The organism is Caulobacter sp. X (genome assembly GCF_002742635.1).
Classification (GTDB): Bacteria; Pseudomonadota; Alphaproteobacteria; order Caulobacterales; family Caulobacteraceae; genus Caulobacter.
This window is the reverse complement of record NZ_PEGF01000002.1, coordinates 1784715-1894272: the sequence shown is the minus strand read 5'-3', so window position 1 is coordinate 1894272 and position 109558 is coordinate 1784715. Positions and strand designations below refer to the sequence as shown.

Genomic DNA, 109558 nt, shown 5'->3' with positions numbered 1-109558 from the left:
AACCTCCATACTGGAGGCCTGATTCCTCAACTCTTGACGGCTAACAACTTTAGCCAGCGGAAGACGAATACCGTTTTCAATAACGATCCGGATCACGCCGAGCGCCGCCCGGCGCAGAGCATAGGGGTCTTTCGAGCCCGTCGGCCTTTCGCCGATAACGAAGAAACCAATTAGCGTATCCAGCTTATCCGCCAGCGCCACGGCGATGCTTACCGGCGCCGTCGGCACGGCGTCCGAAGGCCCCTGCGGCTTGTAGTGATCGCGCACCGCGTCGGCGATCTCGCCGTCAAGGCCGAAGGTCCGGGCGTAGTACCCGCCCATGATCCCCTGCAGCTCCGGGAACTCGCCGACCATCTGCGAGGCGAGGTCGGCCTTGGCCAGGCGCGCGGCTTCCTTGGTCTTCTCGACATCCGCGCCGACCAGCGGGGCGATCTCGCCGGCCAGGGCGACGATGCGCTCGACGCGCTGGGCCATGGTGCCGAGCTTGGCGTGGAAGGTCACGCCGTCCAGCTTCTTCAGCCACGGTTCGAACCCGACCTTGACGTCCTCGTCCCAGAAGAAGCGGGCGTCGGACAGGCGCGAGGACAGCACCTTGGCGTTGCCGGCCGCGATCACCGCGCCGCCGTCGGCCGCCTGGATGTTGGCGATGGTAATGAAGTGCGGGGCCAGGCCCGCTTCACCGGCCTTGCGGACGGCGAAGTACTTCTGGTGCGTGCGCATCGAGGTGCGGATGACCTCGGGCGGCAGGCTGAGGAACACCGGATCCATGTCGCCCAGCACCGGCGTCGGCCATTCGGCCAGGCCCGCCACTTCGTCGAGCAGGCCCTGGTCCTCGACCAGCTCCAGGTGACGCGCGAAGCACAGGGTCTTGCAGCCTTCCAGGATGCGGGCTTTCCGCTCCTCGACGTCCAGCACGACGAAGTGCTTTTCCAGGCCCGCGACATATTCGTCGAAGTCCTTGGCGACGAACGGCTTGGCCTCGCCCATGAAGCGGTGGCCCTCGGTGACGTCGCCGCTTTCGATGCCCTCGATCGAGAACGGCACGACCTCGCGGTCCAGCACGCACAGGATGCGCTTCAGCGGCCGCACCCAGCGCAGCTTCTTGTAGCCCCAGATCATCGACTTGGGCCACGGGAAGCCCCGGACGATGGCCTCGACCATCTCGGCGACGATTTCGGCGGTCGGGCGGCCCTTCTTCTCGATGAAGGCCATGTAGACGCCGTCGCGTTCGACCAGCTGGTCTTGTGTCAGGCCAGTCTTGCGCAGGAAGCCTTCCATGGCTTGCGGCGGGGCGCCGACGCGAGGCCCCTTGAGCTCTTCCTTGCGGTCGGCCTGGGCCAGCGGCAGGCCTTCGGCCACCAGGGTCAGGCGGCGCGGGCCGGCGAAGGTCGTCAGGGCTTCGGGCAGGAAGCCGGCGGCGGCCAGGTGCTCGCGCGCCATGCGCTCCAGGTCCTTGGCGGCCTGGGCCTGCATGCGGGCGGGGATCTCTTCCGAGAACAGTTCGAGGAGAAGTTGGGGCATCGTGACTTACGCGGCTTCCTGCTGATCGACCCAGGCGCTGGCGCACAGCTTGCAGAGGTCGCGGATGCGGCCGATGTAGCTGGCGCGCTCGGCGACGGCGATCGCGCCGCGGGCGTTCATCAGGTTGAAGAGGTGGCTGGCCTTGAGGACCATGTCGTAGGCGGGCAGCACGAGCGCCTTGTTCTGGTACGAACGGGCCAGCATCAGCGGAACCTGCTCCTCCATCTGCTCGAACTGCTGCTTGAGCACGGCGACGTCGTATCCGTGGAAGTTGGCTTCCGACTGCTGGCGCTCGTTCTCCAGGAACACGTCGCCATAGGTCGTCGCGCCCAGCGGCGAGTCGGGATCGTTGAACGGCAGATCGTAGACGTTGTCGACGCCGAACACGTACATGGCCAGGCGTTCCAGGCCGTAGGTCAGCTCGCCGGCGACCGGCGAGACGTCGAGGCCCCCGACCTGCTGGAAGTAGGTGTACTGCGACACTTCCATGCCGTCGCACCAGACTTCCCAGCCCAAGCCCCAGGCGCCGACGGTCGGGTTTTCCCAATCGTCTTCGACGAAACGGATGTCGTGGGTGCGCAGGTCGAGGCCGATCGCCTCCAGCGAGCCGAGATACAGGTCCTGCATGTTCTCGGGGTTCGGCTTCAGTATGACCTGATACTGATAGTAGTGCTGCAGGCGGTTGGGGTTCTCGCCATAGCGGCCGTCGCCCGGACGACGCGAGGGCTGCACATAGGCCGCGTTCCAGGGCTTGGGGCCAAGGGCGCGCAGCACCGTGGCCGGGTGCAGGGTCCCCGCCCCCACCTCGACGTCGTGCGGTTGCAGGATCACGCAACCCTGCCGGCTCCAATAGTCATGGAGCGTCAGGATCAGGCTTTGGAAGGACTTGGGTTTTTCGCGCGACATCAATCGAAGCAGGCCTAGAAAAAAGTCGGCGGACCATAGGGCCCGCCGACCGGTGCTTCAAGCGATGTCCGGGGCGCGTCAGGCGAAAGTGTGAGCGGTTTCGCCGCCGACGCGCCGCCAGCAAGAAAGCTTGGAAGGCCTTAGTTGCCCTTGGGCGCGCTGCGCTTGCCGGCGTTGGACATCGGCTTGCCGTACTTGGCGCGATTTTCGGGGGTGTCGGCGACCGGGCCGTTGGAGACGACGTTCGGATCCCCCGCCTTCAGCGAGGCCTGAGCATCAGGCGATTGCGACGAGACCGGGACGACCCCCGAGGCGCTGACGCCCGCCGCCGGAGCGGCCATGGCCGAGGGCGAAGCGGCCGGATCGGCGGCCACGTCGGTGGCGGTCGCGGGGGCCGGCGGGGTCGGGTTGGCGGCTGGAACCTGGGCGCCGGCCTGCTCGGCCGGAGCCGGCGGCGAGACCTGCTCGTTGGCCGCGACGTTCATCGTCGCGCCGGAGTCGGTGGCGGCCGGGGCCGAGGCTGCTTGCAGGCCCGGCACGTCCTTGGGCAGTAGGACCTTGTCGACAACGTGCAGCACGCCATTGGTGGCCATCACGTCGGCCTGGACGATGTTGGCGTTGTCGACCATCGGCGTCGCGCCGCTGCCGTCCAGCATCAGGGCCGAGCCCTCGACGCTTTTAACCTCGCCCTTGGCGCCCTTGATCTTGCTGGAGTCCACCTTGGCGTTGATCAGGTGGTAGGTCAGCACCTTCTGCAGCATCGGGCCATTGTCCGGCGCCATCAGCTTGTCCAGCTCGCCGGCCGGCAGGGCCGCGAAGGCCGCGTCGGTCGGGGCGAACAGGGTCAGGTTCTGGTTGGTCTTCAGGACGCTGGTCAGGTTCACCGACGAGACGGCCTTCAGGAAGGTGTTGAACTGGCCCGAGGCCTGGGCCGTCTGGATCAGGTCGCCCTTCGCCACCACGGGCGAGGCGGCCGCCGGCGCCTGCGGCGCGGGCGCCGCGGTGTCGGCGGTTTGGGCATGAGCCGCGCCGGCCATCAGGGCGATCGCGGCGGCGGCGGTCAGAAGGCGCTTGGTGGTCATGGTCGAGTTCCTTTCGGTTCGAGCGGTGTACGCCCAAGCCTCGGACTCGGTTCCCCGATCACGCCCTCGTGAATACCTTGGCCGTCAGCGGAAGAAGAACACCATGGCCGCGCCACAGACGATCAGGCCAAACCCCACCAACGTGGTCCACTTAATCGCCTCGCCCAGATAGAAATAGGAAAACAGCGTGAAGACGATCAGGGTGATCGCTTCCTGCCCCGTCTTAAGCTGAGCCGTGGAATACATGCCGCTGCCGATCCGGTTGGCCGGAACCGCCAACATGTATTCAGGCAAGGCGATCAGCCAGCTCGACAAGATCGCGACGGGCAAAGCCAGGCTCTTGTGCTTGAGATGACCATACCAGGCGAAGGTCATGAAGATGTTGGACGCCACCAGCATCAGCCAGGGCGCGACCTTCAGGACGAGAGGCGGCATGCGGGGGGTCTCCGAAGCGGGCGCATGGGAAGCGCGGCACCCTAGGACAAGTGCCGCCGCCGGCGCCAGAGCCGTCCCGTCAGACAAAAACGCCGTTTTGTGACGCAGGCGGATCGCGCAGCGCTCAAAAATTAGGCGCCTCGGGCAATTCCTTTCCGAAACCTTTTCCCCGCGCGCCTTCACGGAACCGTCGCCGATAGCGTGGCCTGGCCGGGGAAAACGACGCGGCGCGTGAGTGCGCGGCGTCGGCGGTGATCACACCGGGGGCGATCTCGCTTCCCACAACCAAGCAAACAAGCCCGCGTCGCGGCGGGCCGGAGCAAGGCGGATGAAACTGATCATAGCGGTCGTCAAACCCTTCAAGCTGGACGAGGTGCGCGAAGCGCTCGTCGCCGCCGGCGTCGAAGGTCTGACGGTGTCGGAAGTGAAGGGCTACGGCCGCCAGAAGGGCCAGACAGAAATCTACCGGGGCGCCGAGTACCAGGTGAATTTCGTGCCGAAGGTGAAGCTCGAAGCGGTCGTCGACGACGCCTCCGCCGCCAAGGCGGTCGAGGCGGTCAAGGCCGCCGCCGCCACCGGCAAGATCGGCGACGGCAAGATCTTCGTCCTCAATGTCGAGGAAGCCGTCCGCATCCGCACCGGCGAAACCGGCTCGGCCGCGCTGTAATCGGGAACAAGGGGATACCGAGATGAAACTCACCTTCAAACCGCTGGCGGGGCTTATGCTCGCCGCGACCATCGCGGGGGCTCCGCTGGGGGCGACCGCCTTCGCCCAGGAGGCCGCGCCCGCGCCGGCCGCCGCGACCGCCGCGCCGGCCGAAGCCGCCCCGGCTCCGGCGCCCGCCGCCGCTCCCGCGGCCGCCGAGGCTCCCGCCATCGTCGACAAGAACGACAAGGGCGACAACGCGTGGATGCTGACCTCCTCGCTGCTCGTCCTCCTGATGATCCTGCCGGGCCTGGCCCTGTTCTACGGCGGCCTGGTGCGCGCCAAGAACATGCTGTCGGTCATGATGCAGGTCTCGACCGTCGCCCTGGTCGGCTTCGTGGCCTGGGTGTTCTGGGGCTACAGCTTCGCCTTCACCGACGGCGGCGGTCTCGACACCTTCGTCGGCGGCTTTGGCCGGCTGTTCCTGAAGGACGTCACCCCCGCCAGCAACGTCGCGACCTTCTCGACCGGCGTGGTGATCCCCGAATTCACCTTCATCGCCTTCCAGTCGACCTTCGCGGCCATCACCGCCGCCCTGGTGGTCGGCTCGCTGGTCGAGCGCATGAAGTTCGCCGCGATCGTCGCCTTCGCCGTGCTGTGGCCGCTGCTGTCGTACTACCCCATCGCCCACATGGTCTGGTGGTGGCCGGGTCCTGACGCGATCGCCACGGCTCCGACCGCGCCGATCAAGTCGGGCCTGCTCTGGGGCTTCGGCGCTCTGGACTTCGCCGGCGGCACCGTCGTCCACATCAACGCGGGCATCGCCGCCCTGGTCGGCGCCCTGATCCTCGGCAAGCGCCAAGGCTTCGGCAAGGAGCCGATGCCCCCGCACTCGCTGACCCTGACCCTGGTCGGCGCCGGCCTGCTGTGGGTGGGCTGGTTCGGTTTCAACGCCGGTTCGAACCTCGAGTCGAACGGCTACGCCTCGCTGGCCATGATCAACACCTTCGTCGCCACCGCGGCCGCCGGCCTGTCGTGGATCATCGTCGAATGGGCCACCCGCGGTAAGCCGTCGGCCCTGGGCCTGGCCTCGGGCATCGTCGCCGGCCTCGTCGCCGTCACCCCGGCCGCCGGCTTCGCCGGTCCGATGGGTTCGGTGATCCTGGGCCTGATCGTCTCGCCGATCTGCATCTTCTTCTGCTCGGTCGTGAAGAACGCGCTGAAGTACGACGACAGCCTGGACGCCTTCGGCATCCACGGCATCGGCGGCATGGTCGGCGCCCTGGCCACCGGCCTGCTGGTCAATCCGAAGTGGGGCGGCGCCGGCATCGTCGACTACACGACCTGCGCCAAGGACGGCGACATCTCGACCTGCGACGCCCTGGCCTCGTACGAGCCGATCGCCCAGCTGCTGATCCAGGCCAAGGCCGTCGGCGTCACGATCATCTGGTCGGCCGTGGCTTCGGCCATCGTCTTCTTCGTGATCAAGCTGATCATCGGCCTGAAGGCTTCGCCGGAAGCCGAGGAAGAAGGCCTGGATATCTCGGAACACGGCGAGCGCGCCTACCACAGCTAAGGCTGGCGTAGGTCCTCACCAAGGTCCGAAGGGCGCGGAGAGCGATCTCCGCGCCCTTTTCCTTTGCGACTCGCGGCGCGTTGGCCAAGCTGCGCCCTCGACCGGAGATCGCCACCCATGGACGCCCAACTCTTTCTGCTTTGCGTCCTGACCTTCGTGATCCACCTGATCGGCGCCCTGGCCTATGCGGTGCGGATCGCCGGCGTGCGCACGCGACGGATCGCCATGTCGTTCGCCCTGTTCAATGTGCTGGTGCTGCTGTCGCGGACCTCGAACGCCTTCCAGGGGCCCTTCCTGTCGAAGCGGATCGAGACCAACCTGACCGCGGGAACCGGCGGACATCTGCTGGCCGACTTCCAGTGGCTGATGGCCAGCGCCAGCCTGGCCGCCTTGGTCGGCGCCCTGGCCATTCCCACCGCCCAGCGGCTGTTCACCCGAGCGGTGGCGCACTTCCAAGTCCATCGCTCGGTCCCGAAACTGCTGATGCACGCCTTCGCCAAGGGCGGGCTGTCCTATGTGCGCCAGTCGGCAGCCCTGCCCTCGCCCAGCCACCTGAAGGGTCTCAAGCAGAAGATCGACGTCCCCGTTCGGGTGATCGTGATGAACGTGCTGGCCCAGGCGCTGCTGACCGTGGGCGTCTTCGCCTCGCTGTACGCGGGCTATCTCGCGCCCGACCTGCGCGTGACGGCCAGCCAGCTCTCGTCCGTGATCAACGGCGTGGCGACGATCCTGCTGTTCGTGTTGATCGATCCCTCCCTATCGATCATGACCGACGATGTGATGGAGGGCCGGGTCAGCGAACCCGCCTTCCGCCGCGCCGTCATCTGGTTCGCCGGCAGCCGGGTGGCGGGAACCGTGCTCGCGCAGGCGCTGCTGGTCCCGGCCGCGATGGCCATCGCTCAGCTGGCGCGGATGATCCCCTAGATCCGGCGGGCCGTAACGATCGGCACGACCGGGTCCAGCATCTGGCCTTCCATCACCGGGTTGGTCGCCTTGCCGGGCGTGGGCAGGTTCAGGATCTTGTGGACGATCTCCATGCCCTTGATCACCTGGCCGAAGGCGGCGAAGCCCAGGTTATCGCCCTCGCCGGCCGGATTGGCGTCGAGATACGGCGCCTCGCCGACGCAGATGAAGAAGTCCGAGTCTCCGCTCCCCGGTTCCTTCCGCGCCAGCGACACCGTGCCGTCCACGTGGCGAAGGCCCGTTTGGCTGGTCGGCTCATGCGCGATCGGCGGCAACAGCTTCTTGGGATCGCCCTGCAGACCGCCTTCAATCAGGCCATAGTCCACCGGGCTCTTGGCCTTGGCCGAGCGCCAGAAGCTGGCGCCGTCATAGCGCTTCTCGTCGACGTAGCGCAGGAAGTTCGCCGTGGTCAGCGGAGCCTGCTTGACCTTCAGCGCGATGACGATCGGTCCCAGGCTGGTCTCCAGGGACACCAGAACGTCGCCCGCCCCAGGCACGATCGGCGCGGGCGTCAAATTCAGGATCTGGGCCGAGGCCAGCCTCGGCGCGGCGGCCAGTCCGCCAAGAGCCGTCAGGATATCGCGGCGTTTCATGCGTCTCTCCCCTAGCTCAAGCGGCAGCGCCGCACCCACCAGTCCGGGCGGACCGCCTCGATGCGCTCGGCCAGGGTCTCGGCCTCGATGTCGCCGGCGCAGAGCGCGAAGCAGGTCGCGCCCGAGCCCGACATCCGGACCAGCAGACTTTCGGGCTGGTCGCGCAGCACGTCCAGCGCCTCGCCGATCAGCGGCTGCAAGGCGACCGCCGGCGCCTCCAGGTCGTTGCGGGTGGCGACGCCAAGCCAGGCGGCCGCCTCCTCGGCGGTCTCCAGCTCGGACGGAACGAATGGCCGCGCCGCGCCGTCCGGATGCACGGCGGCGTCATAGGCGCGGTAGACCGCGCCGGTCGGCGACGGGACGCCCGGATTGACCAGCACCGCGTGCAGCGCCGGCAAGGTCGGCGCGGGCGACAACACCTCCCCTCGCCCTTCGGCCATCAGGGCCGTCGCGCGGAAGCACGCCGCGCCATCGGCGCCGAGGCTCGCCGCCAGCGGCTCCAGATCATTGTCCGTGAATTGAGCCGCCAGCGCGTCGCGCAGCAGCTTCAGGGTCGCGCCCGCGTCGCTGGAGCCGCCGCCCAGGCCCGCCGCGATCGGCAGGCGCTTGTCGAGGATCAGGCGGTACGGCGGGACCGGGCCGCCCAGCTTGGCGTGGAACGCCCGCGCGGCCCTCAGAACCAGATTGTCGTCGCCGGCCGGAATGCTCGCGCCGAACGGTCCCGTCGTCTCGAACGCCGGCGCGTCGCTGGGCTGGATCATCAGCTGATCGCCGACGTCGGCGAAGACCATCAGACTGGAGATCGGATGATAGCCCTCGGCGTCCGGCCCGCCGACGTGGAGGAACAGATTGACCTTGGCGGGCGCGAAGGCGGAAAGCCGCATGGATCTTCAAAGCTCGGTTGCGAAAGCGGCCGTGCGATAGCTCAGTTGTGGGCGACCGTCGACTTGGCGATCGGCGTCGTCGCCGGCCCCAGGCCATTCTTCAGCTTGGCCTCGGCCTCGGCCTTCTGCTTGTCGTCGGGCTCCAGGCTCAGCACCCGCCGCCACTGGAAGGTAGCCTCGATCTTGCGCCCCACCTGCCAGTAGGCGTCGCCCAGGTGGCCGTTCACGTCGGGGTCGCCCGGCTCCATCTCGACGGCGGCTTCCAGCTTCTCGACGGCGGTCTTGTAGTCGCCCAGCCGGTAATAGGCCCAGCCCAGGGAGTCGAGCATGGCGCCCGACTGCGGCCGCGCGTCGACCGCCTTCTGGACCATGGCCAGCGCCTCCTTCAGGTGCTGGCCGCGATCGATCCAGCTGTAGCCCAGGAAGTTCAGCAGCTCGGGCTCGTCCGGATTGAGCTTCAGCGCCGCCTGCAGATCGCGCTCGGCCTCGGGCCAGCGGTCGCCCTGCTCCAGCGAGACCGCGCGCAGATACAGCAGACGCCAATCGGGCGAAGCGGCCTCGCGCGCGATGATCGGATCCAGCACCGCGACGGACTCGTTCCATTGGCTGTTGGACCGCAGGAGATCGGCCAGCGCCACCTGGGCGTCTCGGTCATTCGGCGCGGCCGCGGCCGCCGCGCGAGCCACCTCCAGCGCCTTGGCCTTGTCGCCCAGGTCGTTCAGGGACCAGGCGGTCTTGGTCTGGGCGGTGACATAGTGCGTCGAGGTCGCCGGCACGCGCGAGAACGCCTCGATCGCGCCCTTGGGATCCTCGTTCTGGTTCATCAGGTCGCCCAGCAGCACCCAGGCCTCGTCGCGACCAGGATCAAGCCGCAGCGCCAGGCGCAGATAGGCCTGGGCGAACTGAATCTGGCGCTCGCCGGCGAAGGTGGCCGCGCAGGCGATCAAGCCTTCCGCCGCGCCCTGGCGGATGGTGGGCGCGGGCGGCGGCGCGCCCTTGGCGGCGGCGCGGGCGCGGGCGCGCAACAGGCCGATATCGTTCGGCGCCGCGCGCAGGGCGCCATCGTACAGCGCCACGGCGTCGGCGTGACGCTTGCGACGCTCCAGGAACGCGCCGTAGTCCAGCGTGAAGATGCTGGCGGTCGCGGCGTTGGCGGTCAGCGCCTTGTAGTCGGTCTCGGCCTCGTCATAGCGCTTGGCGCGCTCAAGCAGCCGCGCCTGGCCCTGTTGGCCGAAGAACTGCACCAGCCTGTCGTTGCGCAGGACCGGCTGGACCACCGCCCCCTCCTTGTCGCCGGCCAGCGCCGCGGCCCACGGGCCCAGCAAGGCGGCCGCCTGCTGGTGCGGGAAGCCGGGCGGCGAGCTCTTCAGCAGCGTCTCGGCCGTCTTGCCGTCGCCCACCGCGATCGCCTCGACCACGCGGGTCAGCACGCTAAGCCGCTTGACCGCTTCGGGCGTGTCGGCGGCCGTCGGCGCCACCGCGGCGGCGCGCGTGATGTCGCCGGCCAGCAGCAGGGCCGTGAAAGCCCGCTCGCCGATCAGACCCGGGTCATCGTCCATCGAGGCGGCCGCGTCGAAATAGGTCGCCGCCTGCTTCGATTGGCCATCGCGCAAGGCCGCCTGGCCCGCCAGGAACTGACCGTAGGAACTGCGGGTGTCGAACAGCGGCGAGCCCAGCGCGATCGGCCCCCGCATCGTGATCTCACGGGGCACGCTGGAACAGGCGGCCAGGGCGGCGACGGAAACGCAGGCGAGGAGGACTTTGATACGCGTCATGGCCGCACCCTCGGAGGTTTCGAGGCGGTCCGCAACAAAAAGCCTCCCGGCCAGGACCGGGAGGCTTTCGAGCGCGTCAGGGACTGCTCCTACATGTTCGGATAGTTCGGTCCGCCGCCGCCTTCCGGCGTGGTCCAGACGATGTTCTGCGACGGATCCTTGATGTCGCAGGTTTTGCAGTGGACGCAGTTCTGGGCGTTGATCTGGAAGCGCGGATCGGACCCTTGCTCGTTGTAGAGCACCTCGTAGACGCCGGCCGGGCAGTACAGACGCGCCGGCTCGCCGTACTTGGGCAGGTTCACCGCGATCGGGATCGACGGGTCCTTCAGCTTCAGGTGCGCCGGCTGGTCTTCCTCGTGGTTGGTGGCCGACAGGAACACAGACGAGAGCTTGTCGAAGCTGATCACGCCATCGGGCTTGGGATAGACGATCGGCTTGTAGTCCTTGGCCAGGCCCGTCGAGGCCGCGTCGGTCTTATCGTGCTTCATCGTGCCGAAGAACGAGAAGCCGAACAGGTGGTTGGTCCACATGTCCAGCATGCCGAACGCGCCGCCCAAGGCGGTGCCGAACTTGCCCAGCAGCGGCTTGGCGTTGCGGACGACCTTCAGCTCCTTGGCGACCCACGAGTTTTCGTAGGACGTCTGGTAGGCGGTCAGCTCGTCGCTGGCGCGGCCAGCCTGGACCGCCTCGAACGCGGCCTCGGCGGCCAGCATGCCGGTCTTGACGGCGTTGTGGCTGCCCTTGATGCGTGGCACGTTGACGAAGCCGGCCGAGCAGCCGATCAGCGCGCCGCCCGGGAAGATCAGCTTCGGCACGGACTGGTAGCCGCCCTCGGTGATGGCCCGCGCGCCGTAGGCGATGCGCTTGCCGCCTTCCAGGTGCGGACGCACGGTCGGGTGCTGCTTGAAGCGCTGGAACTCGTCGAATGGCGACAGCCAGGGGTTCTTGTAGTTCAGGTGCACGACGTAGCCGATGGCCACGTAGTTGTCCCCGAAGTGGTACATGAAGCTGCCGCCGCCGGTCTTGTTGTCCAGCGGCCAGCCGGTGGTGTGCTCGGCCAAGCCCGGCTGGTGCTTCTCGGGCGGGACCTGCCACAGCTCCTTGATGCCGATGCCGTACTTCTGCGGCGACTTGCCGGCGTCGAGGTTGAACTTGGCGATCAGTTGCTTGGCCAGCGAGCCGCGCACGCCCTCGGCGATGAACACGTACTTGCCGTGCAGCTCCATGCCCGGCTGATAGTCCGGCTTGTGGTGGCCGTCCTTGGCGATCCCGACGACGCCGACCACCACGCCCTTGACCGAGCCGTCCGCGTTCCAGACCAGATCCGAAGCCGCGAAGCCCGGATAGATCTCGACGCCCAGCTCCTCGGCCTTGGTCGCCAGCCAGCGGGTGACGTTGGCCAGCGAGGCGATGTAGCAGCCGTGGTTGTGCATGAAGGGCGGCATCGCCCACATGGGCAGGGAAAGCTCGCCCTGCGGGCCCAGCAGCTTGAAGCGGTCCTTGGTGACCGGCGTCTCGAGCGGCGCGCCCTCTTCCTTCCAGTTCGGGAAGAGTTCGGCCAGGCCCTTGGGGTCGATCACGGCGCCCGACAGGATGTGCGCGCCGACTTCCGAGCCCTTTTCCAGCAGGGCGACCGAGATGTCGGTCCCGGCCTTGGCGGCCATCTGCTTCAGGCGGATCGCGGCCGAGAGCCCCGCGGGACCGCCGCCGACGATCACGACGTCGTACTCCATCGACTCGCGTTCGAGGTCTTCGCTCATGGGTTCTCCCGGCTGGGCCCTCCGGCCCGTCTTATGACTGTTTGAATCACAGCTTATCCGAACGTGACGCGGAGGCGGTCAAGCGTCCGCCGCAATTTTTCGCTGCGCCGCAGCGTAGACAAGGCCATCCCGACGCCCCCTGGTTCCGAATTCGGTGAGCGACTCCGCCAAAACCGCTGACTTTTTGGGTCTTCACCCTTTATGACGGTGACATGAGCCCCGCCGTCGATCAACGCGCCGTCGAGAGCCTGCTGGCCTTCTGGGCCGACGCGGGCGTCGAGGCCTCGTACGCCGACGCGCCGATCGATCGGCTGGCCGAGGGCGTGGCGATGCTGCGGGCCAAGAGCCAGCCGCCGCCTCCCCCGCCGCCGACGCGTCCAGGCCTGGCCGCCGTGCGGGGCCCCGACGTCGGAACGGCGATCGCCGCCGCCAAGGCCGCCGCGGCCGCCTGCCAGGATCTCGAAAGCCTGGCCGCCGCCATCGCCGCCTTCGACGGCTGCCCGCTGAAGACCCAGGGCGCCAAGCAGGCCGTGTTCTCGCGAGGCGTCGCCGATGCGCCGCTGATGATCATCGGCGAAGGCCCCGGCGCGGACGAAGACGCGCAAGGCCAGCCCTTCGTCGGCCGCGCCGGCAAGCTGCTGGACCGCATGCTGAAAGCCGCCGGCCTGGAAGGCCGCGTCTTCATCACCAACACCGTCTTCTGGCGGCCGCCCGGCAACCGCACGCCGACGCCGCAGGAGCAAGCCGTCTGCGCACCATTCGTCGAGCGTGCAATCGCTCTGGTGAAGCCCAAGATGCTGCTGCTGGCTGGCGGCGCCTCGGCCAAGGCCATGCTGAAACGCGACGAGGGCATCCTGTCGATGCGCGGTCGCTGGTTCGAGTGGCTGTCCGAGGACAAGGCCACCGAACTGCCCGCCATGCCGACGCTGCATCCGGCCTTCCTGTTGCGGACGCCGGCCCAGAAAAAGAAGGCGTGGCAAGATCTTCTGACATTAACCGAACGGCTTGATCGGCCCGAACGCCCCCACTAGAAGTTTCCCCCACCAGTTGAACGGGGACGCGCGGCTTCGGGGGCGCGGACAGCATTTGCCGCTTTGGACTCGCGCTCTGGCCGTCGTCTCGGCCGTCTTCCTATGCTTCACGGTCGCGCACGCCAGCGCGCTCGAACCCCTGTCGCAGGACGACGCGCGCGCCTATCGCGCCGCCTTCGCCGCCACGGATCGCGGTGACTTCGACGCCGCCGAGGCCGCCTTCGCCAATGTCCGGGACCGCAGTCTGGCCGGACGCTTGGCCTTCGCCAGGCTGATGCATCCGACGCTGTATTCGGCCCGCTATGACGAGCTGGCCGGCTGGCTGGATCGCTATGCCGACGAAGCGGGCGCCGAGCGCGTCTACGCCCTGGCGATCAAGCGCAAGCCGTCCGGCAAGCGCGTCGCGTCGCCGCTCATCCCGGCGCTGTTCGTCGCCGGCGATCGCGGTCCGCCGGCCGCCGACAAGGGACGCGCCGCGCGGGAGGCCTACTATTCCGGCGACATCCGCCGCGCCTATGCGCTGGCCGTCGCCAGCGGCGAGCGGTGGATCGCGGGGCTGTCGGCCTATCGCCTGGGCGAGGCCGCCCAGGCCCAGCGGTTCTTCGAGCAGGTCGCCGACGATCCCAATCAAGACGAATGGATGCGCGCCGCCGGCGCCTTCTGGGCCGCGCGCGCGGCCAGTCAGGCCGGCGGCGAGGATCGCGCCCGCCAATTCCTGGTCAAGGCCAGCGCCGCGCCGCACACCTTCTACGGCATGATCGCCGCGCGGCAGCTGGCGCTGACAGGCCTGGCGACGACCGACGACCTGGAAGACCCGATCGCGGCCCTGATCACCCGCGCCTCTTACGCCGGACCGGACAGCGCCTCGCTGGAGCGCCTGCTGCGCTCGGATCCGCGCGCCCATCGCGCCGCCGCCCTGGCCCAGATCGGCCGCTGGCGCGAGGCGGGCGAGGAGCTGCGCGCCGGCCTTTCCCTGGCCGACACAGAGACCCTGCGCGGCGACTGGACGACCCTGGCCCTCGCGCTCAACGCCAACGCGCCCCTGAACGCCGGCCGGCCGATGCGCCGGGTCGGCGGCGAGGACTATCCCCTGCCCGCCCTGGAGCCGATTGGCGGCTTCACGCTGGACAAGGCCCTGGTCTACGCCTTGGTGCGCCAGGAGAGCCGCTTCGACCCGCTGGCCGTCTCGAACGCCGGCGCCGTGGGGCTGATGCAGGTGATGCCCGTCGCCGCCGCTCGCGCCGCCGGCGACGACAAGCTGCTGGCCGACAACACGCCGCTGTTCGATCCGGCCTTCAACCTGCGGGTCGGCCAAGACTATTTCACCTGGCTGATGGATCGCGGCCTGCAGAGCCCCGACATCCTGCGCGCCGTCGCCGCCTATAACGGCGGGCCGGGCACGCTGAACCGCACGCTCCAGCAACTGGGCGGCGACTGCGACAGCCTGTTGCTGATCGAGAGCCTGCCGTTCCAGGAGACCCGCAACTATGTCGAGAAGGTGATGGCCAGCTACTGGACCTATCGCCGGCTGATGGGGGCCGAGAACCGCACCCTGGACGCCGTCGCCAGCGGCGCGCGGCTGGTCGATTTCCGCCTGGATCCCAAGGTGCAGCAGGCGACCTCGATCGGCGAGCTGGTCAGCGGTCTGCCGTAGGAACGGACCACTTCCGCCCTCCCCGGCGAAGGCCGGGGCCCAGATTCGTCCTGCGCAGTTGGCGTGAATGCGCCAGCCCACCTCGCTAAAGCCCGTACGCTCTGAATTCGATCTGGACCCCGGCCTTCGGCGGGGAGATCGGCGGAAAAGAGCTAGTAGGCCAGACGCCGCGCTTTAAGCACCTTGGCGAGCGCCCGCTCGTCACCGCCGCCGCTCGCCGGCCAGTCGAGACGCCGGACGAGCACCCCGTGCAATGGCCTGGCGAACAGCCCCCCCGGCGCGGCCAGAGCCGCCGCGGTCCCGCCGCCTCCCGCCAGGTGCTTCTCGACCGGCTCGCGCCAGCCCTCGCGCAAGGCCGGCGCCGCGCGCAGGGTCAGGACCCAGTCGCCGCGCGCCGCCGCCGCGCCCGCCGCGAAGCAGGCCGCCGCATCGCCCTCAAGGGAAACCAACCGAGCCCCACTGTCCTCGACCAAGGCCTCGACGCCTGGCGCGGACTGACCAACGACGATCACCTCCTTGACCAGGCCATCGACGGCGGCGGGCACCAGCATGGCCATCTGGGCGGCCAGACCCGGCAGGTCCTCGGAAGCGAGCAGCACGACGGAGATCATGCCCTTGCTTCGCCAGCGGGCCGCTCGGGGTCAAGCGACAAAGCCAAGCCTTGGCCGGATCGACATGTAAGACCCGCCTTCCTGGGCCCTGTGCCCAGGATCCATCGTTCCGTGGCCGTTGCATTCGAAAAGGGACCTTGGCCTCTCAGCTCCTGTTCTCCTCGATGTCAGAGCCCACCGCCACCATGGGTCCTGGGCACAAGGCCCAGGAAGTCAGGGTTCTTAGAAGGCGTGTTGAGCGCAAAGGCCTGTCGAGCGTCGCCCTCCTAGCCGAACAAGTCCATCTGCGCCCCGCCCAGCACCGGCCGCTGGAACTGGCCGCAGTCCAGCGGCGCCCAAGGCTGGTCCAGGCCGAACTTCTTGACCGCCAGGTGGAAGCGCTGGCGCAGGACCTCGGCGACCGGTCCCTCGCCGGTCATCCGCTCGCCCCAGCCCGAGCGATAGGTCTCGCCCCGCCGCACCTGGCGCACCAGCGACATCACCCGGCGCGCGCGGTCGGGATGGTCGGTCTCCAGCCACTCCTCGAACAGCTGGGCGATCTCGCGCGGCAGGCGCAGGGCGACATAGCCGGCGCCGCGCGCGCCAGCCTTGGCCGAGGCCTCCAGCACCGCCTCCACCTCGTGGTCGTTGAGGCCGGGGATCGCCGGGGCGAACATCACCGTCACCGGCACGCCCGCCTCGGTCAGCCGCCGCACCGCCTCGATCCGCTTGCCGGGCGTGGCCGCGCGCGGCTCCATGCTGCGGGCCAGCTTGCGGTCCAGGGTCGTGATCGAGATCGCCACCCGCGTCAGCTTCCGCTGGGCCAGCCGAGCATAGATGTCCAGATCGCGCAGGATCAGCGCCGACTTGGTGATGATCGTGAACGGGTGGCTGTAGCGCTCCAGCACGTCGATCACCTGCCGGGTCACCCGCAACTGTTTCTCGTCCGGCTGATAAGGGTCGGTGTCGCCGCCGATATGGATCGTCGCGGGCGTGTAGCTGGGCTTGGCCAGCTCCTTTTCCAGCAGCTCGCCCGCGTGCGGCTTGAAGAAGATCTTGCTCTCGAAGTCCAGGCCCGGTGAGAGGCCGAGATAGGCGTGGTTGGGCCGCGCATAGCAGTAGATGCAGCCGTGGCTGCAGCCGCGATAGGGATTGATCGAGCGGTCGAAGCCGACGTCCGGGCTCTGGTTGCGGGCGATGATCGTCCGCGACTTCATCGGCTGAAGCTCGGTCTTCAGCTGCTTGGGCTCTTCCTCCTCGCCCCAGCCGTCGTCGAAGGCCTCACGCTCCAAAGCCTCGAAACGTCCCGACCGGTTGGAGCGCGCGCCCCGCCCCCTGGGAACGGGGCCATTGGGAACCGCGCCCTTGATGTTCGCCGCCTGAGCCATGACGCGATCATGTCACGTCACGAGAACATTTCAAGAACATTTGAATGAGCACTCACGCGCCCGCCTCGGCCGCCAGGCGATCGAGATACTGGCGGATGCTGGCGGCTTCCGCGGCGGTGTTGGCCAGGGCGATGGCGCGGTCGAACGCCTGACGCGCCTCACGAGGGCGTCCGGCTTGCAGCAGGAAAGCCCCCCGCGCGCCGTGATAGTGGAAATAGCCGTCCAGCCGCGCGCCCAACGGTTCGACCATGGCCAGGGCGGCCTCGGGCCCGCGCACCTTGGCCGTCGCGACCGCGCGGTTCAGGGTCACCACCGGCGAGGGCTGCATGATCTCCAGGGTGGCGTAGAGCTGGTCGATGCCGCGCCAGTCGGTATCCTCGGGCCGCGCCGCCCGCGCATGCAGGGCGGCGATCGCGGCCTGCACCTGGTACGGCCCGGGATCGCGCTTGAGCATGGCCTTGTCGATCAGGGCGAGGCTCTCGCCGATCATCTTGCGATTCCAGAGGCTTCGATCCTGATCCTCAAGCAGGATGGCGGTTCCGTCGGCGGCGAAGCGCGCCTCGGCGCGGGCGTGCTGCAGCAGAAGCAAGGCGGTCAGGCCCATCATCTCCGGCTCGGCCGGGAACAGCCGCAGCAGCAGACGGGCCAGCCGGATCGCCTCGTCGCAGAGCCCGCTGCGCGCTTCCGCCGCCCGGCGGCCGGCCGAATAGCCCTCGTTGAACACGAGGTAGATCATGGCCGCCACGGCCGCGAAGCGCTGGGCGCGCTCCACCGGTCCCGGCGCCTCGAACGGCGCGTCGCCGGCGCCGATCCTGGCCTTGGCGCGGGTGATCCGCTGCTCCATGGCGCCCTCGCCCACCAGGAAAGCGCGGGCGATCTCGCGAACGGTGAGGCCCGAGACGATGCGCAGGGCGAGCGCGATCTGCTGGGTGGCCGGCAGGTCGGGATGGCAGCAGATGAACAGCAGGCGCAGGACGTCATCGCGATAGTGCGAGCCATCCAGCCGCTCGGCCGCGTCGGCCTCGGCGTCCTCGAGATCCGAGAGCAGCTCCTCGGGCGGCAGCGGGGCGTTGCGGCTGGTCTTGCGGACGGCGTCGATAGCGGCGTTGCGGCCGACCATGATCAGCCAGGCCGTCGGATCTCGCGGCGGGCCGTTCCTGGGCCAGGCCTTCAGCGCCCGCAGGCAGGCGTCCTGGAACGCCTCCTCGGCCGCGTCCATGTCGCGGAAGTAGCGCAGCAGCGCCGCCATGGCCTGGGGGCGAGCGGCGACGACCGCGCCCTCGATCCAGGCCAGGTCGGTCATGCGCCAGCCTCGCCGGGGTTGAACATCGCGATCGGCCGGATCTCGTAAGAGCCGCCGGGATTGGCCTTACCCAGGTCCTTGGCGACCTCCAGCGCATCGTCGAGGGAGTCGCAGTCGACGACGTAGAAGCCGAGCAACTGCTCCTTGGTCTCGGCGAACGGACCGTCCAGCACCAGCGGCGGATCGCGGTCCTTGCGCAGGGTCGTGGCGGCGGTCGTGGGCATCAGGCGGGCGACGGGGCCGAGCTTGCCCTCCCGCGCCAGGCGCTCCTGGACGACGCCCAGCTTCTCCATGACCGCGTCCTCCTCGTCCTTGGACCAGGCGCAGACGACGTCCTCATAGTTATAGCAGAGTATGGCGTAGAGCATCGCGCGGTCCTCGTTCCCGTCTACGACGAGCGACTATGCCCGCTTCCGACAATCGGCCCAGACTTTTCTAGCCAAACCCGCAGGCGACGACGCACGGGCTCGTCATAGAGCTTCAGCACCGCCCAGGCGCCGGCGATGATCACCGGGATGGCCACCAGCGCGAAACCAATCGGGTAGCCCTTGCCGCCGATCGCCCGGAAGCCGCGCAGCATCAGCTCCCAGCCCAGCCAGTGGAGCGCGTACAGCGGATAGGAGATCGCGCCCGACACCCGGCACAGCGCGCCCAGCCACCCCGTCGGATCTCGCGTTCCGGCCAGAACCATCAGCGGAAAGACCACGCTCACGCAGACGAAATCGTAGAGCCAATTCAACGGCGTCCACGGAAAACTCATCACGGCCGCCAGCACGAAGGCCAGGACCCAGATGGGCAGGCTCCAGGTCGTGAAGGCCTGTATCCGATAACAGCCCCAGCCCAGCAGGAAGGCGAAGATCGTGCGCAGGAAGCTGATCACGAAGGTGCCGCGATCCCAGCCCGTCAGCACCCCGCCCATGCCGTGCGCGACATAGGCCATGACTGGGATCAGCAGCACCACCATCAGCACATGCCCCAGGACGCCCAGCCGCCGGATCGGGAACCAGGCCGCGCCGACGATCAGCTCGAAGAACAGCGACCAAGCCGGCGGATTCAAAGGAAAAAGCGGTGAGAAGCCGTCGTCGCTGGTCCAGACGCGCGGGATCATCAGGAGGCCCAGGCCGAGCCAGCCCGGCACCCGCTCGCGATGCTGGATGATGACGGTGGCGCCCAGCAGCATGGTCAGGGCGATCAGCGGCCACAGCCGGATCAGCCGCTGGCGCATGAAGCCCAGCCAACCGATCTCACGGCGGCCATAGGCGTGGGCCAGGACGAAGCCCGACAGGCAGAAGAAGAAGTCGACCGCGAGATAGCCGTGGGGGACCAGGCCATGCCGGCCGGTCCAGCCGCCAACGTGGTAGAGCATGACGCCGACGGCCGCGACGCCGCGCAGGCCGTCCAGCGCCTCGAACCGTCGTCCCGCTTGGTAAGCTCGCAAACCGCCGCCCCCGCTCCCTGTCCTTGCTTAGCCGACGGGTCGGCGGACGCAAACCAGGGGTTCGGCGTCAGCGCGAGAAGACGCCGACCAACTCGATGTGCGGCGACCAGACGAACTGGTCGACCGGCAGCACCTTCTCCAGCCGGAAGCCGGCGTCGACCAGGGCGCGCGCGTCCTTGGCGAAGGTGGCCGGATTGCACGAGACGCTGATCACCTTGGCGACCTTGGACTTGGCGATCTCGACCGTCTGTTCGGCCGCGCCGGCGCGCGGCGGGTCGATGACCACGACGTCGGTCTTAGCGAGCTCGGTGCTCAGCACCGGCCGGCGGATCAGGTCGCGCGCCTCGGCCTGAATGGGCTTCAGGCCCGGCGTCGAGCCGATGGCGGCCTTGAGCGCTTCGATGGCCGGCGCGCTCATCTCGGCGGCGTGCACCGCGCCGATCTCGGCCAGACGGAAGGTGAAGGTGCCGACCCCGCAATAGAGATCCGCGAGGCGGCTCGCGCCCTGCGCCTGTGCGACGGCGAAGTCGACCATGGCGCGCTCGGCCGCCGGCACGGCCTGCAGGAAGGCGCCCGGCGGCAGGGCCACCACCGCCGGGCCCAGCTTCACCAGCGGCTGGCGCGCGCCATAAACCGTCTCGCCGGCCATGGTGACGCGCGCGAAGTCGCCCTCGCTGGCCGCCATGGCCGCGCGCATGCGGGCGTCGGCCGACAACCCGCCGCTCTTGCGCTCGACGCCCGTGACGTCGATGTCGAGGCCGGTGCCGGTCAGGGTCACGTGCAGGGTCGGCGCGGACTTGGGATGCTCCAGGAACGGCTCGGCCAGGCGCGCCAGGGCCGGCAGGGCGGCGACGAGGCGCGGATCAGTGACCGGGCACTCCTCGATCGGCACGAGGTTCCAGGAGCGACGCGCCTTGAAGCCCAGCAGCGCGCCGGCGCCCTTGGGCCCCTTGCGCGCATGCAGCGCCACGCGGCGACGCGAGGCCGGCGGGGCGGCGAAGGTCGGCAGGATCTCGGTCTCCAGCCCTTCCATCGACAGCTGGATCCGGATCTGCTCGGCCTTCCAGGCGCGGTAGGGTTCCGCCGCCCAGTGCTGCAGGGCGCAGCCGCCGCAGGTTCCGAAGTGTCGGCACGGCGGCGTCACGCGATCGGGACTGGGGATGAGGATATCGGCGATCTCGCCGCGCGCGCCCTCCATCCTGGCCAGCACCCGCTCGCCCGGCAGGGTCAGGGGCACGAAGGCCGCGCCCTTGCCCTCCGCATTGCGGGAGAGGCCGTCGCCCTGGGCGCCGACCGCGTCGATCGTCAGTTCTCGCATTTCGTATCCGTTTCGGCGCCGAGGACGGCGCGCAGAGGCCGTCCATACAGCGCGGGAAGGAAGCTGAACACCTCGGTCAGGCGTCGTTCATGTTGACTACGCCATAGCTTGTCCAACGAACGGATCGGGCTTTCGCCCCCAAATTGACAAGCTCTCTCATGACCATGACCGCCACCAAGAGCAGGACCACCAAGATGAAGACCGTTCTGGGCGTCAGCTTCGCCCTCGTCTGCGGCGTTCTTACGCCGACCCTGGCCTCGGCCCAGGCCTATGGCTCGGGCGGCGCCTATGACCAGCGGCCCTATTACGATGAGTGCCAGCGTTCGACGACGCAGCGCGGCACGGGCGGCGGCTTGGCCGGCGCCGGCATCGGCGCGGCCATCGGCAGCGGCATCGCCGCCAAGGGCGCGCGCACCGAAGGCGCTGTCCTGGGCGGCCTACTGGGCGCGGTGATCGGCACGAACGTCGGCAAGAACTCGGCCGCCTGTACGCCGGGCCGCGCTCCGCCACCGCCGCCTCCCCCGCCGCCGGTGGCCTATAACGAGCCGCCGCCGCCTCCGCCGTCCTCGTATGAAGACGCCCGCCGCGACGCCGAGCGCGACAGCTATTACGAGCGCAGCTACGAGCGCCACGAGGGTTATCGCGTCGCCGACCGCCCGAAGGCCGACATCAACGGCTGTACCTTGGCCGAAAGCCCGATCTACTTGCCCGACGGCCGCGTCCAGAAGCGCTTCGTGCGCGTCTGCCCCGACGCCAACGGCAAGTATCAGGTCGTCGACTAGACGACCCTCAATATTTTGGAAGACTGTCTTGTGGAAGACGATCGGCCGCTCCTTTGGGGGCGGCCGATTTGCTTTTAGCGCTTGAGGGCCCAGACCAGGCGCTCGACCTGGCCCTCGCCACCGGTGATCGGGCTTTCGGCGAGACCCTTCACGGACCAACCCGCGCTTTCCAGAAAGTCGACGATCTCGCGCTCGACACGGGCGATCACCTCGGGGTCCTTAACCAGCCCGCCCTTGCCGACATGGTCACGCCCGGCCTCGAACTGCGGCTTGATCAGCGCCACCAGGTCCGCGCCTGAGGCGGCCAGCCCCAGCGCCGCCGGCAGGGCCTTGGTCAGCGAGATGAAGCTGACGTCGCTGACGACCAGCATTGGCGCTTCCGGGATCGTGTCGGCGTCCAGCGCCCGCGCGTCGACGCCGGACAGGCCCAGAACCCGATCATCGGCCTTGAGCTTGGCGTGAAGCTGATCGCGCCCGACATCCACGGCGAACACCTTGGCCGCCCCGCGCGATAGCAGAACCTCGGTGAAGCCGCCGGTGGAGGCGCCGATGTCCGCCGCGATCCGGCCCTCGACCGCGATCGGCCAGAGGTCCAGCGCGTGGACCAGCTTCAGCGCGCCACGTCCCACCCAGGGATGAGCGGCCTCGGCGACGATCTCGGCGTCCTCGTCGACGCTTTCCGAGGGCTTGGCGACCGCCTTGCCCGCCACCGTCACGCGCCCGGCCTCGACGGCCGCGCGAGCCTTGGCGCGGCTGTCGAAGACGCCCCGCTCGACGAGCAGCTGATCGATGCGCTTGCGGGCCACGACGACTCCCCAAAACCCAAAGCGGCGATGTAGCACGGGCTTGCGGCCAAGGTCTCTTCCGGGTCAACTTAACGTCGATCACCGGCGCGTCAGACGCCGGCCAATGGGAGTGAACCATCCATGCGTTTCAGCCGTCGCGGTCTTCTGGCCGCCACCGCCGCCATCGCGGCCGCCCCTTCGGCCTTCGCCAAGCCAAAGTCGTCCGCCGCCCCCGCGCCGTGGACGCCCGACGCCACCGAACTGGCCGGCCGGGTCAGCCGCAAGGAGGTCAGCGCCGCCGAACTGGTCGAGGCGGCGATCCAGCGGATCGAGACGCTGCAGCCGCAGGTGCAGGCCCTGGTCGCCTCGGACTTCGAGCGCGCCCTGGACAAGGCCAAGACCGGTAAGCTCTCCGGCCCATTCGCGGGCGTGCCGTTCCTGGTCAAGGACCTGGACCCCTACAAGGGCCTGCCCACCCGCTACGGCACCCGCGTCAGCCTCGGCGCCAAGCCTGAGAAGGAGCAGACGGCCTATATCGACGCCTTCGACGCGGCGGGCCTGATCACCTTGGGCAAGTCGGCGACGCCGGAATACGGCTTCCTGCCGACGACCGAGCCGATGGGCTTCCTGCCCACGCGCAATCCCTGGAACACCCAGCACTCTTCGGGCGGATCGTCCGGCGGGGCGGCCGCGGCCGTGGCGTCCGGCATGGTGGCCATCGCCCACGCCAGCGACGGCGGCGGCTCGATCCGGATCCCCTCGGCCAATTGCGGCCTGTTTGGCCTCAAGCCCTCGCGCGGCCGGATGATCCCCAACCGTCCCAGCAGCTGGGGCATCGACCTGTCGGTCTCGCACGTCCTGGCCCACAGCGTCCGCGACTCGGCGGCGATGTTCGCCGCGACCGAGCGCACCGACGCCGGCGCGCCGTTCAAGCCGATCGGCATGATCGGCCAGCCGCTGAAGAAGAAGCTGAAAATCGGCCTGGTGATGAACGGCGGCACGGGCCTCGCCCCCGACCCAGAAGTGCGGACCGCGGTCGAGAACGCCGCCAAGCTGCTGAAGGACCTGGGCCACCGGGTCGAGCCGACCGCCCTGCCCGTCGATGGCGCGCAATTCGGCCAGGACTTCACCGTGCTGTGGGCCAGCGGCGCGGCCGAGCTGGTCGCGGGCGTCACCAAGGCCATGGGCCGCAAGCCTGACGCCACGGTGCTGGAGCCCTTCACCCTGGGCATGGCCGAACTGGTCGGCAAGCTGCCCAAGGACGCCCTGCCCGCCGCCATGAAGCGCCTGAACGCCATGATCGGCGCCTATGACGCCTGGCTGACCAAGTACGACGTCATCCTGTCGCCGGTGCTGGGCAAGCCGCCGGTCGAGCTGGGCTATGTCGCCGGCTGGGTTCCGTTCGAGGAGCTGCAGGCGCGGCTGATGGCCTATGTAGGCTACACCCCGGTCCAGAACGTCGCCGGCGCGCCCGCCATGAGCGTGCCGCTGCACTGGACGGCCGGCGGCCTGCCAGTCGGCGTCCAGTTCGCGGGCCGGGCTGGCGACGAAGCCACGCTGCTGGGCCTGGCCTATCAGCTGGAACAGGCCCAGCCGTGGGCGCACAGGCGTCCGCCGGTCAGCGCCTAGGCGTAAAGGAGCGCCGTTCCGGCTCGCGCCGGGACGGCCGCCCTAACAGGCGCCGCGGCCGTGCTCGCGGACGTGATCCAGCAAGTCGGCGACGAGGTCGAAGTCGATCGCCTCGGCCTTCTTCCAGCGTGCGCAGCCGCCGCCGCGATCGACGCCCGCCATGCGCTCCGGGAAGGCGTCCAGCGCCGCTCGCCCGACATAGAGCGCGATGTAATGCTTCTGGCTGTTGAAAGAGACCAGCGGCGCCTTGGGATCGCCATAGCCCGGCATACCGAACGCCATGAGCTCGCGCTCGGCGCCGAAGCGCTCGCGGCAGAGGCCCCGGAGGCGGTCCAACGCCGGGCGGCGATCCGGCGGGACCTCCGCCAGGAAGTCGTCGACGTTCGCCGCCTTGGACTGGACCATCGTCATCCCTCCGACGAGGGGCGGATCACCCCTCCACGAACACCTTCTTCAGCTCGTTCTTCATGATCTTGCCATTGGCGTTGCGCGGCAAGGTCTCGGGCCAGAACACCACCTTCACCGGCACCTTGAAGGCGGCCAGACGATCGGCGACGAAGGCGCGCAGCTCGGCCTCGGTCGCCTGGGCGCCCGGCTTCAGCGTGACGACCGCCGCCGGCTCCTCGCCCAGGGTCTTGTGCGGGATGCCGACCAGGGCCGCGTCCATGATCGCCGGGTGGTCGTAGAGGCAGTTCTCGACCTCGATGCAGTAGATGTTCTCACCGCCGCGGATCAGCATGTCCTTGGCGCGGTCGATGATGAAGCAGAAGCCCTCGGCGTCGAGGCGCGCGAGGTCCCCGGTCCGCACCCAGCCGTCGACGAAGGTCTGGGCGGTGGCTTCGGGCTTGTTCCAGTAGCCGCGCACGACCTGCGGGCCCTTGCACCACAGTTCGCCGACCTCGCCGATCGGCAGCTCGCGATACGGCGCCTCGACGGTCATGATCTTGAGGTCCGTGACCGGCACGGCGGGGCCGCAGCTGTCGGGGCGGTTCTCGTAGTCTTCCGCCGAGTTGCTGGTCGCCGTGGCCGAGGTTTCGGTCATGCCCCAGCCGTTGCCGGGCGAGGACTTCGGCCAGATTTCCTTGATCTTGCGGACCAGTTCCGGCGCGGACGGCGCGCCGCCATAGGCCACGGCCTCGATTGAGGAGAGGTCGTACTTGTCGCGGTTCGGGTGCTCGATGATCTGCCAGGCGATGGTCGGCACGCCGCCCATCTGGGTCAGCTTTTCGTCCTGGATCACCTGCATGGCGCGCTCGGGATCCCACTTGCGCATCATCGCCAGCTTGGCGCCGGCGAACAGCGACGGGTTCAGCACGGCGAAGCAGCCGGTGGCGTGGAAGAACGGCACCGACAGAAGCGCCCCCTTCTGCGGCGCGGCCGGATCGGGCTGGGGCGGTATTTCACCCCGGCGCAGGAAGGCGCGCGCGGACGCGGCGGCGGCGGCGAAGATGTTGCTGTTGATGTTGCGGTGGGTGGCGATCGCGCCCTTGGGCTTACCCGTCGTGCCCGAGGTGTAGAAGATCGTCGCGTCGTCGTCTGCCGCGATATCCACCGTCGGCAGCGGCTTGGGCTCCAGCGCCGCCCAATCGTTGGGCCCGCCGATAATGGCTTCCAGATGGACGACGTAGGGATGGCTGATCTCTTCGGGCGAGCGGCTGACATAGACGCGCCGCAGCTCGGGACAGTTGTGCAGGTGTTCGGTCAGGCGCTCGTAGCGTTCGACGTCGACGATCGCGACCTTGGCGCCGGAGTCGATCAGGCCGTATTCCAGCTCCGGGCCCGTCCACCAGGCGTTCAGAGGCGTGACGATCGCCCCCAGCACCAGGCCCGCATAGAAGGCCACCGGCCATTCGGGCACGTTGCGCATCACGATCGCGACCCGATCGCCCTTTTGCACGCCGAAGGCCTGCAACTCGGCGGCCATGTGGGTGACGGCGCGGTAGAAGGCCTCGAAGCTGACTCGCTCATCCTCGTGGACCATGAAGATCTTCTCGCCGTGGCTGCGCCCCATCAGCAGGGTCTCGCGCAGGGTCGGCGGGCAGTTCTTCCAGACCCGGGTCTTCACGCCGCGGATCTCGACCTCTTCCATCTCGCCCGGCGTGCCCGGCTGGGTGATCAGCGCATAGGCTTGCTGGACCGACATGGCGGGCCACGGAGTGGGCTTGGAAGCGGCGGCCTGGGTCATGATGCTTACTCTCTCCCGGTAGGTCGCGCCCTTGTCGATCGAGCGCGTTTCCCGCCCAGAGAGCACAGCCGGAAGCCGGATGCAAACGTACGTTTGACGCTAGGGGATCATTGATAAGTTAGATCCTCCCCCGCAGCGCGGGGGAGGTGGCCCAGAGGGCCGGAGGGGGCCAGCGCCGCCGACTTCCGGTACGCCCCCTCAGTCACTTCGTGACAGCTCCCCCGCAGCGCGGGGGAGCAACTTACCCCCTAGCCCACCGACTCCAGACGGCTGAGCGCGGCTTCCAGCTTGGCCTTGGCGGCTTGCGCCTCGGCGAGGCGCTCGCGGTTCTCCTCGACGACCTCTTCCTTGGCGCGGGCCAGGAAGTCGGGGTTGCCGAGCTTCTTCTGGGTCTTCTCGATCTCGCCGACGTGGCCGGCGATCTCCTTGGTCAGGCGGGCCTTCTCGGCGGCCAGGTCGATGAACTCGGCGATGGCCAGGGCGCCGGTGGCCTCGCCCATCACGATCGGGACCGAGCCGGCCGGGGCGGCTTCCGCCTCGCGGGCGCTGTCGAGGCGCGCGAGCGTCAGCAGCAGGTCGCGATGGCGCGCCAGGCGGGCCTTGGTCTCCGGACCCGCGCCGACAATGGTCAGCGCCGGCTTGGCGGACGGCGGCACGTTCATCTCGGCGCGGATCGAGCGGATTTCGCCCACGGTCTCGACCAGCCAGCCGATCTCGGCCTCGGCTTCCGCGTCGATCCAGTCGGCGGGCAGCTCGGGCCACTTCGCCGAGATCAGCATGGTGTCACGAGCCGGGCCGACAAACTCGGCGGTCTTCTGCCACAGCTCCTCGGTGATGAACGGCATCACCGGGTGCAAGAGCTTCAGGATCACGTCCAGCGCCCAGGCGGCGGTGGCGCGGGTCTCGGCCTTGGCCGCCGCGTCGTCGCCGTTCAGGATCGGCTTGGCCAGCTCCAGGTACCAGTCGCAGAAGACGTTCCAGACGAAGCGGTACAGAGCCCCGGCCGCCTCGTCGAATGACGGGGCCTCCAGGGCCTTGGTGACTTCGGCCACGGTCTTGACCGTCTCGCCGCGGATCCATTTGTTGATCGGCTGCTGGACGGTGGCCGGGTCGAAGCCCTCGACGCGGACGCACTCGTTCATCTGGGCGAAGCGCGAGGCGTTCCACAGCTTGGTGCCGAAGTTGCGATAGCCTTCGATGCGCTGCTTGGAGAGCTTGATGTCGCGCGCCTGGCCCGACATCGCCGTCAGGGTGAAGCGCACCGCGTCGCAGCCCAGTTCGTCGATCAGGATCAGCGGATCCATCACGTTGCCCTTGGACTTGCTCATCTTGGCTCCCTTCTCGTCACGGACGAGGGCGTTGATGAACACCTGCTTGAACGGGGCTTCGCCCATGAAGTGGATGCCCATCATCATCATCCGGGCGACCCAGAAGAAGATGATGTCGAAGCCCGTCACCAGGGTGCTGGTCGGGTAGAACTTGGCGAGGTCGGCGGTCTTCTCGGGCCAGCCCAGGGTCGAGAACGGCCACAGGGCCGAGCTGAACCACGTGTCGAGGACGTCTTCGTCCTGGGTCAGGACGACGTCATTGCCGTACTGGGCGCGGGCGGCGGCGTAGGCGGCTTCCTCGGTCTCCTCGACGAAGATCGAGCCTTCCGGACCGAACCACGCCGGGATGCGATGGCCCCACCAGAGCTGGCGCGAGACGCACCACGGCTCGATGTTGCGCAGCCATTCGAAGTAGGTCTTTTCCCAGTGCTTGGGCTCGAAGACCGTCTCGCCGCTCTCGACCGCCTTCAGCGCCGGCTGGGCCAGGGTCTTGGCGTCGACGTACCACTGGTCGGTCAGGAAGGGCTCGATGACCACGCCCGAACGGTCGCCGTGCGGGACCATGTGCTTGGTCTTCTCGATCTCCTTCAGCCAGCCCTCCTGCTCGGCGCGGGCGACGATGGCCTTGCGCGCGACGAAGCGGTCCATGCCGACGTACTCGGCCGGAACGTTCTCGTTCAGCTTGGCCTCGACCGTCAGGATGTTGATGGCTTCGAGGCCCGCGCGCTTGCCGACGCCAAAGTCGTTGAAGTCGTGGGCGGGCGTGATCTTCACCGCGCCCGAGCCCTTGGTCGGGTCGGCGTAGTCGTCGGCCACGATCGGGATGCGGCGGCCGACGATCGGCAGCGTCACGAACTTGCCGACCAGGCCCTTGTAGCGCTCGTCATCAGGGTGAACCGCGACGCCGGTGTCGCCCAGCATCGTCTCGGGACGCGTGGTCGCCACGACGATGTAGTCGCGGGTCTCGTATTCGGTCGGCTTGCCGTCCTCATCGAAGGCGATCGGGTGCTGGTAGGTGACGCCGTCGGCCAGCGGATAGGCGAAGTGCCAATAGGCGCCGTCGACCTCCTTCTGCTCGACCTCGAGGTCGGAGATGGCGGTCTGGAACTGCGGGTCCCAGTTGACCAGGCGCTTGTCGCGATAAAGCAGGTTCTGCTTGTAGAGCTGGACGAACACCTTGCGGACAGCGGCCGACAGGCCCTCATCCAGGGTGAAGCGCTCGCGCGACCAGTCACATGACGCGCCAAGCCGACGCAGCTGGTTGGTGATGGCCCCGCCGCTCTCGGCCTTCCATTCCCAGACCTTCTCGACGAAGGCGTCGCGGCCCATGTCGCGGCGGCCGATATTGCCGGCGGCGGCCAGCTGACGCTCGACAACCATTTGCGTGGCGATGCCCGCGTGGTCGGTGCCCGGCAGCCACAGGGCGGCCTTGCCGCGCATGCGGTGGAAGCGTGTCAGCACGTCCTGCAGCGTGTTGTTCAGCGCGTGGCCGATGTGCAAGGACCCCGTCACGTTCGGCGGCGGGATCACGATGACGAACGGCTCGGCGTTCGGATCCTCGCTGGGCTTGAAGGCCCCGGAGGCCTCCCAGGCGGCGTACAGGCGGGGTTCGACGGATTTGGGATCGAAGGTCTTTTCGAGCATGGCGGTGGGGATATGCCATCTGCGGCCCGCGCGGGGAACCGGCGGGGCCTGGATTTGTGGGGTATTTCGCAACGAAAAAGGCGGCCGCCGCGGCGACCGCCTTGATTTTCGGAGTTCGGAAGACGTCTAGGGGCGACCGCGAGCGATGCGCTGGACTTCTTCCTCGACCTTGGTCTCGACGATGCGCGGCAGGTTCTGGTCCAGCCACTCCTTGAGCAGCGGACGCAGCAACTCGCGTACGACGTCCTCCAGCGTGCGGCCGTCCTTGGGCATCAGCAGGGCCGAGCTCAGGCTGCCGAACGCCGAGGCGGCGGCCGAAGCGGCCGTCTCGCCAACGAGATTGTCAGCGGCCTCATCGCGGTTGAACGTCGGCGCCGCGGACGGGGTCGGTTCAGGCTCCGGCGGGGGCGGCGAATAGACGTCGATGTCGCCGACCGTCTCAAGCGGCGGCTCGGCGCCGAACTCGGCCTCGGGCTCGATCGGATCGGTCAGTTCAAGAACGTCTTCGCCATCGCTTCCGGCCGCGAAATCCATACCGACTTCCGGCTCGGACTCCAGCAGAGGCTCCGGCTCCGGTTCGGGCGCGGGGGCCTCCTCGGCCGCAGGCTCCGCCGGCGCGTCATCTTCGGAGATGATGCGCCGGATGGAGGCGAGGATTTCCTCCATCGTAGGTTCTTGAGAGCTCTGATCGGACATGTGCGGGGGCCGTCGTAAGAAATACGAATCTGTACGCGCGTTGCGGCGCGTTAAACCGCGATGGTGCAGACTTGAGCAGGTTAAGCAAGCTTAAGGATAAGCTGTGGGCTGAAACGACGCGGGCCGGCCGTGTCTATTTCGCCCCACTTTGAGCTTTTGCCGACGGCGCGCCCACCTTGTCGACGGCTTGCACCACCGGCTCCCACGGAACCCAGCCGACGCTGTGCGTCACGCGGTTGTACGAGGTCTTCGGATCATAGGCCGTCGTGCTCGCCGACAGCTTGTTGACGCCCAGCTGCCCCATGGCCTGCAGGACCACGGCGCTGGCGACATATTCGTCGCGACGCGCGCCGACCAGGGCCAGCTCGGCGTTCGACAGTTCGAGCTGGGCGTTCAGAACGTCCAGCGTCGTGCGCAGACCAACCTGCTGCTCCTGGCGCACGCCTTCGAAGGCGATCCGCGTGGCGCGGACCTGCTCTTCGTTCGAAATCAGGTTGGCGCGCGAGGCCAGGAGGTTGCTCCAGGCGTTGGAGACCTGCTGGATCGCGGTGCGCTTGGCGCTCTCGGTGGCGCTGCGGGCGGCGTTCTCGCGCTCGGTGGCGGCGCGCACCTGCGAGGTCGTCAGGCCGCCCGTGAAGATCGGGATCGACGCCGTGATCGCGCCCGAGACCGTGCGGTCATAGTCGTCGAACTGGCTGCCGACGCCCGAGCGCTTGTCGGCGGCGTAGCCCAGCGAGGCGCGGGCCGAGACGGTCGGACGATAGCCGGCCTTGGCGACGGCGACGCGCGCGGCGGCGGCCTCTTCGCTGTAGCGGGCCGAGGTCACGCCGGGATTGGCGGTCTGGGCGGCTTCGAAGGCCTGATCGACCGAGGCGGGCAACAGAGTCGCGAGGCTCGGCTCCGGCGCCAGTTCGCCCGGCGTCTGGCCGACCACGGCGGCGTAGGCCGCGCGGCTGACTTCCAGCTGGGCCTGGGCCGACGACAGGCCGGCCTTGGCGGCGGCCAGGCGGGCCTGCGACTGGGCGACGTCGGTGCGGGTGATCTCGCCCACGTCGAAGCGGGCGTTGGATTCATCGAGCTGGCGCTGCAGGACCGCGACGTTCTCCTTGGCGATGCGCAGGCGCTCCTGGTCGCGGCGGACGTCGACATAGGCCTGGACGACATTGACCAGCACGCTCTGCTCGACCGAGCGCAGGTTCTCCCGCGCGGCCAGCACGTCGGCCTCGGCGGCGCTGAGGTTGGCGCTGGCGCGACCGCCCGTATAAAGCGGCTGGCTGATCGACAGCGTCGCGCTGCTGCCCGAGGCCTTCACGTCCGCGCCCGTGTCCGGGCTGGTCTTCGAACCGGTCACGTCCAGCTCGCCGCCGACCGTTGGGCGGAAGCCGGTCTTGGCCTGAACCACGCCCTCGTCCGTGATGCGGGTGCTGGCCCGCTGCTGCTGCAGGGTCGGGTTGGTCTGGTAGGCCAGAGCGATGGCGTCGGCCAGGGTTTCGGCGTGAGCGGCGGAAAACACGCCCGCCATCAGGCCGGCGCTGCAAGCGGCGGCCAGCAATCCGGCCCGTCGACGGTTCGACATCTAGGTTCTATCCCCAATCACGCGAAGCTCGCGTACCACACTATGAGGCGTGTAAGTCGGACCGCCAGCCGTCGCTAGTTAAGCTTTTTTCACGCGGACGCTGCGACGCCCGCCCACGCGAAAGCTTAGAAGCTGAAGCCGACCTCGACCTCGAAGCCCGCCAGGATCGGCGGCGAGGCGTCAAAGGCCTGACGACGACCCACGCCGTCCTCGGCGCGCACGTAGATGACGGCGCGGCCGACCGGGCCGGTGCGCTCGATGACGCCGAGGCGGCCGCCGACGGCCAGGGCGTCCTGCCAGCTCTTCGGCGCGACGGCGACGGCGCCTTCGCAAATGATGACGTCGTAGTCGCCGCCCGGCACGGCCTTCAGGTCGTCGCCTTCCAGGCGCGTGACCGAGAGACCCATATTCTCCAGCACGGCGGCGGCGTAGGGCGCGGCGATCGCCAGGGCCTTCTCGCCTTCGCGCGGCTTCAGGTTCTGCAGCAGCTTGCCCACTTCGCGCGGACGCAGCAGCCAGCGGCCCGGCGCGTATTCGATGTCGGCGTCGGCATAGGCCAGATAGGCCTTCGCGGCGGGGACCACCGCCTCGCGCGGCGTCACCCGCAGGGCGTCCTGCAGCGGCAGGTCGGTGACGTCGGCGGTGCGAATCTGGCTCTCGACCATGTTCAGCCGCGCGGCGGCGAAGTCGGTGCTCATGGAATCCCTCGAAGGACTGGACTTTCGAGCAGGCTTATAGGTCCGCCGATCGCCTGAACGCAATGCGATCGCTTGGCGCGAATGGGTTTAAACGCCGTTGGCGGAGGCCTTAAAAGCGCCAACCAGACCCGCGAGGATCAAGGAAAGAGCAAAACAACGCCGTTTGGGGCGCTCGGTGTCCCTTGTCACGCGAGCGCGATTGATCGCCGCGGATTTATGGTAAAGATAGCTCTACCGTTGGTGCTCACCTTAGGGGGGAAGCCCGAACATTTCGGCTTCGTGAGGTTGTTGCCATGCTTAACGCGAATGTCGTGGTCGTCGGAGCGATCGCAGCGCTTGTGGTGATCTATTTCCTGCCGCGCATGAACACCGCGGCGCGAAAGGCCTATGGTCGCTGGCGGCGGCATAGGCGAGACCTGCGCCTGGAGCGTGAACGTCTTGAACGCGAGGAACGCTTGGCGCGCATGACGCGTCACACCTCGGCTCAGTAGGCGCGGCGCGGCAAGGCCATACAAAGGCGAACAGGCGGAACAAAAGGCGCGTTTCGGAACTCAGTTGGTGCGGTCCAGCACCGCTCCCAGTTCCTCGCCCCAAGGTCCGCCGCATGAAGATCGCCCAGATCACGCCCCTCTACGAGGCCGTTCCGCCGCGCCTGTACGGCGGCACCGAGCGCGTCGTCGCTCACCTGACCGACGCCCTGGTCGATCTTGGTCACGACGTCACCCTGTTCGCCAGCGCCGAAGCCCAGACCAAGGCCAAGCTGGTCGCGGTGCGCGATCAGGCGATCAGACTGGACCCCGCGCCGCTGAAGTCGGACTTGGCGGCGCACATGGCGCAGCTCGCCGAGGTTCGCGCGATGGCGAGCGAGTTCGACGTCATCCACTTCCACACCGACATGATCCACTTTCCGTTCTTCGCGGATCAGGCCCAGAACACCCTGACCACGCTGCACGGTCGCCTGGACCTGAAAGACCTGCCGGCCGTGTACAAGCGCTGGCCGCAGTTCCCGCTGGTCTCGATCAGCGACGACCAGCGCCGCCCCCTGTCGTTCGCCAACTGGGCCGGCACGGTGCACCACGGCATGAACGCCGACATCTATCGCTTCTCCGAAAAGAGCGACGGCTACCTGGCCTTCCTGGGCCGCATCTCGCCGGAGAAACGGCCCGACCGGGCGATCATGCTGGCCAAACGGCTGGGCAAGCGCCTGAAGATCGCCGCCAAGGTCGACGCCGCCGACCGCGCCTATTTCGAGGACAAGATCGCCCCGATGATCCTGGGCGAGCCGCTGATCGAGTTCGTCGGCGAGATCGGCGACAGCGAGAAGTCGGCCTTCCTGGGCGGCGCGGACGCCCTGCTCTTCCCGATCGACTGGCCCGAACCCTTCGGCCTGGTGATGATCGAGGCCATGGCCTGCGGCACGCCCGTGGTCGCCTACGCTTGCGGCTCGGTGCCCGAGGTGATCGATCACGGCGTCACGGGCTTCATCGTCGATGACGACGACCAGGCGCTCGAAGCGATCAAACAGGTCGAAAGCTTGGATCGAAAAGCGGTGCGGCAGCGTTTCGAACATCGGTTCTCGTCCGAGGCGATGGCTCGACGTTACGTGGCGCTCTACGAACAGCTGCGCGACGGCGCCGCTGTCTACCCGTCCTTGGTCGAGCTCGCCGCGAGCGCATGACATGAAGGAGGGGCCATGGAGAGTCTCGCACCGGCCATCGAGGCGCCGGTCGATTACGGTGTGACGGCGGAAGTCCGTGCGCCGCAGAATCTCTATGCCCTGAAGGACAAGGACACCTTCATCGTCGCCGACCAGTTCGGCGACATCGCCGGACAGGGCGACGGCCTTTTCCACAACGACACGCGGATCCTGTCCTTCTATCGCCTGACGCTGGGCGGCCACGCGCCGTCCCTGCTGTCGGCCGCGGTCGCTCACGACAACGTCTTCTTTACCTGCAACGCCACCAACCAGGCCCTGCCCTATCCCGGCGGTCCGATGGGGCCGCCCGGCGTGCTGCACATCGAGCGCAAGCGCTTCCTGTGGGGCGAGCGCCTCTACGAGCGCATTCGTTGCGTGAACTACAGCCGCGACCTCGTGCTGCTGCCGATGGCGATCGAGTTCGACGCCGATTTTCGCGACATGTTCGAGGTGCGCGGGACCAAGCGGGCGCGGCGCGGCGTCAAGGGCCCGCCGCATGTCGGCGGCCGCCGCGTCGCCTACAGCTATCTAGGCCTGGACGGCGTGGAGCGCTCGTCCTTCATCGCCTTCTCAGACGCCCCCTATCGCCTCAGCGCCCACAAGGCCGAGTTCATGTTCAGCCTGCAAGCCGAGGGCGTGACCGAGCTCTATGTCGAGATCGGCGCGGTCGATGGGCACGTCCCCAGCCGCGAGCGTTTCCGCGACGCCGCCGCCCGCGCGCGCTGGGACATGCGCGCGCGCCGTCGCCATGGCGCGCGGCTCAGAAGCTCGGGCCGGCTGTTCAACGAGTGGCTGGGCAAGTCGCGGTCGGACCTGGCGCTGCTGACCACGCGGATGGAGACCGGCCCCTACCCCTACGCCGGCATCCCCTGGTTCTCGACCGCCTTCGGCCGTGACGCGATCATCACCGCCTGGCAGATCCTGTGGTTCGAGCCCTCCCTGGCCAAGGGCGTGCTGCGCTATCTGGCGGCGCACCAGGCCCAGGAGCGTTCGGCCTTCCGCGACAGCGCGCCGGGCAAGATCATGCACGAGACCCGCAAGGGCGAGATGCCGGCGCTCGGCGAAGTGCCTTTCGGCCGCTACTACGGCAGCGTTGACACCACCCCGCTGTTCGTGGCCCTGGCCGACGCCTACCAGGCCCGCACCGGCGACGACCGGCTGATCGACGAACTGTGGCCCGCCTTGGAGCGCGCCATGCACTGGATCGAGCATGACGGCGACAGCGACGGCGACGGGCTGATCGACTATGCGCGCGGCCAAGACAGCGGCCTCTCCAACCAGGGCTGGAAGGACAGCGAGGACTCGGTGTTCCACGCCGACGGCCGCTATCCGTCCGGCCCGATCGCCCTGGTCGAGGTGCAGGGCTACGCCTTCGCGGCCTATCGCGGCATGGCGCGTCTGGCGGAACGCCGAAGCGAGATCGGCCAGGCGGCGCTCTGGCGCCAGAAGGCCGAACGGCTGCGTCAGAAGGTCGAAACCCTCTTCTGGATGGACGAGCGCGGCTATTACGGCATCGCCGTCGACGGTCAGGGCCAACTCTGCCGCGTCCTGTCGTCCAATCCCGGACACTTGCTGTTCTGCGGCCTGCCCACGCCGGAACGCGCGCGCAAGGTCTCGGACCAGCTGTTGTCGGCCGCGTTCAATTCCGGCTGGGGCCTGCGGACGCTGGCCGCCGGCGAGGCCCGGTTCAATCCGATCAGCTATCACAACGGCTCGGTCTGGCCGCACGACACCGCCCTCTGCGTGATGGGTCTGTCGCGCTACGGCGAACGCGATGGGGTGGTGAAGCTGACGGCGGATCTGTTCGAGACCGCCAGCCGGATGGGCATGCGCCTGCCCGAGCTGTTCTGCGGCTTCCCCCGCTCGCCGGGCGAGCCGCCGGTCGCCTATCCAGTCGCCTGTCTGCCCCAGGCCTGGGCCGCGGGCTCGGTGTTCATGATGCTGCAGGCGTGCCTGGGCGTCTCAATCGACGCCAATCGCGGCGAGATCGTCCTGGTCGATCCGCGCCTGCCGATCGGTATCGACCGTCTGCGGGTCGAGCACCTGCGCGTCGGGGCCGAAACCGTTGACCTGACGTTCCAGCGGCAAGGTGATCGCGTCACGGTCCACGCCGAGGGCGGCGTCCCGCTGACGATCCGGTCAAAACCGGTCTGGGAATAAGGGGAGTGGCTCCGCGACGGCGGTAGAATTGACCTGCTCAGCCAACTTAGCCTGCAAGGGCCAAAAGCGCACTTCCGCCAGGCGACACAGAATAGGTTTGCGCTGTCTTTTCCCCCAGGACAGCATAAGGTCGGCTGACTTCCATCAGCCCAAATCCCACAAGTCTGGATAGCGCTAAATGGAGCGTTGTTTTCGGCCAAGCGGCAAGGACTGCCGGCAACGGTGGAGGCGCAATTTCCCCTCCAGAAAGGATGAGGTGATCTGGCCCGGCGTCACGCGCAGCAGAACTGTCGTCAAATAGGTAGTCCAGGCGGCCATGCTGTTCGGCCAGAGCTAGGACTTGAACCTCTGCGTCATCTATCAATGCCAAAGTGCGCAACGCTCTCCTTGCATTGATGCTTGTCATTTCGTCCGACGCCAAGCCGTTGACCATCACGCACGCAATGCGCTCCAGTCGCTCTTTCCCCGTTGCCTCAGCAGCGTGCACGATTCCATCGACAATCAACGCGACTGCCTCTGGCCTATTGGGCGACTTGATTATCGCGACCACTTCATCAAGCGATCGTTCGGTGGCGGCGAGTCCATCGTGAAGGGCCCTGACCACGCTCTCCACACGATCGATCCGCTGGCCAGGCAGAGTCTCGATCAGAGCGTCGGCCAATGCTCCCATGCCTAGAGAACCAGCAAGAACCTTGAAGACCTTCGGCCCCCAATCGGCCGCTTGCGAGCCAAGCACCGTGACCAGTTCGGCCCTCTTCGCTGACACATCATTGCTCACAGCGAAGCTCCCTCATGCCACAACGCGAATCTAGCGAGTGCATAGTAGGATTTCGAGATTGAAGATGCGGCTTAGCCTTCAATAACCGGGCTAATTCTGAAGTGGCTCCGCGGGTAGGATTCGAACCTACGACCAGCCGGTTAACAGCCGGCTGCTCTACCACTGAGCTACCGCGGAACAGGTCGCTCTCAAGAGAGGCGGCTAGATAGCCGCCGCGCAGAGTCGATGCAAGCGCCGACGGCCGTCAGATTTGAGACAAATGCACGCGGACGCGCGACGAGAGTCGAGGTCGTTTCGAATGCGGGAAAACTTCCGGAAGGCGAAAAAGAAGAGTGGCTCCGCGGGTAGGATTCGAACCTACGACCAGCCGGTTAACAGCCGGCTGCTCTACCACTGAGCTACCGCGGAACAGGTCGCTCTCAGAAGAGGCCGCGTGATAGCCGCCTCCCCGCGGCGATGCAAGCGCCTTATTCCAAAAAAACAGCCCGGTACGAGACCGGGCTGTGGAAAGTCAGTGATGGTGGTGCGCCTTCCAAAGAAGACGCGCACAGGGTCGGGGAATTATGGTTAATCAGACCTTAATTCTTAACGCCGGGGCGAAAAGGTCGCAGGCGCCCTCGCCTCACCCGCGCTTGGGAATGTCGAGGCCGCGCTGCACGGCCGGACGCGCCAAACCCTGCTCCAGCCAGCGCGGCACGTGCTTGAGGGCCGCGTAGTCGACCAGATCGCCCGCGCCATAGAAGCCAACCAAATTGCGCACCCAGCCCAGCGTGGCGATATCGGCGATCGTGTAGTCGTCGCCCATGATCCACGAACGGTCGGCGAGTCGGCCTTCCAGCACGCCCAGCAGGCGCTTTGATTCGGCGGCGTAGCGGTCGCGCGGACGCTTGTCCTCGTAGTCCTTGCCCGCGAACTTATGGAAGAAGCCCAGCTGGCCGAACATCGGGCCGATGGCGGCCATCTGAAAGAAGACCCACTGCAGGGTTTCGTAGCGGGCGGCGGGATCCGTCGGCAGGAACTTGCCGCTCTTGTCGGCCAGATAGACGAGGATCGCGCCGGATTCGAACAGGGCCAGCGGCTTCCCGTCAGGACCGTTGGGATCCAGGATCGCCGGAATCTTGCCGTTCGGATTCAGCGACAGGTATTCGGGCTCCCAGGTTTCGTTCTTGCCGATGTCGATCAGGTGCGGCTCGTAGGCCAGCCCCGTCTCCTCCAGCATGATCGAGACCTTCACGCCGTTGGGCGTCGGCAGAGAATAGAGCTGGATCCGGTCGGGATGCTGGGCGGGCCAGCGACGGGTGATCGGGAAGGCGGACAGATCCGACATGCGGTGAACCTCGTGTTCGCTCCGGGTCGGAGCCGCCAGGATTTGGCGTCTCGCTCGACGCTTTTCCAGGGCCGAACTCTACCCAAAATGTGAAGTTCGCGCTGGGAGTGCTTTCCTCGCACAATGAACCCGGCTATCGGGAGCCCCCAGGGGGCTACAAGTAAATGGCGAATGCTGACGATCACTGGCCGGAGACGCTGAACCGTGTCGCCGCGATCCTGGATTTCCAACTGACCGGCGAGAAGATTGGGGCGAACACCACGAAGCCCAGCTTCAGGATGTGCGCCTTCGCGCCCTCCGACCTATCCGCGTTTCCCGCGCTGGTGGCGACGGCGGTGCATGCCGGCCTGGAAGTCGACCGGCTGATCTCCCTGCCCGGCCCCGGCGCGTTCGACGCCCAGGCGCGCAAGGTGCGCCAGGCGCTGGCCGAGGCGTTGAACACCGAAGCGCCCGGCGGCGCGCGCTCGCCGTTCGTCACCGGCTACAAGACCGCCTATCGCGTGGAGCTGGCGCGAGTGATCTGGAAGGCCATCGCCGACGCGCCGGTCCGGAGGCTGGAAGACCTGGCCCGCGCGCGTCTCGTCTAGCCCGGCGCCTACCAGGCGCCGGTATTGGGCATCGAAGCCCAGGGCTCGGCCGGCGGCAGGCTGCCGTCCTGCAGCAGCTCGACGGAGATCCCGTCCGGCGAGCGCACGAACGCCATGTGGCCGTCGCGCGGCGGACGGTTGATCGTCACGCCCATATCCATCAGGCGCTGGCAGGTCTCGTAGATGTCGTCGACGCGATAGGCCAGGTGACCGAAGTTGCGGCCGCCGAGATATTCCTCGTCGTCCCAGTTGTAGGTCAGCTCGACCAGCGGCGCCTTGCGCTCCTTGGCCATCTCGACGTCTTCGGGCGCGGCCAGGAAGACGAGCGTGAAGCGGCCCTTGTCGTTCTCCATCCGGGACACTTCCTGGAGGCCCAGGCCCTCGCAGTAGAACCGCAGCGAGGCGTCCAGATCGCGGACGCGGACCATGGTGTGCAGATAGCGCAAGGGAAGCTCCTCTCGAAAGCGTCGTCGATATAGTGGTCGTTGGCGAAGCGGCGAAGCCCTAAACCGGCTCGCGCTCTCGCGTCTGCCGACGCCACAGCGCCGCGTATTCGCCGCCGGCCTCCAGCAAAGCCTCGTGGCGGCCGCGCTCGACCACCTTGCCCCGCCGCAGCACCACGATCTCGTCGGCGTCGGCGATGGTCGAGAGGCGGTGGGCCACGACCAGCGTCGTACGACCGGCGCGCGCCTTGCGCAGCGTCGCCTGGATCGCGGCCTCGGTGCGGCTGTCGAGCGCGCTGGTCGCCTCGTCCAGGATCAGCACGCGCGGACTGGCCAGCAGCGCGCGGGCGATGCCGACGCGCTGACGCTCGCCGCCCGAGAGCTTCAAGCCCCGCTCCCCGACCTTGGTGGCCATGCCGTCTGGCAGGTTGCGGATGAACTCGCCAAGCTCCGCGGCCTCGGCCGCCGCCCAGACCTCGGCCTCGGTCGCCTCTGGCCGCGCGAAGGCGATGTTGGCGGCTAGGGTGTCGTTGAACAGCGCCACGTCCTGGGGCACCAGCGCCACCGCGCGCCGCAGCGAGGCCTGGGTCAGGGCGCGAAGATCGTGACCGTCCAGCGTGATCCGGCCCGACTGCGGATCGATCATCCGCAAGGCCAGCCGCACCAGGGTGGTCTTGCCCGCGCCCGAGGGGCCGACGATGGCGACGGTCGTTCCCGGCGCGATCGCCAGGGTGACGTCGGCCAAGCCCTCGGACCGCGCGCCGTGACGGAAGGAGACCTTCTCGAAGGCCACCGCCCCGCCCCTGCGATCCACGCTGGGCGGCAGGTCGATGGCGTCCGGCGCGTCGGCCACGTCGGCGGTCTGCCGGCGCAGGTCCATCATCGATTCCATGTCGATCAGGGACTGGCGAATCTCGCGATAGGCGAAGCCCAGGATGTTCAGCGGGGCGTAGAGATTGATCAGGATCAGGATGGCGGCGGTCACGTCGCCCGGACCGATGCGGCCGGCCGCCGCCTCCGCCCCCGCCAGCACCGCCATGCCGCCAAGGCCCACGCTCATCACCGCCGCCTGCACCATGTTCAGCAGGTTCAGCGAGTTGGTCGCCTTGATCTGAGCCTCGCCATAGCGATCCAGCGCGCCGCCATAGCCGGCCACCGCGCGCGCCTCGGCGCCGAACGACTTGACGGTCTCGTAGTTCAGCAGAGCGTCGACGGCCCGCCCGGCGGCCTCGGCGTCGGCTTCGTTCAGGGCGCGGCGATGGCCGATGCGCCAGTCGGAGATCGCGAAGGTCAGGTAGCCGTAGACCGCGACGGTGCCGAGGGCGATGGCCGCGAACCGCCAGTCATAGGCCTTGGCCAGCACGACGGCGGCCATGATCAGTTCGACGCCCGTGGGCGCCAGGTTGAAGGCCAGGCTCCGCAGCAGAAAGTCCATCGACCGCGCGCCGCGATCGATTACCCGCGACAGCGAGCCGGTCCGCTTGGACTGGTGGAAGTCGATCGACAGCGACAGGGCGTGCGCGAAGGTCTCGACCGCTGCCCGGTTCTGGGCGGCCTGGGCGACGGGCGTGAAGATCGTGTCCCGGGCCTGCGGCGCGGCGGCCGAGACGAACCGCACGAACGCCCAGCCCAGGGCGAGGCCCGCGAAAGCCCAGGTCACGGCGACCGCCGCGCTTTGGCCGGCCGACAGCTGGTTGACCGCCTTGCCCAGCATCAGGGGGGCCAGCACGCCGAGGGCCTTGCCCGCCAGCGTCAGGACCAGAGCGACCGTGACCCGCCAACGCAACCCCGGCGCGCCGGAGCGCATGACCAGGCGCACGAGGTCGCCCATCGCGCTCCAGAACCGCACGGGCTGCTCGGCCTTGGCGATGGCGCCGGGAACCGCTTCGCGTCCAGCGGAGGGCGGACCGCCCATGCCCCTCATCGCGGACCGCCGATCAGCAGGGTGGTCTGGACGCCGCCGCCCGGCGTCATCCAGTCGACCCGCCAGCCCTGCGGCGTACGTTCCGCCCGCACCGGCCCGGTGACCAGCGGTTGCGGCGGCGAGGTGACGACCGACACGGCGGTTTCCCCGCCCTCGCCCGCGACCTGGATGTCGTGGCCGCCCGGCGCCAGGGCGGCGGTCAGCGAGATGAAGAACCGCCCCTCGTCGTCGGTCCGCCCGCCGCCGCGCGTGACGCGATCGACGCGGACGTTCAGGCCGGCGTCCGGCGCGGCGACACCGGACACCACCGCCCCGCCCTCGCGATCGACGTCGATCGTCAGGATGCGCGGCGAAGACGACCCGGAGGCCAGGCGCTTGGCTCCGGCGCCCGCGCGCAACAGCGCCACGTCGCCGCCCTCCGCCACCATCACATAACCCTCGGCCTGCACGGTGCGGCCGGCGCGAGTCGTCGACAGGCCAAAAAGGCGCACGCCCTCCATATTGGGAACGGTGAGGCTCCAACGCCCTTCGCGGTCGGTCCGCCCAGACAAGGTCTCGCCGGCGGGAGAGCGCAGCCGCACGTCGGCTTCGGGCGCGCCATGACCCGACAGGATCAGGCCGCCGTTGGCGCGCTGGACGCTCTCGACGACGGGCGGGCCGACATAGCCGGCCTCGGCGCTGTCATCGGCCTTGGGCGCGTCGGCCGGCTTGGGCGCGCTCGGCGAACAGGCGGCCAGCGCCAACGCGGCCAAAGCGCCCGCGACGATCGGCGGCTTGCAAGCCTGGAAGCGAATCCTGATCATGCGCCCTCAAATAGGAACGGTTCGAAGGCGCGCGAGCCCGCGCGCCTTTCGTCTTGTGTGTGGAGTGGACGACGATGCCCAACGAGTCTAGCCGTCTGGGCTCGGTCTGCGTCTATTGCGGATCGTCCAACACCGTCGATCCCAGCTACCTGACCGACGCCCACGCGATCGGCGCGAGCTTCGCCAAGGCCGGCCTGAAGCTGGTCTATGGCGGCGGCGGCGTCGGGCTGATGGGCGCGGCCGCCCGCGGCGCGCACTCGGCCGGCGGCGCGGTGCTGGGCATCATCCCAAGCTTCCTGCGTGGCCGCGAGCAACCGTTCGACGACGTCGAGACCGTGGTCGTCGAGACCATGCACGAGCGCAAGATGTTGATGTTCGAGCGCTCGGACGCCTTCGTCGTGTTGCCCGGCGGCATCGGCACGCTGGAAGAAATCGTCGAATTGCTATCTTGGCGCCGTTTAGATCTTCACCAGAAGCCGATCGTGTTCCATAACCCCGGCGGCTTCTGGGACCCCTTCTTCGCCCTGATCAGACACACCGTCGATCTGGGCCTCACCCCGCCCAGCCTGCTGAACGCCTGGCGCGCGGTCGAGAGGGCCGAGGACGTCACCCCCGCCCTGCTGACCTGGGATGGCGAAATCGACAGCGTCGGCGAGCCGGCCACGCTTCGGCGGTTGACTTAGTTTCCAAAAAAGACGCACTATGCCCATGGGCCTACGGTCAACATGGACCGCGTGTGCTCGTGCGCCGGAACTCCCATCCGGCGCGGGGATAGGAGACTAAAGGAATGCGTACCGCTGTTCACGCGGGCCTGATGGCCTGCGCTCTTGTCGCTGGCCTGTCGGCCAGCTCCGCCTTCGCCGCCGACAATGAAGGCGCCTGGCTGAAACTGAAGACGCCCGCCACCACCGCGCAATTCATCCAGGACGGTTCGGTCTGGCGCTGCACGGGCGAACTCTGCACCACGACCAAGGTCCGGGCCCTGCCCGTGGCGCGCGCCTGCCGCAAGCTGGCCGGCCAGCTGGGCGAACTGACCGCCTTCAACTATCGCGGCGAGCCGCTCGAGGACGCCGCCCTCGCCGATTGCAACACGGCGGCCAAGCCCAAGGGCTAAACCGAACACGACAAAGGCCTCCGCCGAAAACGACGGAGGCCTTCTTGTTTGAGGGCGTGGGACCCTGAAGCGACTGGAAAGCTTACTTTCGTTCCGACTTGGCGGACGACTTGGCGGGCTTCGGATTGGACCGACCTCCCACCAGCATCCCGCCCATCAAGGCGAACGAGAACATGGCGTGGTTCATCTTCGATACGGTCATGGCGGCGTCTCCCAGATTGACCTTTAGGACCAGGAGACGCGCGCGGCTTACAGGGGCGGTCCCCTCCTAGTCGTCAGCGCGTCGAGGCTCAGTTTGCGCGCCTTCCCCACGCCGGCAACGCGACAAAGCGCGCGGAACGCGACCTCCGCCGACCGATGAACCCAAGGGCGCGGCGGGAACGGTTTTGTCCGCATACGGCCCAAACCCTAGTGCAGCGTCACGGGCGCGCCATCGGCCGCGGCAGCGCGCTTGGCCTCCTCGACGTCGCCCAGAACCTCGGCGGCCGCGCGCAGGATGGCGGGACTGACCCGCTCCTCGTCGCAGCCGATCGTCTCGGCCGCCAGGTCCGGCAGGTCGGCGCAAAGGCGGATCTGACCCGCTATCCGTTGCAGGATGGCGCTTCCCTGCAGGTCGGGATCATTGGCGACCACGCCGACCACCAGGGCCAACGCCGCCTCGAACCGGGCCGCCGACAGCTTGGCCTCGCGCGCCTGGTCGATCAGCAGGCGGGCGTTGGCCTCGACCAGGGCGACCGCTTCAGCCGTCATGTGGATCTCTTCGCCGGTCATCCGCCTGCCTCCTTGCGCGTGCTTCAAGGGGTTGAACGGACGGCGGCGCGGAGTTGGGCGCGCCGGGCGCGACGGCCGAACAAAAAAGCCGCCTGCGTCGGCGTGACGCAGGCGGCCTCTCCATTCTGGCCTATTGATCCGTACGCCGAACGGCGTTCGTCAGGCCGCCGCGTCGAACGACAGCGACTCGTAGCGCTTCAGATGGTGGTCGACCGAGCCGAACAGCCCCTCGATCATCGTGGCGCGCTTGAAGTAGTGGCCGATGGCCAGTTCGTCGGTCATGCCCATGCCGCCGTGGATCTGGATGGCGTTCTGGCCCACGAACTTGCAGGCCCGGCCGATGCGGACCTTCATGGCCGACACGGCCTTGGCGCGCTCGGCGGCCTCTTCCTCGAGCTTGATGGTGGCCATGTAGGTCATCGACACCGACTGCTCGACCTCGATGAACATGTCGACCATCCGGTGCTGCAGCACCTGGAAGTTGGCGATGGCCGTGCCGAACTGCTTGCGCTGCTTGGCGTAGTCCAGCGTGCCCTCGTGCAGCTTGCGCAGCACGCCCACGGCCTCGGCGCCGACGGCGGCGGTGGCCTCGTCGATCACCTTGTCGACCAAGGCCAGGCCGTCCTCGGCGATCAGGGCGTCGGCCGGAACCGAGACGTTCTCGAAATAGACTTCCGAGGCGCGGTTGCCGTCGACGGTCGGATAGTCGCGGGTGACGACGCCCGGCAGGCTCTTGTCGATCAGGAACACGCCAACGCCGCCGGCGTCGCGCTGGGCGCCGCCGGTGCGGGCGGTGACGATCAGGTGGGTGGCGAACGGCGCGCCGATCACCACGGCCTTGTGGCCGTTCAGGACCCACCCCGAACCGTCCTTCTTGGCCGTCGTCTTCAGGTCGCGCCAGGTATAGCGGGCCTGAGGCTCGCCATAGGCGAAGGCGATGGTGGTGGTCCCGCCGATGATCCCTTCGATCACCGAGGCGGCGCTGGCGTAGCCCGAGTGCTTCAGGAAGCCGCCGCCGATCACCACGGTGCCCAGATAGGGCTCGATGACCAGAGCCTTACCGAACTCTTCCATGACAATCATATTGTCGACGGCGCCGCCGCCCAGGCCGCCCAGCTCTTCCGAGAACGGCGCGCCCAGGATGCCCAGCTCCTCGGCGAAGGCCTTCCAGTAGTCGGCGCGCCAGCCGCTGTCCGAGCTGACGATCTTGCGGCGGGTGTCGAAGTCGTACTTGTCCTGCAGGAAGCTCGCGACCGTGTCGCGGAGCATCGACTGTTCTTCGGTGAAGTTGAAATCCATCCCTGGGTTTCCGTTCTTCTGTCGCCCGGCTTCAGCTCGGGTCGTTGAAATCGTGAGAAGGCGAAGGCCCGGACCGCTCGACGGCCCGGGCGATGGTCGCGTGCGCTAGAGTCCCAGCACCATCTTGGCGATGATGTTGCGCTGGATCTCGTTGGAGCCGCCGTAGATCGACGTCTTGCGGACGTTGAAATAGGTCGGGGCGGCGCGGTGGGCGAAGTCGGGGCCGATCGGGTGGGCGTTGTCGCCGTCGGTCGGGAAGCCGCGGAAGTACGGCGCGCCGTAGTGGCCGGCGGCCTCCAGCACCAGCTCGGTGATCCGCTGCTGGATCTCGGTGCCCTTGATCTTCAGCAAGCTGGATTCCGGACCAGGCCCCTTGCCGGCGGCCTCGCCCGCCAGGGTGCGCAGTTCGGTGTATTCCAGCGCCGTCAGGTCGATCTCCAGTTCGGCGACCTTGCGCTTGAACATCGGATCCTTGATCAGGGCCGAGCCGTCATCGGAGAGCTCGGTCGAGGCGATCTGGCGGATGCGCTCGATGCCGCGCTTGGAGCGGGCGACGCCGGCGATGCCGGAGCGCTCGTGGGCCAGCAGGAACTTGGCGCAGGTCCAGCCCTTGTTCTCCTCGTAGATGCGGTTCTCGACCGGCACCTTGACGTTCTCGAACCAGACCTCGTTGACCTCGTGCTCGCCGCCCAGGGTGATGATCGGGCGCACGGTCACGCCCGGCGACTTCATGTCGATCAGCAGGAACGAAATGCCTTCCTGGATCTTGGCGTTGGGGTCGGTGCGGACCAGGCAGAAGATCCAGTCGCCGTGCTGGGCCAGGGTGGTCCAGGTCTTCTGGCCGTTGACCAGGTAGTACTCCTTGCCGTCGTCGCCGGTGAAGCGTTCGGCCTTGGTCTTCAGGCTGGCGAGGTCCGAACCGGCGCCCGGCTCGGAATAGCCCTGGCTCCACCAGATGTCGCCGGTCAGGGTCGGCGGCAGGAAGCGCTCTTTCTGCTCGGGCGTGCCGAAGGTGTAGATCACCGGGCCGACCATGTTGATGCCGAACGGCAGGATCGGCACGCAGTCGGCGCGGGCGGTCTCTTCCGACCAGATGTAGCGCTGCACCGAGGTCCAGCCCGGACCGCCGTACTGGGTCGGCCAGGCCGGGGCGACCCAGCCCTTCTTGGCGAGGATGCGATGCCAGGCCAGGAAGTCCTCCTTGGCCATTTCCTCGCCCTCCTCCTGCTTTTCGCGCAGGCCCGCCGGATAGTTCTCGGCGATGAAGGCGCGGACCTCGTCGCGGAAGGCGAGGTCCTCGGGCGAGAAGTCGAGATTCATGGCCAGCTCCCGTTCCAATCGGCCTCTCTACGGGAGGCCGTTATTGCGTTTCGAGCGCCACGATATCGGTCGAACGACCGTTTGGAAAGATGACGTTAGCGTCAACGGAAGCAAACATGATCCGCGTTCACTTGGGACGCCGCTTCGGCGGCTAGCGGACCTCGCAGGCGAGCTTGACGAGGGCCAGGGCCGAGGCGCCGCCGACCCCTTCCTCATCAAACGTATCGAGCGCCAGAAGCGGCCGCTTGTCGAGGATTTCGAGCAGCTTGGCGTGGCCCTTGGCCGGGCTGACATGGGCGGCCAGGCAATGGTCGATCGCGGAGGGCTCGATGGCGCGGACGATGGCGGCGGCGGCGCAGGCGGCATAGCCGTCCAGCAGGACAGGCACCTTCTGGGTGCGAGCGGCCAGGATCGCCCCGACGACGGCGGCCGTCTCGCGGCCGCCCAGCTGGCGCAGTATTTCGAGCGGGTCGTCCGTCATGCCCTCGGCCTTGGCGCGCGCGACGGCCGCGGCGACCGGTTCGGGACTATCCGACCAGTCCGAGGCTTCACCGCCGAACAGCGCCAGGCAAAGGGCGGCGGCGGTGCGGGCCGGCTCGGCGACGATCACGCCGGGGATCAAGAGGTCGGGCTGCTTGGCTAGGGCCTCCATGCCGAAAGCCATGGTGGCGGCGGCCTCCTTCTCGCTCATCGAGGGCTTCTCGACGGAGTCGGGCGACGGGCGGTCGATGGCGAGGTCGAAGGCCTCAAGCCCCGCGCCCTGCACGCCGGCCAGCCGCGAGACCGTGGCGCCGCCCGAGGCGATGGCTTCCAGGCGATCGCGGGCGTAGCCGCGCGGCCCGACGCCTTGGCGCGCGCCGGCGTACAGGGCCACGACCGGACGGTTCACCGCCGGCGGGCTCTTGCCGCTCCATGCGGTGAGCCAGGCCGAGATCTCGGCCAGCCGCCCGCCCTGCTCCAGCGTCGGGGACGGTCCCGGCGCGGGCGGCGAGACGGCGAGCTGGCGGATGTCGGCGAAAGGAGAAGCGGTCATGGGCGCGGACTTAAACTCGTCGGCGTCCAAAGCAAGCCCTGACCGCTTGAAGATCAGCGATGGAATGGAGATGTTTGGCGCCATGACGACCACGCCGCCAGCCAAACCGCCCCGCCCGATCGCCACGCCCTGCGTCAAGGTGTGCGCGGTGGACGGCGCCAGCGGCTATTGCCTGGGGTGTCGCCGCACGCTGGCCGAGATCGCCGGCTGGGCCAAATTCAGCGACGAGGAACGGGCGGCGATCACCGCCGCCCTCCCCGATCGCCCCGACCCGATGATCGCCCTGATGGCGGCGACCGCGGCCCGCTGAGGCCTACTTGCCGCCCGCGATGTAGGCGGCGCAGGCGCCGTCACGTTGGGCCAGCAACTTCGCCTTCTTCCCGGCGTCGGCGGCGTTGGCCTCTTTCAAGGCCGACTGCATCTTGTTGTTGGCCGAGGTGAGAACCGTGATGTCGCGCCCGACGGCCTCCTCCTTCAGGAAAGCGTCCAGGGCGGCCGTGTCGAGCTTGCCGAGGTTTTCGGAGGCCGCCAGCCCCCGGCACCGCGCCGCTTCCAGATAGTTCAGGTTCGAGACTCCGGCTTGGGCGACGCCGGCAAAGGCCGCGAAGGCGGCAGCTGTGACAATAAGCGCTTTCATGGTGCGTTCCCTCGGCGAGCCGTTTACTAGCTCGCCGAGGGAATAGACCCGCGCCCAATTGGGATGAAGTTAAATCGAATACATTAATACAGATCAGAAAGTCCAAGATATATTACCGACACGTAATCTTATCGCCGATAATAGACCTATCGGATCGCGCGTACGGAATAGGCGCCCGCCGACGCGAAAAACACCCGCTGGATTCACGCCTTGAAAACGCCTGGCTCCTAATGATTGAAGGGGGCCGAGAAGCGGTCTTGGGAGCCTACAAGGCGGGATGTCTTCGATGTTTAGGTTTGCGGCGATCGCTCTGGTGGGCGCCCTGTCGGCCGTTGGCGCGGCCAAGGCCGTCGTGTCGCTGGACGATCTGCGCCATCCCGAGCTCCGCGCGCCCTCGGCGGCCGCCGCCACCCTGGGCGACGCCGAAGGCGGCTCGGCCCAGATCACCAAGGATAGCGACGGCCACTTCTGGGCCAAGGCCGCCGTGGACGGTCACGACGTCCGCTTCCTGGTCGACACCGGCGCCACCGCCGTCTCGCTCAGCATGGCCGACGCCCAGCGCCTGGGCATCGACACCAGCAAGCTGACCTACGACTACAATGTGATCACCGCCGACGGCCGCACCCGCGCCGCCTCGGTCAAGCTGGCCAGCGTCGCCATCGCCGGCGCCAAGGTCCGCGACGTCGACGCCCTGGTCATCGAAAAGGGTCTCGAGAACTCGCTGCTGGGCATGAGCTACCTGGGTCGCCTGTCGCGGTTCGAAGCCACGCCCGACGCCTTGATCCTGCACCCGTAAGCTTTACGCCGCCGGGGCGGTCCGCTCCTCGCGCGAAGCCAGCGCCGCGCGCACGGCGTCCAGCGCGCGATCCACGACATCCAGACCCGCGCCAGTCTTGACGCCCTCGACCGTCAGGATGCGCCGCCACGCCCGCGCGCCCGGCAGGCCGTGGAACAGGCCCAGCATGTGCCGCGTCATGGCCGCCAGGTGCGTCCCCGCCGCCAGCTCGCGCGCCAGATAGGGCCGATAGCGTTCGACGGCCTCGAAGCTGTCGACGTCGGCGACGTCCATGCCGAACACCCGCCGATCGACCTCGCCCAGCAGGCCGGCCTCGTGATAGGCAGCGCGGCCCAGCATCACGCCATCGACGCCATTCGCCAGGTGCTCCAGCGCCGCGTCGACGCTGGGCACGCCGCCGTTGATGGCGATCGTCAGGTTCGGCCGCTCGCGCTTGAGCCGATAGACCAGTTCGTAGTCCAGCGGCGGAATGTCCCGGTTCTCCTTCGGCGACAGCCCCTGCAGCCAGGCCTTGCGGGCGTGGACGATGAAGCTGTCGATCCCCGCGGCGGCGCAGCGGTCGACCAGGGTGAAGAGGCTCTCTTCCGGATCCTGGTCGTCGACGCCGATCCGGCACTTCACGGTGGCCGGAACCTTCACCGCGTCCTTGATGGCGGCCATGCACTCGGCCACGAGATCCGGCTCGCGCATCAGGCAGGCGCCGAAACGGCCGCTCTGCACGCGGTCCGAAGGGCAGCCGACGTTCAGATTGATCTCGTCATAGCCCCAGTCCTCGCCGATCCGCGCGGCTAGGGCCAACTCGGCCGGGTCGGACCCGCCCAGTTGCAGCGCCACCGGATGCTGACCGGCGTCGAAGCCCAGCAGCTTCTCGCGATCGCCATGGACCACCGCCCCGCTGGTCACCATCTCGCTGTAGAGCAGCGCGCGGCTGGACAGAACGCGATGCAGCGACCGGCAGTGCCGGTCCGTCCAGTCCATCATGGGCGCAACAGAAAATCTATGGGGTTCAAATCGCGTCATTTTTGTCGTATATTCAATGTGTTAGGAGATACCGAAAACCGAAGCTTGTACCCAAATGTACCCAGGTTTTCTCTATGTTCCGACATTTCACTGTACACATGGCGTACACGAAAATGGCGACCTTTGTGAATTTGCCCTCCGGCGCCTGGCGAGCGATCATCCGTCGGAAGGGCCGCTATATAAGCGAGACGTTCAAACTGCGCGAGGACGCGCGGCGTTGGGCCACGGCCCAGGAGAGCGCGATCGATCGGGGCTTGGCCCCGATGAAGACCTACATCGCTAGCAAGACGTCGCTGGCCCACCTGATCGATCTGCACATCGACGATCTGGCGGCCGCGAAAAAGCCGATCGGGCGGACGAAGCTGGAGGCGCTGCTTCACCTGCGCCGCACCATCGGAAAGACCGCCTACGCCAAGATCGATCGGCAGTTCATCATCGAGTTCGGCCGCACCCGGGCGCGCGGCGGCACCGGCCCTGTGACGATCGGCATGTATGTTGGCTGGATCAAGTTGGTCTTCGCCCATGCCTCGGCCGTCCATGAGATCGACACTAAGATCGAGCCGATCGAGCTGGGACGTCTGGCCCTCAAGCATCTGGGCCTGATCGGAAAGAGTCAGGAACGCGACCGACGACCGACCCAGGAAGAGCTGGACCTGATCTTCAAGGCGTTCGACGAGAACCCCTGGCAGAAGAACCCGATGACGCGGATCATCCAGTTCGCGATCGGTACCGCCATGCGCCAGGACGAGATCTGCCGCATCACCTGGAGCGATCTCGACCTCCGGGCCAAGACCATCATTATTCGCGATCGTAAGGACCCGCGCGACAAGTACGGCAACGACCAGCGTATCCCGCTGGTCAGCATCACCGGCTACGACCCGCTAGCCTTGATCGAGGAGCAGCGCGCCATCCGATCGAACTTCGACGACCGCATCTTCCCCTATACGTCGGAGGCGATCAGCGCGGCCTTCACGCGGACGGTCGCCAAGCTAAAGATCGACGACCTGCATTTCCACGACACCCGTCACGAGGCGACCAGCCGCCTGTTCGAAGCCGGCCTGAAGATCGAACAGGTCGCCCTCATTACCGGCCACAAGGACTGGAAGATGCTGCGCCGCTACACTCACATCAAAGCCAAGTCGGTCCACGCCGCGGTCGCGCTTCTCAAGCCCTGGACAGATCCAGACGACTAGCGAACAGGCCTCGGTCGGGGCTTGTTGCGCTCGGCCTCGTCAGCAGCGTCGAGCAGCATTTGCGCGAAATCCCGCAGGGCGTCGGGTGAGAGAGCCATGTTGACGATTTTGCCGTGAGGTCGGTCGCGCCCTGGCGCCTGCGTCTTCAAGTCAAGGATTAGCTCGACCTGTCCCAGGCGAACGGGGCGGGCCGACAGAAACAGCTCTCGCCTTCCCTGCCGGTTGTCCTCGCACTCAATCCGAACGGCGCCAGCGCCCGGCCAAGGATCGCCGTCCGGCAGGCCGAGGCCATGCACTTCGTGTTCGGATCGCGCCTGAGTTTCCTGAAGCTGCTCGATGGCCCAGGCGTCGAGGGAGGGGTCTCTACCGATCATTCCTCGAGACTACCCCAAGTCGCCCCACGGCTCACCCAGCAATGCGTGACGATGGCAAAGCAGCCGCCGACAACGGCCCCACCTCGATCGCGGCCGACAGCGACTGAAGGACGAACAGCCCTCCTTTGGCAGGCGCGGTCAGTCGATATAGGCTGGCGAAAGGATCACCCCATGCCCGCTTCACTATACGACCGGCTTGTTGCTTTACCGCGCCCAGAACCTGGCAAGGCGACTTTGCCGCCAGTCGAGATCATCGCGTTCAATGTTCATGTCCGTCGCAAGCTGCACGGGTGGAAGCAAAGCACCTTAGCCAGCTTGGCTGATGTGTCGCTGTCGACCATCGAGCGCATCGAGCGCGGCGAGCCCGTTCAGCCGGCCTTGATGGAGAAGGTCGGCGCCGCGTTCGGCTATCCGCCCGGCTACTACACCGCGCCGCGAACCCCGCTGACGCAGGAAGAAGTAGCGCAGCAGTACGACGGGCACACGGTTTTCGTTTCGGTCGAACCGTTTGCCAAGCAACTGCAGTTTCGGCGCATCGCGCGATGCATGCACCTTGTGTTTGCGCCGATCGGCGACTGCCCTAACGACCAGCCTCAGTTGCTCAAGCTGTTCGAACTCTTGTCCGAACTGACTGTACGGCTAGCCCTCCCGACGCTGGCGCCAAGATCGCGACTGGGCGGCGTTCGCCCTCTCTATCAAGCGATCACCAACCAGATCGCCCTCCTGCGTCGCGCTGGCATCGCGCTCGTCTGCGGCGTGCTTCATGAACCCGAGCGCGACCCACAGCGCTACGCTGTCATCGCCGCAGGTCATCTCGCCGTCGATCCTGGGATCCAAACGCGCAAGCTGCTTATCCTCGACCGTCGAGAGGTGACCGGAACCTGGGAGACGGAGAGCCTGGATTGACGGACGCCCTCTTCAATCCGGCGGTCATTCTGGCCCTGGCTGCGCTTGCGTCCGCCTTAGCCAAGCTTGTCTGGGCCTTTCGCCGGAAGCGCTAGTCTTCCTTGCCGTAGCCCTGGCGTCGTTAGTCCTCGCTCGTCGCGAAGGCTGGGCGGATCGAAACGATCTTGCGAATCTCCCTGATCGCTGCCCGCGCCGCTTGCTTGGCGGCAGGACGAGGCAGCCCGCGTGCTCGGAATGCCTTGACCGTATAGTCGAAGTAGAGCCGATCCCACGCTGGCCGAAACCCGGTGTCCGGGACCTCGGCCAGGAGCTTCGGCCGATTCACATCGTGCTTCAGGCGATCCCCTGGTCGCCCGGCTTGGATATAGAGACCCCGGCTTGCGAGAATATTCTCCACCAGGACACCCTGGTTCTTGGTGAGGTCGAACTCGACGATGACAAAGGCCTCAGCTGGCCGCTGGAGTGTTAGATAGAGCGCGACCGTATGGTCGTGGCCCGGCAGCTGCCCCCACTGAACCTTGACGTCACCTTGGTGGACGGAGGCTTGCGCCTCGATCGCCGCGTCAATGTCGGATCGTTGCGACGTGTCGAGGATGACGAGAGGGATGATGCGGCCGTCCCCGATCCCGCCCGTCCCGATGGCGCCGTCAGCGACAATGGGGGCCACCAGCCGCTCATGATCATGGTTGAGCCGGAAAATTGCCGGCTTGAAGATGCTCATGCTCGGCGCTCCGACATCACCAACACCTCGACGCCCGTCGCCTGTTGGTGAGTATCGCTGGCGATCACCTCGTAGCCGTCGGTGACGGAGCCCGCGAGAAGCTTCGGAGCGGCCAGGAAGTAGCACCATCCTGACTCGACTTGGTGTGCATCGATGCGAAAGGGTGTTGAAAGGCCGTGGCCCTCGCCAAAATCGCGGTAGGCGATCGCCGGCAGACGCAGCGACATCGGAAGATCGCGACGGTAGCGGATAGCTAGTTCGAGCAGCGAGACTGAGTTTCCGGTGTCTGTCGGATTGGCGATCTGGACCTTGAAGGCGAAGAGCTTGCCCTCCTCGCCGAGGTCGCGGTGGAAGGATTCCAGCAAGCGGACCTCCAGCTTCGGCGTCCGCCGCGCCTCCTGCCGTTCAGCCAACCGCTGGGCTTTGGCCGAGGTCCGCCACGCCAGGACGGAAAACACCAGCGCGACCACAGCCACGAAGAACGTCAGCCAAGTCGCCCAGTCGCCAGGCTGAACGGCCCTGATCGCTGCGTCCAGATTCCTCACCGTGCCCTGTCCTCGAACCTTAAAAGCGCCCAGCGTGTCGAAGCGCTACGCCGCAACCTTGGCCCATTCCACCCGCGGCGTCATGGCGCCTCGACTCCGTCCACCAATGTTCTATATTCGTTCTCATGAACCACGCCCATCCCGTCACCGCTGAGCCGCTGACCGCCGTGGAGATCGACGGCGTCCTTGGCGAGCCCGGCTACCTTGAAACCCTGCCCGCCGTCCGCCACGTCGACGCCGGCCGCGATGGCGGCCTGGTCGTCTGGCTGGACAGCGCCCTGGACACCGTCCCCCCGCTCGACGAAGAGCGCCCTGACCGGCCGCCGGAGGTGGAACTGCATGGCCAGGGCGCGCCCTGCCAGGCGCTGGTCGACCATCCCCGCGCCCAGCACGTCGAGATGTTCTTCGACGGCCTGGGCGACCCGGAATGCGCCCCGCTGGGCTGGTGGCATGCGCGCGTGTGGTTGAAGGCCGATTGAAGACGGCCTTGCACCTGGTCGCCTGACCGCTAGCTTCAATGGATCGGCCGGCAGGGACATTCGAGGATGTGTTGGTGTGGACGGCCTCTCATCCCAACGGTTTGATGGCGCTTAGCGTCAACAAGCCAGTCGAGAGGAGAGCAACATGGTTACACCAGTGCGTATCGGCATGGACACGGCTAAGTCCGTGTTCCAGCTCCACGGAGTTGATGAGAACGAGGTTGTAGTTCTGCGACGCCAACTCCGGCGCGCCGACATGATCCGCTACTTCGAAAAGCTTCCGCCGGCTCTTGTCGCCATCGAGTCCTGCGGCAGTTCCCACCATTGGGCGCGGCTCCTGGAGTCGTTCGGCCACGAGGTGAAGCTGATCCCGCCGCAGTACGTGAAGCCGTACGTCAAGCGCGGGAAGAATGACGCGGCCGACGCCGAAGCGCTCTGCGAGGCCGTCACCAGGCCGACGATGCGCTTCGTGCCTGTAAAGTCCAAGGAGCGTCAGGCGGCCTGCATGTTGATGACCGTGCGCGAGCGCCTGGTCATGGTGAAGTCGCAGCTCAGCAACGCTTTCCGGAGCTATGCGGCGGAGTTCGGGATCGTGGGCCCCTCGGGCCGGCAGAACGTCAACGGTCTGATCGCGCGCGTCCTCGAAGATGACACGCTGCCGGAACTGGCCCGCGAGCTGTTCCACTTCCAGGCGAAGGAGTACGCCGCGGTCGAGGCGCGCCTGGCGGAGATCGACGCGAAGCTGATGAAGTGGCACCGCGCCGACGAGCTGAGCCGGCGCATCGCGACCATTCCCGGCGTCGGTCCTATCGGCTCGACGATGCTGAGCATGAAAGCGCCTCCGGCGGAGACCTTCGGCTCGGGGCGCGACTTCGCGGCCTGGCTGGGTCTCACGCCGCGAGACCATTCGACGGGCGGTCGATCAAGGCTCGGCGGGATCACCAAGGCCGGAGATCCATCGATCCGGTCAACGCTGATCGTCGGGGCCACAGCGCTGCTGCGCCATGTGCGCCTCGGGCATACGAAGCCATCGCCATGGCTGGCCAAGCTCATGGAGCGGAAGCCGCCCAAGCTGGTCGCGGTAGCGATGGCCAACAAGTTCGCCAGGATCGCTTGGCGGCTGATGGTGTCGGGCGGAGTATACACCCGACCCGCAGCGCTGAACCCGACCTGATCTGAGACCGGCGCCCGGAAGCCAACGAGGCTGCACCCGGACCGCCCAGGAGACTTGCACGAACGCATAGATGGAAATGACCGATCGGTCGGTACGCGCGACATTCCGAAGATTGCACTGGCACCCAGATGTCGCCAATGTGTTTGGAGCGCGAGTAGCGAACACCATCTTGGCCAGCGAGGTTTCCTCGCGCAAACAGGCCGGACATCTGATAGCAAGCGATTAGGTCAGATAGTCTACGCGTTCACTGCAAGCGGGGGGCCGTCCACATCTGCAATCTCTACGCCCTCATGAAGGCGCGGGCGGAAGTCGCCGCCCTGGCGCGCGCTATGAGCGACCTCAACAACAACCAGCCGCCGATGCCGGGGATTTACCCTGACTACGCCGCGCCGATCATCACCCGCGGCCAGGAAGGCCAGAGGATTATGCGCGATGCGCGCTGGGGCATGCCGTCATCGAAACAGGCCCTGTTCGAGGCCGCGACGGAGCGGGCTGACAAGCTGCGCGCCAAGGGCACGGAGTTCGATTTCGACGAACTACTGAAGATGGAGCCGGACAAGGGCACCACGAACGTGCGCAACACGGTCAGCCAGAAGACGGGCAGGATCAACACCCATTGGGCGCCCTGGCTAGGCGCGGGCAACCGGTGTCTGGTGCCCTTCACGTCCTTCGCCGAACCGGACCAAGACCACGAGAGGACGCGCAAGAACATCTGGTTCGCGTTGGATGACAGCCGCCCGATCGCCTTCTTCGCCGGCATCTGGACGCCGCACGCCTGCGTGCGGATGAAGAGCAAGGGCTGGGAGGAAATCGTCGCCTACGGCTTCCTGACAACGGAGTCGGCCGAGCCGGTGAAGACCTACCACGCCAAGGCCATGCCGGTGATCCTGACCGAGCCGGAGGAATGGGACCTATGGATGAGCGACGCCCCCTGGACTGAGGTCGCCCAGCTGCAGCGGCCCCTGCCCGATCGGCTGAAGGTGGTGGCCACCGGCGGCAAGAGCGACGACGTCGTGCCGGCCTGATCGGCTTTAGCGGTCCGGCGGCGTCCAGGACCACGCGCCGTCGAAGAGGTGGGGAAAGACCGCGACGTCTTTTGACCCGCACCCTTCTACGCCCGTGCAGGACAGCCGCGCGGCGATATCGGCGATCTTGACGTCCACGCGATGCTCGAACTTTTCCAGCAGATCCTCGGGCGTCCACTCGATCAGTCGCGGACATTCGCGACAGCAGATCGCCAGGGAATAGCCCTTGGTCAGAAAGGTCCTGACCGTGTCGTTGCCGACCTGGCCCAGGTGGAAGCGTCGGATCAGAGCCTCCGGCGGGCGCTGCAGCGTCGAGGACGGATGGTTCGGCACCGGGGGCGTTTCTCCGACGTACGCTATACGAGATAGGCCTCAAAACTTCGGCTGCCAGCGGCAGCGCCCCGCCAGGTCCATCATCGGCTATGATATGCGCAAATCGCTTCGTCGACGGAACGCTATTAAGCCGGACATGACCCTGCCTCAGGAACCTAGCCTAGAGCCCATCGACTACTGGCGCGCGGTCTCGCGCCGTGGCGTGCTCGCGCTCGGCTTCTGCGTCCGACGCACGATCGAAGGCCCGACGTTGGTCGCGGAACTGACCGGGCCTTTGGACGGCTGGACCCGTCGCGCCGCCTTGGCCGCGATCGGCGTCCACGATGATGCTGAACGTACGCGCGACCTTGCCCTAGTCGCCGCCCGCGCGGTTCTGACCATGGCCTTGGAGCACACGCCTGCGATGACCGCGCTGGAGGCCTACCAGGGCCTGCTCATCGACGCGGTCTGGAGAGCGGTCGAAGACGACCCACCCCGCAAGATCGAGATCCTGGGCCGCTCGGCGCCGATCTAGACGTCGCCAGACCGCTGGCGGGCGGTCTGGTCGGCTTCGATCTCGTCGGCGATCATCTGCGCGGTGATCCCGAAGCGTTCGGCCATGCCATGGCTGAAGGCCTCCAGGTCCCGGTTCAGGGCCATGAAGACATCGCAGGCCGCGTCGCTGCGCGCGATCATCGCGGCTTCGAGCTGATCTGGAGGCGCTCCGCCCTCGATGTAGAACCTGAAGAAGCGATGGACCAGGAAGTCGCGCTCGGGCTTGCACGCCTCCAGCCGCGCCAGCAGCTCCGCTGGTAGGCGCCCCGTTTTCTTGATCTTGCCCAGCATGGTCCCGAAGGTGTGGGTGAAGCTGGTGTCGAAGAAGTCGTCCACCCGCCCTTCCCAGGCCGCGTCCTCGACCCCGTTGCGCTCGGGCAGCAGGCTCAGGACGCTGTAGGTGTTGACCAGTTCGTACTCCAGGGTCTGGATCGCGAAGTGGGCGCGGCCGTAACGCGCGAAGGCCTCGCGATGCTCATCGCTGACGAAGGGCGAGTCCACGGCGAGGTCCTTTCCAGCGCGGTCTGCGGCTACTTGGGGATGCTGAACTTCAGCTTGTCTTGGTAGACGCCGATGCGCTTGCGGGCGCGATCCACGACATCGTCGAAGTGCAGGATCTCGAAGTAGGTCTCGCCCAGCTTCGTGCGTGTCGTCGGGTCTATGAGATTGTCGGAATTGAACCAGCCCTTGCCGGTAGGGAACGGCGTCCAGCCGTTGAGCCGCAATGGATCCAGCGTGTCGCCGATGAGATAGCCGTAGAACCTCTTGATCCTCCCGCCCGACTTGGCCGCCAGGAGGTGGGCATATTGGTTGAGGTCGCCGACGTGGTCGTCCATCGACACGCCCGGCGCCTTGAACTCGACGATGATCGCCGAGCCTTCCTTGCTGAACAGCGCGATGTCAGGCCGTTTGGCGCCGTGGTCCTGCGCGCGGCGGGCCAGCAGGTCCTTGAAGGCCTGATCGATGTCGTTCTCGAAGACCTTCTCGTCGCTGTTCCAGACGATGTTGGCCAGCGGCATGTCCGAGGCGATGTAGTCGTAGTAGTGATATTCCTCGCTCAGCAGCCAGATGTCGTGGTCGGTGACCTCGGTGCTGTCCTGGCGCATCGGAAAGAAGATGCTGTGGATGATCCGCTCGTCCTTGCGTCGGGCGCCGTCATCCAGGTTCTGCACCGACAGGTTTCGCCCGCAGGCCAGGGCCAGAACCTCGACGATGCAGGCGCGCCGCACGACGAGCTGCGAGAGGTTGGCCATGTCGAAGTTTTTCAGCGACGTCGTATATTTCCACGAAATCTCGCTGATCTTCTTGCGGAAATCGGCGGAGTCCGGCTCGGCCGCGACAATCTCTTCCTTCAGGCGGTAGATCTCGGCGGTCTCGTCGATGACCTTTTCCTGGTACTTCTTCAGAACCCGATCGACGATCTTCTGGGCTGACTCGCCGTAGACCACCCGCGTGGAGGTCTCTTGCAGCATGTCCTCGGTGACGCCGTACTTGTCGGTGATCTCCTTGACCACGTCCTCTTTCTTCCAGTCGCCCGGGATCACCATGGCGTCGATCACCGGATCGATGGCGGCATGGATCGTCTCGTAGGACACCCGCTCGGAGCCAAAGAGCCCGCCGGCCTCAAGTTCTTCGGGAATATCCTCGAAGTTGTCGCGCTGCTCATTGACGTGCTGGTCGAGGAAGTCGCTCTCGATCAGGACGATGTGATTGTAGCCGCCGACGGGATTGTTCTGTTCGGTCTTGCTGCGCAGGTATCGGTTGGTGATGTCGCGAACCGGCGAGAACTTGGCGCAGAACGCGATGGCGTTACGCTTCAGGCCGAACGATGCAGCATCCAGCCGATAGTGGGACAGCCTGAAGGTCTGGAAAGTCCCCAGACCGCCGCCGGTGTCCGGGTCGCGCTCTTCGACCTGGACTTCCCGCACGGCCGTGACGACCGGCAGGTCCTGGCGCCGAAGAACTTCGGTCTGGTCGGGCTGGGCCCAATGGGTGGTCGAGAAGACAATCTCGAAATCGCCAAGCTGGCTAGACAGGCCGACCAGGCGCTGCAGGAAGGCCAGCAGCATCTGCTTCTTCAGCGCCGCCGCCGAGAACATCGCGCTGAGCAGCGCGTTGGGCGGCAGGCGAACCCGTGCGGCATCCTTGAAGTTCAGCAGCTGGATGGTCGTGCCGATCTTCGAAGCGTCGCCAGCGTCCTCAGCGAAATCGTCGGCCTCGATCTGCTTTTGACGTTCGTCGTAGGTCATCCAGCGACGAAACACCTGCCCATCCCGGCGGAAGGTGCTGTCGATCGCCATGCCGGCGAAATAGTGGAAGAACTGGATACGACCCGCGCCCTTGCACTTGCCGATTCCCGAGATCGTCAGGTCGTCCTTGTACGACGTGTCCTTGGTCAGGAAGGCCTTCAGCTGGGCCTCTCCCAGCCCGCAGCCGTTGTCGGCGCAGGTGATGGTCATCACATCCCGATCGTCGAGCAGATCGACTTTCTGAAACGCCACGTCGACCCGGATGCTGAGGCTGGGCGCGGTCGGATCGTCGTGCTTGCGGATCAGGTAGGAATCGATGGCGTTCGAGATCAGCTCCTCGAACACCACGTAGGGATTCTTGCTGAGCTTGGTGTTCTTGATGCTGCCGCGGACATCGAGCGTCATTGTCTTTTCAAGCGATCCCACAGGCCATTCTGGCCACTTCTGGCCAGCCCCCTAGTCACAGTCAAGCCAGCAACCCAAGCGGGTCTTCGACCGGCCGCCACCGCCAGGGGTCGGGCGGCCCGTGAGCCGCTGACAAAGAGAAGGACCGCCCGCCTACGTCAGCTTCGGTCGCCGTGGCAGAGACCTGCATGACCCGGCCGCGGCGCTCGCGGTCCAAGTCCACGAGGATGATCTGCCTAGCGCATCGTCCAAGGCCTGGCGGCCAGCACCATCAGCGTGAAGACGCCGATGAACAGGCCCGGCACGAACCAGGGCTCGGTCCTGCCTTCGATCCGCTGGACGAGGCTGGTGAGGATGGCCGTCGGCATGACCGCCGCCAGCGCGCAGCCGATCCAGCCCTGCCACTCCCGCCAGACCGGGCGGCCGTCCTCAGGCTCATCCTCATCCATGACGCTCCCCCCGCGCCACTCTAGCGCGCACGGCGCCGTTTAGCGATCGAGGGTCGCAGACGGCGCTGCCAAGGTACGTCACCTTCGGTCGCCGCTGAAAAATTCTGATTCCGCTCAAACCCTTGCCGCGTCTGGATCTAGCGGTGGGCGCGCGCCTGCGCCGCACCCATGGCCCCGTTGACTCCCGCACGCCGAAGAGAACAAAGCTGGAACAAGGTCGTTCTTCCAAACATGTCAGCAGCCCTTCATCCCGCCGCCCTCGATGCCCTCCGCCGCAAGGTCCGCGCCCTGGAAACCCAGGATCGCGTCACCCGGGCGGTGTTGCCGTTCGGCGTTCCGCCGCTGGACGCGCGCCTGCCAGGCGGCGGCCTGGCGCTGGGCGCGCTGCACGAGGTGGCCGGCGGCGCGGAGGAAGCGCTCTATGGCGCCACGGCCGCCCGGTTCGCCGCCGGGATCTTGGCCCGCGCCCAGGGTGAGGTTCTCTGGTGCCGGCGCCAGGCCGATCTCTTCGCCCCGTCGCTGGCCCAGGCCGGCCTGCCGCCCAGCCGGGTGATCTTCGCGGACGCGGGCGACGAGGCCGGCGTCCTGGCGGCCATGGAGGAAGGTTTGCGCTGGCCGGGCCTGGCCGGGGTCATCGGCGAGGTCGGCAAGCTCTCCATGACCGCCTCGCGCCGGCTGCAGCTGGCGGCCGAGAAGAGCGGGCAGATCGCCATCGCGGTCCGAAGATGGCGGCGGATCGCCGACGCGGCGGACCTTGGCCAGCCGACGGCCTCGGAAACTCGCTGGCGGGTCTCCACCCTGCCCTCCTCTCCACTGCCCCCTTCCGTTCCCGGCGTGGGTCGCCCCCGCTGGTTCCTAGAACTCCTCCGCTGCAAGGCCGGCGACGCCTTCGACATCGAGCTAGAAGCCTGTGACGCAAAGGGTCATCTCCGTCTTCCTGCCCCGCTGGCCTACCGACCGGCTGGCGCGGATGCAGGGCAAGGCCGCGCCGTCGCCTGACATTCCGGTCGTCATGGTCGGACGGGTCGGGCGCCGCCGTGCGATCGCGCACATGAACCTCGCCGCCGCCAAGGCCGGCCTGCGGCTGGGCCAGGCCGTGGCCCATGCCACCGCCATGGTCCCAGGTCTTGTGCTGCACGATCTCGACGCCGCCGGGGATGACGCCGCCCTGCAGCGCCTGGCCCTCTGGGCCCAGCGCCTCTATTCGCCGACCGTGGCCCCGGACCCGCCCGATGGTCTGGTCATCGACGCCACCGGCTGCACCCATCTCTTCGGCGGCGAGGAGAAGATGCTGGTCAATATCCGCCAGCGCCTGGCCAAGGCCGGCTATACCGCCACCCTGGCCATCGCCGACAGCTGGGGCGGCGCTCACGCCCTGGCGCGCTATTCGCGCCGCTCGGTGTTCGTCGTGCCGCCGGGCGCGCTGGGCGTCCAGCTGAGGGACCTGCCGGTGGCGGCCCTGCGCCTGCCGCCGGATCTCGTCCAGGCCCTGGCCAAGCCCGGCTTCGACACCATCGGCGAGCTGGAGGCGACGGCCACGGGGCCGCTAGCCCATCGCTTTGGCCTGGAGCCGATCCGCCGCCTCGACCAGGCCTTCGCCCGCGAACGCGAACCGATCGAACCGGTCTTCGCCCCCGAAACTCCACGTGCGGCCAAGATCTTCGCCGAACCGATCGGCGCGCCCGAGACCATGGCGCGCTATCTGACCGAACTGACGGTCGAACTGTGCGCCACGCTGGAGGCCCTGAACCTGGGGGCCAAGTCGATCGACGCCTGGTTCTACCGGGTCGACAACCGGATCGAGAGCGCCCGTATCGGCCTGTCGACCCCGGCCCGGGACGCGCGCCGTCTGGCCAAGCTCCTCTGCGAGAAGCTGGAGATGGTCGATCCGGGCTTCGGGGTCGACAAGATGGTCCTGGCTGCACCGGGCGCCGAGCCCTTGGCCTACCGGCAGGACGAGGCGCGGCTGGGTGGGGACAAGCCGGCAGTCGCCGATCTGGCGGGTCTGATCGACACCCTGGCCGCGCGCCTGGGTCCGGACTCGGTCTACCGCCTGGCCAGCGCAGAGAGCGACATCCCCGAGCGCAGTGTCCGCAAGGCCCCGGCCATCGAGCGCCCCGTCGCCTATTCCTGGCCGGTCGATTGGCCAAGGCCCACCCGCTTCTTTCCCCGCCCCGAGCCCATCGAGACGGTCGCGCTCCTGCCTGACCAGCCGCCGGCCTTCTTCACCTGGCGCGGATCGCGCCGGCGCGTGCGGCGGGCCGACGGCCCTGAGCGGGTGTTCGGGGAATGGTGGCGGGCCGACGCCGAGCTGGCCCGCAGCCGGGACTACTTCCAGGTCGAGGACGAAGGCGGCCAGCGCTACTGGATCTACCGCGACGGTGACGGCGAGGACGCCGCCACCGGTAGCCAGCGCTGGTTCATGGCCGGGGTATTCGGATGACGAACCCAGTCCCGGAGGATCTCGGCGACTATGTCGAACTGCAGTGCGCCTCGCACTTCTCGCTGCTGCGCGGCGCGTCCTCGCCGGGCGAACTCTTCGACGAGGCCCAGCGCCTAGGCTATCGCGCCCTGGCGATCTGCGACCGCAACAGCCTGGCGGGCATGGTGCGCGCCCACATCGCCGCCAAGGACACCGGCGTGCGGCTGGTCGTCGGCTGCGAGTTGGTCCTGCGCGATGGCATGACGGTCCTGGTCTATCCCACCGATCGCGCCGCCTATGGCCGGCTCTGCCGCCTGCTGAGCCTGGGCAAGGCCCGGGCCGGCAAGGGCGAATGCGATCTCGACCACGCCGACCTGGCCGCCCACGCCGAGGGCCTGATCGCCATCCTCGTGCCCGAGGACGCCGACGAGGTCTGCGCCCAGCAGCTCTCGCGCCTCTCGGCGATCTTCGGCGCCGACGCCCACATGGCCCTGACCCTGCGCCGACGGCCCGGCGACGCCTTGCGTCTCTACGAGCTGGAGCACCTGGCGCTTACGGCCGGGGTGAAGCCGGTGGTGACCAACCGGGTGCTGTTCCACGACAAGGACCGCCGCCTGCTGCAGGACGTCGTCACCTGCATCCGCGAAAACACCACGATCGACGATGTCGGCTTCCGGCGTGACCGTCACGCCGACCGCTATCTGAAGGCCGCGGCCGAAATGCTTCGGCTGTTTCCGCGCCATCGGGCCGCCGTCGCCGCGTCCGTCGCCATCGCGGCCCGTTGCCAGTTCTCGCTATCCGAACTCAGCTACCAGTACCCGCGCGAAGTGGTCGCCGACGGAGAGACAGCCCAGCAAACCCTGGTGCGCTTGACCTGGGAGGGCGCGGCCCAGCGCTTCCCCGACGGCGTGACGCCGGAAGTCCGCAAGATCCTCGACCACGAACTGGGGCTGATCGGCCAGCTCGGCTATGCGCCCTACTTCCTGACGGTCAATTCCATCGTCGGCTATTCCCGCAGCCAGGACATCCTGTGCCAGGGTCGCGGCTCGGCGGCCAATTCGGCGGTCTGTTACGTGCTGGGCATCACCAGCATCGACCCCGAGCGCAACGACTTGCTGTTCGAGCGCTTCGTCAGCGCCGAACGCGACGAGCCGCCGGACATCGACGTCGATTTCGAGCACGCCCGCCGCGAGACGGTGATGCAGTGGATCTTCGAGACCTATGGTCGCCACCGCTCTGCCATCGTGGCCGTGGTCCAGCGCTTTCGGCCGCGCGGCGCGGTGCGCGACGTTGGCAAGGTGCTGGGCCTGCCCGAGGACATGACCAAGGGTCTCTCCAGCCAGATCTGGAGCTTCAGCCGCGAGGACATCGAGGAAAAGCACGCCCGCGACATGGGCCTGGACCTTTCGGACCGGCGCCTACGCCTGACCCTGGAGCTGGCGCAGCTCCTGCTCAACACCCCGCGTCATTTCTCCCAGCACCCCGGCGGCTTCGTGCTGACCCAGGACCGACTCGACGAACTGGTGCCGATCGAGCCTGCGCGGATGGAAGACCGCCAGATCATCGAATGGGACAAGGACGACATCGACGAGCTGAAGTTCATGAAGGTCGACGTGCTGGGGCTGGGGATGATGACCTGCCTGAAGCGCGGACTGGACCTCTTGAAGGACGCCAAGGGGATTGCGCTCGACCTGGCCAGCATCCCCCCTGAAGACCCGCGCACCTACGCCATGATCCGGAGGGCCGACACGCTGGGCGTCTTCCAGATCGAGAGCCGGGCGCAGATGGCCATGTTGCCGCGCCTGAAGCCTCGGTCGTTCTACGACCTGGTGATCGAGGTGGCGATCGTACGGCCTGGCCCGATCCAGGGCGACATGGTCCATCCCTATCTTCGCCGCCGCGAGGGCAAGGAGCCGGTGACCTTCCCCAAGCCTGAGCTGGAGAAGGTGCTGGGAAAGACCCTGGGCGTGCCGCTCTTCCAGGAACAGGCCATGCGGGTGGCGATCGAGTGCGCCGGCTTCACGCCCGGCGAGGCGGACCAGCTGCGCCGGGCCATGGCCACCTTCAAGTTCACGGGCGGGGTCAGCCACTTCAAGGACAAGCTGGTCGGCGGCATGGTCGAGCGCGGCTATCCGGTCGAGTTCGCCGAACAGACCTTCGCCCAGCTGGAGGGCTTCGGCTCCTACGGCTTCCCGGAAAGCCACGCCGCCAGCTTTGCCCTCCTGGCCTACGCCTCGTCCTGGCTGAAGTGCCATCACCCCGAGGTCTTCTGCGCGGCCCTGCTCAACAGCCAGCCGATGGGCTTCTACCAGCCGGCCCAGATTGTCCGCGACGCCATCGAGCATGGGGTGGAAGTGCGTCCCATCTGCGTCAACGCCTCACGCTGGGACTGCACCCTGGAGGAGACGGGTGACGGCGGCCTTGCGGTGCGGCTGGGCCTGCGGATGGTCGGCAAGCTGGCCGAAGCCGACGCGGCCCGCGTGGTCCTGGCCAGGACCGAAGACCCTTACCGTTCGATCGACGATGTCTGGCGGCGCGCCCAGGTCGGGACCGGAGCCCTGTCGCGCCTGGCCGAAGCCGACGCCTTTCGCCCCAGCCTGGGCCTGGCGCGCCGCGAAGCCGGCTGGGGGATCAAGGGGCTGCGTGACACCGCCCTCCCCCTCTTCGACCAGCCCGATGCGTCCGAGCTCAACGAACCGGCGCCCACGCTGAAGGCCATGACCGAGGGCCGCGAGATCGTCGAGGATTACGGCCATGTCGGCCTCAGTCTTCGCCGCCATCCGCTGGCCCTGTTGCGCGGGACGCTGGAGGCCAGGGGCTACAAGCCCTGCCAGGCGGCGGCGAGCGGCCGCGACCGCCAGTTCGTCCGGACGGCAGGCCTGGTCCTGGTCCGGCAGATGCCCGGCACGGCCAAGGGCGTGATGTTCATGACCCTGGAGGACGAGACCGGCGTCGCCAACCTGGTGATCTGGAAGACGCTCTACGAAAAGCAGCGCCGCGTGGCCCTGTCGGCCCACCTGCTGGGCGTGGAAGGCCGCATCCAGCGCGAGGGCGATGTCGTCCACCTCGTCGCCTACAAGCTGCACGACCTGGGTGACGTGCTCTCGACCCTGCAGGACCGCGGCGCCGACGCCGGTGACATGTCCTGGGCTCGCCGTAGCCGCAACTTCTGCTAGGCTCCCCCGCGATGACCCTGACCTATATTCTCGATGGCAAGACGGCCAAGCCCGAGCCCAATCCGGCGACCTGGGAGGCCTGGATGCGCGCGGCCCTGGAAAGCGGAACACGCGTCGTCGCCAAGTCACGGGTCAACGCGCAGTTGACGGTCTCCACGGTCTTCGCGGGACTCGACCAACGGCTCGATGAATCGCCGTCCAGCCCTCACCCGGTGTTGTTCGAGACGGCGGTCTTCAAGGCGAGCGAACTCGTCCGGACCGAATACCACACCGACTGGAGCGAGGCGGAAAGCGCCCATGCCGGGCTGGTCGCCGAGCTCAGGGCGACCCAGTCCCACTAAGGCGCGGGGCGGCCGCGTTCCTCAAGCGCGGTCCGACATGGCCAAGCACCACAACCTCGCCTAGGTTGTCGGAAACCCACCGCGAGAAACAGAAGTTGCGCTACAGCGAAATCAGCGTCCCCGACAATTTCATCTTCCACTACTTCGACACGAATGACGCCGAGGCCGTGGAAGCCCTGCGCTATCTGGAGGAAAGTGGTCGGCGCTTCGACCTGGGCAAGGGCCGCGCGGTGATCTTCCATCGCGCGCACGTGCCCAACACCCAAGACCACCTGCATTTCGAACAGCGCGGCCACACCCTTTACGCCATGAACCGTGATGGTTCGGCGCACGACGGCAGCCACGGCAAGCAGATGCACCGTTGGGCGGTAGACGCCGTGAAGGACCGCTACCCTGGCTTCAAGCTGCCCAAGGACGGCCTGATCGAGACGATGTTCGATCAGGGCGAAGCCGTGGTGCTCATGGAGACCGTCGCCATTCGCCCTGAGCTGGATCGCACTCTGATGGACCTGGCCGAAAAGCTCGCCCGCGAGGCCTAGACCGCCCTAGGCGCGACGACGCCTGCCCAAGGTCGAAGCGGCGCCCTATGATGGGGCATGCCCGCTCGCTCCCGCCCGACCGCCCGCTTGCTGACGCCCACTGGCTGGGCGGGCCTCGCCGCCTTGGCCCTGTCGGCCGCCGCCGTGGTCGTCGCTGTGGTGAAGGCTCTGCCCCGCGCCTAACGCGTCCAGAACACATGCACCGCATCGTGCGCGATCTGGACCGTGAAGACCTCGCCATTCAGCCGCGCATCGCGGGCCATGGCCTCGTAGTCGATATAGAGCCGCAGGTTTTCCGGAATGACCGTGGTCTCCTCGGTCATCGCCTGGAAGTAGTCGGCCAGGCTGGCGAAAACCCCGTGATACTGGTCGTCGAGCGCCGCGCCCGCCGCGTCCAGGTCGCCCCCGACCTCGGCCAGCACCAAGGCGCCCAACTCCCCCCGCGCCCTCAGGAAGGCGGCGGTCTCCACGACCTTGGCGATGCCGGCGTACTCGGCGATCTCGACGCCGCCGAACCCTTCGTAGTCGTGGATTGCGAACTCCTCGGCCATCGGCTCGGGCGAGGCCTTCAGCATCGCTCGGATCGCGGCCCAGACGGCGTCCTCGTCCTCGACCGCGATCCAGGCGCCGTGCAGCACGCCGCTGTTATAGGCGGCCAGACAGGCGACATAGATGCGGGGCTCAAGGTCATCAGCGGCTTGTCCCATGATCCTCATCCTCAACGCAGGGGTTCGACATCGAACCCTTGCCCGTCGGCGAGACCGGGGGTGCAAGCAGAGGGGCGGCTTCGCGGGGACCCGGCTGCAGGCCCCGAAGGGGCCGAAGCTGGGCGGAAGCCGATCCGACGCGCGCTGGGGGCGGAGCCCCAAGCCGGCGTGGCGACGGTGGCTATCGCCGCCGGGTCCCAGGACGTCCGAACAGGCTTTAAATATCGACCCTCCAAGCGTTGCCATAGCCCTGGACTCAACCTTCGATGACGGAGCGCATCGGGAGGCCCAGCCATGCTTGTGGCGCTGCAAGGCGATCAGCACATCACCGCCTGGGTCGCCCAGAAGGGTCCGGTGTTCCATTGCCCCAACTGCAAGACCCAGGTGATCCTCCGTAAAGGGGCGCTGGTCGCCCACAACTTCGCCCACAAGCCGCCGGTCACGTGCAGTTGGGCTTCTGGCTAGACCCAGGCGCACCTCAAGGCCAAGCTGCTTCTGCACGACGCCTTCGTCGCTCAGGGCCTCAGTTGTTCGGTGGAGGCCGAGGTGCTGTCGGGGGACGGAGACCGTCGCGCCGATGTGCTGGTCTGGCGGCCGCCGGGCCAGCTGCGGATCGCGCTGGAGGTCCAGCACACGCCGCTCAATTTCGAGCAGATCGACCGCCGGACCCGCGCCTACATGTCCGCCGGCGTGCCGGTCGTCTGGCTCGGCCTGATCAAGCCGGAGGTCCTGGCCGGCGCCGAGCCTCTCGCCGGGGGCCTCAAGATCACGCGCTATTCGGTCCGTCCCTGGGAGAAGTGGGCGCACGCTTACGGCATGGGCGAGCTATGGTTCATCGATCCGGTGGGCGGGCAATTTTGGCGTGGCGTGCTGCACAAGCACATGATCGAGGTCCCCTCCTCCAGCTGGTACAGCAGCGGCGGCGAAGAACAATCGGCCGGAGGCTACACACGCTCCTCCAAACGGTGGCGCAACCTGCATGTCGAAGGCCCCTACCCGCCCAGCGCCATCGGCCTGAAGACCTTCACCCGCAACACCTTCTCGTCGCGGGACTTCACGGTTCCAGGCGGGCGCGCGGCCGGTTTCATGGTGCGCGCCCCTAAGCCATGAGACATCCGAGCGTCCGCAGGAAACGCCGGTGACCTGAAGAGCCGGGTGCCGCCGCGAGCGTGGCCTGGGCCCACGCCCGGCAGCGGCCTCATGCCACTGCCGGAAGAGCTGATCTAGTCGAACAGCCCGCCCAGGAAGCCGCGACGCCGGCCATGGCCACCGCCGTAGCCGCCGTCATGCCCGCCACCGTGCTTGCCACCATGCTTGCCGCCGTGGCCGCCGCGATCGTGGCCGCCCCGGTAGTCCCCTTCCCAGGGACCGCCGTATTCTGGCGCCTGCGGACGCGGAGTCGGAGCCGGCTGAGGCGGCGGCGTCTCATAGGCCAGGCTGCGCTCGATGATCTTGTCGAGTTCACCGCGATCCAGCCAGACGCCTCGGCACTTGGGGCAATAGTCGATCTCGATCCCCTGTCGGTCGGTCATGACCAGATCGACGCGACAGACGGGGCAGAGCAGACCGCCCTCGTGGCGGGCGGCGGAGGTCGGATCGGTCATGCGCATGCTCCTTGCACAGGCTGCACTTGGACGATGGCGGCGGGCTACGGAACCCGCCAGGACTGCCGAACACTTAAGAACTCGCGCGAGGCCATATAGTGGCGCTCGGCCCGGCGGTTTCTGTCAAAGTATGGCGACAAGACCGCCCCCTTGGGAGATGCCTGCTGGCCATGAAGGTTGATCCGACCGCCTTGTGGGAAACCGCCAACCACATCTTCAACCTGGCCCTGGCCTTCATCCTGGCCTTGCCGGTGGGCTGGGACCGCGAGCACGAGGAGCGCAGCGCCGGCATCAGGACGTTCCCGCTGGTCGCCATCGCCGCCTGTGGCTTCGTGCTGGTCGGCATCGCCGTGCTGGGCCGGGGTTCGTCGGCCCAGGCCCGGATCCTGGAAGGCCTGATCACCGGCGTAGGCTTCATCGGCGGCGGCGCAATCCTGAAACAAGGCGCGCGCGCGTCGGGGACAGCGACGGCCGCCAGCCTCTGGGCGACCGGGGCGATGGGCGCGGCCGTCGGTTACGGCCTCTACGACATCGCCGTTGTCCTGGCGCTGACCACCTTCCTGACCCTGCGGTTCGCGCGCCCGTTCAAGCAGGCCGCCCGCGACGAAGCTCCGCCGAACGGCGCGTCCGCCGCCTCCGATCAAGCTGAGCAAGGCTAGCCGGCGGGGCCGGCATGGCCTCTGGGCCGCTCCAGCGCTAGCGGCCGAAGGCCTTCTCATCCAAGGCCCGGACGAAGCGCAGCAGGCTCAACACGGTTTCCAGGACGTACTGGCCCTCCGCGCGCTTCAAGAGATCGTTGTCGTGGGCCAGGCTGTTGTTGTTCCGCACGTGGTTGAACTGCTCGAAGATTTGGACAGTGGACTTGGCGATCTTGTGGGAGATCTCGTCCAGGCCGCCGTTCTGACGCAGAGCGTTCATGTACCGCCCTGCCCGGCCCTGAAGGGTTTCGTGCTCTACCACCGCCAGCCCGGCCGCTTCGGAGAGCGCGGCGAACTTCTTCATGCAGTAGGTGTGCAGCCGGTCCAGGGCCGCGTGCGGCGCGTTGGCGGCGATGTCGCGTTCGATCGCGTCGGCCAGGGCGTTCAAGGTGGCGTCGTCGGTGAACCGCTCGATCTCCAGGTTCGGCGCATCGGCCGCATCCCGCGCCAGCCGCGCGACGATGGCCTGGTATCGCTCCGCCAAGCCCGGCTCCAGCGGCTCCATGCCGTGCTCGCGTTCCAGCGTCCGACGATGGTTGAGGAAGGCCTGCAGCACCTCGGCCTGGGCTTCGGGTGTAAAGGCGTAGATCAGCGCCCGCAGGCGATTGGCCTTCGACGGCCCGCGCCCCGTGTACATCGGCGCGGTGACATCGACGTTGAAATGCCGCGCCACGAAGGCGTTGAAGGTCCGGTCGCTGAAATTCAGCACGTAGCCGTCGCCCATGCCGAGCACCGGCTCGATGACCAGCATGTCCATGGCGGTGACGCCGTCCGGATCGGGTTGCGGATCGAAGAAGGGCCTCATGGGTCCGCGCGCTCTGTTGAACCGTCGCCTCAGTCTGCACCGCGCCAGTCGATCGGTCTCGATGCAAAATCGCGGCTAGGCGCCGTCAGCCGCGATCTGCAGCGGGAACACCGTGTCGATCCCCCAGGCGCAGAGTTCGAGCGTCCGCAACGCCATGCCGGGCGGATGGATCTCGGAATTACCGTGGGCGAGCGCATTGCGCAGCAGGATGATCACCTCGACCTGGTCGTCGAGGATCGAGGCGCCCGGCACGAGCTTGGGAAAGACCCCAGCCTTGCGCGCCCGGTCGACGAGATTGCGCAAGGTGCCCTTCTGCTGCAGGCCGTGGCCGTTGAGGCGATGCTTCAAGGCCAGCTCGAAGGCGCCGAACGCCTGGACCTCGCCGACCACGAACAGGTCGTAGTCGAAGAAGGCGTAGAGCATGGCGTTGCGCGCCCGGTCGTAGGCGTCACGCACCTCAGCCGGCGCCGCGCCGGCCAGGGCCACCTCCTCGATCATCTGGTGATGGTCGGCGATGGTCATGAACCGAAGGCCTTCGCCCTCAGGCACGCAGAGGTTGTCGAAGCGGCTGTCGGGCTTCAGGATCTCGTCGGCGGACTTGTAGGCCATGGCCCAGCTTAATCACGCGGCGACGCCGCCGCGAAGGCTGGCCCGACCGAACGCGGCGGGGGGATGATGTTCAAGAAGCTGTTCGGCGAACCGGCCAAGGTCGCGCCCGAGGTCGACGACGACCTGAAGTTCGTGACCAAGAGGTCGGCCAGGGTTCACAGCCGCGACCTCTACGGCCAGTTCGCCAAATCCCCCAACGGCCGCTTCGTCCTGGTGTGGTCGGACGCCGACCCCGACGCGCACCGCAGCGGCCCGCGCGAGGACGGTCCTGGCCGGTATGTCCTTCTAGACGGCGGACAGGTGATCGCCGAAGGCCGCCTGGAGCGTCCCCACGATGGCCGGGTCGCCAACACCGGCGTCTTCGTGCTGAACGACTGGATGTTCGGCCAGGGCCTCCTGTGCGGACGGGTCTGCGCTTTCGCCGCCGACGGCCGCGCCCTGGTCGCCCACACCGTCGAAGCCAACCTCTACAACAACGGCCTGTCGCCCGACGGCGCCTATGCGGTCGCCCAGACCGCCAACGCGCCCAACGCAGACGGTAACCAGCTGTTCGTCTTCGACCTGGCTGCAGGCGCGCTGATCACCCGTTTCTCACCCGAGATCGGCTGGGCCGACACTTACAAGTTCGACGCCAAGACCCGGACCCTTCGGTTGCGCCAGCGCGACGGCGGCGAGTTCGCCTTCGGGTTCGACGGGACGTTCATCGACCGCGAGGCCTGGATCGAACACGGCCTGGCGGCCGGCAAGCCGATGGTGCTGGAGACGCTGCTGCGCGAGGCCGGCGGCAAGGTCGACGCCGCCCTGGCCCGCCGCTGGAAGGACGGCCTGGCCCGCGCCATGGCCAATCCGGACCTGCATCCCGCCTACAAAGCCCGTCTCTTGCGCTACGGCGCCGAAGGCTACGAGGCGGACGGCGACATCGCCGCCGCCCTGACCGCCTACGAGGCCGCGGTCGCCGCCGACCCCAAGCTCGGGGTCAAACGCAAGATCGCCCAGCTGCGTCAGCAACTCGACGCCTAGCCGAGCGGGCCGTTGAAGCCCTCGGCCAGGTTCGACATCCTGCCTCCCACGCCGAGGCCGACTCGGCCAACGAGACCTGCAGTCCATGACCGAAGAAGCGGCGGCCGACGGCGACACGCCGTGGGTGATCCCCTCGGAGATCCGGTTCGACACCCTGCTGGGCAAGGACCTGGAGGAATGCGTCTACTGGCTGCTCGACGCCATGGGGGCGCAGGACCTGGAATGGCGGGTCGGCGGCACGGGCGGCGGGGCCGCTGATGGCGGCCGCGACCTGGCCGCCGCCTTCTATGCGCTCACCCCGGCTGGCGACATGGACCGCAAGCGATGGTGGTTCGAATGCAAGGGCCGCTCCAAGACGCTGGAGGCCGACCAGGTCAAGGCGGCGGTCAACAACGCGCTGGGCGAGCCTGGCCTCGACTACATCGTCATCGTCACCAACACGACCTTCACCAACCCCACCCGTGATTGGGTGGTGCGCTGGCAGCAGGCGCACCCCACGCCGGTCGTGCAGCTGTGGGACGGCGTGACGCTGGAGCGGATGCTGTCGCGCCAGCCGCAGGTCGTCATGCGCTTGTTCGCCCAGGCGCTGAGCTTGGAGGGCCGGGTCAAAGCGGCCAAGGATCGGTTCTGGGGCCGGCTCGAATTCGTCGCCCCCAAGCTGCTGGCCGAGTTCTGGGCCGCCCGGCGCGAAGTCGACCTGGACGGCATGACGCTTTTTGCGCTGATCGCCACCGAGTTCGCGGCCGGCTCGATCGCGCAGCGGCCCTGGGCCGCCGACCTCGACAAGGCCAAGCTGGCCGAGACCCTCCAATACGCCATCGCCAACATCTTCTATCTGATCCAACGCGCCGAAGACGCCGGTCAAAGATCCGAGCCGCTGCTGCGCGCCCAGGCCTATGTCGTGCTGGTCGCCCTGCAGGCCTTCGGCCCGACCGCCGTCACGGAGCTGCTGCGGGTGCTGATGGCGGGCGATCCCGACAATCCCTACCCCGATGTCGTCCAGAGCATGCTTCTGATGCCGATCATCGACCAGCTGCTGGGCGAACTGCAGGAGGTCTGTTCGTCCGACTGTCAGCGGTTCACGACGACCTTGCACGCCCTGCGTACCGAAGACGGCGACGAGGTCGAAGACTACTGGTGGCGGCTGGACCAAAGGGGCTTGCCGCGTCTTGAGGACCCGACCGCCCACCTTCGCCTGGAGCGCACAGGGGCGCCCTGCAAGGTCGGCTTCGCGCTGAACGACGAGGTCACTTGTCCGCTGTTCGACGCCGAACCGACCCTGGAAAACCTGGAAGCCATGCTGACGGTGTTCGCCAAGGTCTCGGCGTTCCGGAAGATCGACGCCCAAGGCCGCCATGCCGAACGCGTGGCTCGGATCGCCGAGTTCAACGCCAGCCCGCTGCGCCGGCCGCCCACTCCCACGCCGGCTGAGGGCGGCGAAACGGCCTAAGACCACCTCGCCACGGCCCCGGCCGGGCTTAGTTCATGACCTTCTTGCGGATGTGCCGGGCCGCGCGCCGCATGGATTCCGCCTCGCGGGGCTTGCCCACGTGATCCAGCGTGACGGCCGCCATTTCGGCGCGAGCCACGACCTCGGCGAGGCTGGCGCCGGGAAAGGCCTCGATCAGGTGGCGCGAGGCCGTCTCCCAGTCGACGTCATCCAACGATTTGGGCGGTTTGGCCATGTCCAAGGCTAACGTCGAGGGACCGCGCCCGTCAAAGCACAGTCGCCTTGATGCCCCGGCCTACTCGGCGCGCCCCCGCCGCCCGCGCACGAAGGCGCGGTCGGTGGCCATGAACTGGTCGAGCATTGGCACGATCAGGCGAACCGGCTCGGCCGCCTTGCCGCCGGTCTGGGTCGCGTGGGCCTGGGCGTAGGCGACGAGGTTGCGGTGGGTGGCGGCCGGAACGTCCACCGTCATCTTGACCGGGGTCTCGTCCTCCAGCGGACGCAGTTTCAGCTTATTCATGGACGGGCTCCCACGCGGTAGGGCTCAAGGACGAGGTCCTTGCTGAGTAGGACGCGCAGCGGCGCCCCGGGGCGGATGGTCAGGGTCGGCGCGCGGTCGAGACTGCGGCCCACGACTTGGCGCCCGACATCGCTGACGGCGTCGGCGCCGCCACGTCGAATGGCTCGGACCAGGCTGGACTCGTCGCTCGACGAGCCGGTCTCGGCCCCGATCGCCAGCACGGTCGAAAGGCCCGCCGCCGCCAGGATCCGGCCGCTGTGGCGATCGACGCCATCCTGCAGGCCGGCCATGCCTTGCACGTCGGCGGCCGGGAGCTTGTCGAGCACGATGGAGCGGCCTGATGGCAGGATCAGCCGGGTCCAGGCCACCCGCAGGCGGCTCTGTCCGACCCGGATCTCCGCCTCATACTCCCCGACCAGCCGCGCGCCCGCCGGGATCAGCAGGAAGCCACCGCCGAGGCTGTCGTAGACGTCCTGGGTGACCTGGGCGATGGCCAGACCCGGCGCGTCCGACCGCAGGCCGGTGACCAGGGCGGCGGGGATCACCGCGCCGGCCTGCAGCACATAGGGCGAGGCCGGCGCCTGAAGACGCTCCACGCTCGTCGTCCTGGCGTCTGGCCCGGCGACCTCGGGCTTTACGGCCGGCGAGGCCTGGCCGCCGCGATCAGCCCGCCCCGCCGCGAAGAGGCCACTCTGTTGGGCCGCGCGCCGCACCACCGCGCGCGCCTCGCGGTCCGGATCGACCGGAGCCCGCGGCGGGGCGGGCGACGAAACCGACGCCTCCGAGGGCGACGCCAGCGGCGCATCCGACATCGCGCCCGCGCGCTGCGCCGCCAGGATGGGCCGCCCCAGGTCACCGGGCAGTGGCGGCCCCAGCGCCGGCACGCCGGCGGGGCCGGCATAGCCTCGCGGCAGGGCCGTGACCCGTTCCGACGGCGTCGCCACCGGCGGCGGTTCGGCCCGCGGCGGGGCGGCCCGGCGATGCTCCAGCATCGACCAGCTGACGGCGCCGAACAGGATGATGGCGATGGCGGTGCTGCCGATGATCAGGGCGCGGCGCGACAGACGGGCCACGGGCGCGGGCGATCCACGCAGCCGCAGGGTCTTGGCGATGGCCTCTTCGGCCTGGGTGCGCTCGTCGCTCATCGGACCGCCTCCACACTGGCGGCCTGGCGGATCAGGCGCACGCGCTGGGCCTGGCGCTTGATCCCGAAACGCAGCTCAGCCCGATCGAACAGCCGCTCGACGACGATCCGCCGCCCCTCGATGTGGTAGTTGATGATCTCGCTGGTCTTGCCGTCGACGCCCAGGCGATAGAGGGGCGGCAGGTCGTCCAGGACGACGCCCGGCCCGAACTCGACATAGGCGCGGTGACCATCGTCGAAGACCGCCAGCGGCCGCCAGAGCGGATGGTCGCCCTCGATGCGGTAGCCGCGATTGACCCGCGACAGATCAAGCTCGGCCGCCACGGGCGGCGCCTCGACCAGCACCGGCGGGCTGACCGGATAGACCCAGGAGACCTGGGCCTGCCAGGTCCGGGATGAGGCGCGAAGTTCCAGATAGTAGGTGCGCCGGTCGGTGTTGATCAGAAGGTTGGTCGACAGGTCCGGCTCGGTCGGCTTGACCAGGACATGGACGCGGCGCTGCGCCCCGGTCCCGCTCGTCGTGTCGCCGATCGTCCAGCGGGCGGTGTCCCCCGCCGCGATCGCGCCCGTTTCGACCAGCGCCTCTCCCGGTTCCAGGACGATGTCGGTGATCCGGCCTGGCATGGCGATCACCGGATAGACGCCGGTGTCCGACCAGGGGAAGGGCTGCATGCCGGCTGGGGTGGCCAGCGCCGGATCCACAGTTCTCGGTCCCGCCCAGACGGTCGAGGACAGCAGGGCGCAGGCAAGGCCCGCCGAAAAAATCAGACGGGTCATGCGCCGAACTCCTTGGACCAGGACAGGGCCGTGACGAACACGCCCAGCGGGTTGCTGCGCAGGCCCTCGGCGGTGCGCGGCGGCCGCAGGGTGACGGTCAGGATCGCCGTCCAGCGTTCGGTGGCGACCAGCTGGCCATCGGCGAAGCGTTGCTCGGTCCAGGCCAGGCGAAAGCTGTCGGGCGAGGCGCGCACCACGCTGGTCACCGCCACCGTCACCTGGGTCTTGCCGACCTGGCTGAAGGGATCGGCCCGCCGGGCATGGTCGGAGAGCGCGGCCGCGCCGTCCGTCGAGGTGAAGTCGTAGGCCCGCAGCCAGGCCTGGCGCATCAACACCGGATCGGTGGAGATGGTGCGCACGTCGGTGATGAACCGCGCCAGGGTCCAGGCGATCATGGCGTCGGTCGGCCGCGCGCCCTGGATCGCGGGGGCGACGACCCGGGGCTCGCCCAGATGATCGACCTGGACCACCCAGGGGGTGACCCCGCCCCGCAGGGACAAGGTCACCAGCCCAGCGGTGAGCCCGCCACTCAGCGTCAGCAGACCCAACGCCATCAGGCGCCAGTTGAAGGCCTGGACGCGGGCGGCGCCCAGCAGGTCGTCCCAGGCCTGGCCGTGGCGCTGGTACGGGGTTTCGGGCGCGGGCGTCTCGCCATAGCGCGCGGGTCCCTTGAGCAGGGTCATGATCTGTCCTCCGAAAGGCTGGGCGCCGCGCCGGCGCTGTGGTCGTCACCGCTGCCGGCGGCGTGGACGGCCATGGCCGCGCCATGGGTCATGGTCTGGCGACGTTCGAGATCGCGGGCCCAGGCGGGCTGGTCGGTCGCATCGCCAGGCGTGTTCGGGCCGCTGGGCGCGCTCGAACCGCCCTGCCCGCTAGGTCCGCCGGATGGAGGCGGCGGTGGTGGCGAGGAGGCTCCGCCCGAACTGGCCGCCCCACCGCCCCCTTGCGGCGGGTTCGGCGGCGAACCACCGGCCGGGGCCGCCCCGCCAGCCGGCGGGGCGCGTCCCCCACCCGCGGCGGCGGCGGCCGCGCCGGCGCCGGAGCTGCCGACGCCCGTGGCGACCATTTGGGCGGCGGCCGCGCCGGCCATCGCCATGCCACCGACGACCAGCCCCGTGCCGACGGCCGCACCGGCGCCCAGCTGCGGCGCGCCCGACACCAGGCCCGAGGCTACGCCAGGTCCGAAGATCGACAGGCCCAGGAGCGTCAGGGCCGCCAGGGCCATGGCCAGGACCTCTTCCAAGGTCGGCTGGCCGGCGGCGGCGCTGGTGAATTCGGAAAACAGCGAGGAGCCGATGCCGACGACGATGGCCAGCACCATGACCTTCACGCCGCTGGCGACGACGTTGCCCAGGACCTTCTCAGCCAGGAAGGCGGTACGTCCGAAGAGGCCGAAGGGCACGAGGACGAAGCCGGCCAGGGTGACCAGCTTGAACTCGATCAGCACCACGAAGACCTGAACGGCGATGATGAAGAAGGCGACGATGACGAAGAGCGCCACCAGGAGCAGGACGACGATCTGGACGATGTTCTCGAAGAAGCCCGGGAAGCCGCCCAGCTCGGCGGCCGCCTCCAGGAGCGGCTTGCAGGACGAGACGCCGAGCGCCGCCAGCTTGCCGGGTCGCAGGAAGTCCTCGGCCGATATCCCGGCGCCCGAGGCCTTCAGCCCCAGTCCGGAGAAGCTCTTCAGGACGATCAGGCTGAGGGTCTGGAAGTTGCCGATCAGGAAGGCGAAGAACCCGACATACAGGGTCTTCTTGATCAGCCGGGCCAGGACGTCCTCGTTCGAGGCCCAGGCCCAGAAGAGCGCCGCCAGGGTGACGTCGATGGCCACCAGGGTGGTGGAGAGGAACGCCACCTCCCCGCCCAGCAAGCCGAACCCGCTGTCGAGGTACCGGTTGAAGGTGTCGAAGAAGCGATCGATGACGCCGACGTCGCTCATGACGCGGCCCCGCCGAAGAACCGCGCCCAGGCCGCGCGGCATTGCGCGTCCGCAGCGCCCGCCTCGCCGAGCGCCTGGCAGCGCGCCAGGTCCGGATCGCGCGAGGCGGCGGCCGGCGCCTTTGTCGATGATGGCTGGGACGCCCCGCCCGCCAAGACAGCGGCGCCCAGCAGAATGATCAGTACGGTCCCCCAGACGAGGGATCGGGTCATGGCGTGCCAGCGCTCCCCATGAACTTGGAAAAGCGGGCCTTGGCGTCGGCGCGGGCGGCGGCGCGATCGGCGGCTTCGAGCGCCTGCGCCCTGCCCTGGGCGGCGCTGAGCGCGAGCAGATCCGACAGCTGCTGGGCCTGGAGGGCGAGAAGCTGATTGCCGGCCTGGGCCGCCTGGAGGCCGCCTTCCGCGCCCTGGCTTTGGGTCACCAGATTGGCCAGCTGGTCGCGGCTGGCGCCCATGCCGCCGACGACCCCGGCCTGCACCTTGAGCGCATCCTGGAAGCCGGCCACGGCCGCGCCCCATCGGGCGTCAGCCCTCTGGGTCAGGACCGCATCGCTGGCCGAGAGGTCCACCGCGCCGTACTGGGTGCGGAAGGCCTCTCGGATCTGGCTGACGTCGAAGGCCAGGCCTTGCGCCTCGGCCAGCAGGTCACGCGTGCGATCGACCTGGGCCTGGAGCGCGGCCAGCGACGAATACGGCAGGCTGGCCAGGCTCTTGGCCTGGCCGATCAGCATCTGCGCCTCGTTTTGCAGCGAGCTGATCTGGTTGTTGATGGTCTGCAGGGCGCGGGCGGCCTGCAGGACGTTCTGGGCGTAGTTGGTCGGATCGAAGACCGTGAATTGGGCGAAGGCCACGGAAGGGATGGCCGGCGCGGCGGCGAGCAGGCTCGCGGCCACGGCCACCGCCAGACGGCGGCGCGTGAGGGTCATGACGAAGTCTCCGGGGAGATCGGCGCCGGAGCGGCCGATCCGCCCGGCAGGAGGTCGGCGGCCCAGCTGAGGCGCTTGGCGCGCAGCCAGGCGGCGGCGAAGCCACGCTTGCCGTGGCTCTTCAGGATCTTGCCGATCAGGGCCTGATCGGCCTTCGACGAGGCCGCGCAGAAGGCCAGCGCGACGGGCCCCAGGCCCAGGTCGAAGAGGCGGTCGCCGACCCGCGATTGCAGGTAGTAGTCGCGGGCCGGCGTGGCGCGGGCGAGGATCTCGATCTGGCGGCTGTTGAGCCCGAACCGCCCATAGGCCTCGGCGCCCTGCGGCTCCAAGGCACGCGGGTTGGGCAGGAAGATCCGGGTCGGGCAGCTTTCGATGATCGCCGCGGCGATGGGGCTGCTGGTGACGTCAGCCAGGGACTGGGTGGCGAAGACGACCGAGGCGTTCTTCTTGCGCAGGGTCTTCAGCCACTCGCGCAGCTGGGCCCCGAAGGCGGGGTCGTCGAGCGCCAGCCAGCCCTCGTCGATCAGGATCAGGGTCGGCCGGCCGTCGAGGCGCCGGCCGATGCGGTGGAAGAGATAGGCCAGCACCGCCGGCGCCGCCCCGGCCCGGGCCAGGCCCTCGGTCTCGAAGACCTGGACGTCGGCCTCGCCCAGATGCTCGCCGACGCCGTCCAGCAGGCGCCCGTGCGGTCCGCCTAGGACGAACGGCGCCAAGGCCGCCTTCAGCGGCGGACTGGTCAGCAGCGCGACGAGGCCCGTCAGGGTGCGCTCGGACGCCGGGGCTCCGGCCAGACTGCCCAGCGCCGCCCAGAGGTGCTCGCGCACGGTCGGGGTGATCGTCACGCCTTCGCGCGCCAGGATCGCCGCCAGCCACGCGGCCGCCCAGGTTCGTTCCTCGGGCTGGTCGATCATGGACAGCGGCTGCAGGACCGGCGCCTTGCCGCTCTCGCCCGAGAGGTCGTGGAAATCCCCGCCCATCCCCAGGGCCGCCGCCCGGATAGAGGCGCCGAAGTCGAAGGCGAAGACCTGCGCGCCGGCATAGCGGCGGAACGACAGGGCCAGCATCGCCAGGAGGACGCTCTTGCCCGACCCGGTCGGCCCGACGACCAGGGTGTGGCCGACATCGTCGACATGGAGGCTCAGCCGGAACGGGGTCGAGCCGGCGGTGCGGGCGAAGAGCAGCGGCGGACCGTCCAGGTGCCGGTTGCGGTGCGGCCCGGCCCAGACCGCCGACATCGGCGCCAGGTGGGCCAGGTTCAGGGTCGAGAGCGGCGGCTGGCGAACATTGGCGTAGACGTGGCCGGGGATGGTCCCGAGCCAGGCTTCGACCGCATTGACGCTTTCACGGATGACGGTGAGTTCGCGGCCCTGGATGACCTTCTCGACCAGGGCGAGCTTGGCGTCGGCCCGCGCCGGGTCGTCATCCCAGACCACCACGCTGGCGGTGACATAGGCATAGGCCACCGCGTCGCCGCCGAGATCCTGCAGGGCTTGGTCAGCCTCGGCGGCCTTGTTGGCCGCGTCGTTGTCGACCAGGGCCGAGGGCTCCTGGGTCAGGGCCTCGCGCAGCAGCACCAGCACCGACTTGCGCTTGGCGAACCACTGGCGGCGGATCTTGGTCAGCAGACCGGTGGCGAGCGTCTTGTCCAGGCACAGCGCCCGGGTCGACCAGCGGTAGGGGAAGGCCAGTCGGTTGAGGTCGTCGAGCAGGCCCGGCATCGTGGCCGGCGGAAACCCGACCAGGGTCAGCACCCGCAGGTGCGCAACACCCAGGCGCGGCTCCAGACCGCCGGCCAGGGGTTCGGTGGCCAACAGGCTGTCGAGATGAACCAGCGCCTCGGGCACGGCCACGCGCTGGCGCGCCGTCGACACCGCCCCGTGCAGCATGGAGAGCGTGGCCGCATCGTCGAGCCAGGCCAGGCTCGGCATCAGGCCGTCGAGCAGCGCCAGGAAGCGATCGGTGCGATCGACGAAGGCGGCCAGCTCGGCGCGCCAGTCGATCTCGACGCCGCTGCGGCCTTCGATGAACAGGCCCTCGAACCGCCCGCGCCGTTCGATCGGCGGCAGATAGCTCAGGGTGAGGAAGTAGCGGCTTTCGAAGTGGTCGCCGCTTCCGAGGAAGTCGGCCCGCCGCTCCTCGTCGACCAGGGCCGAGACCTGGTCGGGGAAGGCGCTATCGGGATAGGCCGCTGAGGGGTCGCGGCGCGCCTCGACGAAGATCGCCCAGCCCGACCCCAGCCGCCGCAGGGCGCCGTTCAGGCGAGCGGCGACGGCGGCGACCTCGGCGTCGGTCGAGCTGTCGAGATCGGGACCTCGAAACGCGGCGCTGCGTTGGAAGCCGCCGTCCTTGTTCAGCACCACGCCGGGCGCGACGAGCGCCACCCAGGGCAGGAAGTCGGCCAAGCGCGCGGGGCGCTTATTGTATTCGCGAAGGTCGAGCATGCTCAGACCTCCAGGTGCGCGGGCAGGCGCACGTGGCGGCGGCCGACCTCGAAGATCTGGGGATCGCGGCGGGCGGCCCAGACCGCGAGACCATGGCCGATCAACCAGACGGCCAGGCCCACCGCCCAGAGGCGCAGGCCCAGCCCCAGGGCCGCGGCCAGGGTGCCGTTGACCAGGGCGATCGCGCGCGGGGCGCCGGCCAGGAGCATCGGTTCGGTCAGGGCCCGATGGACGGGGGCCGCGAACCCCAGGGCGCGATCGCCGGCCATCAGACCAGCGCTCCGCCGCCGAACGAGAAGAACGACAGGAAGAAGGAGCTGGCGGCGAAGGCGATCGACAGACCAAAGACGATCTGGATCAGCTTGCGCGAGCCGCCGGAGGTCTCACCGAACGCCAGGGTCAGGCCCGTGACGATGATGATGATCACCGCGATGATTTTGGCCACCGGCCCTTCGACCGACTCCAGGATCTGCTGAAGCGGCTCTTCCCAGGGCATGCCCGACCCGGCCGCCTGAGCCTGGGCGCTGAGCAGGGTGAAGCCCAGGCCCAGGCCGGCGACGACCCAGGGCTTGAGGTTGGGGAGCCGGTCGCGAAGGCGCGCACGGATGGGCAGGCCGGGCGCATAGGCGCGCGGCAAGGCAAGGCTCGTGGACACGAGACCATCTCCTTTGAGCAATGTCGGGGGTTGGGGGGCTTAGGGTCTCAGGCGGGGCTGAGCTGGTAGGCGCCCGTGGGCGCCTGGCCCTCCAGGCGGACAAGGTCGATGAGGCGTCGCGCTCGCCCGCGTCCGGCGAGCACGGCGATAAGGTCGATGGTCTCGGCGATCAGGCCGCGCGGCACGGTCACCACCGCTTCCTGAACCAACTGCTCCAGGCGCAGCAGCGCGCCTAGGGCCGAGCCGGCGTGCAGGGTGGCGACGCCGCCAGGATGGCCCGTCCCCCAGGCCTTGATCAGGTCGAGCGCTTCAGGCCCGCGCACCTCGCCGATTATGATACGGTCGGGCCGCAGCCGCAGGGCCGAGCGGACGAGTTCGGTGAGGCTGACCATGCCGTCGCAGCTGTTCAGCGCCACCTGGTTCTCGGCCGCGCATTTCAGCTCCGGCAGATCCTCCGCGACGATCACCCGATCGCCGGTGCGCGCCATCCTGGCCAGCAGCGTGTTGACCAGGGTGGTCTTGCCGCTGGAGGTGGGTCCCGCCACGAGAATGTTGGCTTGCGCATCCACCGCATCGGCCAGGACCTGGGCTTGCCGCTCCGTCATCACGCCGTCGCGGACATAGTCGTCGAAGGCGAAGACGAGGCTGGCGGGCTTGCGGATGGCGAAGGTCGGTGCGGCCACGACCGGCGGCAGCCAGCCCTCGAAGCGCTCGCCCGTGCCCGGCAACTTGGCCGACAGACGCGGTCGCCCGGGGTGGATCTCGGCGGCGACGTGGTGGGCCACCAGGCGCAGGATGCGTTCGGCGTCCTCGGGCGTGACCGTCAGGCCAGCGTCGAACTGGCCGCCTTCGAAGCGGTCGACCCACACACGGCCATCGGGGTTGAGCATGACCTCGGCCACGCCGGGGTCTTCGAGGCGGGCCAGCAGCAGCGGCCCCAGCGCGGTGCGCAGCATCTGGCGGCTGCGTTCGCGTCCAGCTTGATGTTCGGAAAGGTCCACGGCGGGTCCCCGTTGCTTACGGGGATGAGTAAGAAGACCTGGAATCCGACGACCTCAACAGCCGAATCCAGCCGTCGGGATTTCGCGCGGTAAAAGGGGAAACGGCGGATCGGCCCTATCCGCTAGACTTGGAAGGCCCGCCGCCGCCGAGACGCGGGAGCCATCCCGGGGCGAGCGAGTGCAGTGAAGGAGAAGCCCTTCGTCCGGTTCCCATGCGACCCGATCTACGGCTAGGCTTGGCCCATGCCGACCAACGCCGCCCTGAAACCCCTCGCCGCGAAGCTCCGCCGCCAGAAGGGCGTCATGGGCGTCCCCTGGCCCGATCGCGATCTCGTCCCGGCCTGGCGCGCCTTCAACACCTTCGACGACTGGTATGCGTTCGTCGACGCCTTCAGCCTCAACGCCCACACGCCGCTGAAGCTATCCGAGCGATGGACACGCGTTCAGACGTCCTATCTCTTCGCTTGGCTGTCGCCGGACCACCTCATTGCCGCGGACCTGCTGACCTTCACGGCGCTGGAGTACGCCGTGGTCGATCGCTATGGCCACCTGACCAAGCCGCGCCCAGTTTATGATCCCAAGAACCCGCACAAGCTGATGCGGACGTCATTCGGCAAGGCCCTGGACTATATCGTCACCGGCGATGGCCTGACCGACGCCGCCCTGCCCTTCTGCCAGAAACACGGCGGCCAGGTGACCCGGCGGCTCGTACTAAAGAGCCCCATCCGACCGACCCTGCCCGACATTCGCAATCGCCTGGCCCATGGCGAGCCGCTGGAGCCCGGCCCGACGGCGGGCCTGCCGGAGCTGGTCCGTGACCTGATCGACTACGCCTACAGGGACTGGCCGCCGCCCAGCGCGCTCCAGCCCTTCGCCGGCGTAGAGCTGGCGCTGCCAGGGCGGGGTATTCCGAATGTCTGACGACGAAACCTTCGAACTGAGCGCCGAGGACAGGGTCCACATCAATCGAGTGCTCGACCTGGCCGAAGCCTGGGAGAGCCCAGAACCCGTCGTCGTCGATGGCGTCTGCTTCCACCTGACATGCGATGTCGACAAGGAGGTCTGGAAGCCCCTGCATACCCTCGGGACCTACGGCCAGCGGCAGTCGATGTATGGGCCGGAGCTGATCTTCCCATGGACGCCGCCGTGGATCCGCGACTTCATGTCCAAGACCGTCGATGTCATCGACGTCGAGCCGGGCAGCCTGGTCGTGATCAGCGTCGTCGGCACCGCGCAGCTGAAGTCGCCCTTCGCCCAGTTTGGCGACGACGACGCCCACAAAGGCAAGCAAGCGCGCATCGTCGTACTGCACGCCGACAAAACTGTTTCCGAGGCGACCCGCCCGCTGGTGCTGCTGACCGAGGAAGCTACCGATGCCTTCGTCTTCGTCGAGGACTACAGCTCCGCTTACCAGGCCCTACTGGCACGCCTGGGCGTCCGCGCCGAGATCGAGGACATAAACGAGCTTGTCGATGAGCCGCTGGAAGCATGGCCGGTGCCGTCACCCGATCTCTCGGAGACCTACAAGCGCGCGATCCTTGCTCTGGTCGAAGGGAACAGCAGCTACGATCCTGCGCCGTATGCCGTGTTCGGCTACCTGATGGCCCGGGCCGAGGCTGAAGAGCGGCTGCTGGCGCCCGCGGTGCGTGGTCTCCAAGCGGACGAACAACAAGCCCGCTTCAAGGCTGGCAAACGGCAGAAGAGCCGATCGGCCACTGAAAAGCTGCGACTGATCGCCAAGGCGATCATCGCCCAAAACTCGCAGATCTCTCTGTCTAGATGCGCCCGCATGGTCGAGGAGCAAATCCGCAACGATCCCAAATGGACCTTCACGTCAGACGACAAATGGATCGCGCGTCACATCCGCGAACTCTTCGAAAAGCGCGGCGACAGCAAGGAGTACCAACCGCGTCGTGACCTGCGGGTGGGTACGACCCCGGGTTAGGGGGACACGGACTCGGTCATGGCCTGTGCAGGTTCAAGAAATCCTTCAAGCAGGGCAGAGCCACTTGAAGGAAGCCCCACATGACCCCAGAACACATCACCGCCCTGGCCTCGCTCGTCACCGCCACGGCCGCCCTGGTCTGGGCGGTGCGGCGCCGGAAGTGAGGATGGCCTGTTCAGGGCTATTGCTCGTCGCCGTCGGCCTCTTCCAGAATCTCGCCGCGCAACAGGCGCCCGGACGCCAGGCGCCGCGACAGGGCCTCCAGGAACCCGACATATCGCTCGTGCCCCTTGGCGTTCTGCGCCTTCTGATCTCCTCCGGACAGGGTTGGCGTCGCGGTCAACCAGGCCTTCACGAACAGAGCGATGGCTTCGTTGGAAATGGTGACGTCCCGCGCCAGCCGCTCCATTTCCCGTGTGATCCGGTCGAGGCGGCGCGTGATCGCCGCTTCGGCCATCTCCTCACCGTCCGGCGACAGGTAGGCCGCCACGGCGGCCTGCACGATCTCGGACTTGGACCTGCGCATGCGCCGTGAAGCCGCGTCCAGGGCCAGGGAAAGATCCCTGGCCATGAACACCTTCGTCTGGACCTTCACAGCGGGATTCCGTCGTCAGGATCCAGGGCCGCGATGCGCGCCGCCGCCCGGAACCGGCGGGACTGTTCGGCCTGAACGCCATCATCACTTTCGAGATCCAGGTCCAGCTCGACCTCGGCCGGCTCGACGGGGATGATCGTCTCCGGCGGGTCGAGTTCAGGCTCGATCTTCAGGCCGCCCTCGTCGTCGACGTCGCCATGACCCTTTTCGGGCGCGCTCTTGGCCACGATCGTCGACACCCATTCGGAGACCTCCGCGGGCAGAAGGATCGCGGGCTTGTCCGGCGGCGGCGCAATGCGGGCGGCCAGTTCGCGGTCGACATAGTAGCGCGCCTTCTTGGCCCGGATCGGCGCGACGCCCGACACCTGGACGATCGCCTCGTCGGCGGGGAGTTGCATCACCTCGCCCGGAGTCAGCAAAGGCCTGGCCGTCTCCTGGCGGCTGACCATCAGATGGCCGAGCCAGGGCGATAGCCGGTGCCCGGCGTAGTTCTTCATCGCCCGCATCTCGGTCGCGGTGCCGAGACTGTCGCTGATCCGCCGGGCGGTCCGTTCGTCGTTCGTCGAGAACGCGACCCGGACGTGGCAGTTGTCGAGGATGGAATTGTTCTCGCCGTAGGCCTTGGCGATCTGATTGAGGCTTTGGGCGATCAAGAAGGCCTTGATGCGATAGCCGGCCATGAAGGCCATCGACTGCTCGAAGAAGTCGAGCCGACCGAGCGCCGGAAACTCGTCCAGCATCATCAACAGCTGGGGCCGATGGCGCGCGGTTTCCAAGCCCTCGGTGAGCCGTCGGCCGATCTGATTGAGGATCAGCCGGATCAGCGGCCGCGTGCGGCTGATGTCCGACGGGGGAACCACCAGATAGAGCGAGACAGGACGTCCCGGCGTCACCAGGTCGTCGATCCGCCAGTCGCAGCGGGCGGTCACGGCCGACACGATCGGATCCCGGTAGAGGCCCAGGAAGCTCATCGCGGTCGACAACACCCCCGACCGCTCGTTCTCGCTCTTGTTTAGAAGTTCGCGCGCGGCGCTGGCGACGACCGGGTGGACGCGGTCGCCGAGATGGGGCGTGGCCATCATGGCCCGCAGCGTCGCCTCGATCGTCCGGCGGGGATCGGCCAGGAAGTTGGCCACGCCCGTCAGCGTCTTGTCGGGCTCGGCATAGAGGACGTGAAGGATCGCCCCGACCAGCAGGCTGTGGCTGGTCTTGTCCCAGTGCGACCGACGCTCTAGCGCGCCATCTGGATCGACCAGGATGTCGGCGATGTTCTGCACATCCCGGACTTCGGTCGCCCCTTTGCGCACCTCCAGCAGCGGATTGTAGGCGCTGGACTGCGGATTGGTCGGATCGAACAGCAGGACCGGACCGATCTTGGCCCTGAAGCCTGCGGTCAGCTGCCAATTCTCGCCCTTGATGTCGTGGATCACCGCCGACCCGGCCCAGGTCAAAAGGCTGGGCACCACAAGGCCGACGCCCTTGCCGGATCGCGTTGGCGCAAAGCACAGGACATGCTCGGGGCCATCGTGGCGAAGATAGTGTTCGCCCAGCCGGCCCAGGACGACTCCGTCCGGGCCAAGCAGTCCGGCGACCTTGGCGTCGCCCTCGGTGGCCCACCGCGCCGAGCCGTAGGTGGTGACCTTCTTGGCTTCGCGCGCGCGCCAGATCGACATGCCGATGGCGACGAAGATGGCGGCGACCGTGCCGCCGGCCGCCATGAACGCGCCGCGCGCGAACACGCCGGGCGCATAGGCCTCGTAGACGAACCACCAGAAGAAGAAGGCCGGCGGCGGATAGATCGGCCATCGGCCGAGGTAGAACCATGCCGGTCCAAGTTGCGGCTGAAACCCCAGCCGCCAGGCCGTCCATTCAGTCGCCAGCCAGACGCCGGCCAAGGCCAAGAGGCCGACGACCAGGATCTGGCCCCAGAGGATCTTCGTTCCACTCATGGAGGGGACTCGCTGTCAAAGCCCTCTCCCCCGCTTTCGTCCGAGCGCCCAATCGACCCCTCCTCCCGGGGTCATCGTTCCTGTCACCGCCTGCCCGAGGCGGTCGTCCAAGGTCCTGGTCCAGGGCACGAGCTGGAACCCAAGGCCGTCGTCGATCATGGCGAACCGGCCCGAGGCGAGATCCACGCGCTGCCGGTAGACGCCCTGGACGAGGTCGCCCGCCTTGGCCTCGCTGTAGGCCCCGGCCGCTTCCGCCTTGAGGTTGCCGCCGACGCGCTCGAGTTCCTCCGCGCGCAGCAGGGCGAGCAGGCCGGGCCTAGGACGGCCGGCCCGGTCGGCCAGGCCCAGACGCTGCAGGTGCGCGCGGCGGTCTTCCAGGGCCGCGCGGACCTCCTGCCCAAAGCCGTGCCCGGCCAAGAGCGACGGGTCCCTGACGACCAGCTGACGGTCGAGCCAGGTGGCCCCGGAGGCGGTGATCTGCTGCCCGATCGACAGGTCCGCGCGATGGACCAGGTCGAGCACGGGCTTGGCGCCCTCGACAGCCGGTAGCCGGATCTCGACCAGGCCGCCGATCGGCGTATCCCCCGTCGCCTCCAGGTCGCGAAACCGGAAATGGTGCAGCCGTCCGTCGACGCCGTCGACCACCACATAGGCCTGCCCGCTCAGCTCGTCGTGCAAGCCCCGGTCGGACAACCGCCCAATCAGCGGGGCATCGAGATCCTCGCCTCGAATCCGAAGGTCCGCGGGATCGCGATCCCGCCCCCAGGCCTTGTGCAGGGTCTTGATGATGTCGCCACGTTCGCCCAGGGCGCGCAGGCGCGCCTCCAGGTCCTCATCCAGCCGCCAGCGCCCGTCAGTTCCCTCGGCGAGACCGAGCTTCTCGAGGAACCGCGCCCGACCGATCAGGCGCAGCTGACCTTGGTCGGTCGGGCCGTCCGGCCGCAGATCGGCCAGGCCGTCGGGCCCCAGCCGGTCCCGCAGCTTCCGGTCCAGGCTTGTCCAGCGTTCGGCCTCGACCTCGCGGTCCAGGCTGGCGGCCACCTCCGCCGGCGTCCGCGGCCCCAGTTCCAGGGACACGAGCGCCTCGGCGCGGTGACGCAGGCCCTGGGCGATGTAGTCGCGATCGATCACCAGGTCCTTGCCATCGGCCGCGACGCCTCGGATGAGCACATGGACGTGGGGGTGCTCGGTGTTCCAATGGTCGACCGCGACCCAGTCCAGGCGTGTCCCCAGATCCTTCTCGGCCTGGGCCATCAGCTCGCGGGTAGTGGCGCGCAGGTCGTCCAGCGCCGCGGCGTCCTCGGGCGAAACGATGAAGCGGAAGTGATGCCGGTCCCCCTCGCACCGCTCGGCGAAGGCGTCGTGGTCGGCCGCTCCGTCACGGTCGAACATCTCGGCGGGTGCGCCGTCCCGGGTGCCCCCCTCCCGGCGCAGATAGCCCATGTGCTTAGCCAGCGGCGCCGCGCGATACCGAGCACCGCCATGCCGGACGATCCGGGCCTTGATGATCACCCGGCGATTGCTCACCGACGACCGACCGCTGGCGTCACGACCGCGTCCAGACCGTCGGATGCGCCCCCTGCCCTTCAGGTCCAGCGCGCCCTGCCCGCTCTTGCGGCTGGCGGCGAGAACCTCCCGGACGAAGCTGCGGGCGCGCCCCATATTCGCCGCGCCGCGATCGCCGATCCGGCCCAGCCGCAGGAAGAAGTCCTGATCGTCAGACATTGGGGCCATCGAACCGGCTGGTCCCGGACAAACTCCTGAAAACATTCAGGAAGGTGGAAAAGCCGGGACCTTGGCGGTGAACGCGGTCCCGGAAATTCTTCAACACCATCAAGGCCTTGGACCAATCTGGTCCCGGCCCTTTTATCTCGCCATCTTCGCCGAGGTCGCGTTTGCGTCCGGTTGTTGCACTCTTGTTCTCGTCCAGCGGGATCAACCATCTCTGGCTCCTGATCTGTGAGGGAGTACGGCGGTGGCCTCGAAGCGGTACCAAAACCGTGCGCTGCGGATGTGGTGGGCGGTCCACGTCGAGGCCTGGCGTCTGAGCGGCCTTTCGAGGTCGGCCTACTGCCAGCAGCACCGGCTCAACAGCGAGACGTTCGGGCGCTGGCTGAAGGTGATCGGCGACGCCGACGCCTTGCGCCACAAGCCTTCGCGCAAGGCAAAGCCGTCGCCGCGACGCTCGACAAACGAGGTCCGCAACAAGGCCGTTCAGGCGTTCTGGGCCATGCACGTCGAGGCCCAATTGTGGAGCGGATTGAGCGCGGCCGAGTACGCCAGCGCCCATCGATTGACGCCGTCGTCGCTGCGGCAATGGCGTCGCCGGCTCGATGAAGAGCCCCTTGGGATCGACTGGAGAGAGCTCGTTCATCCCAGCGCCCGCCCGTATGTGGGGTCCAGACGAAGCACTAGTGCTAAGGCCGGCCGCGCTGAATCCGGCTTGACGGAGGCGCCTCGCACGCTGCGCGAGGGCGACGGCCGCTCCAGCCGGCGCACGTTCAGCGAAGAGCAAAAGCGCGCCATGGTCGCCGAGACGGAAGCGCCCGGCGCCACGGTCAGTGCGGTGGCCCGACGCCACGGCGTTGTCACCAGCATGCTCTTCCGCTGGCGCGCCCAGATGGGCCTTGGCCAAGGCGAGCGCGCACAGTTGGCGCGGGTCAGGCTCACGGGCGAGGGCCTCAAGGCGGCCGGCGAAATCCCCGCCACGGCCATACCGCTGCCTATTCCCGAGGGGGCGATCGCCGTCGATCTGGGCGACGGACGACGGGTGTTCGCGCCGCCCGGCAGCGATCCCGACGCCGTCCGGCGGTACGTCAAAGAGCGCGAGGCGACCCGATGATGCTCATCCCGTCGGGCGTGAAGGTGCATCTGGCGCTGGGCCACACCGACATGCGCAAGGGCTTCGAAGGCCTGTCGATGCTGGTCCAGGAAGTGCTCAAGGAAGACCCGTTCTCGGGCCATCTCTTCGCCTTCCGAGGCCGCCGCGCCGACACGATCAAACTGCTTTACTGGGACGGGACAGGCCTTTGCCTGTTCACAAAGCGCCTCCAGCATGGCCGCTTCGTCTGGCCCCAGATCACCACGCCGGGCGGCGCCGTGGTGCTCTCGCCCGCGCAGCTCTCCATGCTCATCGAGGGCATCGACTGGCGCTTCCCAGAGCGCACCTGGCGGCCCGCCATCGCCGGCTGAAACACCGCCAAAACCCTTGCGCCACAAGGGGAAATGGCTTGGTCGCGGAGTCCGAAAAGTGTAGAATCGGGCATGCGGCTGGATCTGGAAAACCTGCCTACCGACACGGCCTTGCTGCACCAGCTGGTGCGCGAAATGGCTGGCTTCGTCGAGGCGCGGGACGGCGAGATCGAGCGGCTCAAGACCATCATCAAGCAGCTCCAGCGCGCGCAGTTTGGCCGCCGCTCCGAGCGCCTGGATCCCGATCAGTTGGCGCTGGGCCTGGAAGATGTCGAGGCCGATCTGGCCGCTGTCGAAGCGCGCCGCCCTGACGTCTTGCCCGCGCCTCGGCCAATGCAGCCCAAGCGCAAAGCCTTGCCCGAGCACCTGCCGCGCGAGGAGCGCGTGCTCGATGTCGAGCGCCAGGTCTGCGTCTGCGGCGGGCCGCTGCATGGCATCGGCGAGAGCGTCAGCGAGATGCTCGACTGGGTCCCAGCGCAGTTGCGGGTGATCCGGATCGTGCGCCCCAAGTATGCCTGCCGCGCCTGCGCCAGCGTCGTTCAGGCGCCCGCGCCAGAGCGACCAATCGCCGGCGGACTGGCCACGCCCGCGCTGCTGGCCCAGGTGCTGGTCAGCAAGTACTGCGATCACACGCCGCTCTATAGGCAGTCTAAGATCTTCGCCCGCCATGGCGTCGATCTGGAGCGCTCGACGCTGGCCGGATGGGTAGGCGGGGCTTGCTGGTGGCTTGAAGCCCTGCACGACAGGCTGGCCGCAAACCTCTTCGCCAGCAGCCATCTCTTCGCCGACGACACGCCCATCCCGGTGCTCGATCCGGGTCGTGGGCGCACCAAGACAGGACGTCTGTGGGCCTATGCCCGCGATGATCGCCCTTGGGGCGGGCCGGAGCCGCCCGGCGCGGTCTACGTCTATGCGCCAGACCGCCGAGGCGAGCGCCCCGCTGCTCATCTGGCGCGATTCAAGGGCGTGCTGCAGGTCGATGGCTATGCTGGCTTCGAGCCGCTGGCTGCGTCCGGCGAGGTCCAGTTGGCCGCCTGCTGGGCGCATGCACGGCGTAAGTTCTATGAGATCGCCGAGGCCACCAAGTCGCCCGTGTCCGTCGAGGCCTTGCGTCGGATCGGCGAGCTTTACGCCATCGAAGCCCAGGTGCGTGGACAGTCGGCGGCCTTGCGCAAGGCCGCGCGGCAGGAGTCTTCCCGCCCGCTGGTGGCGGCGCTGAAGATCTGGTTGGAACGGGAGCTGGCCCGCGTGCCGCCACGAAGCGCCCTTGCCGACGCCATCCGCTATGCGCTCGGCCGCTGGGAAGGCCTCTGCCTGTTCCTCGCCGACGGGCGCGTTGATCTCGACAACAACCCCGTCGAGCGCTCGATCCGGCCCGTCGCGCTGGGCCGCAAGAACCATCTCTTCGCCGGGAGCGACGGCGGCGGCGCCCGCTGGGCCGTGGTCGCCTCGCTGATCGAGACTGCCAAGATGAACGGCGTCGAACCCTTCGCCTACCTGCGCGATGTGCTGGAGCGGATGGTCGAAGGCCATCCCGTCAACCGCCTCGACGAGCTGCTGCCCTGGGCCTGGAAACGCGCTGACAAAGCCGAGGCCTGACGCAACTGCTGCAAACCGGTAGAAGTCAGACGAACCGGGTGTCAGCCGTCCAGCGGCCGAAATGACAAGAGGAACGACGACGTGACGCAAGTTCCGCAGAGCGATGACAAGGCCGAACTGCTGACGGAAGCGCTCGCCGCCTTGCGCGAACTGACCCGCCGGTCGGAGGACGCCTTCGACCAAGTCGCCGACGAGGACTACTGGCAGAGCGACGAGTTCAGCGACGCGGTCAAGCGCGCGAAGACCGTCCTCGCCCGCGCTGACGCAGCCACCACCTGACAAGATCCCGGCGGAAATCACGTCAACACCTGACGGATGTGCAGCGGCCGGACGCTTACGAGGTCGCAAACCCTCCCCCAGCGACCTCCCTTCCCCCCCTTCTCCCGGCTCAAGGATCGCCCGATCACCGCGGCGCGCCCTGGACAAAGAGGCCATCGCCGCGCGCGTCTTCCGCGCTGGGACCGGGCTTCGCGAACAAACCCGCCACGCGCCAATCCTTGACAGCCGCGCCTCCCGCGGAGCGCGGCGCGGCCGCGATCGTCCGCTCGACTTCGGTGACATAGTTCACCGTCTCCGCTGGCAGACGACGACGACCGGCGAGCGCATCGGCATAGCGCCCTGGGCCAGCGTTGTACGCCGCCAGGAAGCCATCGCGGCCGAATTGGTCGAAGAGCTGGCGCAGGTACGCCGAGCCGGCCAGCACATTGGCGCGGCGATCGAAAGGATCGTCACCGAGACCATGTTGCGCGGTCAGGGCGCGCCAAGTGTCGGGCATCAGCTGCATCAACCCCATCGCGCCCTTGGTCGAGACGGCGCGCGCATTTCCTCGGCTTTCGGCCCGGATCACCGCCAGAATCCAGCTCGCCGGGAGCCCGAACCGACCCGCGGCCTCGTCGACGATGCTGTTGGCGGGAGCGTCGATGTCCTGCGCCAGCACGCGCCCTTGGGACGGCGTCGCCGCTGTTGTCGAGACGACCACCGCGAGCACGCAGGCGGCCAGGATCGAGCCCCCTGGCCGTGCAGCCCGAACAGATGTCCCGAAATCCGCAAGCGTGCGGCCGTGCTCGCCACCGTCAAGGAAAGCGCGCCAGGCGCGCCGGCCTACCGGCCGTCCTTGACCGCGTCTGCGCGCGACCGCTGCCGCGGCCTTGGTCGGGACGAGGAAAGATCTGGTCGGCGGGTCGAACAAGGAAAGAAGGAGCACGCGCACCATGTCAGCGCTCCCAGGTCCAAAGCGGCGTCAAGCGGCCGACGACGGTCTGGCGCGGCAGAGGGCCGAAGTAGCGCCCGTCGAGACTTCTCGGGTCGGCGTTCAGCAGGAAGATCTCGCCGGGTCCCAGGTGGCGGCAGAGCGTCGATGCGGTCAACGTGCGCCCCAGCCGATCACGATCCAGGACACGCGCGACGGCGACCCCGTCGATATGGACCACGCCGGCCTGGATGCAGACCGATTGCCCTTTCACCGCCGCGATCCGTTTGATCAGCGGCACGTTGAGCGGCAGGTAGCGCCGTGACGCCATCCACCGCGCCAGGTCCATCGGCGGCCGAACCAGAGCCAGATCCCCGGCCCTCGGCGCCCTTCCGTCCAGCCAGTAGAACCCCAGCGGCGCGCTGGCCGTCGTGTTCAGGATCAAGCGCTTCTCGAACGCCGCGACAACCGGCGCCACGACGAGCGCGCAGCTGGTCACCATCGCTGCGACGATGAACGACCAGCCCTTCATCGACCCAGGTTCCGGCGCAGCAGCCACGCGCGGTGGCGGGCGCGATCGTAGGACCGGGGCGGCAGCCCGACCCCGACCCTGGCGCCGATGTGCCGCCAGTGATCCGGCGCCACGGCGGCGGCCGAGAGCCCGATCCGCTCGATCGCATCGATCGCGTCCAGCACCATCTGGACCCGCGACCAGCCGCTGAGGTTCAGCAGGACCTCGGCGCCCGGCGCGACGAAGGGATAGGTCGTGAACGGCTCGCCAGGACGAACCGCGCGCAGCACGGCGATCCTGGACTCGACGGTTCCGTAGTCGCCCGCGCGCCACCGGACGAACCCGAAGATGGCGCCGGGCGCGAAGGCGACGACGCGTCGGCGGCGGTCGATGAACCGCTCCTCAGCGCTCCGGCCGAACCGGATCCAGCGCTCAATCTGGCCGTCGAGCCAAAGGAGTTCGACCTGGGCGTTCATGATCCGCGCCGCGCGGTCGACGCCGACGGGGCGACGAAACGCTTCCCGGACTCTGCCTGGCGCTTGGCCGCGGGCACGATCTGAGCGTCCGGATCGGTCGTCGATCGACGGGCCGCGAGCTCGGACCAGGCGATCAGATCGTCCAGCGCATAGACGACCCGTCCGCCGATCTTCCGGTAGACAGGCCCGGTGCCGTAGGACCGGTGCTTCTCCAAGGTTCGATCGGACAGGCCCAGAAACCGTGCGGCCTCGATCGTTTTAAGATGACGTTGGGGTGCAGACGGGGCGTCGCTGCTCATGGCGTATCCTCGGCGACGCCCGGAGAAGGCCGGTGTCGTTCGGATAGGCTGGCGCGGCCCCTCGCCTGGGGTGGATGACGCAGACGGGGGGCGCCGTTTTCGTCACCCCCTCAGAGGCCGCCCCGCAGGAGCTTCAGATACCCGCCATCCATCAACTGCCGCCCGGCCTGAACCAGGCGAATGGTGGCTGCCCGCAGCGACGAGGTGCGCCACGGCTCCCGGGCGATCGAGGCTTCGCCGAAGATGGCGCCGGCGATGGCGCGATAGCTGTCGCCCGCAAGGTCGCCGTCCAGAGCCAGGAGACTCTTGGCCAGTCGTTCGCGCTGCGCGGCGGTGACGTGAGAGGGCGGCGGCGCCAGTCCCGCCACCGCGCGGTTCAACCGATCGACAGCGCGTACTCGAAGGCCAAAATCCTGGTCGAACGCCAGCACGACGAGCAGCGGTTCGCTTGGTCTGACGCCGCGTCGATACTGCAGCTGCAGCCCCTCCGGCATCCGCACATGAAGACCGTCCTCGGCCCGCCGCCCTGCGCCCGGAAGACGCCATGAGCGCGGTTCGGCCGCCGACATCTGAGCGTCCTGCTCGAACGGCACGACCAGTCCTGGAGCGGCCTCAGGCCGCCAGTAGATCTCGGCTTGCGGCGCAGGGACGTCAGGGTCGGCGCCGAACCGCAGCCCCCAGCATGGATCAATCCGTGCGGGACGGCGCGAAACCCTGGCGAACTCGGCGCGGTACTCGACATTGCGCCTGAGGAATTCCCAGGCCAGGTCCGGCACACTAAGCCGCAGCCGCGCGCGCCAGCCGCCCGCGGCGCGATCCGGTCTCGAAGGATCGAGCGGCGCGGCCATGCTTGCATGGCGCCAGAGACCTGACGCTACTGCGAAGCGCCACAGTACAATTCAAGGTTAAGTTGCCACACTTGCGCACGAGCACTGATTGTGGCCGCGTAGGTGACGCAGACTCGCTGCCTACTCCTCGGCGAGTTGGCGCGCGTTTATCAGCAGATCGCTATTCTTCAGTGATCAGGGCTCTGACAGTTTTTAGAACCCGGAGCTGAACCTTCACCGGTGCCTTCGCGACAAGTAGGACGATTTCTGAGAGCGGGTCTTCGCGTCCCTCGCCGGCTGCGAAGTCTCCGACACCAAAGAAGTCCCGGACCTCCACGCCAAGCGCCTCCGCCAACTTCGACAGTGTGGAAAAACTCGGAGCCGCTTTGCCGCGCTCAATGCGGCTCAAGGAGCCGACCTGCATTTCAACGATTTCAGCGAGCTGAGGCTGGGTAAGCCCTGCCTGCCGTCGGTGATGACGAATGAGCCGACCAACTTGTACTTCCAAGACGGCCATACGCCCTGCGCGCCCACTTCAACGACGCGAACAGGATCACGGACCAATGCGAAGTCACACAGACCGGCAAACGCTCAGTTTCTTCATTTATAGTCTTTTCATGTTCAGTTGATCGTAGGATTCTGTGAGCAATCCCAGGTTGGAAGTTTCTCCGTGGACGGCTCCGTTCCCCCAGCACCGACAGCAGCGGCCATCGCCGCGTCAGGCGACAACCTCTTTCGCCGCTACAACCGTTGGCTTCGAACGGCGGTCAGGAAGCAGTGGGGGAGCGACATGGCTGAGGACATCGTGGCCGAGACCTTCCTGCGGGTGGCGCCCTACGCAGCGGCCGGACAGCTGCGCAACACCAAGGCCCTGCTCCTCCAGGTCGCGCGCAATCTGGTGCTCGATCTGAAGAAGCGTGACCGGGTAAGCGGCCTTTCGCAGACGGTCGACGACAGCTTCTTCACGCGCATGGGAACACCAGCCGCGCAGGACGAAACACTTACCCTGAAGAAAATCGTGATGGACCTCCCGCCTGAGTTGCGCGAGGTTTTCGTTCTGAAGAATATCGAGGGGATGGCGTACCAGGAGATCGCGGACACGTTGGGCATTCCCTACACGACCGTGAATCACCGATTGCGTCTCGCGTACGAACTCACCGCAGCGGCCATGCGACCGAGGCAAATGGGCGATGATTGAGGCACGGAACGAGCCGACCCAGCAGGAGCGTGAAGCCGCCGATTGGTTCACGCGGCTCCTGAATCCGCCTGTCGAAAACGAGGACCTTGAAGCGTTCCAGGCCTGGCGACGGAACCCCGACAACCTCGCCGCCTACAATCGGATCGAGGACATCAGTCGCCTGGCGCTGTCGCTGCAGGATGACCCGGACATGCGCGCCATCGCGCACGCCGCCCGCCAGCGCCGCGCGCCAGCGCCGCCACCCTGGCACCGCAACATGCTGTCCAAAGCGCGCCAGCGCTGGGCCGTTGGCATCGCGATCACGGGCTTAGTCGCCGCATCCGTCATCGTCTGGAAGCTCACGGCGCCTACCTATTCGACCGACATTGGACGCCAGACGGTCGCTGAACTCCCCGACGGCACGCGGGTTCGGCTCAACACCGACACGGCCTTGAAGGTGCGCTTCGACAACGGCCTGCGTCGCGTCGAACTGCTCCGTGGGCAAGCCTTCTTCGACGTCGCGCACGATCATGCGCACCCCTTCGTCGTCGTGGCCGGCGACACCGAGGTGCGCGCTCTCGGAACACGCTTCGACGTCAGGCGCGCTGACGGCGGCGCCAAGGTCGTGCTCGCCGAAGGCAAGGTCGCCGTCACTGAACGCGGCAGTCGATCCGCAGCCTGGACGCTCGAACCCGGCCAAACCCTGACCACGGGCAGACGAAACGTCGCGCCAGCGCCGGTTCCGACGGATCTCGCCGTCGCCACGGGTTGGACCGAGGGGCGGGTGAGTTTTCGCGCCACCCCGCTCGAAGACGCGGTCGACGAGATCAACCGCTACAGCCGCGACAAGGTCATTCTGAGCGCCGACGTTCCCGCCCACACCCGCGTCAACGGCGACTTCGCCATTGGAAAGCCCATGGAGTTCGTCACGGCGATGACGACGCTCTATGGCCTGAAAGCAGATCGGCGATTGGGCGGCGACATCGAGCTAAAGGCCCCCGAGGGCTGACCTGAAAATAATTCCGCAGTCGAACTACTAAGGATCGCTCAAACTCTCGTCTCACCCTTCAGCGCGTTGAACAATGTGGCTTCGTTGTGAAGGCCCGGGCGCGCCGGGGGAGTGAAGATGGCGCGTTTTGGGTTGAGTTGTGGATCGTCGTTTGTCGCCCTGGTCGGTGCGGCTGGCCTTCTGGCCGCCCCTGTCGCCGCCATTGCGGCTGAACCAGGCGTCAACGTCGCGATCGTATCAGGCCCCCTGGACAAGGCGTTGCTGTCACTCGGCGCGCAGAGCAACACCAACATCGTCTTCGACAGCGCCCTGGTCAGCGGCATGACCGCGCCCGCGCTGACGGGTCGGTTCACGGTTCGCCAAGCGCTCGAAAAGCTTCTGGTCGGCCGCGCGGTTGAAATCGTCGAGACGCAGCCCGGTCAGTTCGTCCTGCGCGCGGCGCGGACGCCCGTCGCGGCCTCCGCGCCCGAGCAACTGATGGCGTCCGCCGCCGATCCACTTCAGGCCATGTCGGTCGAGGACAGCACCCTGCTCGAAGAGGTCGTCGTCGGCAGCCACATCCGAGGCGCAGCCGATGGCCCCTCGCCTGTCCTGGTGGTGACCCGCGACGAGATCGATCGGGCCGGCTACGCCACCCTGGCCGACGCCCTGACGTCGCTTCCGCAAGCGTTCGGCGGTTCGGCCTCGGACGACGCGCGCACCACGGCGACGGATCCCACCACGACCAACGACACGCGGGCTACCGGCTTCAACCTGCGCGGCCTTGGCGCGGACGCCACGCTCGTCCTGCTCAACGGCCGCCGGATCGCCGGCTCAGGGCTCATGGGCGACTTTGCCGACGTTTCCTCGATCCCCTTGGCGGCGGTGGCGCGCGTCGAAGTCCTCCTCGACGGTGCCTCGGCGCTCTATGGCTCGGACGCCGTCGGCGGTGTCGTCAACATCGTGCTGCGCGACCGCTACGACGGCGCCGAGACTCGGGCTCGGATCGGAGGCACGACAGCGGGCGGGGCCGGCCAGCGCCAGATCGCTCAGACCTACGGCCATGCGTGGGGTTCGGGATCAGTGCTGCTCAGCGCAGAGTATCAACGGCGCAATCGCCTGCGAGCGCTCGACCGCTCTTTCACTGCCAACGCCGACCTCCGGTCCCTGGGCGGCACGGACCGCCGGCTGATCTTCGGCCAGCCGGGTAACGTCATGGGTATCGACCCAGCGACCGGCCAATCCGTGCCGATGTGGGCAATCCCGGCCGGTCAGGATGGCACTGCCCTTAAGCCCAGCGACTTCATCGCGGGCCAGGTCAATCGGCAGAACTACCGCGCCACCCTCGACATCCTGCCGACCCAGGAGCGCGGCAGCGCCTATTTGGCGCTGACGCAGGATGTCGGCGACCGCGTCACCCTGAGCGCCGACGCCCGTTACAGCGACCGCCGCTACAACACCCACGTCACCCCGCCGCAGACGCTGATGACGGTGAGCGCCAAGAACCCCTACTTCGTGTCGCCGAACGGGGCGGCGTCCAACAGCATCGCCTACTCGTTCCAGAACGAAGCCGGCGGCCTCTACAGCACCGGCGAGGTGCAGAGCCGGGCGATGTCGATCGGCGCCAAGGTAAAACTGCCGCGCGACTGGCGCCTGGATATCTACGCGCTGCATGGCGAAGAGCTGCAGAACAGCCTGTCGACCAATGTCCTGAACTCGGCCTACCTCAACGAGGCCCTGGGCAATCTGGCCGACAATCCGTTGACGCCCTACAGCGCCGCGCGCGACGGCTACTTCAACCCTTATATCGGCCAAGGCCGCAACAAGCAGGCGATCCTCGACTTTGTGCTGTCTGGCTACGAAAAGCGCGCCACGATCGGCTTGCTCGACACGGTCAGCGCCACGGCCGACGGCGCACTGGTGCGCCTGCCGGCCGGCGAGGTGCGCCTGGCGGTTGGTGCGCAGTTCCGCACCGAGGGCCTGAAGAGCACCGGCACGAGCCTCTCCAGCACTGTGGCGCCGATCGCCTCGTTCACGCGGCGCGGCGAGCGTGACGTCACCTCGCTCTTCGCCGAAGCACGGGTTCCGCTGTTTGGCGGTGACTTCCGCCGTCCGGGCCTGGAGCGGCTGGAGTTGTCCCTGGCTGTGCGGCGCGAACACTATGAGGTCGGTGGGTCCAGCACCGTGCCAAAGGTCGGGGCGCTGTGGGCGCCGGTCGACGGGCTGACGGTCAAGGCCACCTACGGGGAGTCCTTTCGCGCGCCGTCGCTGGGCCAGCTGAACGATCCTCAGCAGGCCACGCCGGTGTTCATCAGCAACGGCACGACCTCGATTCTCACCCTGCTCCGCTACGGCGGCAACCCGAACCTGCGCCCGGAAACGGCCAAGTCGTGGACGGCCGGCGCGGAACTGGCGCCCAAGGCCTGGGGCGGCGGACGCGTATCGGCGACCTTCTTCGACACCAAGTTCAACGACCGCATCGGCCAGCCGGCGATCAACAACATCACCACCGTGCTGACCGCGCCGGACCTGGCTCCGTTCCGCACCCTCATCACGCCAGCCACGAACCCGGCCGACCTGGCCCTGGTCCAATCGATCCTGGCGACCGCCAGCGCCAGCGCCGCGGCGGCCTATCCGGCCAGCGCCTACCAAGCGATCGCCGAGGCCCGGTACGTCAACACCGGCAGCTTCGAGGTGAGCGGCGTGGACGTGTCCGGCGCCTATCCGATGCGCGTGGCCGGCGATCCGGTGGTGCTGAACGCCAACATCTCCTGGCTGATGCACTACCGGCGGCGGATCACCGCCTCGGCCAGTTCCGTCGAGCTGGCCGGCGTGGTGGAAAATCCGGCCGACCTGCGCGCGCGCCTGTGGGCCTCCTGGATCCATGGCCCGATCACCACCACCGTGTCGCTCAACTACACCGGGGATCTCAGCAACCCCAACGGACCGAAGGTCTCCGCCCAGGCGACGACGGACCTGCAAGTGCAGTACGCCTCGCCGGCCAAGACCGGTCCTTGGCGCGGCGTGGTGGTCGCCCTGACCGCGCAAAACCTCTTCGCGCAGGATCCGCCGTTCTATGACTCGCGCGGCGCGGTCGGCTACGACCCGGCCAACTACGAGCCGACGGGACGCGTCGTCGCCCTGCAGCTGACCAAGGCCTGGTAGGCCCAAGACCTTCCCGACATCCGGAGCTGATACGCCATGCGAGTTTTCGCAGCGGTTCTGCTCGCCTGCGCCGTGGCCACCACGGCGCAGGCCAAGGGCAGACCCTTCACCGTCGAGGACCTCCTGAGCTTGGAGGACACCGGCCACGCGGCCTTTTCGGCCGACGGCCGCTGGCTGGTCTATGAGACGTTCGCGCCGTGGAAAACCGCGCAGCGCTTCGACCGCGACTTCCTGGTGGCCCAAGGCCTGGGCCGCCTCTTCGTCGTCGACCTGGCCAGCGACGCCGCACCCCGCCCGCTGCTCCCCCCGGAGCCGGGTGCGGGCGATACGCTGGGCGATCTCTCGCCCAGCGGCGACAAGGTCATGGTCTTTCGCCTGAAGGACCGGCGGCGCGAACTGGGCGTCGTCACCCTGGCCACGGGCGCCGTGGTCTGGACCGGCCTGCACGTCGAACCGGAGGTCTGGTGGACCAGCGCCCTGTGGCGCAACGATCGCGAGATCGTCGTCACGACCCGCCCGCCCGAGGCCGCCTCGACCCTGCTGGCCCGCGGCTGGCTGGTCCAGGCGCGCACGCAGGATGCCTGGGCGGCGGCGGCGCGAGGCGAACGCGCCGGCGTGGCCCTCGGGGCGGGTCGCTTTGCCGACATGAACCCGCCCGCGCCCGCCACCGATCTCGTCCTGGTCAATGCGGTGACCGGGACGACGCGTGTCGTGGCGAGCGGGCCGTTCGGGGCGCTCAGCCTGGCACCGGGCGGGCGGACGGCCGCGGTGCAGGCCGACGCCGAGACCATCCTGCCCGACGCCCAGACGGTGCTGGGTCCTGGGGCCGAGCGGCGCCGGCGGCTGGTGATGATCGACCTGGACAGTGGGCGGGTCGCCACGCCCTGCCCGACCTGCGATCTCCTACCTCTGGTCTGGGCCTGGTCGCCGGACGGCCGCGATCTCGCCGCCCCGGCCCGAAGGGACGGCGAGGACTGGAAAGCGGCGCGGTACTGGCGCTTTTCCGCGCGCGGCCAGGCCACGCTGCTGTCGTCGACCGTCTCGGTCGGCGTCGGGGGGCGCTTCCTACCTGAATCCGGCGTCGCCTGGCCTGGCCGCGACCCCATCGTGCTGGGCCGCACCGCTTCGGCGCCGCGCCTGGACTGGTGGCGGCTGACCGCCAAGGGACCGGTCAACCTGACGGCGGGCGCATCCGGGGTCCTCTCCCAGATCCCCGCGACCGCGAGCGGCAGTGTGCTCTTGCGCACCTTGAGCGGCCTTGTAAGCGTGCGTGGCGACACCCCGCCCCGGTCCGCGCCGGGTCGGCCGATCGAGACCGCGCCGCCGCTGGGCGGGCGCACGGGTCAGGCCGTGGTTGTCGAAGCGCCGACCGGCGCCGCGCTCGTCGACGCCGATGGCGCGACCAGGCCGCTCCCGGACCTGCCCCCCTCGACCCGGGTGCTGGCGCTCGCGCCCCGGGCCGGCGCGGTCCTGGGCGAGACCCGCGACGCCCATGGCGTGCGAACCCTCGTCCTCTCCAGGCCCGGCCTGGCCGATCGGCCGCTGACGACGATCAACGCCGCCCTGGCGGCGGTCGACTTCAGCGCGCCGATCCCGATCCATCACAAAGGCGCGGCGGGCCAGGCGCTGACGAGCTGGCTCTATCTGCCGCCGGACGGCGCTGACCGGCCCGACTTGCCGGTGATCGTCGTCCCCTACCCCGGAACGACCTACGTCCAGCCGATGGCCGAGGAAGGCCCGGGCGAACTGAAGTTCGACGCCAACATCCCGCTGATGACCGCTAACGGCTACGCGGTGATCGTTCCGAGCCTTCCCCTGGCCCTGGACAAGGAGCCCATGGCGGGGCTGGCCGACGCCATGTTGGCCATCGTCGATCAGGCCCGGATAAATCACCCCAACCTCTCCGGGAAGCGCCTGGCGGTCTGGGGCCAGAGCTATGGCGGCTACGGCGCCTTGGCGGCCGGCGTGGAGTCTCCGCGCTTCCAAGCTATCATCGCCACCGCTCCGGTCACCAATCTGATCGCTCGCCACGCGCCGTTGCCCGGTGTCGCCATGGCCATGCCCGAGACCTTCCTGCAGATCGCCTCGCGCCTGCGCTGGGCGGAGACCGGCCAGGGCCGTATGGGCGTCCCACCTTGGACGGATCCCGACCGCTACGTCCGCAACAGCCCGGCCCTGCAGGTCGACAAGATCACTGCGCCGGTGATGCTCGTGGTCGGCGACCTCGACAGCGATCCAGGCCAGGTCCGCGCGATGTTCGCCTCGCTCTATCGATTGGGCAAGGACGCCCAGCTCCTGGAGTACCGGGGCGAACAGCACGTGATGATCAGTCCCGGAAATGTCCGAGACCTCTATGCGCGCGCCTTTGCATTCTTGCGCGACGCCTTGGGCGATGAGCCCGGCGGCACGGCGAAGCCGGAGGCGATCCGTCCTTCCCAGTGACGCACCCAAGCTTCCAGGATCGCGGCCGCGAGGATCTGTCCATAAGCGTCTCGCCAGATCAGCGCCTCCGGTTCGAGCATTGCCGCGAGCGCGTTGCGATCCAGAAGCCCTTCCTGCATGAGCCGCCCGTCGAGAAGGAAGGCCCGCAGGAAGTCGGCGCTCGCCGCTAAGCTCTTGCCGAAGAACACGCTGATGTCGCCCTTCGACCGGCGCTGGACGATCGCGGCTGGCAGACGATGGGCGAAGGCTTGGCGGGCGAGGGTCCGCTCCCCCTCGCCCGAGCTTAGCAGCGGAGATGGCGTCGACAGACTGAATTCCACCACCGGCTGGCTGAGCAACGGGTTTGCGAGGCGCAACTGTTCGCCGCGGAGGGTTTCGTGAAAGACCCGCTGGCTGAGCACCAGCCCGGCGACCTGCAGGCGCTTACTGGGCGCCAGCCCCCACAGATCCTGCATCCACGGGTGCCCCTTGCCTTGCGCCCGCGCCCGAATGACCGTCGTGCGGCTGATCAGCTGCTCGGCCGCTCCCGTGCCGGGGCGCCCCGTAGTGGCTTGCCAAGCCAGACTCCAGACGGACCGGCGTGTTCGCCGGGCGATGTCGCCGAGCCGTGCGAGGCGGCCACCCTCGCACGGCTCGCCCCGCAGAAGGTCTGCCGCCAACTCGGGCGCGCCGATCTGCAGGAAGACCACGTCCCCGCCGTGGCCGGTGAACATGACGTCGGCTTGAGCCGCCTCGAACGCCCCGGCCAGCAGCAGGTCGTACTCGATGTCGACGGCGTTGAAGTTGGGTTGAACCGAACGGGCGCAGAACGCCACGCTCTCCACGCTCATGGTCATCGGTGCGCGCGCCAGCTCTGTCAGTGGCGCACCGATTTGGTCGGCCACGGCCTGGGCGTAGATGCGCTCGTCCGCCTCGGCCTGATCGCGGAAGAAGTTGGCCAGGCGCACGGGCTGGCGGCCGAGCGTGGCCAAGGTCGTGGCGACCAGGGACGAGTCGAGTCCGCCGGACACTTCGCAGAAGATCCGCTCTGCGCCATGCGCATGAGCTTCGACACAGGCGTCAACCACCTTCACCAGCACCGGCGCCAGGTCGGCAGAGCGCGTCTCCGGTCGTCGAGCCCGACGCCGGGCAAATTCGGCTGGCGACCACAATGTCGTCAGGTTGTCGCCCTGCGGCCCGTGCCGGCACGTACCCGGCGGCGTCCAGGCCAGACCCGACAGGGGTGGCGCGGCGCCGGCTCTGGGCGGCTCGGCCAGGATGTCGCTGACCAGGGTCCAGTCGATGGCCAGCCGCTGCGGCGCGGCCAGGCCATCGGGCACGCCCGACCCGACCAGGCAGACTTCATCACGCCGCCAGGAGAAGACGCCAAGCGCGCCCATCGGCGCGGCCAGCACCACCGGAGGGTCGACGCGGCGCGGGACGAGGACGGCGGCATAGTCGCCCCAGGCGCCTTGCACCAGAACCTTGCAGGCCTCAAGCGGATCAACATCGGCCAGCCCGTCGAGCCTGGCCATGGCCGTCTCGCCGCGGTCGGTGGCGGCGCGATCGAAGGCTCGGCCGACCAGCACGCCACCGACGCCGGCTAGGCCGATGATCGGTGTGACCAAGGGCGGCGCGCCGCCGCTGACGAAGACGGCCAGGGCGTAGGCCTTCAAAGCCAGGGTCCATTCGGACTGTGTGGTCAGGTCGGCGACCATGGCTTCGAAAGCTTCGGCGGCGCGACCCGGCGCATGGGTCAGGACGAGATAGCCCACGGCTAGACCGCCATGATCGGGGCGTAGGCGCAGAGGCGTTCGGCCTCGTCGTCGAGAGCGACGTCACCGACCTGAAGCCAGCAGTGCGCACGGAAAGGCCAGGTCCGCACCCCGAACATCCAGCGTGCGCCATGCCCCAGAGCGTTGAGATAGGCCAGGAGCATATGGCTGCGGAAAAGACAGAGGCCATCGACCGGCAGCCAGGGCGACAGTCGTCGGTAGACGGTCAGATCCGACAGCAGGCGTAAGGAGGGCGCACGGTCCGGGGCTGGACCGTGACGCTCGACCAGCCGCGCCATCGACCAGGACCTGCCCCGACGGGCCGCCAGTATCGCCAGCACCAGGGCCCGCCAGTGGCGCAGCCTGGGCCGGCGATCGATGCTGCGGATTTGTTCATCGACTAAACGGCGTGCCGTGCGGCTCGGTACGACCAACTCGGCGCCGCAGACCGGCGCTGCCTCTGGCGCCGCCTCCACCAGTCCGGACTCGACCAAGGCCTGGCCAAGGCCGGGTAGCTCAGCGCGCAGTGAACGTTGGCCTAGGGTCAGCGCGCCCTCGGGAAGGGGCAGGCAGAAGTAGGCGTCGTCACGCGGACTGAAGAGCACAAGGTCGGACCCGACCAGGACGGCATGCACGCCGTCGGCCAAACGCAGCCCCATGGCGCGCTCCGGATTCTTGAGGAAGAGGACGGCTGGCCGGACGCGGCCAGCAAGAGCGGGCAGATCGCTATGGAGAAGTCTCCAGCATCTGCCCGCTCAGCCAGGTTGCTCGCCCGAAGCGAGCGTGGCGACGTTCAGGCCGGGTTGTAGCGTTCCGACGTGAACATCTCCGGCAGAATGGTGCCGGTGGCGTCTTGGGTGAGCGCGGAGGCCGCGCCCAGGTGGATCAGTTTGAAGGTCGTCATCTTGGAGACTCTCGGTTGGGGCCGGTCGCTTCAGCTTCCGGCGTACGACGACGGTGCAATGAGCGCCCTCGCCGGTGATCCGGCGACGGACAAGCCGTCGCCGGAGGCGGGCCGGTCAGATGCCGGAGTAGGCGTCCGGCTGGAAGACCTCGGGCACCAGGATGCCGCTGCCGTCCTGGGTCAGGGCCTTGGCGGAGCCCACGCAGATCAGCTTGAACGAGTCACGCATTGGAATTCTCCTTTCCGTCGTTGTGCAGCCGCAAATTGCGGCTCCACCAGCACACGACCATCAGGACGTATATTCAAACCTATATTTGGCGGACTGAGCGGAGGCCCAAAGCCACGACGAGAATTCGGTCGGCGAACCTGCGGCGACGCTGCAGCGGACCTCGAACGGCTTGGCTGCGTTTGCGAGCGTCCTGTCCCGAAAATGCCGCCACCAGGCCCTCGAGACTGACCTCTGCGTCCCCCGCGACGGTCGCGGCGGCGTTGGTGAAAGGCGTCAACTGCGCGGCTACGCGCCGGTAGGCCTCCCCCAGCGCCGCCTGGTCCGCGGCCGTCACGATGACAGCGACACCGGCCTCGAAAGATGCCGCATCGGTAAGGTCCACCGGCCGCCCGCCAATCAGCTGGACGGCGCGATTGGCCAAAAGCTCGGCCAGATCGTACTGGCCGGCCAGCGACCGAGGATCATGGGTGGCGCCGGCGTAGCCCGCATCGGCTCGCAGGATCAGACCTTCCCCGGCCAGCGTCGCGAGCGCTTCGCGCACGGGCGTCTGACTGAGGTTCAATTGCTTGGCCAGCGCGTTGATCGGGATCATCGCCCCCTGGAGCGGGGGAAGCGTCGCAACGCGCTCGCGGACAAACGCAATCGTCCTGTCAAAAGGGTCCCGGTCACGCCCCACCACACTCTCCCACTTCGGCGGGCACGGAGTCTTCTCCGGCAGACTGGACGCGTCGAGGCGCGACGGCGATCGATCGTCGATTTTCCAGGCTCCGCCCTCTCCCACCCGGCGGATTCGCCCTCTGGAAGGTGCGGGTGTCTGGATGCCCGCGTGGGCCATGACGTTCTACTGCCGAAATTAACGCGGGAACCCGTCCGCCAACGGACGACCGAAGCACCGACACAAGGCAACGCTTCCCTAGTCAGACAAATTCTTACCGTAGGGGCCGTCGCCTTCTCGACGAAGCAGAAGCGGCCGCTATAGTCGCTCTTAAGTTGTCCGCTTTTGTTGGAGCGTCGCATGGACGGGTCGCCGTTAAGACCGCTTGCACGCCAGGCCCGTCAGCTCGCCCACATCGTCAAGACCTTGCGCAAGGAACGGCGCATGACGGTTGCCGAAGTCGCCGAGAAGATGGGCGTGGCCCCACGCACCTACCAGGATTTCGAGGCCGGCAAGGGCGAACTCGATCTCTACAAGATCAGGCTGTTCGCCTCGGCCGCGCGCAACGACGCCATCGGCAACATCCTGGCGGTGACCTTCGACGACCCCGAGCTGGCGGTCCAGACGATGGACAACAAGCTGCTCTCCACCTTCTGGATCGCCTTCAAGGAATTTCGAGATCGGGTCGGGGCGCGGCTGACGCTGGTCCCGCCGGCCCTGTTCCTGGCGGCGTTCAGGCGCGCCTTCGAGGAAGTCGAGGCGTACCTGGCCAAGCGCACCGAAAGCACCGAGGAGTGGCTGGAGCGGGCGATTGCCGAGGCCTACCGCCCCTCGCCGCCCGCTCCCGAAGATCCGGGGACCTCTTAGGCGATCAAGCCGGCGGCGGCTTGTCGGCGGGCGGATCGGCGCGCCGGTACCAGACCAACGGCAGCACGCCGTCTTCGGCGGCCATCAGGCGGCCACTGATCGGTTCGGGCCAGCTGGGATCGTCGAGCTTGATGCTCACCACAGCGCCGCTGGCGTCGCTGACGCGCCAGCCCGCGCCACATTCGCGCGTGCCGGAATGGGCGATGTAATCGGGCGCCTTGGCCGAGAACTTCTCGGCCGGCGTCAGGGTCACGGTGACATCGAGCGCCAAGGTATCGACGCGTCCGGTGAAGCCGTCGCCCTCGCGACGGAAGTGTCCGATGGTGAACATGGGTCATCCTTGAGCCCGCCCCTAGAAGGCGCCGAACGGCCCGTCATGGCGGCGGCTCGAGGACCAGCTGGGGGGAGGTGAGCTGGTTGGTCGAGCCGCCGCCTCGTCGGGCTCCGGGGGGACGAGAGCACGACGACGGCGCGGGTGCGAATTGGACGCCTGGGCGGGCGGTTGGAAGCGTCCTCGCGTGACCCGCTCAAAGGTTCTGAGCCCGCGAAAGCAGGCCCTCAAGGCGCCCGAAGCCCTCGTCGTAGGAAGACAGGCCATGGCGTGGAATCGGCGGGTCCCCCCGCCGCCAGGCCGTCGACAGACACCCTAAAAGTCGCCGGCGCGCCGCGCCCGCCCCGCCGAACCGGCGGGGCGGGCTGGCCGCCTTAGTCTTCCCTGGAGCCGTTGCTGCGCGACCAGATCATCGTCTCGACCTTGTCCATCTCGATCAGGATGGCGTCGATCGGGCGGCCGAACGAGGGATCGTCCAGGCGGACCGAGCGATAGACCTTGCCTTCCTTGCTGGTCTTGAGCCAGGCCGCGCCCAGATTGGCCTTGCCGCAGGTGATGCGGTAGTCCGGGTGATTGTCGCTGGCCTTGTCGGCGACCGGGCGGATTTGGACCTTCTTGAGCTTGAGGGCCAGGGTGTCGATGTCGCCCGTGAACGAGCCGTCAGCATTGGCGGTGAAGATGCCGATGGTGGACATGGTGGTCTCTCCGATCTTGTCCGGGCCGCGCCGATCGCGGCCTCGATGGCGATCGCTGGACCGGGGTCGAAGTCCGCCCCGCAGGGCGCGCCCTGCCCGTTCATGGCAGGTTTGTGGGCGCGCTCCCGGAGCCTCGGCGGAGGACCAAAGGCGTCGAAGTTTCTTGCCTCGCGAGGAATGGGGCGCGCGGCCCCAGGGGAAGAAAAGCCAGAGCCAAGGTTGCGGGGACGGACCGATCCCCGGTCAGATCAGGCCAGAAGAGAACGCGCTCGACGCGCCCGGCGAAGATCTTTTGGAGAGACCTTCATGTCCGCCGACGGCGTGTTCACCGTCCGATCTGAAGGCTTGGTGACGGGCGGCTTCGACACCCTAGGCCTCAACAAGAAGGTCCCGATCCGCCCGGTCGTCGACTAGGCGAGCGACAGCCCCCCGGACTTCCACACACGTGCGGCGGGGCCGACCCGGGCGCGGCCTGGCTCAAGCCCAGCGAGGAAGGCCCGGTCTACCGCTCGGTCGATCCGGACAATCCTTCGTTCGGCCGCGTGGTCGACGTGACCCTAGTCGAGATGGACAAGGTCGAGACGATGATCTGGTCGCCGAGCAATGGCTCCAGGGAAGACTAAGGCGGCCGGCCCTGCCCCGCGGATTCGGCGGGGCGGGCGCGGCGGGCCATTAACTTGACGACGAGGTTACCGGACGGCCTGGCAGGCGC

The 109558-nt window shown here is 68.0% G+C and carries 112 protein-coding genes, 2 tRNA genes and 2 pseudogenes (1 of these 116 running past the window's edge); 43 read left to right on the top strand and 73 right to left on the bottom strand.

Annotated elements, in window-relative coordinates:
- The 4 genes from glyS to CSW60_RS21410 form a co-directional block, all read right to left on the bottom strand.
- Nucleotides 1-1521: the 5' portion of a glycine--tRNA ligase subunit beta gene (gene glyS / locus CSW60_RS21430; protein ID WP_099539061.1), read on the bottom strand. 678 nt of this gene lie to the left of the window's left edge; only the first 1521 of its 2199 coding nucleotides appear in the window; it begins with the start codon at nt 1519-1521; its stop codon lies beyond the left edge, outside the window.
- Between the two features lie 6 nt (nt 1522-1527).
- On the bottom strand, nt 1528-2427 hold the full coding sequence (locus tag CSW60_RS21425; RefSeq protein ID WP_099539060.1) for a glycine--tRNA ligase subunit alpha: 900 nt from the start codon (nt 2425-2427) through the stop codon (nt 1528-1530).
- 140 nt (nt 2428-2567) lie between these two features.
- Entirely contained in the window at nt 2568-3509 is a 942-nt protein-coding gene (locus CSW60_RS21415; RefSeq protein WP_099539059.1) for a fasciclin domain-containing protein, read from the bottom strand.
- Nucleotides 3510-3593: 84 nt separating this feature from the next.
- Nucleotides 3594-3944: a DMT family protein gene (locus CSW60_RS21410; protein ID WP_099539058.1), complete on the bottom strand. Its 351-nt coding sequence runs from the start codon at nt 3942-3944 to the stop codon at nt 3594-3596.
- Between the two features lie 328 nt (nt 3945-4272).
- Here CSW60_RS21410 and CSW60_RS21405 point away from each other — a divergent pair, with 328 nt between their 5' ends.
- The 3 genes from CSW60_RS21405 (at nt 4273) to CSW60_RS21395 (ending at nt 7090) form a co-directional block, all read left to right on the top strand.
- On the top strand, nt 4273-4611 hold the full coding sequence (locus CSW60_RS21405; protein ID WP_004623580.1) for a P-II family nitrogen regulator: 339 nt from the start codon (nt 4273-4275) through the stop codon (nt 4609-4611).
- 22 nt (nt 4612-4633) lie between these two features.
- Nucleotides 4634-6166: an ammonium transporter gene (locus CSW60_RS21400; RefSeq protein ID WP_099539057.1), complete on the top strand. Its 1533-nt coding sequence runs from the start codon at nt 4634-4636 to the stop codon at nt 6164-6166.
- Nucleotides 6167-6283: 117 nt separating this feature from the next.
- Entirely contained in the window at nt 6284-7090 is an 807-nt protein-coding gene (locus CSW60_RS21395; protein ID WP_099539056.1) for a lipid II flippase Amj family protein, read from the top strand.
- Here the strand turns inward: CSW60_RS21395 and CSW60_RS21390 are convergent.
- The 4 genes from CSW60_RS21390 to CSW60_RS21375 all read right to left on the bottom strand — a co-directional run bounded on the left by CSW60_RS21390 (nt 7087) and on the right by CSW60_RS21375 (nt 12141).
- Complete coding sequence (locus tag CSW60_RS21390) at nt 7087-7722, bottom strand: peptidylprolyl isomerase (protein WP_099539055.1); 636 nt, start codon at nt 7720-7722, stop codon at nt 7087-7089. The two genes, CSW60_RS21395 and CSW60_RS21390, sit on opposite strands and share 4 nt — an antisense overlap.
- An 11-nt stretch (nt 7723-7733) precedes the next feature.
- Nucleotides 7734-8606, bottom strand: coding sequence for a 4-(cytidine 5'-diphospho)-2-C-methyl-D-erythritol kinase (locus CSW60_RS21385; protein WP_099539054.1), 873 nt, complete (start codon nt 8604-8606; stop codon nt 7734-7736).
- Between the two features lie 41 nt (nt 8607-8647).
- Nucleotides 8648-10381 carry a tetratricopeptide repeat protein gene (locus CSW60_RS21380; RefSeq protein ID WP_099539053.1) on the bottom strand — a complete coding sequence of 578 codons (1734 nt, stop codon included), beginning with the start codon at nt 10379-10381 and terminating at the stop codon, nt 8648-8650.
- An 89-nt stretch (nt 10382-10470) separates the two neighbouring features.
- The gene (locus CSW60_RS21375; protein ID WP_099539052.1) at nt 10471-12141 is read right to left on the bottom strand and encodes an electron transfer flavoprotein-ubiquinone oxidoreductase; all 1671 of its coding nucleotides are present in this window, start codon (nt 12139-12141) and stop codon (nt 10471-10473) included.
- Nucleotides 12142-12353: 212 nt separating this feature from the next.
- Here CSW60_RS21375 and CSW60_RS21370 point away from each other — a divergent pair, with 212 nt between their 5' ends.
- Both CSW60_RS21370 and CSW60_RS21365 read left to right on the top strand, forming a co-directional pair.
- Nucleotides 12354-13172 (top strand): uracil-DNA glycosylase, encoded by an 819-nt coding sequence (locus CSW60_RS21370; RefSeq protein WP_099539051.1) that lies wholly within the window; start codon nt 12354-12356, stop codon nt 13170-13172.
- Between the two features lie 55 nt (nt 13173-13227).
- Nucleotides 13228-14826, top strand: a complete 1599-nt coding sequence (locus tag CSW60_RS21365) for a lytic transglycosylase domain-containing protein (protein ID WP_099539050.1) — start codon at nt 13228-13230, stop codon at nt 14824-14826.
- Between the two features lie 152 nt (nt 14827-14978).
- On the opposite strand, the gene CSW60_RS21360 is transcribed toward CSW60_RS21365, so the two are convergent.
- The 6 genes from CSW60_RS21360 to CSW60_RS21335 form a co-directional block, all read right to left on the bottom strand.
- Entirely contained in the window at nt 14979-15437 is a 459-nt protein-coding gene (locus CSW60_RS21360; protein ID WP_099539049.1) for a cell wall biosynthesis glycosyltransferase, read from the bottom strand.
- Between the two features lie 266 nt (nt 15438-15703).
- Nucleotides 15704-16804: a PA0069 family radical SAM protein gene (locus tag CSW60_RS21355; protein ID WP_099539048.1), complete on the bottom strand. Its 1101-nt coding sequence runs from the start codon at nt 16802-16804 to the stop codon at nt 15704-15706.
- Nucleotides 16805-16856: 52 nt separating this feature from the next.
- Entirely contained in the window at nt 16857-18107 is a 1251-nt protein-coding gene (locus CSW60_RS21350; protein WP_099539047.1) for an RNA polymerase sigma factor, read from the bottom strand.
- Nucleotides 18104-18475: a YciI family protein gene (locus CSW60_RS21345; protein WP_099539046.1), complete on the bottom strand. Its 372-nt coding sequence runs from the start codon at nt 18473-18475 to the stop codon at nt 18104-18106. Before CSW60_RS21345 ends, CSW60_RS21350 begins: the two co-directional genes overlap by 4 nt.
- A 20-nt stretch (nt 18476-18495) precedes the next feature.
- A complete protein-coding gene (locus tag CSW60_RS21340) occupies nt 18496-19545 on the bottom strand; it encodes an acyltransferase (RefSeq protein ID WP_099539045.1) in 1050 nt (349 codons plus the stop codon).
- Between the two features lie 67 nt (nt 19546-19612).
- On the bottom strand, nt 19613-20863 hold the full coding sequence (locus CSW60_RS21335) for a class I SAM-dependent RNA methyltransferase (protein WP_099539044.1): 1251 nt from the start codon (nt 20861-20863) through the stop codon (nt 19613-19615).
- A 158-nt stretch (nt 20864-21021) separates the two neighbouring features.
- Between CSW60_RS21335 and CSW60_RS21330 the strand changes: the two genes are divergently transcribed.
- Complete coding sequence (locus CSW60_RS21330; RefSeq protein ID WP_099539043.1) at nt 21022-21645, top strand: hypothetical protein; 624 nt, start codon at nt 21022-21024, stop codon at nt 21643-21645.
- A gap of 74 nt (nt 21646-21719) precedes the next feature.
- On the opposite strand, the gene CSW60_RS21325 is transcribed toward CSW60_RS21330, so the two are convergent.
- Nucleotides 21720-22451 carry a TlyA family RNA methyltransferase gene (locus CSW60_RS21325; protein WP_099539042.1) on the bottom strand — a complete coding sequence of 244 codons (732 nt, stop codon included), beginning with the start codon at nt 22449-22451 and terminating at the stop codon, nt 21720-21722.
- A gap of 120 nt (nt 22452-22571) precedes the next feature.
- Here CSW60_RS21325 and CSW60_RS21320 point away from each other — a divergent pair, with 120 nt between their 5' ends.
- On the top strand, nt 22572-24059 hold the full coding sequence (locus CSW60_RS21320) for an amidase (RefSeq protein WP_099539041.1): 1488 nt from the start codon (nt 22572-22574) through the stop codon (nt 24057-24059).
- A 42-nt stretch (nt 24060-24101) separates the two neighbouring features.
- Here the strand turns inward: CSW60_RS21320 and CSW60_RS21315 are convergent, their stop codons facing one another.
- The 6 genes from CSW60_RS21315 to CSW60_RS21285 form a co-directional block, all read right to left on the bottom strand.
- Nucleotides 24102-24464, bottom strand: a complete 363-nt coding sequence (locus CSW60_RS21315; protein ID WP_099539211.1) for a DUF1801 domain-containing protein — start codon at nt 24462-24464, stop codon at nt 24102-24104.
- Nucleotides 24465-24489: 25 nt separating this feature from the next.
- Entirely contained in the window at nt 24490-26244 is a 1755-nt protein-coding gene (locus CSW60_RS21310; protein WP_099539040.1) for a class I adenylate-forming enzyme family protein, read from the bottom strand.
- 248 nt (nt 26245-26492) lie between these two features.
- Nucleotides 26493-29216 (bottom strand): valine--tRNA ligase, encoded by a 2724-nt coding sequence (locus CSW60_RS21300; RefSeq protein WP_099539039.1) that lies wholly within the window; start codon nt 29214-29216, stop codon nt 26493-26495.
- A gap of 126 nt (nt 29217-29342) precedes the next feature.
- Nucleotides 29343-29912: a DUF2497 domain-containing protein gene (locus CSW60_RS21295; protein WP_099539038.1), complete on the bottom strand. Its 570-nt coding sequence runs from the start codon at nt 29910-29912 to the stop codon at nt 29343-29345.
- 133 nt (nt 29913-30045) lie between these two features.
- Nucleotides 30046-31488, bottom strand: coding sequence for a TolC family outer membrane protein (locus CSW60_RS21290; protein ID WP_099539037.1), 1443 nt, complete (start codon nt 31486-31488; stop codon nt 30046-30048).
- Nucleotides 31489-31613: 125 nt separating this feature from the next.
- On the bottom strand, nt 31614-32186 hold the full coding sequence (locus tag CSW60_RS21285; protein WP_099539036.1) for a protein-L-isoaspartate O-methyltransferase: 573 nt from the start codon (nt 32184-32186) through the stop codon (nt 31614-31616).
- Nucleotides 32187-32479: 293 nt separating this feature from the next.
- Here CSW60_RS21285 and CSW60_RS21280 point away from each other — a divergent pair, with 293 nt between their 5' ends.
- The 3 genes from CSW60_RS21280 to CSW60_RS21270 all read left to right on the top strand — a co-directional run bounded on the left by CSW60_RS21280 (nt 32480) and on the right by CSW60_RS21270 (nt 36042).
- Nucleotides 32480-32677 (top strand): hypothetical protein, encoded by a 198-nt coding sequence (locus tag CSW60_RS21280; protein ID WP_099539035.1) that lies wholly within the window; start codon nt 32480-32482, stop codon nt 32675-32677.
- A 113-nt stretch (nt 32678-32790) separates the two neighbouring features.
- Nucleotides 32791-33864 carry a glycosyltransferase family 4 protein gene (locus CSW60_RS21275; RefSeq protein ID WP_099539034.1) on the top strand — a complete coding sequence of 358 codons (1074 nt, stop codon included), beginning with the start codon at nt 32791-32793 and terminating at the stop codon, nt 33862-33864.
- Nucleotides 33865-33879: 15 nt separating this feature from the next.
- Nucleotides 33880-36042 carry an amylo-alpha-1,6-glucosidase gene (locus tag CSW60_RS21270; RefSeq protein WP_099539033.1) on the top strand — a complete coding sequence of 721 codons (2163 nt, stop codon included), beginning with the start codon at nt 33880-33882 and terminating at the stop codon, nt 36040-36042.
- 46 nt (nt 36043-36088) lie between these two features.
- Here the strand turns inward: CSW60_RS21270 and CSW60_RS23315 are convergent, their stop codons facing one another.
- The 4 genes from CSW60_RS23315 to CSW60_RS21255 all read right to left on the bottom strand — a co-directional run bounded on the left by CSW60_RS23315 (nt 36089) and on the right by CSW60_RS21255 (nt 38147).
- Nucleotides 36089-36820, bottom strand: coding sequence for a hypothetical protein (locus CSW60_RS23315; protein ID WP_143324236.1), 732 nt, complete (start codon nt 36818-36820; stop codon nt 36089-36091).
- Nucleotides 36821-36922: 102 nt separating this feature from the next.
- Nucleotides 36923-36997, bottom strand: a tRNA-Asn gene (locus CSW60_RS21265).
- A gap of 156 nt (nt 36998-37153) precedes the next feature.
- A tRNA-Asn gene (locus tag CSW60_RS21260) sits at nt 37154-37228 on the bottom strand.
- 214 nt (nt 37229-37442) lie between these two features.
- The gene (locus tag CSW60_RS21255) at nt 37443-38147 is read right to left on the bottom strand and encodes a glutathione S-transferase N-terminal domain-containing protein (protein WP_099539032.1); all 705 of its coding nucleotides are present in this window, start codon (nt 38145-38147) and stop codon (nt 37443-37445) included.
- A 164-nt stretch (nt 38148-38311) separates the two neighbouring features.
- Between CSW60_RS21255 and CSW60_RS21250 the strand changes: the two genes are divergently transcribed.
- Nucleotides 38312-38734 (top strand): hypothetical protein, encoded by a 423-nt coding sequence (locus CSW60_RS21250; RefSeq protein ID WP_099539031.1) that lies wholly within the window; start codon nt 38312-38314, stop codon nt 38732-38734.
- 8 nt (nt 38735-38742) lie between these two features.
- Here CSW60_RS21250 and CSW60_RS21245 read toward each other — a convergent pair whose 3' ends face one another.
- From CSW60_RS21245 to CSW60_RS21235, 3 genes are read right to left on the bottom strand one after another with little or no spacing between them, the layout of a single operon-like run.
- A complete protein-coding gene (locus CSW60_RS21245) occupies nt 38743-39180 on the bottom strand; it encodes a VOC family protein (RefSeq protein ID WP_099539030.1) in 438 nt (145 codons plus the stop codon).
- Nucleotides 39181-39238: 58 nt separating this feature from the next.
- The gene (locus CSW60_RS21240) at nt 39239-41167 is read right to left on the bottom strand and encodes an ABC transporter ATP-binding protein/permease (protein WP_099539209.1); all 1929 of its coding nucleotides are present in this window, start codon (nt 41165-41167) and stop codon (nt 39239-39241) included.
- Nucleotides 41098-41904: a hypothetical protein gene (locus CSW60_RS21235; RefSeq protein WP_099539210.1), complete on the bottom strand. Its 807-nt coding sequence runs from the start codon at nt 41902-41904 to the stop codon at nt 41098-41100. The genes CSW60_RS21240 and CSW60_RS21235 overlap by 70 nt, the downstream gene beginning before the upstream one ends.
- 74 nt (nt 41905-41978) lie before the next feature.
- Here CSW60_RS21235 and CSW60_RS21230 point away from each other — a divergent pair, with 74 nt between their 5' ends.
- Complete coding sequence (locus CSW60_RS21230; protein WP_099539029.1) at nt 41979-42587, top strand: TIGR00730 family Rossman fold protein; 609 nt, start codon at nt 41979-41981, stop codon at nt 42585-42587.
- A gap of 104 nt (nt 42588-42691) precedes the next feature.
- Nucleotides 42692-43018, top strand: a complete 327-nt coding sequence (locus CSW60_RS21225) for a hypothetical protein (protein ID WP_099539028.1) — start codon at nt 42692-42694, stop codon at nt 43016-43018.
- Nucleotides 43019-43100: 82 nt separating this feature from the next.
- Here the strand turns inward: CSW60_RS21225 and CSW60_RS23310 are convergent, their stop codons facing one another.
- The 5 genes from CSW60_RS23310 to CSW60_RS21205 all read right to left on the bottom strand — a co-directional run bounded on the left by CSW60_RS23310 (nt 43101) and on the right by CSW60_RS21205 (nt 47441).
- On the bottom strand, nt 43101-43235 hold the full coding sequence (locus CSW60_RS23310) for a hypothetical protein (protein WP_143324235.1): 135 nt from the start codon (nt 43233-43235) through the stop codon (nt 43101-43103).
- Nucleotides 43236-43426: 191 nt separating this feature from the next.
- Complete coding sequence (locus CSW60_RS21220) at nt 43427-43789, bottom strand: hypothetical protein (protein WP_099539027.1); 363 nt, start codon at nt 43787-43789, stop codon at nt 43427-43429.
- 159 nt (nt 43790-43948) lie between these two features.
- Complete coding sequence (locus CSW60_RS21215) at nt 43949-45088, bottom strand: acyl-CoA dehydrogenase family protein (RefSeq protein ID WP_099539026.1); 1140 nt, start codon at nt 45086-45088, stop codon at nt 43949-43951.
- A gap of 105 nt (nt 45089-45193) precedes the next feature.
- Nucleotides 45194-46408, bottom strand: coding sequence for an acyl-CoA dehydrogenase family protein (locus CSW60_RS21210; RefSeq protein WP_099539025.1), 1215 nt, complete (start codon nt 46406-46408; stop codon nt 45194-45196).
- Between the two features lie 151 nt (nt 46409-46559).
- A complete protein-coding gene (locus CSW60_RS21205) occupies nt 46560-47441 on the bottom strand; it encodes a nicotinate-nucleotide--dimethylbenzimidazole phosphoribosyltransferase (protein WP_099539208.1) in 882 nt (293 codons plus the stop codon).
- A gap of 82 nt (nt 47442-47523) precedes the next feature.
- On the opposite strand from CSW60_RS21205, the gene CSW60_RS21200 reads away from it, so the two are divergent.
- Nucleotides 47524-47751, top strand: coding sequence for a DUF1289 domain-containing protein (locus tag CSW60_RS21200; protein WP_099539207.1), 228 nt, complete (start codon nt 47524-47526; stop codon nt 47749-47751).
- A 3-nt stretch (nt 47752-47754) separates the two neighbouring features.
- Here CSW60_RS21200 and CSW60_RS21195 read toward each other — a convergent pair whose 3' ends face one another.
- Nucleotides 47755-48078: a hypothetical protein gene (locus CSW60_RS21195; RefSeq protein WP_099539024.1), complete on the bottom strand. Its 324-nt coding sequence runs from the start codon at nt 48076-48078 to the stop codon at nt 47755-47757.
- Nucleotides 48079-48355: 277 nt separating this feature from the next.
- On the opposite strand from CSW60_RS21195, the gene CSW60_RS21190 reads away from it, so the two are divergent.
- Nucleotides 48356-48874 carry a TIGR02281 family clan AA aspartic protease gene (locus CSW60_RS21190; protein WP_099539023.1) on the top strand — a complete coding sequence of 173 codons (519 nt, stop codon included), beginning with the start codon at nt 48356-48358 and terminating at the stop codon, nt 48872-48874.
- 3 nt (nt 48875-48877) lie between these two features.
- Here CSW60_RS21190 and dusA read toward each other — a convergent pair whose 3' ends face one another.
- The gene (gene dusA / locus CSW60_RS21185) at nt 48878-49894 is read right to left on the bottom strand and encodes a tRNA dihydrouridine(20/20a) synthase DusA (RefSeq protein ID WP_099539022.1); all 1017 of its coding nucleotides are present in this window, start codon (nt 49892-49894) and stop codon (nt 48878-48880) included.
- 125 nt (nt 49895-50019) lie between these two features.
- Here dusA and CSW60_RS21180 point away from each other — a divergent pair, with 125 nt between their 5' ends.
- Nucleotides 50020-51087 (top strand): site-specific integrase, encoded by a 1068-nt coding sequence (locus tag CSW60_RS21180; RefSeq protein ID WP_235046578.1) that lies wholly within the window; start codon nt 50020-50022, stop codon nt 51085-51087.
- On the opposite strand, the gene CSW60_RS21175 is transcribed toward CSW60_RS21180, so the two are convergent.
- Complete coding sequence (locus CSW60_RS21175) at nt 51084-51461, bottom strand: hypothetical protein (protein WP_099539021.1); 378 nt, start codon at nt 51459-51461, stop codon at nt 51084-51086. The two genes, CSW60_RS21180 and CSW60_RS21175, sit on opposite strands and share 4 nt — an antisense overlap.
- 171 nt (nt 51462-51632) lie before the next feature.
- Here CSW60_RS21175 and CSW60_RS21170 point away from each other — a divergent pair, with 171 nt between their 5' ends.
- Nucleotides 51633-52367 (top strand): helix-turn-helix domain-containing protein, encoded by a 735-nt coding sequence (locus CSW60_RS21170; RefSeq protein ID WP_131368823.1) that lies wholly within the window; start codon nt 51633-51635, stop codon nt 52365-52367.
- A gap of 121 nt (nt 52368-52488) precedes the next feature.
- On the opposite strand, the gene CSW60_RS21165 is transcribed toward CSW60_RS21170, so the two are convergent.
- Nucleotides 52489-53088, bottom strand: coding sequence for a hypothetical protein (locus CSW60_RS21165; RefSeq protein WP_004620275.1), 600 nt, complete (start codon nt 53086-53088; stop codon nt 52489-52491).
- A complete protein-coding gene (locus CSW60_RS21160) occupies nt 53085-53633 on the bottom strand; it encodes a hypothetical protein (RefSeq protein WP_004620277.1) in 549 nt (182 codons plus the stop codon). Before CSW60_RS21160 ends, CSW60_RS21165 begins: the two co-directional genes overlap by 4 nt.
- 125 nt (nt 53634-53758) lie before the next feature.
- On the opposite strand from CSW60_RS21160, the gene CSW60_RS21155 reads away from it, so the two are divergent.
- The 3 genes from CSW60_RS21155 to CSW60_RS21145 all read left to right on the top strand — a co-directional run bounded on the left by CSW60_RS21155 (nt 53759) and on the right by CSW60_RS21145 (nt 56311).
- Nucleotides 53759-54112 (top strand): hypothetical protein, encoded by a 354-nt coding sequence (locus tag CSW60_RS21155; RefSeq protein ID WP_004620279.1) that lies wholly within the window; start codon nt 53759-53761, stop codon nt 54110-54112.
- A 145-nt stretch (nt 54113-54257) separates the two neighbouring features.
- Nucleotides 54258-55286: an IS110 family transposase gene (locus tag CSW60_RS21150; RefSeq protein ID WP_099539020.1), complete on the top strand. Its 1029-nt coding sequence runs from the start codon at nt 54258-54260 to the stop codon at nt 55284-55286.
- A 221-nt stretch (nt 55287-55507) separates the two neighbouring features.
- A complete protein-coding gene (locus CSW60_RS21145) occupies nt 55508-56311 on the top strand; it encodes an SOS response-associated peptidase family protein (protein ID WP_369801045.1) in 804 nt (267 codons plus the stop codon).
- 6 nt (nt 56312-56317) lie between these two features.
- On the opposite strand, the gene CSW60_RS21140 is transcribed toward CSW60_RS21145, so the two are convergent.
- Nucleotides 56318-56644 (bottom strand): hypothetical protein, encoded by a 327-nt coding sequence (locus CSW60_RS21140; RefSeq protein WP_004620283.1) that lies wholly within the window; start codon nt 56642-56644, stop codon nt 56318-56320.
- A gap of 136 nt (nt 56645-56780) precedes the next feature.
- Here CSW60_RS21140 and CSW60_RS21135 point away from each other — a divergent pair, with 136 nt between their 5' ends.
- Nucleotides 56781-57158, top strand: a complete 378-nt coding sequence (locus CSW60_RS21135; RefSeq protein WP_004620284.1) for a hypothetical protein — start codon at nt 56781-56783, stop codon at nt 57156-57158.
- Here the strand turns inward: CSW60_RS21135 and CSW60_RS21130 are convergent.
- The 3 genes from CSW60_RS21130 to CSW60_RS21120 form a co-directional block, all read right to left on the bottom strand.
- Nucleotides 57155-57679, bottom strand: a complete 525-nt coding sequence (locus tag CSW60_RS21130) for a hypothetical protein (protein ID WP_004620286.1) — start codon at nt 57677-57679, stop codon at nt 57155-57157. The two genes, CSW60_RS21135 and CSW60_RS21130, sit on opposite strands and share 4 nt — an antisense overlap.
- A 29-nt stretch (nt 57680-57708) precedes the next feature.
- The gene (locus CSW60_RS24190) at nt 57709-59832 is read right to left on the bottom strand and encodes a hypothetical protein (RefSeq protein WP_004620288.1); all 2124 of its coding nucleotides are present in this window, start codon (nt 59830-59832) and stop codon (nt 57709-57711) included.
- A gap of 236 nt (nt 59833-60068) precedes the next feature.
- On the bottom strand, nt 60069-60281 hold the full coding sequence (locus CSW60_RS21120; RefSeq protein WP_004620290.1) for a hypothetical protein: 213 nt from the start codon (nt 60279-60281) through the stop codon (nt 60069-60071).
- Between the two features lie 231 nt (nt 60282-60512).
- Here CSW60_RS21120 and CSW60_RS21115 point away from each other — a divergent pair, with 231 nt between their 5' ends.
- The 6 genes from CSW60_RS21115 (at nt 60513) to CSW60_RS24270 (ending at nt 66942) form a co-directional block, all read left to right on the top strand.
- Nucleotides 60513-61280, top strand: a complete 768-nt coding sequence (locus CSW60_RS21115; RefSeq protein WP_004620292.1) for an ImuA family protein — start codon at nt 60513-60515, stop codon at nt 61278-61280.
- Nucleotides 61192-62724 carry a DNA polymerase Y family protein gene (locus CSW60_RS21110; RefSeq protein WP_035017355.1) on the top strand — a complete coding sequence of 511 codons (1533 nt, stop codon included), beginning with the start codon at nt 61192-61194 and terminating at the stop codon, nt 62722-62724. Before CSW60_RS21115 ends, CSW60_RS21110 begins: the two co-directional genes overlap by 89 nt.
- The gene (locus tag CSW60_RS21105) at nt 62721-65879 is read left to right on the top strand and encodes an error-prone DNA polymerase (RefSeq protein ID WP_004620295.1); all 3159 of its coding nucleotides are present in this window, start codon (nt 62721-62723) and stop codon (nt 65877-65879) included. The genes CSW60_RS21110 and CSW60_RS21105 overlap by 4 nt, the downstream gene beginning before the upstream one ends.
- Before the next feature lie 11 nt (nt 65880-65890).
- Nucleotides 65891-66220 (top strand): hypothetical protein, encoded by a 330-nt coding sequence (locus CSW60_RS21100; RefSeq protein WP_004620297.1) that lies wholly within the window; start codon nt 65891-65893, stop codon nt 66218-66220.
- A gap of 95 nt (nt 66221-66315) precedes the next feature.
- Complete coding sequence (locus CSW60_RS21095; protein ID WP_099539019.1) at nt 66316-66759, top strand: hypothetical protein; 444 nt, start codon at nt 66316-66318, stop codon at nt 66757-66759.
- A gap of 57 nt (nt 66760-66816) precedes the next feature.
- Nucleotides 66817-66942 (top strand): hypothetical protein, encoded by a 126-nt coding sequence (locus tag CSW60_RS24270; RefSeq protein WP_255409018.1) that lies wholly within the window; start codon nt 66817-66819, stop codon nt 66940-66942.
- On the opposite strand, the gene CSW60_RS21090 is transcribed toward CSW60_RS24270, so the two are convergent.
- The gene (locus CSW60_RS21090) at nt 66939-67466 is read right to left on the bottom strand and encodes an antirestriction protein ArdA (protein WP_004620301.1); all 528 of its coding nucleotides are present in this window, start codon (nt 67464-67466) and stop codon (nt 66939-66941) included. The two genes, CSW60_RS24270 and CSW60_RS21090, sit on opposite strands and share 4 nt — an antisense overlap.
- A 294-nt stretch (nt 67467-67760) precedes the next feature.
- On the opposite strand from CSW60_RS21090, the pseudogene CSW60_RS21085 reads away from it, so the two are divergent.
- Nucleotides 67761-68576 (top strand): annotated as a pseudogene (locus CSW60_RS21085) (competence protein CoiA).
- A gap of 113 nt (nt 68577-68689) precedes the next feature.
- Here the strand turns inward: CSW60_RS21085 and CSW60_RS21080 are convergent.
- Nucleotides 68690-69070, bottom strand: a complete 381-nt coding sequence (locus CSW60_RS21080; protein ID WP_004620304.1) for a zf-TFIIB domain-containing protein — start codon at nt 69068-69070, stop codon at nt 68690-68692.
- Nucleotides 69071-69240: 170 nt separating this feature from the next.
- On the opposite strand from CSW60_RS21080, the gene CSW60_RS21075 reads away from it, so the two are divergent.
- A complete protein-coding gene (locus CSW60_RS21075; RefSeq protein ID WP_004620306.1) occupies nt 69241-69729 on the top strand; it encodes an MgtC/SapB family protein in 489 nt (162 codons plus the stop codon).
- A gap of 37 nt (nt 69730-69766) precedes the next feature.
- Here CSW60_RS21075 and CSW60_RS21070 read toward each other — a convergent pair whose 3' ends face one another.
- Both CSW60_RS21070 and CSW60_RS21065 read right to left on the bottom strand, forming a co-directional pair.
- Entirely contained in the window at nt 69767-70573 is an 807-nt protein-coding gene (locus tag CSW60_RS21070; RefSeq protein ID WP_004620309.1) for a hypothetical protein, read from the bottom strand.
- Between the two features lie 75 nt (nt 70574-70648).
- A complete protein-coding gene (locus tag CSW60_RS21065) occupies nt 70649-71182 on the bottom strand; it encodes a hypothetical protein (RefSeq protein ID WP_099539017.1) in 534 nt (177 codons plus the stop codon).
- A gap of 63 nt (nt 71183-71245) precedes the next feature.
- Here CSW60_RS21065 and CSW60_RS21060 point away from each other — a divergent pair, with 63 nt between their 5' ends.
- Together CSW60_RS21060 and CSW60_RS21055 are read left to right on the top strand one after the other, a co-directional pair.
- Entirely contained in the window at nt 71246-72202 is a 957-nt protein-coding gene (locus tag CSW60_RS21060; protein WP_004620313.1) for a hypothetical protein, read from the top strand.
- Nucleotides 72203-72287: 85 nt separating this feature from the next.
- A complete protein-coding gene (locus tag CSW60_RS21055; RefSeq protein ID WP_004620314.1) occupies nt 72288-73652 on the top strand; it encodes a restriction endonuclease in 1365 nt (454 codons plus the stop codon).
- A 28-nt stretch (nt 73653-73680) separates the two neighbouring features.
- Here CSW60_RS21055 and CSW60_RS21050 read toward each other — a convergent pair whose 3' ends face one another.
- Genes CSW60_RS21050 through trbB form a run of 12 tightly spaced genes read right to left on the bottom strand, consistent with a single transcriptional unit; the run spans nt 73681 to nt 83012 of the window.
- Complete coding sequence (locus CSW60_RS21050) at nt 73681-73887, bottom strand: hypothetical protein (RefSeq protein ID WP_099539016.1); 207 nt, start codon at nt 73885-73887, stop codon at nt 73681-73683.
- 60 nt (nt 73888-73947) lie between these two features.
- On the bottom strand, nt 73948-74172 hold the full coding sequence (locus CSW60_RS21045; RefSeq protein ID WP_004620319.1) for a DUF2274 domain-containing protein: 225 nt from the start codon (nt 74170-74172) through the stop codon (nt 73948-73950).
- Nucleotides 74169-75317 (bottom strand): TrbI/VirB10 family protein, encoded by a 1149-nt coding sequence (locus CSW60_RS21040; protein WP_004620322.1) that lies wholly within the window; start codon nt 75315-75317, stop codon nt 74169-74171. Before CSW60_RS21040 ends, CSW60_RS21045 begins: the two co-directional genes overlap by 4 nt.
- Nucleotides 75314-76093, bottom strand: coding sequence for a P-type conjugative transfer protein TrbG (gene trbG, locus CSW60_RS21035; protein ID WP_004620323.1), 780 nt, complete (start codon nt 76091-76093; stop codon nt 75314-75316). The genes CSW60_RS21040 and trbG overlap by 4 nt, the downstream gene beginning before the upstream one ends.
- On the bottom strand, nt 76090-76776 hold the full coding sequence (gene trbF / locus CSW60_RS21030) for a conjugal transfer protein TrbF (RefSeq protein ID WP_004620326.1): 687 nt from the start codon (nt 76774-76776) through the stop codon (nt 76090-76092). Before trbF ends, trbG begins: the two co-directional genes overlap by 4 nt.
- Complete coding sequence (gene trbL, locus CSW60_RS21025) at nt 76773-78035, bottom strand: P-type conjugative transfer protein TrbL (RefSeq protein ID WP_004620328.1); 1263 nt, start codon at nt 78033-78035, stop codon at nt 76773-76775. The genes trbF and trbL overlap by 4 nt, the downstream gene beginning before the upstream one ends.
- A complete protein-coding gene (gene trbK-alt / locus CSW60_RS21020; RefSeq protein WP_004620330.1) occupies nt 78032-78247 on the bottom strand; it encodes a putative entry exclusion protein TrbK-alt in 216 nt (71 codons plus the stop codon). Before trbK-alt ends, trbL begins: the two co-directional genes overlap by 4 nt.
- Nucleotides 78244-78960 (bottom strand): P-type conjugative transfer protein TrbJ, encoded by a 717-nt coding sequence (gene trbJ, locus CSW60_RS21015; protein WP_004620332.1) that lies wholly within the window; start codon nt 78958-78960, stop codon nt 78244-78246. The genes trbK-alt and trbJ overlap by 4 nt, the downstream gene beginning before the upstream one ends.
- On the bottom strand, nt 78957-81401 hold the full coding sequence (gene trbE, locus CSW60_RS21010; RefSeq protein WP_004620334.1) for a conjugal transfer protein TrbE: 2445 nt from the start codon (nt 81399-81401) through the stop codon (nt 78957-78959). Before trbE ends, trbJ begins: the two co-directional genes overlap by 4 nt.
- A gap of 2 nt (nt 81402-81403) precedes the next feature.
- On the bottom strand, nt 81404-81670 hold the full coding sequence (locus tag CSW60_RS21005) for a VirB3 family type IV secretion system protein (protein WP_004620335.1): 267 nt from the start codon (nt 81668-81670) through the stop codon (nt 81404-81406).
- Complete coding sequence (locus CSW60_RS21000; protein ID WP_004620336.1) at nt 81670-82056, bottom strand: TrbC/VirB2 family protein; 387 nt, start codon at nt 82054-82056, stop codon at nt 81670-81672. Before CSW60_RS21000 ends, CSW60_RS21005 begins: the two co-directional genes overlap by 1 nt.
- 47 nt (nt 82057-82103) lie before the next feature.
- The gene (gene trbB / locus CSW60_RS20995) at nt 82104-83012 is read right to left on the bottom strand and encodes a P-type conjugative transfer ATPase TrbB (protein WP_004620338.1); all 909 of its coding nucleotides are present in this window, start codon (nt 83010-83012) and stop codon (nt 82104-82106) included.
- Between the two features lie 288 nt (nt 83013-83300).
- Between trbB and CSW60_RS20990 the strand changes: the two genes are divergently transcribed.
- A complete protein-coding gene (locus CSW60_RS20990) occupies nt 83301-83978 on the top strand; it encodes a hypothetical protein (protein ID WP_004620340.1) in 678 nt (225 codons plus the stop codon).
- Nucleotides 83971-85002, top strand: a complete 1032-nt coding sequence (locus tag CSW60_RS20985) for a hypothetical protein (protein ID WP_004620342.1) — start codon at nt 83971-83973, stop codon at nt 85000-85002. The genes CSW60_RS20990 and CSW60_RS20985 overlap by 8 nt, the downstream gene beginning before the upstream one ends.
- A 181-nt stretch (nt 85003-85183) precedes the next feature.
- On the opposite strand, the gene CSW60_RS20980 is transcribed toward CSW60_RS20985, so the two are convergent.
- From CSW60_RS20980 to CSW60_RS23300, 4 genes are read right to left on the bottom strand one after another with little or no spacing between them, the layout of a single operon-like run.
- The gene (locus tag CSW60_RS20980; RefSeq protein WP_004620344.1) at nt 85184-85573 is read right to left on the bottom strand and encodes a hypothetical protein; all 390 of its coding nucleotides are present in this window, start codon (nt 85571-85573) and stop codon (nt 85184-85186) included.
- A gap of 20 nt (nt 85574-85593) precedes the next feature.
- The gene (locus tag CSW60_RS20975; RefSeq protein ID WP_004620346.1) at nt 85594-87546 is read right to left on the bottom strand and encodes a conjugal transfer protein TraG; all 1953 of its coding nucleotides are present in this window, start codon (nt 87544-87546) and stop codon (nt 85594-85596) included.
- A gap of 15 nt (nt 87547-87561) precedes the next feature.
- Nucleotides 87562-89271 carry a DUF3363 domain-containing protein gene (locus tag CSW60_RS20970; RefSeq protein ID WP_099539014.1) on the bottom strand — a complete coding sequence of 570 codons (1710 nt, stop codon included), beginning with the start codon at nt 89269-89271 and terminating at the stop codon, nt 87562-87564.
- A complete protein-coding gene (locus CSW60_RS23300; RefSeq protein ID WP_143324232.1) occupies nt 89264-89485 on the bottom strand; it encodes a hypothetical protein in 222 nt (73 codons plus the stop codon). The genes CSW60_RS20970 and CSW60_RS23300 overlap by 8 nt, the downstream gene beginning before the upstream one ends.
- Before the next feature lie 36 nt (nt 89486-89521).
- Between CSW60_RS23300 and CSW60_RS20965 the strand changes: the two genes are divergently transcribed.
- From CSW60_RS20965 to CSW60_RS20950, 4 genes are all read left to right on the top strand, one after another.
- Complete coding sequence (locus CSW60_RS20965; protein WP_201723098.1) at nt 89522-90388, top strand: transposase; 867 nt, start codon at nt 89522-89524, stop codon at nt 90386-90388.
- Nucleotides 90385-90738, top strand: coding sequence for an IS66 family insertion sequence element accessory protein TnpB (tnpB, locus tag CSW60_RS20960; RefSeq protein ID WP_099539012.1), 354 nt, complete (start codon nt 90385-90387; stop codon nt 90736-90738). Before CSW60_RS20965 ends, tnpB begins: the two co-directional genes overlap by 4 nt.
- A 72-nt stretch (nt 90739-90810) precedes the next feature.
- A complete protein-coding gene (locus CSW60_RS20955) occupies nt 90811-92337 on the top strand; it encodes an IS66 family transposase (protein ID WP_099539011.1) in 1527 nt (508 codons plus the stop codon).
- An 81-nt stretch (nt 92338-92418) separates the two neighbouring features.
- Complete coding sequence (locus tag CSW60_RS20950; RefSeq protein WP_099539010.1) at nt 92419-92616, top strand: hypothetical protein; 198 nt, start codon at nt 92419-92421, stop codon at nt 92614-92616.
- Between the two features lie 124 nt (nt 92617-92740).
- On the opposite strand, the gene CSW60_RS20945 is transcribed toward CSW60_RS20950, so the two are convergent.
- The 6 genes from CSW60_RS20945 to CSW60_RS20920 form a co-directional block, all read right to left on the bottom strand.
- A complete protein-coding gene (locus CSW60_RS20945; protein WP_004620351.1) occupies nt 92741-93550 on the bottom strand; it encodes a lytic transglycosylase domain-containing protein in 810 nt (269 codons plus the stop codon).
- A gap of 1 nt (nt 93551) precedes the next feature.
- Nucleotides 93552-94058, bottom strand: a complete 507-nt coding sequence (locus CSW60_RS20940; RefSeq protein ID WP_004620353.1) for a S26 family signal peptidase — start codon at nt 94056-94058, stop codon at nt 93552-93554.
- Nucleotides 94055-94513, bottom strand: a complete 459-nt coding sequence (locus tag CSW60_RS20935; RefSeq protein WP_004620356.1) for a DUF2840 domain-containing protein — start codon at nt 94511-94513, stop codon at nt 94055-94057. Before CSW60_RS20935 ends, CSW60_RS20940 begins: the two co-directional genes overlap by 4 nt.
- On the bottom strand, nt 94510-94812 hold the full coding sequence (locus tag CSW60_RS20930) for an AlpA family transcriptional regulator (RefSeq protein WP_004620359.1): 303 nt from the start codon (nt 94810-94812) through the stop codon (nt 94510-94512). The genes CSW60_RS20935 and CSW60_RS20930 overlap by 4 nt, the downstream gene beginning before the upstream one ends.
- A gap of 110 nt (nt 94813-94922) precedes the next feature.
- On the bottom strand, nt 94923-95660 hold the full coding sequence (locus CSW60_RS20925) for a DUF2285 domain-containing protein (RefSeq protein WP_099539009.1): 738 nt from the start codon (nt 95658-95660) through the stop codon (nt 94923-94925).
- Between the two features lie 160 nt (nt 95661-95820).
- The gene (locus CSW60_RS20920; protein ID WP_081612932.1) at nt 95821-96156 is read right to left on the bottom strand and encodes a helix-turn-helix domain-containing protein; all 336 of its coding nucleotides are present in this window, start codon (nt 96154-96156) and stop codon (nt 95821-95823) included.
- Nucleotides 96157-96309: 153 nt separating this feature from the next.
- Between CSW60_RS20920 and CSW60_RS20915 the strand changes: the two genes are divergently transcribed.
- The 4 genes from CSW60_RS20915 to CSW60_RS20900 all read left to right on the top strand — a co-directional run bounded on the left by CSW60_RS20915 (nt 96310) and on the right by CSW60_RS20900 (nt 103411).
- On the top strand, nt 96310-96837 hold the full coding sequence (locus CSW60_RS20915; RefSeq protein WP_161495669.1) for an RNA polymerase sigma factor: 528 nt from the start codon (nt 96310-96312) through the stop codon (nt 96835-96837).
- A complete protein-coding gene (locus CSW60_RS20910; RefSeq protein ID WP_099539007.1) occupies nt 96830-97825 on the top strand; it encodes a FecR family protein in 996 nt (331 codons plus the stop codon). The genes CSW60_RS20915 and CSW60_RS20910 overlap by 8 nt, the downstream gene beginning before the upstream one ends.
- A gap of 258 nt (nt 97826-98083) precedes the next feature.
- Complete coding sequence (locus tag CSW60_RS20905; RefSeq protein WP_236634325.1) at nt 98084-100969, top strand: TonB-dependent receptor; 2886 nt, start codon at nt 98084-98086, stop codon at nt 100967-100969.
- Nucleotides 100970-101005: 36 nt separating this feature from the next.
- Nucleotides 101006-103411, top strand: coding sequence for a prolyl oligopeptidase family serine peptidase (locus tag CSW60_RS20900; protein WP_099539005.1), 2406 nt, complete (start codon nt 101006-101008; stop codon nt 103409-103411).
- Here the strand turns inward: CSW60_RS20900 and CSW60_RS20895 are convergent.
- The 3 genes from CSW60_RS20895 to CSW60_RS20885 form a co-directional block, all read right to left on the bottom strand.
- Nucleotides 103321-105165: an asparagine synthase-related protein gene (locus CSW60_RS20895; protein WP_099539004.1), complete on the bottom strand. Its 1845-nt coding sequence runs from the start codon at nt 105163-105165 to the stop codon at nt 103321-103323. The two genes, CSW60_RS20900 and CSW60_RS20895, sit on opposite strands and share 91 nt — an antisense overlap.
- Nucleotides 105166-105167: 2 nt before the next feature.
- The gene (locus CSW60_RS20890; protein WP_099539003.1) at nt 105168-105824 is read right to left on the bottom strand and encodes a lasso peptide biosynthesis B2 protein; all 657 of its coding nucleotides are present in this window, start codon (nt 105822-105824) and stop codon (nt 105168-105170) included.
- Nucleotides 105825-106377: 553 nt separating this feature from the next.
- Nucleotides 106378-107133: a GntR family transcriptional regulator gene (locus CSW60_RS20885; protein WP_099539002.1), complete on the bottom strand. Its 756-nt coding sequence runs from the start codon at nt 107131-107133 to the stop codon at nt 106378-106380.
- Nucleotides 107134-107313: 180 nt separating this feature from the next.
- Between CSW60_RS20885 and CSW60_RS20880 the strand changes: the two genes are divergently transcribed.
- Nucleotides 107314-107820, top strand: a complete 507-nt coding sequence (locus tag CSW60_RS20880; protein ID WP_099539001.1) for a helix-turn-helix transcriptional regulator — start codon at nt 107314-107316, stop codon at nt 107818-107820.
- Between the two features lie 4 nt (nt 107821-107824).
- Here the strand turns inward: CSW60_RS20880 and CSW60_RS20875 are convergent, their stop codons facing one another.
- Together CSW60_RS20875 and CSW60_RS20870 are read right to left on the bottom strand one after the other, a co-directional pair.
- On the bottom strand, nt 107825-108151 hold the full coding sequence (locus tag CSW60_RS20875; protein ID WP_099539000.1) for a DUF736 domain-containing protein: 327 nt from the start codon (nt 108149-108151) through the stop codon (nt 107825-107827).
- 374 nt (nt 108152-108525) lie between these two features.
- Entirely contained in the window at nt 108526-108846 is a 321-nt protein-coding gene (locus CSW60_RS20870; protein ID WP_035017008.1) for a DUF736 family protein, read from the bottom strand.
- A 464-nt stretch (nt 108847-109310) separates the two neighbouring features.
- Between CSW60_RS20870 and CSW60_RS24470 the strand changes: the two are divergent.
- A pseudogene (locus CSW60_RS24470) lies at nt 109311-109469 on the top strand (DUF736 family protein); the annotation flags it as partial.
- Nucleotides 109470-109558 lie beyond the last annotated feature (89 nt).

Bases quoted from the DNA above. Each gene is read 5' to 3' on its own strand.
- CSW60_RS20920 (WP_081612932.1), bottom strand. From the start codon at position 96,156: ATGGCCGTCTTGGAAGTACAAGTTGGTCGGCTCATTCGTCATCACCGA.
- CSW60_RS21310 (WP_099539040.1), bottom strand. From the start codon at position 26,244: ATGACCCAGGCCGCCGCTTCCAAGCCCACTCCGTGGCCCGCCATGTCG.
- CSW60_RS21390 (WP_099539055.1), bottom strand. From the start codon at position 7,722: ATGAAACGCCGCGATATCCTGACGGCTCTTGGCGGACTGGCCGCCGCG.
- CSW60_RS21080 (WP_004620304.1), bottom strand. From the start codon at position 69,070: ATGACCGATCCGACCTCCGCCGCCCGCCACGAGGGCGGTCTGCTCTGC.
- CSW60_RS21350 (WP_099539047.1), bottom strand. From the start codon at position 18,107: ATGACCGACCTGGCCTGGATCGAGGGCGCGGTCGTCGCCGCTCGCCCC.
- CSW60_RS21175 (WP_099539021.1), bottom strand. From the start codon at position 51,461: ATGATCGGTAGAGACCCCTCCCTCGACGCCTGGGCCATCGAGCAGCTT.
- CSW60_RS20955 (WP_099539011.1), top strand. From the start codon at position 90,811: ATGCGGCTGGATCTGGAAAACCTGCCTACCGACACGGCCTTGCTGCAC.
- tnpB (WP_099539012.1), top strand. From the start codon at position 90,385: ATGATGCTCATCCCGTCGGGCGTGAAGGTGCATCTGGCGCTGGGCCAC.
- CSW60_RS20870 (WP_035017008.1), bottom strand. From the start codon at position 108,846: ATGTCCACCATCGGCATCTTCACCGCCAATGCTGACGGCTCGTTCACG.
- CSW60_RS21075 (WP_004620306.1), top strand. From the start codon at position 69,241: ATGAAGGTTGATCCGACCGCCTTGTGGGAAACCGCCAACCACATCTTC.
- CSW60_RS21345 (WP_099539046.1), bottom strand. From the start codon at position 18,475: ATGCTCTACGCCATACTCTGCTATAACTATGAGGACGTCGTCTGCGCC.
- CSW60_RS21040 (WP_004620322.1), bottom strand. From the start codon at position 75,317: ATGAGCGACGAGCGCACCCAGGCCGAAGAGGCCATCGCCAAGACCCTG.
- CSW60_RS21045 (WP_004620319.1), bottom strand. From the start codon at position 74,172: ATGAATAAGCTGAAACTGCGTCCGCTGGAGGACGAGACCCCGGTCAAG.
- CSW60_RS20890 (WP_099539003.1), bottom strand. From the start codon at position 105,824: ATGGGGCTGCGTTTGGCCGACGGCGTGCATGCCGTCCTGGTCGGGTCC.
- CSW60_RS21060 (WP_004620313.1), top strand. From the start codon at position 71,246: ATGATGTTCAAGAAGCTGTTCGGCGAACCGGCCAAGGTCGCGCCCGAG.
- CSW60_RS21290 (WP_099539037.1), bottom strand. From the start codon at position 31,488: ATGTCGAACCGTCGACGGGCCGGATTGCTGGCCGCCGCTTGCAGCGCC.
- trbB (WP_004620338.1), bottom strand. From the start codon at position 83,012: ATGCTGCGCACCGCGCTGGGGCCGCTGCTGCTGGCCCGCCTCGAAGAC.
- CSW60_RS21050 (WP_099539016.1), bottom strand. From the start codon at position 73,887: ATGGCCAAACCGCCCAAATCGTTGGATGACGTCGACTGGGAGACGGCC.
- CSW60_RS20990 (WP_004620340.1), top strand. From the start codon at position 83,301: ATGCCGACCAACGCCGCCCTGAAACCCCTCGCCGCGAAGCTCCGCCGC.
- CSW60_RS21280 (WP_099539035.1), top strand. From the start codon at position 32,480: ATGCTTAACGCGAATGTCGTGGTCGTCGGAGCGATCGCAGCGCTTGTG.
- CSW60_RS21165 (WP_004620275.1), bottom strand. From the start codon at position 53,088: ATGAGCATCTTCAAGCCGGCAATTTTCCGGCTCAACCATGATCATGAG.
- CSW60_RS21380 (WP_099539053.1), bottom strand. From the start codon at position 10,381: ATGACGCGTATCAAAGTCCTCCTCGCCTGCGTTTCCGTCGCCGCCCTG.
- CSW60_RS21355 (WP_099539048.1), bottom strand. From the start codon at position 16,804: ATGGCTCAGGCGGCGAACATCAAGGGCGCGGTTCCCAATGGCCCCGTT.
- CSW60_RS21195 (WP_099539024.1), bottom strand. From the start codon at position 48,078: ATGAAAGCGCTTATTGTCACAGCTGCCGCCTTCGCGGCCTTTGCCGGC.
- CSW60_RS20935 (WP_004620356.1), bottom strand. From the start codon at position 94,513: ATGAACGCCCAGGTCGAACTCCTTTGGCTCGACGGCCAGATTGAGCGC.
- CSW60_RS20945 (WP_004620351.1), bottom strand. From the start codon at position 93,550: ATGGTGCGCGTGCTCCTTCTTTCCTTGTTCGACCCGCCGACCAGATCT.
- CSW60_RS21090 (WP_004620301.1), bottom strand. From the start codon at position 67,466: ATGGGACAAGCCGCTGATGACCTTGAGCCCCGCATCTATGTCGCCTGT.
- CSW60_RS20885 (WP_099539002.1), bottom strand. From the start codon at position 107,133: ATGGCCCACGCGGGCATCCAGACACCCGCACCTTCCAGAGGGCGAATC.
- CSW60_RS21215 (WP_099539026.1), bottom strand. From the start codon at position 45,088: ATGGATTTCAACTTCACCGAAGAACAGTCGATGCTCCGCGACACGGTC.
- CSW60_RS20900 (WP_099539005.1), top strand. From the start codon at position 101,006: ATGCGAGTTTTCGCAGCGGTTCTGCTCGCCTGCGCCGTGGCCACCACG.
- trbK-alt (WP_004620330.1), bottom strand. From the start codon at position 78,247: ATGACCCGATCCCTCGTCTGGGGGACCGTACTGATCATTCTGCTGGGC.
- CSW60_RS21405 (WP_004623580.1), top strand. From the start codon at position 4,273: ATGAAACTGATCATAGCGGTCGTCAAACCCTTCAAGCTGGACGAGGTG.
- trbG (WP_004620323.1), bottom strand. From the start codon at position 76,093: ATGACCCGTCTGATTTTTTCGGCGGGCCTTGCCTGCGCCCTGCTGTCC.
- CSW60_RS21300 (WP_099539039.1), bottom strand. From the start codon at position 29,216: ATGCTCGAAAAGACCTTCGATCCCAAATCCGTCGAACCCCGCCTGTAC.
- CSW60_RS21105 (WP_004620295.1), top strand. From the start codon at position 62,721: ATGACGAACCCAGTCCCGGAGGATCTCGGCGACTATGTCGAACTGCAG.
- CSW60_RS21120 (WP_004620290.1), bottom strand. From the start codon at position 60,281: ATGGATGAGGATGAGCCTGAGGACGGCCGCCCGGTCTGGCGGGAGTGG.
- CSW60_RS20970 (WP_099539014.1), bottom strand. From the start codon at position 89,271: ATGTCTGACGATCAGGACTTCTTCCTGCGGCTGGGCCGGATCGGCGAT.
- trbF (WP_004620326.1), bottom strand. From the start codon at position 76,776: ATGACCCTGCTCAAGGGACCCGCGCGCTATGGCGAGACGCCCGCGCCC.
- CSW60_RS21005 (WP_004620335.1), bottom strand. From the start codon at position 81,670: ATGGCCGGCGATCGCGCCCTGGGGTTCGCGGCCCCCGTCCATCGGGCC.
- CSW60_RS20880 (WP_099539001.1), top strand. From the start codon at position 107,314: ATGGACGGGTCGCCGTTAAGACCGCTTGCACGCCAGGCCCGTCAGCTC.
- CSW60_RS21055 (WP_004620314.1), top strand. From the start codon at position 72,288: ATGACCGAAGAAGCGGCGGCCGACGGCGACACGCCGTGGGTGATCCCC.
- CSW60_RS21360 (WP_099539049.1), bottom strand. From the start codon at position 15,437: ATGATCTCCGTCGTGCTGCTCGCTTCCGAGGACCTGCCGGGTCTGGCC.
- CSW60_RS21375 (WP_099539052.1), bottom strand. From the start codon at position 12,141: ATGAGCGAAGACCTCGAACGCGAGTCGATGGAGTACGACGTCGTGATC.
- CSW60_RS21395 (WP_099539056.1), top strand. From the start codon at position 6,284: ATGGACGCCCAACTCTTTCTGCTTTGCGTCCTGACCTTCGTGATCCAC.
- CSW60_RS21275 (WP_099539034.1), top strand. From the start codon at position 32,791: ATGAAGATCGCCCAGATCACGCCCCTCTACGAGGCCGTTCCGCCGCGC.
- CSW60_RS21335 (WP_099539044.1), bottom strand. From the start codon at position 20,863: ATGCGAGAACTGACGATCGACGCGGTCGGCGCCCAGGGCGACGGCCTC.
- CSW60_RS21250 (WP_099539031.1), top strand. From the start codon at position 38,312: ATGGCGAATGCTGACGATCACTGGCCGGAGACGCTGAACCGTGTCGCC.
- CSW60_RS20875 (WP_099539000.1), bottom strand. From the start codon at position 108,151: ATGTTCACCATCGGACACTTCCGTCGCGAGGGCGACGGCTTCACCGGA.
- CSW60_RS21155 (WP_004620279.1), top strand. From the start codon at position 53,759: ATGAACCACGCCCATCCCGTCACCGCTGAGCCGCTGACCGCCGTGGAG.
- CSW60_RS24190 (WP_004620288.1), bottom strand. From the start codon at position 59,832: ATGACGCTCGATGTCCGCGGCAGCATCAAGAACACCAAGCTCAGCAAG.
- CSW60_RS21200 (WP_099539207.1), top strand. From the start codon at position 47,524: ATGACGACCACGCCGCCAGCCAAACCGCCCCGCCCGATCGCCACGCCC.
- trbJ (WP_004620332.1), bottom strand. From the start codon at position 78,960: ATGACCCTCACGCGCCGCCGTCTGGCGGTGGCCGTGGCCGCGAGCCTG.
- CSW60_RS21135 (WP_004620284.1), top strand. From the start codon at position 56,781: ATGACCCTGCCTCAGGAACCTAGCCTAGAGCCCATCGACTACTGGCGC.
- CSW60_RS21150 (WP_099539020.1), top strand. From the start codon at position 54,258: ATGGTTACACCAGTGCGTATCGGCATGGACACGGCTAAGTCCGTGTTC.
- CSW60_RS21370 (WP_099539051.1), top strand. From the start codon at position 12,354: ATGAGCCCCGCCGTCGATCAACGCGCCGTCGAGAGCCTGCTGGCCTTC.
- CSW60_RS21100 (WP_004620297.1), top strand. From the start codon at position 65,891: ATGACCCTGACCTATATTCTCGATGGCAAGACGGCCAAGCCCGAGCCC.
- trbL (WP_004620328.1), bottom strand. From the start codon at position 78,035: ATGAGCGACGTCGGCGTCATCGATCGCTTCTTCGACACCTTCAACCGG.
- CSW60_RS21270 (WP_099539033.1), top strand. From the start codon at position 33,880: ATGGAGAGTCTCGCACCGGCCATCGAGGCGCCGGTCGATTACGGTGTG.
- CSW60_RS21235 (WP_099539210.1), bottom strand. From the start codon at position 41,904: ATGATCAGGATTCGCTTCCAGGCTTGCAAGCCGCCGATCGTCGCGGGC.
- CSW60_RS24270 (WP_255409018.1), top strand. From the start codon at position 66,817: ATGCCCGCTCGCTCCCGCCCGACCGCCCGCTTGCTGACGCCCACTGGC.
- CSW60_RS20975 (WP_004620346.1), bottom strand. From the start codon at position 87,546: ATGAGTGGAACGAAGATCCTCTGGGGCCAGATCCTGGTCGTCGGCCTC.
- CSW60_RS21295 (WP_099539038.1), bottom strand. From the start codon at position 29,912: ATGTCCGATCAGAGCTCTCAAGAACCTACGATGGAGGAAATCCTCGCC.
- CSW60_RS20925 (WP_099539009.1), bottom strand. From the start codon at position 95,660: ATGGCCGCGCCGCTCGATCCTTCGAGACCGGATCGCGCCGCGGGCGGC.
- dusA (WP_099539022.1), bottom strand. From the start codon at position 49,894: ATGACGCGATTTGAACCCCATAGATTTTCTGTTGCGCCCATGATGGAC.
- CSW60_RS21410 (WP_099539058.1), bottom strand. From the start codon at position 3,944: ATGCCGCCTCTCGTCCTGAAGGTCGCGCCCTGGCTGATGCTGGTGGCG.
- CSW60_RS21170 (WP_131368823.1), top strand. From the start codon at position 51,633: ATGCCCGCTTCACTATACGACCGGCTTGTTGCTTTACCGCGCCCAGAA.
- CSW60_RS21320 (WP_099539041.1), top strand. From the start codon at position 22,572: ATGCGTTTCAGCCGTCGCGGTCTTCTGGCCGCCACCGCCGCCATCGCG.
- CSW60_RS21210 (WP_099539025.1), bottom strand. From the start codon at position 46,408: ATGAATCTCGACTTCTCGCCCGAGGACCTCGCCTTCCGCGACGAGGTC.
- CSW60_RS20940 (WP_004620353.1), bottom strand. From the start codon at position 94,058: ATGAAGGGCTGGTCGTTCATCGTCGCAGCGATGGTGACCAGCTGCGCG.
- trbE (WP_004620334.1), bottom strand. From the start codon at position 81,401: ATGCTCGACCTTCGCGAATACAATAAGCGCCCCGCGCGCTTGGCCGAC.
- CSW60_RS21230 (WP_099539029.1), top strand. From the start codon at position 41,979: ATGCCCAACGAGTCTAGCCGTCTGGGCTCGGTCTGCGTCTATTGCGGA.
- CSW60_RS21400 (WP_099539057.1), top strand. From the start codon at position 4,634: ATGAAACTCACCTTCAAACCGCTGGCGGGGCTTATGCTCGCCGCGACC.
- CSW60_RS21205 (WP_099539208.1), bottom strand. From the start codon at position 47,441: ATGACCGCTTCTCCTTTCGCCGACATCCGCCAGCTCGCCGTCTCGCCG.
- CSW60_RS21225 (WP_099539028.1), top strand. From the start codon at position 42,692: ATGCGTACCGCTGTTCACGCGGGCCTGATGGCCTGCGCTCTTGTCGCT.
- CSW60_RS20980 (WP_004620344.1), bottom strand. From the start codon at position 85,573: ATGGCCAGGGATCTTTCCCTGGCCCTGGACGCGGCTTCACGGCGCATG.
- CSW60_RS20910 (WP_099539007.1), top strand. From the start codon at position 96,830: ATGATTGAGGCACGGAACGAGCCGACCCAGCAGGAGCGTGAAGCCGCC.
- CSW60_RS21115 (WP_004620292.1), top strand. From the start codon at position 60,513: ATGTCAGCAGCCCTTCATCCCGCCGCCCTCGATGCCCTCCGCCGCAAG.
- CSW60_RS21385 (WP_099539054.1), bottom strand. From the start codon at position 8,606: ATGCGGCTTTCCGCCTTCGCGCCCGCCAAGGTCAATCTGTTCCTCCAC.
- CSW60_RS21255 (WP_099539032.1), bottom strand. From the start codon at position 38,147: ATGTCGGATCTGTCCGCCTTCCCGATCACCCGTCGCTGGCCCGCCCAG.
- CSW60_RS21285 (WP_099539036.1), bottom strand. From the start codon at position 32,186: ATGAGCACCGACTTCGCCGCCGCGCGGCTGAACATGGTCGAGAGCCAG.
- CSW60_RS20930 (WP_004620359.1), bottom strand. From the start codon at position 94,812: ATGAGCAGCGACGCCCCGTCTGCACCCCAACGTCATCTTAAAACGATC.
- CSW60_RS21065 (WP_099539017.1), bottom strand. From the start codon at position 71,182: ATGGCCTACAAGTCCGCCGACGAGATCCTGAAGCCCGACAGCCGCTTC.
- CSW60_RS21220 (WP_099539027.1), bottom strand. From the start codon at position 43,789: ATGACCGGCGAAGAGATCCACATGACGGCTGAAGCGGTCGCCCTGGTC.
- CSW60_RS21315 (WP_099539211.1), bottom strand. From the start codon at position 24,464: ATGGTCCAGTCCAAGGCGGCGAACGTCGACGACTTCCTGGCGGAGGTC.
- CSW60_RS21190 (WP_099539023.1), top strand. From the start codon at position 48,356: ATGTCTTCGATGTTTAGGTTTGCGGCGATCGCTCTGGTGGGCGCCCTG.
- CSW60_RS21330 (WP_099539043.1), top strand. From the start codon at position 21,022: ATGACCATGACCGCCACCAAGAGCAGGACCACCAAGATGAAGACCGTT.
- CSW60_RS21070 (WP_004620309.1), bottom strand. From the start codon at position 70,573: ATGAGGCCCTTCTTCGATCCGCAACCCGATCCGGACGGCGTCACCGCC.
- CSW60_RS21415 (WP_099539059.1), bottom strand. From the start codon at position 3,509: ATGACCACCAAGCGCCTTCTGACCGCCGCCGCCGCGATCGCCCTGATG.
- CSW60_RS20985 (WP_004620342.1), top strand. From the start codon at position 83,971: ATGTCTGACGACGAAACCTTCGAACTGAGCGCCGAGGACAGGGTCCAC.
- CSW60_RS21425 (WP_099539060.1), bottom strand. From the start codon at position 2,427: ATGTCGCGCGAAAAACCCAAGTCCTTCCAAAGCCTGATCCTGACGCTC.